Genomic DNA, 111,929 nt, shown 5'->3' with positions numbered 1-111,929 from the left:
CTTCAGCCGGCCCTTGGACGGCAATGCCAGTGTAACGCTCATTTCGTTGCTCCCGCCAATGCCTGAAGCCGGTCCAGCCAGATCGAGAAGCCGACGCCGGGAATGTTTTCGGCAGCGCCAAGCATGGTCAAAAGCCTGTCGTAGCGGCCACCACCAGCCAGAACCGCATCCTTTTCCACGCCAGCGGCACGGATTTCGTAGACAAGGCCGGTATAATAATCGAGCGGACGCCCGAACGACGCATCATAGACGATATCGCCGGTCTTGATGCCAGCAGCGGCAATCGCCTCGGCTCGGGCTTCGAATTTCTGAAGCACAGCACCAAGATCCAGCGCATTTTCGGAGGCAAAGGCACGCAATGTCACCGATGCGGAATCGAGCGTGACATGTGTTTCCAGAAACTGCTTGAGCAGATCGAGCGCCGAAGCGGGGAACCGCGTGGCGGCCAGATCTTCCTTTTCGATCAGGCGGCGGGCGATTTCCGCAGGGGAACGACCGGCGCCCGGCGAAATGCCAGCTTCCAGCATTTCCGTTTCAAGCTTGCGCGCGAGACCTGCTTCGTCACCTTCGGCGACCAGAACGGCAAGTGTTTCTGGCAGTGCGTCGCGCAGCTTAGCGCCCGTCAGTTCAGCCAGAGCCAGTTGCATGGAATGCGCGTCACCGAAGGAACGCAACAGCTTCTTGCGCCAGCCTTGTGGCAGACCGAGCGCCTTGAGCATTCCGGCAAAGACCGACTGATCGCCCAGAACGATATCAAGCCCGGCTTGTGGCGCGACGGAGCGAACACAGGAAAGCGCATCGGCAATCGAGCGCGCATCCGACGCCGCCTCATCGGCAGCACCCAGATCCTCGATGCCAGCCTGAAGGAATTCAGCCGCGCCGTCACGACGCTGCCGAAACACTTCACCCAGATAAGCATAACGCTTCGGTGTCGCAGCGTTGAGCGCAATATGGTTGCGACACACCGGTATGGTGAATTCCGGCCGTAGGCACAGGCTGTCGCCATTTTCGTTTTCAGTGAGGAAAATACGACGGCGCAAATCCTCGCCGGCCATATCCAGAAACGGATCAGCAGGCTGGATCAGCGGTATTTCCACCAGATCGGCATCGCGCGCGTCAAGCTCTGTGCGAAGCGCGTTGAAAACCGGCGATGTGCGCGTTGCGGCCATGGTTCCGATCACTTTGCGGCTTGAGCGCGGTCCTGCGCCTGACTGCTGAGAATTTCTCGAACCACTTCGACCAGGCCGTCTTCCTTGACGGTGATCTGCGCCGGACGGCTCTCGCGCCAGGTCACATTGTCCTCGATCTCGGCGGAAAGACGCTTGCCTTCGACCAGATCCTTGATCTGCACTTCACCGGCTTCGCGCTCCTGCGAGCCCTGAATGATCACGCATGGCGCATCTCGACGGTCGGCATATTTCATCTGCGCCTTCATGCCGGACCCGCCGACATACATTTCAGCGCGGATGCCCTGCTGGCGCAGATCGGAGACCATCTTCTGATAGCGACCGAGGCTTTCCGTGTCCTTGTCCATCACAAGCACGACCACCGGGCCGACGGCATCGGACACATCCAGCTTGCCGAGGTTTTTCAGCGCCGTCATCAGGCGCGAAACTCCGATGGAGAAGCCTGTGGCCGGAACCGGCTCGCCGCGGAAACGCGACACCAGACCGTCATAGCGACCGCCGCCACCGACCGAACCGAACACAACCTTCTGGCCGTCTTCATTGGTCACGTCGAACAGAAGCTCCGCTTCGAAAACCGGGCCGGTGTAATATTCAAGGCCGCGCACCACAGACGGGTCGATCTTCACACGGCCATCATAACCGCCTGCCGAGAACAGCGCCTGCATGTCGGCAAGTTCGGTGACACCTTCTTCACCCTTGGCATTGCCTGCAACGACAGCACGAAGATTGGCTATCGTATCGGCTCCAGACGTACCGCCTGCAGCGGTGAACGCCAGCACCTTATCAATTGCAGCATCAGCCAGCTCTGCGCCCTTGGTGAAATCGCCGCTTTCGTCAAGGCGACCCTTGCCAAGCAGAAGACGCACGCCTTCGGGGCCGAACTTGTCGAGCTTGTCGATGGCGCGCAGTACGTTCAGGCGCTTCGCGGCATTGCCCTCGCCTTCAAGGCCGATGGCATCCAGCACGCCGTCCAGAACCTTTCGGTTGTTAACGCGGATAACATAATCACCGCGTTTAATGCCAAGGCGTTCCAGCGTGTCGGCCATCATCATGCACATTTCGGCATCAGCGGAGACGTTCGGTGCACCGACCGTATCGGCGTCGAACTGCATGAACTGACGGAAGCGGCCCGGACCGGGCTTCTCGTTGCGGAACACCCAACCATTGCGATAGCTGCGATAAGGCTTCGGTAGCTGTTCGAAATTCTCGGCGAAATAGCGCGCCAGCGGTGCTGTCAAATCGTAGCGCAGCGACAGCCACTGCTCATCGTCGTCCTGAAACGAAAACACGCCTTCGTTCGGACGGTCCTGATCCGGAAGAAACTTACCAAGCGCGTCCGTATATTCGACAAGCGGCGTTTCCACCGGCTCAAAGCCATAGAGGTCATAGACTTCGCGGATGGTCGCCATCATCTTTTCGGCGGCGCGCAAGTCGTCCGGAACCCGATCGACAAACCCGCGCGGCAACCGCGCCTTCATCTTGTCCGCTTTATCGGCCATTTTTCCTGCCTGATCGCTAAATATGTACAATACATGCCGGAAAAAACCGGCAGCAAACCCATTGCCGGTTTCCTAACCGATCAAGCCCGTTGCGGCAAGTGCAGGAAGCCTGCTCAGCGTGTCGCAATGGCGACGGCAGCACCTGCCATCATTCCTGCGCTGGTTCTGTTGGCAATCCGCATCATACGCGGACTGCGAAGAAACCGTCGAGCCTGCGCTGCAAGCACTACCCATGCGGTATCGACTGCGGCAAGAACGGCAAACATGACCAACAGCAATTCGGCCCAGCCAACAAGGGAAACGTGGGTGATGTCGACCACCGTCGGCAGGATGGCGAGGTAGAAAACCATGATCTTCGGATTACCAAGTGTAATCGCCAGCGCGCTCAGGAAAAGCCTTCCAGCTTCTCCTTGACCAGGAATGGCGTTTTCATCCGCAACTTCGTCTACCGGTGCGATCCACATCTTCCAGGAAAGATAAACTAGATAAGCAACACCTACATACTTGAGTACGAGGAACGCGGTGTGAAAAGTATTGGCCAGCGCGGCCAGTCCCCAGACTGCGAGTGAAAGCCAGATAGCATCACCGAGCCACAGACCGAACATGAATGGAAAGACGCCCTTGTGGCCACGGCTGATGACACGCGCCACCAATGCGCCGACATTCGGGCCCGGCGTGCCTGCCGCAACAACCAGAATACCGGCAAATGCCATCAACGACACCAAATCCATGATCGTCTCCCATACTCAAAGATGGATGTTTCTGGCAGAAATGATGCGGCTTAGCAATCGCTGCTCTAGCTGGGTCGTTTGAAACTCTGTCGCAATTTTTCAATGGTTCCCCGACAGTGACAACCTTCAATATGGTCATTCACCAGCCCCATGGCTTGCATGAATGCATAAACCGTCGTCGGTCCAACGAATGACCAGCCACGTTTCTTCAGATCCTTGGAGATGCGGATGGACGTCTCAGTCTTCGGATTGGCAATCAGAGTTGGGTAGTCTACGACTGGAGGGCGATCTTTTGCATCAGGCTCGAAAGACCAGAAATAAGTCGCCAGCGACCCCTTCTCTTCAACCAGCGCAATGGCGCGCTTGGCATTGTTGATTGTAGATTCGATCTTGCCGCGATGGCGCACAATGCCTTTATCGGCCAAAAGACGCTCCACGTCCTTGTCGTCATATTGCGCGACACGGCGGAAATCGAAGCCGTCGAAAGCCGCCCGAAAATTCTCGCGCTTGCGCAAGATCGTGAGCCACGACAAGCCTGACTGAAACCCTTCCAGACAGATCTTTTCGAACAGCCGGTGATCATTGGAGACCGGCACGCCCCACTCATTGTCATGATAGGCAAGATAATCGGGTAATTCGCCCGGCCAGAAGCAGCGCGTCGCTCCATCGGCGCCAATGATCAGACCGGTTCTTGCCTCAGCAACATCGCTCATTGTGCCACCTCCCTAGCTTCATCCATTCTTAATTATGTCGCGCAACCTGACACTAACCACAACTTTAATTGGAGGGGTCATCAGACGAAACACGCGACCGAAATTTACCTTTACGATTCCATTGGGGCGCACAATCCCATCATGAAATTGAGGGCTGTTCTCCTGACAAGACGTGTCAGGAGCCGCAGTCGGCAACCGCGCCAATGGACCCAGACCGATAAAGCAATCGGGATGATGGCGCAAAAGAGACGGATCTGGATTATGAAACCACGTCATCTTCTTTTAATCGGATCGCTTGCAGCGATTGCCGTTTCCATCGTCAGCACGGGTATGGCGTTTGCCAATGATCGCTATGCCACTCTGCCGCCAGTACGTGTAAGCCCTGATCTTTCCGCTCCATGGGTAGCGCAATTGCATGGACAGCCTGCCCGCATGAGGGCTGCACCGCAATCTCTACAGCCAGCGCCACGTGTTGCCGGTAAGCAGAAACAAAAAGCTAAATCGAGCTACCGCCAGGTTTCTTATCAGCGCCCCGCAGCGAACCCAGCCAATACAGTGCGAAAGAACCAGATTGATCCTGCATACCTGCCGCAGACGGTTTCCTATTCCGGTAGTGAAAAGCCGGGGACTATCGTCATCGATACAGGCAAGCGCTTCCTTTATCTCGTTCAATCCGGCGGCAAAGCAATGCGATATGGTGTCGGCGTCGGCAAGCAGGGTTTCAGTTGGAAGGGTTCGCAGCGCATCAGCCGCAAGGCTGAATGGCCGACCTGGACACCTCCGAAGGAAATGATCGCGCGCGAGCGCCGAAAAGGCCGCATTCTGCCCGCTCGAATGGATGGCGGCATCAACAATCCGCTTGGCGCACGCGCGCTTTATCTCGGATCGACGCTCTACCGCATCCATGGCACCAACCAGCCATGGACTATCGGCAAGGCGATGTCTTCCGGCTGCATCCGCATGCGCAACGAGGACGTCACCGATCTCTATGAGCGTGTTCCGGTTGGTGCAAAAGTAGTTGTCCGCTAATCGAGCCATCTTTCCGCGATATTAGCGACCGTCTTCTTCGACAGGCGGTCGTATTGTTTTTACAAATCTGAAAAGATCAAAATTTCTGCACAGAAAGAATGATTGCAGACTTACAAACATAGCTGAAAGGGCTTTTCCTTTTACCCCGAACACCCATATGCTGACCATGGCAAAGTCCAAAGAAAGATGAGAAGGGCTGCCGGATGGCAGTTCGCGCCGGAGAAGGAACCGGCACGCAGGTCAATAGCATTTTTGTGCGTCACGGGTCGCCCCTGTACAGAATGCTTCGGAGGGAAAGGATAAATCATGACCGTACCGACGGTTAAACTGAACGACGGCAATCACATTCCGCAGCTCGGTTACGGTGTCTGGCAGGTGGGCAATGATGAAGCGGTCACAGCCGTCAGCGAAGCGCTGAAAGCAGGTTATCGGCACATCGACACTGCCGCCATCTATGGCAATGAAGAAGGCACAGGCAAAGCCATCAATAATTCGGGCATTGCGCGCGGCGACATCTTCCTGACGACAAAACTCTGGAACAGCGAACAAGGCTATGAAACGACGCTGAAGGCGTTCGACACCAGTCTGAAAAAGCTCGGCACGGACTATGTGGACCTTTATCTGATCCATTGGCCCATGCCGTCAAAAGACCTGTTCATGGAAACCTGGCGCGCCTTTATCAAGCTGAAGGAAGATGGCCTCGTGAAATCCATCGGCGTGTCGAACTTCCGTACCGCCGATCTTGAACGCGTTATCAGCGAAAGCGGCGTCACGCCGGTTCTCAATCAGATCGAGCTACATCCGCAATTCCAGCAGGACGAGCTGCGCCTGTTCCATGGCAAGCACGACATCGCCACCGAAGCCTGGAGCCCGCTGGGACAAGGCAGGATTCTGGAAGATGAAAAACTGAAGGCGATTGCAGCGAAGCACGGCAAGTCCGTCGCGCAGGTAATCCTGCGCTGGCACATCGAGACCGGCAATATCGTCATTCCGAAATCGGTCACGCCTGCCCGTATCAAGGAAAATTTTGAGGTCTTCGATTTCAGCCTCAATGGTACCGATCACGATGCCATCACCAAGCTGGACAAAACCGACGGGCGTATTGGCCCGAACCCTGCGACCTTCTCGGCAGGTTGAACCGACACGCATGAACAAAAAAGCCGGGCAATTGCCCGGCTTTTCTATTTTCAGGCCGCGATTTGCGACAGTCTTTGTGGCATCGGCCCGCCATAAGCCCAATCGATCAATTCCACCGTATGCACAATCGGCAATTTGCTGCCGGTGGCGATCTGGGTCATGCAACCGATATTGCCCGTTGCGATGAGGGCGGCACCCGTTGCCTCGATATTCTTCACCTTGCGGTCGCGCAGTTTGGTGGCGATTTCCGGCTGCATGATGTTGTAGGTGCCTGCTGATCCGCAACACAGATGCCCTTCCAACGGCTCCTTTACCGTAAACCCCGCCTTTGAGAGCAGGTCCTTCGGCTGTCGCACGATTTTCTGCCCATGCTGCATCGAGCAGGCCGAGTGATAGGCGACCGTCAGCGCCTGCGGCGCATCGGGTTCCGGCAAATCGATGCCGACCAGATACTCGGTAATATCCTTTGCCAGCGACGACACGCGCGCGGCCTTGTCCTTATAGGTCGGATCGAGCCGCAGCATATGGCCGTAATCCTTGATCGTCGTACCGCAGCCAGACGCCGTGACGATGATCGCATCGAGACCGCCCGCTTCGATCTCGCGCGTCCAGACGTCGACATTGTGCCGCGCCTGTTCAAGCGCCTGTTCTTCGCGGCCCATATGGTGAACCAGCGAACCGCAGCAACCTTCGCCCTTCGGCGTCACCACTTCGATGCCGAAGCGGTTCAAAAGGCGCAAGGTCGCGGCATTGATACCCGGATTGAGCACCGGCTGCGCGCAGCCGTTGAGGATCGCCACGCGACCACGCTTTTGGCCCTTGGCGGCGCTGACGGTTTCAATAGGAACTGCGGCTGGCAGGTTTTGCGGCGCCAAATCAAGCATGGCCGCCATGGGTTTCAAAGCCGCGCTCTTGCGAAAAAGCGGAGCGAACGGTTTGCCCAGCTTTGCCAATTTCAGCGCCGCACGGAAACGGCCCGGATAGGGCAGCACTCGCGCCAGCACTCCGCGCAGAAAGCGGTTCATAAACGGACGCTTGTAAGTTTTCTCGATATGCGCGCGGGCATGATCGACCAGATGCATGTAATTGACGCCCGAAGGACAGGTCGTCATGCAGGAGAGACACGACAGGCAGCGGTCGACATGGCGCACAATTTCCTCATCCGCCGGACGACCGTTTTCCAGCATGTCCTTGATCAGGTAAATGCGTCCACGAGGGCTATCGAGTTCATTGCCCAGCGTCACATAGGTCGGGCATGTGGCGGTGCAAAAGCCGCAATGCACGCATTTGCGCAGGATTTTTTCGGCTTCGTTGACGCCAGGATCGCGCAGTTGGTCGGTGCTGAAATGGGTCTGCATGGCGTCACGCTCCAACCTGATGGGGATGCATACGTCCCGGATTGAGAATGTTTTCCGGGTCAAATTGTTGCTTCAATCGCTGCGACAATGCCGCTAGCGCCGCAGGCTGCGGCTCAAACACTTCGATGCTGGCGCGGATCGTCTCCGGCGCACGTACCAGCGTGGCATGGCCGCCGCCATATTTGGCAATCAGCTTGCGCAGAATCTGTGCTTCCTCGGCTGCTTCCATTCGCATCCAGATCAGTCCGCCCTGCCAGTCATAATAGGCGTCGACACCCGCATGACGGCGGAACTCATCCACCATGCGCCAGCTCTGCATCGGCGTCATCGAAACACGCCAGACGGCGCGATTATCGCCCGCACTGGCGTAAGGCAGGACATCACGCACCTCGCGCCAGAGCTGTTGCGATTGTGCCCCGTCCAGTACTTCGACCACGCCGGACTGGCTCAACAGCGCCTGCAATTGGCGACTGCGATGTTCGACCGAAGGCGCAAAGCCCTCAAGCCGCAACACGGTCGCCGCCTCCCAACCGAGCTTTCCATCAAGAAAGCGATTGGCAACCGTCGGCGGCAGATGTGCTGCGGAAGCGACCTCCTCGCGCGATCCCATCGCCATGGCCATGACGCGCGCCGCCTGCTCGTCCGTCAGCCCGCGCACGGCAAGCGTCGCGGCCGTTTCCGGCTTCGGCAGAACCTTGAAGGTGACTTCAGTGGCAACGCCCAGTGTGCCCCAGGAATTGGCCATGCTCTTGGACAAGTCATAACCCGTCACGTTCTTGACCACGCGGCCGCCGGATTTGAACAATTCGCCACGTCCGGACACAACGCGCACGCCAAGTACATGGTCACGCGCAGCACCTGCCTTCAGGCGGCGCGGACCGGACAGATTGGCCGCAAGCGCACCGCCGATCGTACCGCGACCGCCCTCGCCCGTCAGCAGCGGACCGTAATCCATCGGCTCGAAATGAAAGCACTGATTGTTATCGGCCAAGAGCTTCTCGATCTCGACCATCGGCGTTCCGGCCTTTGCCGAGAGCACCAATTCATCCGGCTCATACAATGTCACGCCCGCAAGTCGCGACACGTCCAGTATGCGGCCCGCATCGACCCGATGGCCGATACCGCGCTTAGAGCCGTGGCCGATGATTTCAAGCGGCGTAGAACTGGCCAGTGCGTCCTGCACGACATCCAGAACACCTGCTTCGTCCTGCGGCTTAAAGATATTTGTATCACTCATCATCGTAACCACAGATTAGAAACGGGGAAGATCCGGGAACGCCAGCTCGCCGCGATGCACATGCATACGGCCAAGCTCAGCGCAGCGGCGCAATTGCGGAAAGACTTTGCCAGGATTAAGCAGATGTTTGGCATCGAAAGCACATTTGACGCGCATCTGCTGGTCGAGATCAATGTCGTTGAACATTTCCGGCATCAGATCCCGCTTTTCAATGCCGACGCCGTGCTCGCCCGTTAGAACCCCGCCAACCTTTACGCAAAGACGCAAAATATCGGCGCCGAAATCTTCTGCCGCTTCCAATTCGCCCGGAATATTCGCATCGTAAAGAATGAGCGGATGCAGATTACCATCGCCCGCGTGGAACACATTGGCGACGCGCAACCCGTACTTTTCCGAAAGTTCGCGCATGCCCGACAGAACACGTGGCAGCTCTTTGCGCGGAATAGTGCCGTCCATACACAAATAGTCGGGCGAAATGCGCCCCACCGCCGGGAATGCCGCCTTGCGCCCGGCCCAGAAAGCAAGACGCTGTTCTTCCGACTGCGACAGGATACAGGTGGTGGAGCCATTTTGCAGTGCCAGTGCTTCGACCCGGCTGATCAGGTGATCGACTTCCACCGGAGGGCCGTCGAGTTCGACGATCAGCAGCGCTTCGACATCGAGCGGATAGCCGACGCGGACAAAATCCTCTGCCGCTTTGATAGCGGGTCGGTCCATCATCTCCATCCCGCCAGGAATAATGCCTGCGCCGATAATATCGGCCACGCATTGGCCGGCCTGTTCGCTGGATGGAAAACCGACCATGACGGCGCGCGCCGTTTCCGGCTTTTGCAAAATGCGCACCGTGATTTCCGTCACGACGCCGAGCAGGCCTTCCGATCCGGTCATCAGTCCCAAAAGATCGTAGCCTTCACTGTCAAGATGCTTGCCGCCAAGGCGCAGCACCTCGCCGGTGATCAGCACCATTTCAATGCCGAGCACATTATTCGCAGTCAAACCGTATTTGAGACAATGCACGCCACCGGCATTTTCGGCGACATTACCGCCAATAGAACAGGCAATCTGCGACGACGGATCGGGCGCATAATAAAAGCCCTCATGTTCCACGGCTTTGGTAATACCGAGATTGGTCACGCCGGGTTGCACCACGGCAACGCGGTTCGGATAATCGATTTCGAGAATACGATTGAAACGCGACAGGCCAAGCAAGACCGCATCCTGCAACGGCATGGAGCCGCCGGACAGCGATGTGCCAGCGCCACGCGGCACAACACGAATGCCGTTCTCGTAACAATAACGCAAAACCTGCGAGACTTGATCAACCGTTTCCGGCAGCACGACTACCAGAGGCAGTGAGCGGTGCGCCGTCAGGCCATCGCTCTCGAATACCCGCATTGCGTTGACTGTATCGACCACGCCCTCGCCTGGCACGATGCCGCGCAGATCATCCACGATCTGCTCGCGTCGCTGCATGACGGACGCGTCCGGCTCAGGCATGATGAGTCCGCTCATTTTTTCCTCCACCACTATGTGATCAAAGTGCACTCAGGATCATTTTCGTCAAGTGGTAAATCATTTTTACCACTTTAGTCGGCGGTTAAACAGTTTCCACACTGCGGCATAATTGCTTGCCTAGTTTCCCAGCGCTCGGCTAGATGCTTTAAAACCCAACGCTTTAGCAAAAGCACGGCAGGGAGTGAGATAACAGAACATGATGAGCAGCCTGGCAGATATGGAAATCTTTGCCCGCGTCGTGGCAACGGGCAGCATGTCGGCAGCCGCTCGCGATCTGGGTCTTTCGCCTGCAGTCGTTTCGAAACGCCTCGGGCGACTGGAAGAGCGACTCGGAACCCGACTGTTGCAACGCACAACCCGCCAGATCGCGCTTACCGAGGCCGGTCAAGGTTATCATGAGCGGGTTCTGGCCATTCTCTCCAACATCGAAGAAGCGGAAGCCTTTGTCGCCCGCCGTTCCGCCGATGCGCGCGGTACCCTGAAAATTTCAGCTCCGACCACCTTCGGCCGGATGCACATTGCGCCCTATCTCGTGCCATTCATGCGCGCTAATGCCGATCTTACCGTCAATATGCAACTCACCGACGAGATGGTCGACATTATCGGCGACGGTTACGATCTTGCTATCCGTATTGCAGAACTTTCCGATTCAACTCTCGTCGCACGCCGTCTCGCCCCCGTGCGTCGTATCCTCGTTGCTTCCCCTGGCTATATCGCGGAACGCGGCACACCACAGACGATTGAGGATTTACAGGATCACATCTGTCTAGCCCCCCACAACAACGACCCCTGGCGACTGGAAGGGCCGAAGGGTCCAATTGTCATACGCCCGGTGGGTCCACTGCAAACCAATTCCAGTGAAATGGTGCGCGAAGCAGTATTGGCAGGCCTCGGTATCGCGCAACGCTCGACATGGGATATCGGCCCGGAACTGGCAGCAGGCAAGCTGGTACAAGTGCTCCCCGACTACGCCGCTTCTCGCAACGTTGCAATTCATGCCGTCTATCCATCAAAACAGTTCCTCCCGGCAAAAGTCAGACTGTTCATAGACTATCTGGCCGATCTTTACGGTCCTGTTCCCTATTGGGAGAGCGGCGCATCTCCACACGAAGCGACAAGAAAATAGACTGGCTTTCGTTCGTCGGTTAATAAGCCACGCACGCTACATTAGCGCGCCAGCATATAAAGCTGACTAAGCTTTTGATTCTAAAAGACTTAGCTTTCCCGCAATCCGTTATTCAAGCGAATCGGACGACACCTCCCTATTGTTCCGATTTCCTAGGAAAAATGATGAACACACCTGTACGCCTTATTCTAGCAATCATCGTTGCCGTTATCGTCGGCTGCGGCTTCATGTTTTATGACAAATCGCGCGGCGCCGAATGGGTTGTATCCCCGCAGCAGATCGAACAGGCCAAAGCCGAAGGCAAGTCGGGCGTCGAAAGCCGTCCCGGCACGGTGACTGTGCTCCCGATCCGCAGCGAGACCGCGGACGCACTCCCGTTCAAATGGGCGATGTACGGCGTTGTTGCTGGGCTTTTCGTGCTCGTTGCAACACGCAGGCGCAAAAAAGCCTGATCATTCTTCAGAAATATGTTCAGGAAGCCTGGTTGCATCGTCGACCGGGCTTTCATTTCCAATATATTCCGTTGCCGGGCATCGGGCTAAAGGCTACTTTGCCGCCGTTATGGAGAGGGCTTCAGACGGCATGGCCGAAACGATTTTTTCCCGCATACAGGCAAGCCGCACGGCAGACGACGTCGTGCACCAGATCGAAACGCTTATCCTGGAAGGCGTTCTGCGCGGAGGCGACCGGCTTCCAGGCGAGCGCGAACTGGCGCGCCAGTTCGACATTTCCCGCCCGATATTGCGCGACGCTCTCAAGAGACTTGAGACAGCGGAACTGCTGATCTCCCGTCACGGTGGCGGCACATTCGTTGCAGATGTCATCGGACAGGTATTCAGCGCGCCCGTGGTGAAGCTTTTTGCCGATCACCGCAAGGCGACCGCAGATTATCTCGAATACCGCCGCGAAATCGAAAGTATTGCAGCGGAATATGCCGCCCTTCGGGCCACACCGGCTGACAAGGCGCTACTGACCGAAATCATGGATGCTATGGAAAAAGCTCACGGCGTCAGTGACTTCGACACCGAGGCGCGCCTTGATGTGGAATTGCACAATGCAGTCGGCGAAGCAGCTCACAACATTGTGCTGCTGCATACATTGCGCTCCTGTTACCAGCTTCTCAAGGATGGCGTATTCTATAATCGTAGCCTCATATATAGCTATCCCGGCGTCGCCGACATGTTTCTGTCGCAGCATCGCGCCATTTACGATGCCGTCATGGCCGGCAATCCGCAGGCTGCCCGCGAAGCTGTCCAAAAGCACATTCGTTTCGTGGAACAGGCAACCCATGATCGCGAGCTTCACGAAGAACGCGAACGTGTCTCGCGCCTGCGTTATCGTCAGCGGGTTGGTGTGAAGACAGGTAAAGACACAAAGGAAGATGACAGCCAATGAGCGTAGTTTTCAAGGATGCAAAAGGGCCGGACGATATCCGCCTTTATGCCATTGGGGACGTGCATGGCCGCCTCGACTTGCTGCAGGACATGCATGGGCTCATCCGGGCCGACCTTGACCATCGCCCTGTTCACGATTGGCGCATCATTCACCTTGGTGACTATATTGATCGCGGCCCGGACTCAAAGGACGTGCTGGATTTCCTGATTGATGCGTCGCATCGGGATCAGCGCATAATTTCTCTGCTTGGCAATCACGATGACGGCTTTCTTACCTATCTCGCAACTGCTGACGTAGCAGGCGTATTCGCACTACATGGCGGCGTCGACACAGCTCTTTCTTACGGCGCAGACATTGATTTTGCTGATCCGGATTCGGCCCGCCGAGGCCATACCGCGCTTGTCAGCGCCGTCCCGCAAGACCACATCGACTTCATTCGCGCCATGCCGCGCTCGGTCACTTTCGGTGACTTCTTTTTCTGTCACGCAGGCATCAACCCTGCAATGCCACTTGATGCACAAGACCCTGAAGAACTGATCTGGATCCGCACAGCTTTCCTCAAATGGATCGAACCTTTCGAAAAGGTCATCGTCCACGGGCATACGCCACAAAGCGCTATCGACATTCAGCCCAACAGGGTTAATCTCGATACATATGCATGGAAAAGCGGTCAGCTTTCGGCCATCGTAATCGACGGCACGGAAAAACGTTTTATTGAAACGAAATAATTTTTAATGAGCGCTGGAAATGCCGTAACCGTCGGTAGACATCGCGTTGTTGCCTGCATCTACGGTGAATATGCCGACCGCCATAAATACAATAGCGGAAACCATCAGAACGGTGAGAAGAGCGGCATGCTTGGCGGTCATATTCGGAAACTCTTTCGACGGTGGCCGGATAAAGTTCGGTAGGCGAGCTGCCACACGGGAGCATGGCGAGCTGCCTTGCTCATTCGGTCGCTGCCCGGGGAGACGGCGTTCAGTTACACCCGAAAAAAGTTACCCGCAACTGAACGGTTCCAACCCGATCACCGGTTTTTTCTGGAAAAGTTGAATTGGCTATACGCTGTGGCAAAGCAGCAACGCGACACTTCGACTTAAGGTTAAGAAGGAATTACAAAACCTCTAGACTTGGCTTATCCATGCCTTGGCAATTGCTGCGCCTGCAGCATCCGCCTGCGTTCCGAATTTCTTTGCAAGTTCAGGAAACTGCACTGCCCAATCCGGTGCAAATTCCGAGATCACTTCGCTTAGCTGGCCGTTCCACTCGGCGACGAGCTGCGTGTCGGCCTCGAAATGGAACTGCGTGCCATAGACTGCACGACCGATGCGATAAGCCTGATGAGGTGTCATATCGCTCAACGCCATATGCAAAGCGTTCTTCGGAAGCGAAAATGTATCTCGGTGCCAGTGAAAGATTGGAAAGGAGTCGCCTGCTGCAGACAAAACCGGATCGCTTCTACCTTCCTCGGTAAGTCGAACCTCATGCCAGCCGAATTCCATCGGGCGATTCAGAATATTTTCGCCGCCGTAAGCGCGCGCTATGAGCTGGCTACCCAGACAAATGCCGAGAACAGCTTTATCTCTGCCGCCAAACCTGCGTATGAGTTCGAGTAAATGCGGGAAATAGGGAAAATCGGCATCGGCAAGCGCATTCTGCTCTCCGCCAAGAACGATCAAGGCTTGGTATCCATCATCGTCAACGGGCAGTATATCACCGTGGTAGGGATGACGCAGATCAATTGCGAAGCCCGCATTAACCACAATGGGCTCAATCTGCCCCAGTCCAGACCCCTCATAATTTTGAACGACCAGCACGCTCATAAAACAATCCCCGACCGCTTTTGACCTTTGCTAACATGGAAAAGGCCCGGGCGACAGCCGGGCCTTTACATCAATTCACCACTGATACGCTGACTGTTCGGCCTGCAACCAGATGAACACCGTCAGGCACCTCTTCCAGCTTCACCCGAACGGGCACGCGTTGCGCAAGACGGACCCAGTTAAAGGTCGGCGAAACATTTGCAAGCAAGCTGGAAGAATCGCTGCGCTCGCGGTCCTCGATCCCACCGGCGATACCTTCGACCTTTCCCTTGAGCTGTACTTTGCTGCCCATAAGATCAACCACCACCCGATCACCGATCTGGATACGTTCCAGCTTATTTTCTTCGAAGTAGCCGGAGACATAGAACGAGTCCGTATCAACGAGAGCAGTCACAGCCGAACCGGCGGAAACATAATCACCCGGTTGAAGTGAGAAGTTGGTAATAACACCATTGACGGGCGCCTTTACCGATGATCGGTCCAGATTAAGTGTAGCAAGATCACGATCCAGTTGCGCCTGACGATAGGAAGCTTCCGCCTGCTGGGCTGTCGTTTCGATCTGCTCCAGTTTCTGGCGCGTCACCGTGGTGTCGTTGAGCTGGCGATAGCGGACCAGATCCCTGTTGGCCATATCGAGCGCCGCCTTGCTGCTATCAACCTTTGCGTCCGCTGTTTGCAGTGCGAGTTTGTAGCGGGCCTGATCAATACGGAAGATTACTTCGCCCTCATGAACAGTCTCATTATCATGGACAAGCACTTCGCCAACAAGGCCGGAGACGTCAGGCGCAACACGCACGACATCCGCGCGAATCTTGCCATCGCGCGTCCAGGGCGCATTCATATAGTAGTCCCATAAATGCCAACCAAGAAGCCCAGCCATTGTGACCATGACGACGGTTACAAAGACACGGCCTGAATGTGCAAAGAGCTTTTTCATAGCGGTATTCCATTGAGAATGACGGCAGCAACGCCGAGAATGCAAAAATACATCGCAGCATCGAACAAAGGTCGATGCCATACGAAACGATAGAAGCGTATGCGTGCCAGAAGGCGCTGCATTATCGTGTTTGCGAAATAAGCGCCAAGCGCCAGCACGCCGAGGGTCGGAATGTAGATTCCGTAGATGTCGAGTTCAGGTTGCATCACAAATCACATTGTTCTTTTAGGCTGCTTGCGGAAGTTCCATCGGCGGACGCGGCGGCAAGGCAAAAGGCGCGGCCTTCGGAAAAAGATTGAAGCGAAGGGCGACCAGCGCCATTCTCGTGCGTTTGGCTATTGCTGGTGATCCGCTTTCGATGATGGTGGTGATCGCTGTATCGATAGAGGCGAGCAAGTTTTTGTCGATCTCGCCCGTTTCGTGCGGCTTGTTCGCCAAGGCACGGTAATGTGCACCAACGCCATCCAGCACTTGGTCAACAGCAGACCGACAGTCTTCGGGCAACTTGGAGCGATATTGCTGAAGATCGATCGTGTTCATCCCGTTCCGCAAATCGCGCAACAGATCGACTTTCGCAATATCAGCCGCTGGAACCAGTGCCAGGCGTGGCGCCATCATGCCGATACGATCTATCATGCGGAGCAAGAGGCGGTTCATGCGCTGGCGGCGATGACGTCCCGGGCGGCGTTCGGCAGCAAGTGCGATATCGTTCCAACCCGCCTTGATTAGGCGGCGTACGCTCCATTCCGCACCTACCGATCGAACAATCGAGGTTACCACGGCGGCGATCACGATGCCCAGAATCGTGGCCAGATTGGCATTGGCAAAACTGACAAAATCATGCGTCAGATGTCCCTGCAACATAAGCATGTTCGGCAGATTCACGCAGAGCACCATACCCAGCAGAAATTGCGAAGGAATAGCGAGCAGCAGACCCGCTGGAATGAGAAAAAGCCCCAGCACCAGAACCAGCGGAAAGAAGCCATCGACAAGCGGCAGCAACGCGAACTCGAAAATGAAAGCGGCGACAATCACGATCAAAAGCAGCCAGTTGAACTTGCGCATGACAGGCACAGGGTCATCCATAGTTGCGAAGATGCAGCAGAAAATGCCGGCCATCATGGCGGCAGCGCTTCCTTGCGCCCAACCGGTTGCAATCCAGAATGCGGTTGCCACACAGGTCGCCAGAAAGGCAGAGAACCCCGACAAAAACGCCATGCCATAGTCGCGGTGCATTGGACGACTTTTCAGATGCGCATCATAACGACGCCAGCGTAGCGAATGCCGGGAGCCGGACACGATATCCTGACGCAGCGTAATGCAATCACTCCAAATCTGAACCAGGTCGCGAACGCGTGCGGCCACATTGAAAGGCAGCAATTCGCCCCAGCTTGTCGCATCCCTTCCATGCCGATCGATCTCTTCGATCAACTGCAACAGAACGGTACGGCGTTCCTCCGTCAGGTTTTCGCCACTCTCGATCCAGTCACAGGCCTCCTCCAACAGCTTTTGCACGGCCGGATGCCAGGACCTTTCGGTTTCATCGGGCTTCAGTGCCAGCACGTCGTGCAAGCTTGATATGATCGGGAGAACGGCCACCATACGCTGTTGCAATACCTGAAGCAGCGTTCCTACATTCCTGATAGACGAAGTGTCATAAGCAACGTGCGTGGTCAGATTGCGCAACTCAAGAGCATCGGCGGCAAGACGCTGGCGATCCCGCAAAAACTCCGGTGGGGCGCCCTCGCCTCGCATGCTCGCCAGCGCGAGTTTTGAACCGTCGCGCAACCAGTTATCAATACGACTAACGAGTACCGGACCGCTGTGGCGCGGAAAAACAAGACGATTGACAATGGCAGCGCAGATGATGCCGATCGCGATTTCTTCAACACGACCAACGGCATAGTCGAATGTCGTTTCAGGCACAGAAACAACCGCAAAACTCGCGATTGCCACCGTATAACCAGCAAGCATGAAGAGATAACTGCGCGGCGTACCATCAAGCAGGCTGATGGCAAGGCAGAGGCCCATCCAAAAACCGATCGCCAGCGTCAGAATTTCGGGTGAATTGACCAGATGCGGTACGAACAGAATGGTCACTGCCCCGCCAATGATCGTACCGATCAGACGATAGAACCCTTTTGACGTCGTCGCACCTGACAATGGATGCGCAACGATATAGACAGCCGCGATTGACCAGTAAGGATTGGGCAGGGTGGCCATCAGGCCAATCCACAGGGCGAGCATGGCCGCAGCGAAAGTCTTTAATGAAAAGACTACGTCCCAGAACTTCGGGGTTGTTTCGGCTGGTTTCGTCATGGCTTGTAGAGACACCGGTTGAATGCATTGCATCTTTCCGGTCAGAAGGCCGATCGGAAAGACTATATTTGAAATTTCTCATTCAGCTTACGCAACACTTCCATGGCGACATCGACCGCATCGGAATCGAAATCACCGAGGAAAAGAGCGCGAAGACGGGCAGCAGACTTTTCCACCTTGGCGGCAAGGACGCGGCCGTCTTCTGTCAGTTGAATGAGCTTGACGCGACGATCAGCATCGTCGGCAACACGCTGGATCAGGCCATCCTTTTCCAGCTCATCGACAACCCGGACAATCGTTGCTCCCTCGATACCGACCCGTTCGGCCAGCACACCTTGAGGAATACGATCTCCATGCCGCAGCAGGGTCATCAGCGGTATGGCTTTCGCGTCGGAAAGGCCATGTTCCGCCATCGCAGCATCGAAAGCTTTCCGCCATCCTCTGGCAGTGCTCGCAAGAAGCGGTGCGAATTCGACCCAAGCTTGTTTCATCACATCAATTCCATTCAAATAGATAGCTTCATACCTATATGGATACAATCTAATTAAATGCAACTGACATGATATTCCCCATCAATTGTTTGTGTAGGAATGCTAATTAATTGTCTTACGATACGTTGCCAAAGCGCTTGACCGCCGCCCCTCGGCTCTGCCATCGATGCTGACATGCGCGCAAACTATAAAATGCAGAGACTATACATCGAAGACGACCTCCAAACCGGGGGACGGATAGAGGTTGCCTCGCAGGCAGCACATTATCTCACCCATGTGCTGCGATTGAAGGACAGTGACGAAATTCTCGCCTTCAACGGACGTGACGGCGAATGGAAATCACGACTGAAGCCGGAAGGCAAAAAGCGGCTTCTTCTCGAGCCTTTAGAACAGACGCGTCTGCAACCGTTGCCGAGCGATCTCGTCTACTGCTTCGCCCCACTAAAACAGGGACGACTGGACTATATGGTTCAGAAAGCGGTCGAGATGGGCGCTGGCATTCTGCAGCCAGTCATCACGCAGCACACTCAGGTACCAAAGCTCGGAGCTGACCGCATCAAAGCTAATGCGATAGAGGCTGCGGAACAGTGCGGCGTTCTTTCGATACCTGAATGTCGCGAGGCCATCCGCTTCGATCGCTTTATCGAGCAATGGGACCAATCACGGCGCCTGATCTTCTGCGACGAGGGACACGAATCGGATGATCCGCTAACCATCTTGCAGGCATTGAAGCCCGGCCCTGCCGCGTTGCTGATAGGCCCGGAAGGCGGTTTTTCAGAGGACGAACGCCAGACGCTTCGCAAGCTGCCCTTCGTGACGGCCATTCCGCTCGGACCACGAATCCTGCGTGCCGATACGGCTGCAGTCGCTGCGATGGCTCTGGTACAATCTGTCCTGGGAGACTGGCAGAACGCGGGATGACATTCTCGAAATTTGATGTTCAATGGAATTGACTTGCGTGATTTGACAAATTTGTCCAATCACGCTGAAAAGCGAAAAATGACTAGGGATAGGCTGCATGGCGCGCGATACGACTGATGAAACGGCACTGACGGGCGTTGAACAACTGGCAGATTATCTGGCTGAGGGGTGCAAGCCCAAGGATGCCTGGCGCATCGGCACAGAGCATGAGAAATTTCCATTCTACACAGCGGACAACAGTCCAGTTCCCTACGATGGACCGCGCGGTATCAAAGCCATTCTGGAAGGTATGCAGGCGACACTTGGCTGGGAGCCTATTATCGACGAAGGCAATATCATCGGCCTGGTGGAACCGACCGGACAGGGAGCGATTTCGCTGGAGCCCGGCGGCCAGTTCGAGCTTTCCGGAGCCCCACTTTCCACGATCCATCAGACATGTCGTGAAGTGAATGCGCATCTGTCTCAGGTCCGAGAAATAGCCGAACCTCTGGGCATTCGTTTTCTGGGTGTTGGCGGCAGTCCGAAATGGACCCTGGCTGAGACACCTGTCATGCCGAAATCGCGCTACAAGATCATGACCAACTACATGCCGAAAGTCGGGCACGAAGGTCTGGACATGATGTATCGCACGTCGACCATTCAGGTTAATCTCGACTTCAGCTCGGAACGAGACATGCGTCGCAAGATGCAAGTTTCGATGAAACTGCAATCGGTAGCCACTGCACTTTTCGCCAGTTCCCCGTTCACTGAAGGTAAGCCAAATCATCTTCTGTCGTGGCGTTCGAGTATCTGGCGCGATACCGACAACCAGCGTTCAGGCGTTCTGCCTTTCGTTTTCTCGGAAAACTTCGGTTTTGCCGACTATGTCGAATGGGCGCTCGATGTGCCGATGTATTTCATCCTGCGCGACGGCCATTACCACGATTGCACACATGTCACTTTCCGCCAGTTCATGAATGGCGCATTGAAAGGCGAAGTGAGCGACCCGGTTCCCAATATGGGCGACTGGACCAATCATCTTTCTACCCTTTTCCCCGAAGTACGTTTGAAGCGCTTCCTCGAGATGCGTGGTGCCGATGGCGGCCCATGGCGTCGCATTTGTGCCCTCCCCGCCTATTGGGTTGGGTTACTTTATGACGAAGAGGCCCTGACCGCCGCCGAGCTTCTGACAAAGGACTGGACCTATGAAGAGGTTCTCGCGCTTCGCAATGAAGTTCCGGCCAAGGCTTTGAACACGACCTTCCGTGGCAAGCCGCTGGAACAGGTCGCTCGCGAGACTTTGAAAATCTCCCGCCTCGGCCTTTTGAACCGTAATAAGCTTAACAGCGAAGGCCACGACGAAACGCACTTCCTTGCACCGCTTGAGGAAATTGTTGCGGCTGGCGTCACAGACGCTGAGCGTATGCTGAAGGCATATAACAGCGTCTGGGCAGGATCGATCGATCCAATCTTTCTGGAATATGCTTATTGAGCATTGAGCTACAAAACACATCCCAAAAAGGGCGCGTTATTCGCGCCCTTTTTGTTTTAGTCAGCTCGTAACCTGCTGGCCTTTACTCGGATCGGGGATCACGACAATCGTGCTGCCATCCCGCACATTGTTGTAAAGATCGATCACATCCTGATTGAGCATGCGGATGCATCCTGATGACACGGACTTTCCAATGCTCCAGGCTTCCGGCGATCCATGAATGCGGTAAAGCGTATCGCGCCCATCCTTGTGAATGTACATCGCGCGCGCACCGAGTGGATTCTTGATCCCGGGAGGCATTCCGCCATTGGCGATGCTGTAAGGCTCCAGCGAGGGTTGACGGGCGACCATCTCGTCCGGCGGCGTCCAGCGCGGCCATTGGCGCTTGTAAGCTATCTTCGCGCGTCCGGCCCATGCAAAACCATCACGCCCGACGCCAATACCGTAGCGCATGGCCCGGCCATTGCCGAGAACATGATAGAGATATTTGTTCGGCGTATCGACGATAACAGTGCCTTTGACTTCGCTCGTCGGATAGTCAACTTCCTGGCGCCAGAACTTTGGGGCAACCTTGCTCGTATCGACAGCGGGGATAGGAAACTGCTCTTCCGGCATGGCCTGGTACATAAGCGGCACAGGCCGCGAAGGCGTAGGCTCGGGCAGTTTCTTGGCTGGTTGGGGCGGCTGTGCCGTCGAAACGCAGCCCGACAACGCAACAGCGCTGACACCTATAAGAAAGCCCCGGCGGCTGAAAGAAGCCTTCGCAAAGCCGTGTGTAAGGTCGTCTTGGGATTTTTCTCGCGACATCCTGAATCTCTAACAATGACAGATGCGCGAGAAAAAGAAGGTCAAGCTTAAGCCAGCCTTAAGGCCAACCCATCCCAATAGGACAAGACGAAAACGGCAGCTAAGTGTTGCTAAAATAACGATCCCTGATTTCCGAAGCCCGGCGACGTAGATGTTTTCGTTTGTACGCGCTTTGCAGGATCGCTCGCGTCTTCGTCACCCACAACGACGGCAATATCACCATCACGAAACCGGATGGACAATGCGTCGCCGACCAATGCGGATGCAGCCTGTTTCACTGGTTTTCCATCTGCGTCGAAAACAACCGCAAAACCGCGATCAAGCACACTTTCATAAGAAAGCGTGCGCATCAGACGTTCAAGCTCCTGCCCGCGACGTTTGGCTCGCTCTATTAGAATCTGCACGGCTTGGTCGCGACGGCGATCGAGCTGTTCTATAGCGATAGTCGTAAGTTTCGTTCGCCGCAAAATAGGCTCAGCCGAAAGGCGGCTTGCTCGATGCGCGAAAACTGTACGGCGTTCGCGCAGGAATGCTTCCAGCGCCCGAGGCAACCTTTGTCCAAGAACGGACACCCCGCGCCCCAGCTCCAGAAACCGGCGCTGCAGGAGACGTGGCGACAATTGTCGCGCATGGCCTTCGAAGTGAACCCGCTTCTTTTGCGTGTTGACGAAGAGAGCCCGCGTAAGGCGCGAAGCCGCTTCATCGAACCGGCGACGAGGTAAAGCCAGCAACTGGTCGGCGGACGGAAGTGCACGCGATGCCGAACGGTGCGCTTGTCGTTTCAGGTCGATAAATCGGGACATGGCCGACGATAGCCGCGCGGATTGTCCGGCCAGTACAGCCTGCAGATCCGCCTTTACCGGCACCGCCATTTCAGCGGCACCTGTCGGTGTCGGTGCGCGAACATCCGCAGCAAGATCAATTAATGTCCAGTCGGTTTCGTGGCCAACCGCCGAGATAACCGGTATATGCGACGCAGCAACTGCACGCACGACGATTTCATCATTGAAGCCCCAGAGGTCTTCCAGACTGCCGCCGCCACGCGCCACAATCAAAACATCCGGCCTCGGAATAGGACCGCCATCCGTTAAGGCGTTGAAGCCATCTACGGCGGCAGCCACTTCTGGCCCGCTCGTCTCGCCCTGCACACGCACAGGCCAGACAATGACATGCAGCGGATAGCGGTCTGCAATCCGGTGAATGATATCACGAATGACTGCTCCCGTCGGAGAGGTCACCACTCCGATAACATGAGGCATAAAGGGCAGGAGCTGCTTGACGGCAGGGTCGAACAAGCCTTCCGAAGCCAGTCGTCGCTTACGGTCCTCCAGAAGCGCCATAAGAGCACCGGCTCCCGCTGGCTCCATTTGTTCGATGACAATCTGGTATTTCGAAGAACCGGGATAGGTGGTGAGTTTACCGGTAGCAATGACCTCCATCCCCTCCTCGGGGCGGAAGCGCAGGCGGCTCATTGAACCACGCCAGATCACCGCTTCCAGCCGCGAGCGGTCGTCTTTCAAAGCAAAATAAGCATGTCCTGACGAATGTGGGCCCCGATAGCCGGAAATTTCGCCACGCACACGCACGTGTCCGAACGTATCCTCGACCGTGCGCTTCAACGCACCGGAAATCTCGGAAACGCTATACTCAGCGACATTGGACGATGCGCCGGTAAAACTCGAATCGGAACCCATGCTCATCCCATCATAGGCAACCAGGTAGCATGGCTGGTCAAGAAGCCATGCGGCGATTTAGAGCGCATCCAGAAAAGTGTGAAACGGTTTTCGGACCAGATGCGCGTAAGAACGTCGATCTGGTTCCACCAGATCGAAACACATTCCACTGTCTCATCACCAGCCTGGCAGCAATTCGTTGGCTCGCACCCTCCTCGTGCGAACCGCCGGAAACGGCGAAATTTCCGCCGAAGCCATCGCGCCGGGCTGCGGTGACGATATATTGTCTAGACTTTCGATAATGTGCTGCGCAAGTGCGTCTACAACAGCGTTCTGTTTTGTATGGCCCCGCATGATACCGATGCCGAACTCCGGCAGCATTCCAAACCCATCAGCTTCACCAAGGACCCGCATACCGGGACGAAGGGCACATTCCGGAAGAACAGAGATCGCAAGCCCTGAAAGCACTGCTGCCGCCAGAACTGTCGCTGACCAGCTTGTGATGATGATACGATAATCGCGTCTGGCCGCTTCCAACACATCGATAGCTGCATGCCGCCAGATACAAGTTGGGCGTCCGACAGCAAGTGGCAGCACGGCCTCTTCGTGCACTGCATGGTTGGCAGATGTCACCCAAAGCAAGGGTTCTGTACGAACCACCTCAGAACGGCGTTTGTCATCGCACTGGGTGACGAGGGCAATGTCCAGCGTTCCGCGGCGGATCATTTCATCCAGATTTACGGTCGGTTCGCAGACAACCGATAATTCGACCCGCGGATTTGAACGCGCAAACCGCGCCATGATTTCCGGTAGAAACCGATCGGCATAATCGTCCGGTGTGCCGATACGCACGTGACCTTCCAGTTGTGTGTCATCGAAGGCCGCGACGGTCTCACCATTGAGCTGCATCATGCGGCGCGCATACAGCAGAAGGCGTTCTCCGTCTTCGGTAAGACGATTGGTTCGTCCGTCGCGTTCGAACAATGGTTTACCGATGCGCTCTTCCAGACGGCGCATCTGCATTGAAACAGCCGACTGCGTCTTGAAAACTGCGTCCGCTGCCCGCGTAAAACTGCCCATATCCGCTATGGCTATGAAAGTCTGCAATTGATCGAGATCCAGAGGCGCACTCATTGGTGTCATCCATCATTATAATTGAAGAATTACATTAAAAACATTCGTTGGAACAATCAATCCGATTGTTGGATAAAACGGCCATCGTAAAGGAAAAGGAGCCGCGAAAGCGCATGACCCTGACGATAAGGATCCCATAGCCCCGCTAGATCAAAGGAGAGCGGACATGACAGCGACAAGCAAGATAACGACAACGCATTTACCGGCAACGAACGGGCTGACCTCCACGTTCGCGCAGATGGTGAAGGCCACATTTACGTCGATCATGCGTCGCTGGACGTTTTCCAATGGTCGGCGGCAACTACTGAACCTGAGCGATTTTGACGATCACATGCTGCGCGATATTGGGCTCCGCCGAGAGGATATTTACACAGCGGTTCATTATCGCGGCATGGAGGATCCGACCCAGGTTCTCAGTCAACTCGCAGATGCCCGCCTTCGGATCAAAGCGACGCGCCAGATCTGCTGAAGGGGAGCTTTTTGCAGTTCAGCAAGCCGATAGCTCTTTTTGAACGCACAGACTGATCATCTGGCAGGCGCCACCTTCACATGCCGGGTCCCCTCCCGGCCAGCCTGCCCCTTGCCCGGCCGCTCCTCCGCTGGCCGGGCTTTTTTTATACGCCGGCTTCCCGGCAGCACGCCTCTGCGCATCAAATTGCAACGATTCAACCGCAGGATATCTGCAATCACTGGATAACTGAAATCGCTTAATTTTTTTTCTAAGAAAAGTGTTGCGTTCGCTGTTTGAGTTCGCTAGATGGAGGCCGTCGACAAACGAAGCTTCGTGCTTCTGTCGCAATCGCGCTTCAGCCGGATATGACTGATACGCGAATCCTGCTGGGGAATAGTTTAATGGTAGAACGACGGACTCTGACTCCGTTAGTCTTGGTTCGAATCCAGGTTCCCCAGCCAAATTTTCTTTTCTCAGTAAAAATTAGAAGAAAACGATAAGTTAGGTCTCACCTCAACTTTTCCGTGTTGTATCCAACCAAACACAGCTTCCAGGTATTCGGCTCTTTTAGAGACTTGTGCTTCCTGCGCACTAAAGACGACTGTGTGCCGTTGGCATTGCATCAAATCATTTCGAAACCGAGACACGTACCGGATTGAAACATTACAAAAAATTCAGGTTCCACTCTTGAACTCGGAAACTGCATACACATTTGAAGAAGTGCAGCGCCGGGCCCCTCTGGTCATGGTTTCCGCTATGGCGATGTCGGGGCTGCTCCACTTGTTCAAATGGAGATGGTCCGGCGATGGATTCGCTTATTGTAGCCCTTTCGGGCGATTTTCTCGGCACACCTGTATATTTCTGGGCAGCATTTATCATTGTTGTCGTTGGCCTGCTTGTTTTCGACCTCGGCATTCTGCATCGTGACGAACACGAGATCGAAGCCAAGGAAAGCCTTCTGCTTTACGGTTTCTATGTCCTGATCGCGCTGGCGTTCGGTGGCTGGGTTTGGTGGCAGCGCGGCCCCCAAGCCGGCCTCGAATTTTACACTGGCTATTTGATTGAGCAGAGCCTCGCGATGGACAACATGTTTGTTATCGCGACGATTTTCGGCTTCCTTGCCATCCCCCGTCTTTACCAGCATCGCGTTCTGTTTTGGGGTATTCTGGGCGTTATCGCCTTTCGAGCGGTCCTGATCGGACTTGGTGCTGCGCTCGTGCACGAGTTTAACTGGATTCTCTTTCTCTTTGGCGCTTTCCTTGTCTTCACCGGCTTCAAAATGTTCGGGCATCAGGACGAGACGCCCGACATCGAACAGAACGCCGTATTCAAGTTTCTGCGTCGGCGATTTAATATCACCCGCGAACTGCATGGTCGGCATTTCACGGTTAAGCAACCGCATCCGAAGACCGGCAAGATGGTCACCTGGCTCACGCCGCTGGCAGTCGCTCTCATTATGGTGGAAACTGTCGATCTGATCTTTGCCGTCGACTCTGTTCCCGCCGTCTTCGCCGTCACTCAGGACACGTTCATCGTCTACACCTCGAATATCTTTGCGGTGTTGGGTTTGCGCGCGCTTTATTTCGCACTTGCTGCGGCAATGAACCGGTTCCGCTATCTGCAGGTGTCTCTCGCAATCATTCTTGTGCTGATCGGCATCAAGATTTTCCTTGTGCCACTGGGTGTTCACATCAACACGCTGCTGTCGCTTGTCGTGACACTTAGCATCCTCGCAAGCGGTGTATTTTATTCGCTCTATAAAACCCGCAATGAACCGGACATGAGTGTCGAGGAAATCGCCAAGCAGCAACATATTGAGAACTGATAGAACATTTTTCCAACACGGAGAGGCCGGCCCTATGTGCCGGCCTTTTTCGTCTGTTGCATCACTCGAGCGTACGCCGATACCCCAAGGTGCACTTTATTCATCTGTGCACCGGCTCCGGATCGATCACATGAGCCATTGAGAAGGAAAGCATATCCTTTTGGTGAAGCTGCGTCCCACCTTGCTGATGTTATACTAGTGGTCTGATTCCAACATTTGCATCCCTCGGCTCAAGCGCTGAGCAAATGTTGGAATCAAAAAGACCACTAGCAAGTATATGTATCGAGTGGATTTTTCGAATTTGACGTTTGAAATGGCATAAGTGTCAGTCGGGATTCAAACGTCAAATTCAATCCACTAGGCTTCAAAAATCAACTTATCCGAGAGCACGTCGCGGAAGGCGAAGTTGAACTCCTTATTGCTTGGCGCACTGGTATTCATCATCTTGATAGCGGCAACCATGCTGGGCATGTTTTGCCGAACACGACTGCCTGAGCATCATCTCAGCTCCGAATCCAAGGATGTCATTCGCCTGGCCACTGCGGTTGTCGGAACGCTTTCCGCTCTCGCGCTCGGACTTCTTATCGCCTCAGCAAAAACCGATTATGACGATGCACAGGCCGAGATGAAAACATCGGCGGCACGCATCGTTCTTCTGGATCGAGTTATGGCGCGCTATGGGCCCGAAACCGAGCAGCCGCGTGCAGTGCTCAAAAAAATCATCCAAAAACGCCTTGATCGGTCATGGAATGCTGAAAGAGCAGACCAACTCTCTGATGGAGCTCTACCGGAGTTTAAAGATATCGAGGATATTCAGGCCAGTCTACGCGCCTTGAAACCGGCGGATGCAGCGCAAAGCTCTCTGCAAGCGCGAGCACTTGAAGTCAGCAACATGATTGCCGAAGGCCATTGGCAACTGGTAGAAACCACCGATGAGGGCCTGCCCCTCCCATTTCTCATCGTGCTGATTTCATGGCTGGCACTTTTATTCGCTACTTTCGGGCTGCAAGCTCCAGTAAACGGCACCGCTATATTGATAATAATGGTGTGTTCATTGTCTGTTGCGGGTGCAATTTTCGTGATTTCGGACATGGCGAGCCCATATGCCGGGCTGATACATATTTCGGAAGCCCCACTGCGGACTGCATTGAACCGCCTCGGCGCACCGTAACGCTGCTTTATAGCGCCACAAAGTGCTGAGGTGACACCTCGCGATATTCACGTAAAGGCACGATGAAGTCCGCTGGGCGGATTGGGCTCTTGAGTTCCCCCGCTTCACTTGAAAGTTTGGCCCGTCGCCGATCAGGGTCCGGAACGGGAACAGCCGCCATAAGCTTGCGGGTATAATCGTGTTGCGGATTCTCAAACACAGCCGACCTCGGCCCGATTTCCACGATCTCACCCAGATACATGACCGCGACACGATGGCTTACGCGCTCAACCACGGCCATATCGTGCGAGATAAACAGGAATGCGAGATCGAGGCTCTGCTGAAGATCAAGCATGAGATTGATGACCTGTGCCTTGATGGAAACATCAAGCGCCGATACGCTTTCATCCGCAACGATGACTTTCGGCTTCAGGGCAAGCGCCCGCGCTATACAAACGCGTTGCCTCTGCCCGCCAGAGAATTCATGCGGATAGCGCTTGGCCATATCCGGTGTCAGGCCGACCTTTTCCAACATGTCGGCAACAACATCCTTCGCATCCCGCACGCTCCCCAGCCGGTGTTCAATGTAAGGCTCAGCAATGGCGGCTCCCACCGTCATACGCGGATTCAGCGAGGCATAAGGATCTTGGAAAATCATCTGAACCGACCGTCGCATCTCGCGCATAGCTTGGTTGTCGAGGGCGAGTATATTTCGGCCTTCGACAAGAACTTCACCTGAATCCGGTTCGGTCAGTCGCATGATGGCGCGCCCGGTTGTCGACTTCCCGCAACCGCTCTCGCCGACCAGCGACAGGGTTTCACCCTTGCGGAGATCAAAGGATACATTCTCCACGGCATGAACACTCCCGCTCAAGCGCGCCATGAAGCCCGAGTAAATCTCGAAGCGCTTGGTAAGGCCTTTGACTTCCAGCACCGGTCCATCGGCCTTGTCAACCGTATCCGCCACCTCGACGGGCTTCTCCGAAAGCCCCGTCACATTGTCTACAACCGGAAATCGCAACGGACGTTGATAGCCCTGCATGGAACCGAGCACCGGAACTGCCGAAAGCAGCGCACGGGTGTAGGGATGCTTGCTCTGCCGAAAAATATCGGGCGTCTGTCCTGTCTCAACCTGCTTGCCACGAAACATCACAACCGTACGGTCCGATATTTCAGCCACCACGCCCATGTCGTGCGTGATGAAAAGGACTGATGTGCCCTCTTCTTCCTGCAATGTCTTGATCAGATCGAGGATTTGTCCTTGAATGGTCACATCCAGGGCTGTCGTCGGTTCGTCGGCGATCAACAGTTTGGGTTTGGACGCCAATGCCATTGCGATCATCACACGCTGACGCATGCCACCCGAAAAGCGATGCGGATATTCGTCGAAACGTGACGATGCCGACGGGATACGAACTTTTTCCAGCAAGCGTATCGTTTCAGCGCGCGCATCAGCTTTCGACATTTGCGAATGGCAGAGCAACGCTTCCGAAATCTGGTCTCCGATTGTGAAGAGCGGGTTGAGACTGGTCATCGGTTCCTGAAAGATCATGGCGATTTCATTGCCACGTATCCGGCGCATTTCCTCTTCCCGGAGCGTCAGAAGTTCCCGATCACCCAGCCTGATACTGCCCTTGATGCGGCTCGTATCGTTCTGCAACAGCCGCATGATCGAAAGCGAAGTAACGCTTTTACCGGACCCGGATTCTCCGACGATTGCTACAGTTTCACCGGGACGGACATCGAAGGAAACATCATCGACAACCGCCTTCCAGGCGCCGTCAACCAGAAAGGACGTGGTTAGTCCTTGAACGGATAGTACAGGGTCACCGCTTCCAACCGTCGCAATCTTTTCTGACGTCATAATGTTCCTCCGCTTTACTCAGGCTCTGCCAATCAATCCGGCCAGCGCAGCAAACCATCGAAACGATGTCTGCTTCTATCCTCGAAAGGGGTAGCGATGAGCTCGTTCGATGCCCGGGCCTTGTCAAGTTCCTCGCCTAGACGCTGTGCAACGATAGTTTCCTGGCCGGGATGAAGATTGCAGGGATCGAGATAGAAATAATTGTGCTCCACCTCATGGTCCCTGGTGATGATAGGCGGATTTCCGCGTGCTAGAGCCGTTACCAGATCCCAGGCCGTGATATGGGCATCAGCAGCCGTCACGATAACTCGCAGGCGGTCGAGGGGATTGCTTGTCGGGTCCGGCTCGATCAGAGCCGTAATGCCCGGGCGACCGTCCAGCGTCTTCTTCCACAGTTCAAGATAGCCGGTCTCTCTCTCGCGAATTCCAGCATGGTCGCGCTTTTCCCATGCTTCCAGCGCCGCCATAACGCCGTAAATGCTCTCCTTGCCTACTTTCATGCCTCGCCCGACGCCGAGATTTTGCAGGAAAGCATTGCGGACAAATTCCTTCTTGCCCGCGACGATGCCGGATGTCGGGCCACCCAGAAACTTGTGACCCGAATAGATCACGATGTCGGCACCCTTTTCCAGAAACAGCTTCAGATCATATTCAGATGCCGCATCCACGATCACCGGAACGCCCTTCGCATGCGCGATCTCGACAAATTCGCTGAGATGCAGAAGGCCGTAGTCAACGACGTGATGCGATATGACGTAAACTGCCGCAGCCGTCTTTTCGGTAATCGCATTTTCCATATGATACCGATGGGTTGATGTTGCCTGCCCGATCAGGACGACCTTGCCTCCAGCAAGCCGAATTGCCTGATCGACCGGGGCACCGTAGCTGACCACATGCCCCGTCTGCACAAGAATTTCGTTCTTTTCCGGCGTGACATCCGGCAATCTTTCAATCGCAAGAAGGTTGTTACCTGTCATCGCACCGGCAACTGCAAGCGTAATGCCCGAGGAGCAGGAGGCCGTGACGAAACCAGCCTCGCCACCCGTCAGACGTGCGATCACATCACTCGCCTTGCGCTGCAGATCATTGATTTCGACGAATTGCGGCAAAATCGCTGCCATCGCCTCTACCGCCTCTGGCACGACAATGGATGCACCGAGCGATGTCATCGTGCCGGAAACATTAATGACCGGTCGAAGCCCGATCTTGCGGCGGATATCATCGGTCATTTCATTTCTCCCATTTCTTTCATTGTCTCAGCCATCGACACGTATGCCATAATAATGTAATAACTTCTTGAATTCACATGGAGCACTTGAGTGAGTGTATCGTCATCCACCAACACCGCCGAAACGTCCCCTGCGGACGACACAGAAACGAAGTCGACGCGTCGATCGCGCGTGAGCGGCATCGACCGTGCGCTGCAGGTGATTGACTATCTTTATGAAACCGGCGCTCCGGCCGGTCCTTATGCGATTGCGAAAGCCATCAAGGCGCCTTTGTCGACCGTTTATGTGACCATCGATGATCTGGTTGAAAAGAACATGCTCGCCCGGAACGCGGACGGCGCAATCTGGCTTGGCGCCCGGCTCTATCATTACGGTCTTGCCTATGCACGCTCGCTCGATTTCATGAGCGTCGCCACGCACGAGATGCACGATCTCTGCCGTGAAGCGAACGAAGCTGTGCAATTGTGCGGTCGGGATGGCGATCACATGCTTGTTCTGGCCATGGCGGACGGGCCGAGCCCGTTTCAGGTTGCCTCGCGCGTTGGCACCAGAGTGCCGCTGAACTGGACGGCATCCGGCCGCCTTCTGGTCGGTCATTTGGCAGCTAGTGAACGTGTCGAGCTTTTCAGGCGCTGCGCCCGGACGTCTCCAACCGGCCGAGCCGAAATCGACGCTACAAGCCTTTCGGACGCTGCCGCGAAAGCGTTCGACGAGCGACTCTCGATCCAGATTGCGGAATCCGACTATGCTGTTGCCTGTATTGCTTCGCCAATCTGCGACCGTGATGGGCAATGCGTTGCGACGATCTCCATCGTGCTCCCCGAACAGAAAGTGCTTTCCGACGAGGGTCGCTACACCAATCAGGTGCGTACCTCGGCAGCAAAGATCGAAAAGCTGATGGGTTGGCGCAATCATTGACATTATCCTAGTCGTTCAAAGCGACGATCGCTTCGATTTCGACCGTGATATTGCCCGGCAACGAACCAAAGCCGACGGCTGAACGTGCGTGCTGTCCGGCGTCGCCAAAGACTTCGATGAACAGATCGGAGCAGCCATTGATAACGTTGGGATGCAGTTCGAAATCCGGCACTGCGTTGACCATGCCCAGAAGCTTCACAACACGCTTCACGCGGGAAAGGTCGCCCAGTGCCTCGTGCATGACAGCCAGCAGATTGATGCCAGTCAGACGGGCATCCTGATAGGCTTGATCGATGCCAATATCGCTGCCGACCTTACCCGAGCGCAAATGGCCGCTCTCTTCCCGGGGCCCCTGTCCTGAAAGATAGAGAATATTGCCCTCGCGAACATGCGTGACAAAATTTGCGATCGGCGGCGGAGGCGGTGGCAAGGTTATGCCGAGCGATGCCAGCCGGTCGTAGGGAGAATGCTGTATTTCGGTCGTTTGGGGAGAATGAGTCACGAATTTTCCTCATTATTTCGTCACGGGACGTTCCCGCAAATTCAATGTTGTGCCGATAGTCTCAGCGCCACGAATAGCCATGGCTATGGCGAACGAGTTTGCGCGCACGTGGAATATACCGGCTGGCCGTAATGGCCTCGGCACCGATGACTGCGTAGCGGGGTTCGAAAAGCCGGTTCAGGCGAGATACATCGCCGTTGGAATCCGTCGCTTCCAAGTCGGCGTCAACCAGATCAAAGATCGTGAAATCGGCACGTTGGCCAACGGAGAGCCGGTTTTCCATCGAAAGCTTGATCACCGACGCCGGATTATGCGTGACGGCTTCGATGACATTTTCAAACGGCATGTTGACCGACAGCAGTTTGGACATGGTCGTCGCCAGATCCCAGACAGGGAAGTTCATCGAATGGCCATGAAGGTCCGTCGAGATCGAAAATGGAAGGAGGCCCCGTTCAATTGCTGCTTCAGCGACCTTGAATGAGAAGGACGCCCCACCATGGCCAATATCTAGTCGGATGCCCTCACCCGCACAGCGTTCCGCGAGGTTGAAGAGATCCTCGTCTTCCATGATGCTGGAACCGGACTTGCCGTTGAAGCAATGTGTGACGACATCGCCTGGGCCGAGGATTTCAAGAACTTCGTCATAAAGCGCAGGCGGTTCGCCCACATGCACCATCATCGGCACTTTGAGTATCTTGGCAATCTTCTTGCCAAGCTTGACCGGTGTGACACCCCAAGACCCGGTGATAACATGGCTGGCGCGGACTTTGATCCCGACAATATGCTCACTGTTGGCGGCGTAGCATTCGAGAATGCGATCAAGATCAATGTCCTTGATGTCGCGCAGTTCCGGAACCCGGTTGCAGGCGACGAGACCTATCGAACCAAGATTGAGGAAAGCCTTGATCCGCTCCTTTGCCGGCTCAATGATATATTCCCGGAAGCCGTGGAAATTGGCCTCTCCCGCTGAACCGGCATCGACGAGCGTCGTCACCCCACGTTCAGCGCCGCACTCCGACGGGCGTATCGAGATGTCCGTACCGCCATGCCAGATATGAACGTGCAGATCGACCCAACCTGGCGAAATCCACGCGCCTTTGCCATCGATGCGCTCGGCATCAGCCGGTGCGTTCAACGACTTGCCGATAGCGCTGATATTGCCGTCTTTGCCTACCAGAATATCGGTTGTCGCATCGGAGTGTTCCGCACCGAAAGCTACCGGTTTGACATTGGTGATGAGGAGCGTTTTCGCCTGTTCACCGGAAATCATATTACAAATCCCTTCGCAGTCTTGGGTCGAGCATGTCGCGTAGTCCGTCCCCCACCATCTGGAGCGAGAGGACAGAAAGAATGATGGCAAAGCCGGGGAAATAGGTCATCCAGTCGGCCTGACCGATATATTGGCGTCCCGCGGCAATCATCGTTCCCCAGGTCGGAATTTCAGGGCTGACGCCAAGACCGAGGAACGAGAGGCCCGCTTCGGCGAGCATTGCGCTCGCAAACAGGAAAGTGCACTGCACGATAATGGGCGAGATCAGGTTCCTCAGCACGTGCCGCGTCATGATGTGGAATGTCGAAATTCCAAGCGATTGAGCGGCTTCAACATAGGGCAATTCACGGATCACCAATGTCGAGGCACGCACGATACGCGCCAGCCTTGGTGAATAAACCACCGACAGCGCGACGATGACCGTCGCCAGCGAGGGGCCGAGCGCAGCAACCAATGCAATGGCCAAAAGAATATCAGGGAAAGCCATCATCGCATCGATCAGGCGGGCAATCGGTGTGTCCAGACGCTGAAAGAAACCGGCGAGCAGTCCGAGCGTAACCCCTATGATCGTTGACAAGACAACAACAGCCGCTCCAACCATAAGTGACAACCGTCCGGCGTAAATCGTGCGCGAAAAGACATCGCGTCCGAACTCATCCGTACCGAACCAGAACATCTCGCTCGGTGGCTTGAGACGGTTGACGATGGAAAGCTTCGACGGTGAATAAGGTGCAATCCATGGCGCGAACAGCGCAAGGATAACGAAGACCGTCAGAACAATAATGCCTGCCGCCACGGTCTTACGCTTGAACAATCGACGAATGAACAACGCGCGTTCCGAAGGTGCTTTTTGTGTGGTCGTAACAAGATCGGCCATCAGTAACGAACCCTCGGATCCACGAACAGATAAAGCATGTCGATGATGAAATTGATCAGGACATAGAGCCCTGCAATGACGAGCAGCGCCCCCTGAATTACCGGATAGTCCCGTCGCAGGACGGCAGACACGACAAGATTTCCAACCCCCGGCACACCAAACACAGTTTCCGTCACCACTGCGCCAGAGATCAGGACGGCTGCGGTCAGGCCGATGACTGTCAGGATCGGGATCAAAGCGTTTTTCAAGGCATGTTTCATAATCACGCGCCGCTCGATCAACCCTTTTGCGCGCGCCGTGCGAATATAATCATCGCCAAGGACGTCAAGCATCGAGGCACGCGTGAAACGCAGGATCAGGGCAGAGGAAACCAGTCCCAGCGCGAAAGCTGGCAGGATCAGATGGTACATCCGGTCCATAAAGCTTGAACCAGGCCCGCCATAGCCGGATACCGGAAACAGGTTCAACCGGACCGCAAAAAACTGCATGAGGATGAGCCCGAGCCAGAAGCTCGGTATGCTTGCTGCGAGCATGGCAACCGTTGTCGCCGCCTGATCGACAAAGGAACCGCGCCGGTAAGCGGCGTAGATCCCAACCGGCAAAGCAATGATGCAGGCGATCAGAAGAGAAAGAACCGTCAGAAAGAATGTCGGTTCGGCTCGATCAAGCAACGCTGCTCCAACCGGCATGTTGAGAAAAATCGACTGACCGAGATCACCCTTCAAAAGCTGACCGATATAATAGAAGTATTGAATGACCAGCGATTGATCAAGTCCGAGCCGGGCGCGCAGATCAGCAATGTCCTGCGCCGACGCATCCGGTCCGAGCATGACGGCCGCAGGATCGCCGGGTGTCACTCGAACGATCACGAATACAATCGTGACGACCAGAAACATGACGACGGCCATGCCGACAAACCGCTGAAGGATGTAGCGCACCATGCGATCATATTCTCCAGATTGATCCGTTTAGAGCACCGTGCGTCCATTTGGACGCACAAAGGTCGCTCCAGCTTATTGAAGCTACGCATCGTGCCTTCCAAAAATCGATTCCGATTTTTGAGCCGATGCTGTAGCGAATGCCGACCAGCCGATCGGCATTCGCAATGGCAGGAAGTTACTTTTTCAGCGAAGCGTTCCAGAAATAGGGCCACGGAGCCGGATCGACACCCTCGAGTTTGGTCGACATGGCCGCAACAGCGTTGAAGTCACCGATCTTGATCAAGGGCAGTTCGTCATAGATGGTCTTCTGGACATCTGCCCACAGCGCAACACGCTTTTCTGGATTGGATTCGGATGTGAACGCATCGACCACGGTTTTACGCGCAGGCGTATCCCACCAACCCGGCGAACTGGTCGACAAAGAGCCGATCAAAGCAGGTTCGGGCAGGAAAGGGCTGTGCGTTATGTAAATATCCCAAAGCTTGGGATCAGCACGGCGCTGCGTCAGTGTCGCCCAGTCGACAACCTGCAGGTCCACCTTGAAGCCAGCAAGTTTCAGATATTCGGCAGCCACCTGCGCCATCTTATAATGGAACTCATATTGGCGGCTGGTCAGGATACGCAGCGGTTCGCCATTGTAGCCCGCAGCCTTCAATGCTTCTGCCGCCGCCTCGGGCTGGGCGACATTATAGTTTCCCTCGACACCAGCTTCCGTATTCCAGACAAAGTTGGACGGATAGAATGCACCGTCCAGGGCGTAGAATTCCGTACTGCCAAATGCAGCCGCAAGCATGTCTTCCATGCTCAATGCCTGTGTCACGGCCTTTCGCACCGGCAGCTTCGACGCCACGCCTTCCTTGGTGTTGAACACAAAGACAGGATAGCCGAAGGGTTTCAGAAGCAGCGGCTGTGAAGCAGTTGAAGACTTGATCTTGTCAAATGATTCCACCGGAATGGAATCGACATAGTCGTATTGTCCGGAAACCGCCGCTTCAACACGGGTATTTGCGTCAGGAACCGAAACAAACCGGATCTCATCGAGATATTGATGACGCGCTCCACCGTAGCCGTCACTCTCGCCGTCGCGCGACTTGTAACCATCGAAACGCACGAGCTGAATGTATTGATCCGCCTTGCGCTCCTTGAGCATGTAGGGACCGGTACCGATAAACTCGTTCATCGGCTCTGCCTGCTTTTCCGACGGGATGATGATCGCCGCAGAATTGTTGAAAGCGAGCAGAGAAGTCAGCGGCGCATAAGGCTGCTTGAGCGTGATGGTCACTGTAGCCGGATCAGTCGCAGCAATATTTTCGATGAAGGCTGACGCCTGCTTTCCGCGTGATGCCAGCTTCGTCCAACGCTGCAACGACGCAACGACGTCTTCCGATGTCATGTCACTGCCGTCATGGAATTTGATGCCAGAGCGCAGCTTTATCGTATAGGTTTTCCCGTCTTCGCTGATTGCTGGCAGGCTTTCGGCCAGTAGCGGCGTCGGTTTCCATTCCTTGTCGAATGTATAGAGCGTTTCAAAAATATGCTGTGTGACAATGCCCACAAGATCGGCAGTGGATACCATCGGGTCGAGCGTCGGCGGCTCGCCAATGGTCGCGACATTGATGACGCCACCCTTGTCTTGCGCCAGCGAAAGGCCAGGACTGAAAATCATGGCTGAAGCCAGAAGGAGTGCTAATTTGATCCGCAAGGCATAATCCCCATTTTTAGTTTGTTCCACAATTATGTTATATAGCCTTTTATAAAAGAATATCTGAGAACTTCAGGGTGTCAATCCATCAAAAAGATTCGACTGGAAATCTTCAGGCGATAAAATTGGAACTCTTTCCAAATTAAGGAGATACGGCGCGGCAAAAGTAAGAAGCGCCGCGAGGGACACTCGCCTTTCGTTAGCTTTCGGCTTTAGTGGCGGTGTCGACAAAAGGGTCGGATGCGGCCAGGAACACCAGCGTCGCGTCAAGCCCGAGGTTCACCATACGAATGCGGCAACGCCGATACTATCCGCGTTTTTCAGATTTTATGGGTGGCACCTCCGAAGCTGTATCGATAAGAGTGCGCCATGACACGCAAAGGCCAAGGCTACCTCTTCACACTTCTCGCAGTTACCATTTTTGCAACGCAGGACGGTATTTCGAAATACCTTGGCACTCATTATTCGCCGATCCTGATAACGATGATCCGCTATTGGGTCTTTGCAGCCTTTGTTCTTATGCTTGCAATGCGCTCCGGCGGCATCGCCAAAGCCGCAGCAACGAAACGTCCCTTTCTACAACTTTTTCGCGGAATTTTGCTTGCTGCGGAAATCGTTACGTTCATATTCGCTCTCAGTCGCGCAGGTATGGCAACAGCGCAGTCAATCTTTCAGGGCGCACCTTTATTGGTGACGATGCTCTCCGTGCCATTCCTGGGTGAAAAAGTTGGCTGGCGACGTTGGACGGCGATCGTCGTCGGACTGATCGGCGTTTTGCTGATTATCAATCCTGTGAATGCGAAATTCGACGCAAGTTTGCTTCTGCCGGTGGCCGCGATGGTCATGTTCGCCGTTTATGCCGTTGCGACGCGCGCCGTCAGCAAGAGTGACGATGCCATGACCAGTTTCTTTTACACCGGCATAGCAGGGGCCGTGGCCCTCACCTTTGTTGGCTGTTTCTATCTGATGCCAATTGCGCGAAGCGACTGGTTCTGGATGGCAGCTCTTTGTGCCTGCGGTATCGCAAGCCACTACTTTCTCATCCGCGCCTACAACATTCTGGAAGCGGGAGAAGTGCAGCCCCTCACCTATCTGCAGCTTGTTATCGGAGCATGTATCGCGGTCACGGTTTTCCACGAACAGTTGACATGGAACATCGTCGCTGGCGCGATTGTCGTCGTTGGCGCCGGACTGTTCTCGGTCTTCCGCGAACGGCAACTTGGCAAAAGCAAACCGCCAGCACTTGGATAGGTAACAAACTCGATATGGAAAGAGCGGATAAGTCAAAAAATGTTAAAGGGCTTTCCGCCAGTTTATTTCACGTCTTGGTTTATGATCTTTATGCCTTTCTATTCGGGGGCCTAACCGAATATCGAAAGGTTTTTATCATGAAAAATGCAGGCATAGGCACCTTTATGCTGACCATTCTTGCCAGCGGAGGCGCGATGGCCCAAAGTGCGCCGCAAATTTCGCCTGAAGATCTTTACAAGGCTGCAACAAATCAGCTTGGTATTGTCGAATACTGTAAGGATAAGGGTTTTGCCACGCAGGAAGACATTGACGGCCAGCAGTCGATCATGAAATTGATGCAGGCACCGGCTGATAAGGCGGGGCTCGACGCCACCCTCGAAGCAGGAAAGAAAGGCGTCGTCCAGTCGATGGGTCAGGAAACCGATGTCGAAGAATTTGCCAAGACATCAGGCAAGAGTGTGGAGCCGTTCTGCCAGCAGATCACGACTGCGATCAAGCAATCGGCGGCACAGATACAGAAATAGACTGCCTGGGAATGATCTTCGACGTCTTTATTATCCAGAAACCCCGGCCCATCCAGATCGGGGTTTCCATGACATATACCGCAGAACATGTCTCAGCCGCCTGCTCACCAAAAAGAGTGGTCGCCTTTGTCAGACAACAGCGCGCACTGACTTGACAGATTAATCTTGATAATTTAATTCATGTTTTGACCTCTAGTGGTCGCGTAGACTTCCAGCCGGCGCTTGACCTACCGAGAGCGCCGGTCTTTTTATGTCCTGTGCACAACACAAGCGCGGTCGAACAGGTATGTCATGACGCAGCCAGTCACATCGAATAGCCTCCATATCGAAACCGCTTGCGTGATAGCGGGTGGAGGTCCAGCAGGATTGATGCTGGGACTTCTGCTGGCACGCGCAGGTGTGAACGTCACCGTTCTGGAAAAACATTCCGATTTTTTGCGTGATTTTCGCGGCGACACGATTCATCCATCCACCCTGCAGATCATGTATGAACTAGGCTTGTTAGGCGGGCTCCTCGCCTTACCTCATACCAAGGCGTATCGGCTGAATGCGGAGATCGGCGGCAAGAACATCACGATAGCTGATTTTTCCAGAATTCCCGCTCAGTGCCGCTTCATCGCTTTCATGCCGCAATGGGAATTTCTCGACTATATCGCGCGCGAAGCCGCGAAGTATCCAAACTTCAGGCTCATTATGTCAGCCAGCGTGACCGAGCTGACCGAACGGGACGGGAATGTCACCGGCCTCCTCGCAACGACACCTGATAAGGCGATCACAATTGATGCCAAACTCGTCGTCGGTGCGGACGGAAGAAATTCTGTGGTGCGCACGAAGGCTGGCCTGGAGGTCGAAAGCTATGGTTCGCCAAGCGAGATTCTTTGGATGAAATTGTCTCACGCTCCCGATGATCCGCCCTATACGATGGGCCATGGTGGACCCCGACAAGGTTTCGTCATGATAGATCGCGGCAAGTATTGGCAATGCGGTTATGTGCTTCGCCGACAAACTTTCGCCGATGTGAAGGAAGGAGGGCTCGATGCATTCCGGGAAGCAGTCGCAAAAGTATCGCCATTGCCTGCGAACCGGATGGACGAAATACGCACATGGGATGACGTTCACCTGCTGAGCGTACGCATCGACCGACTGAAAACATGGTGGAAGCCGGGGCTACTGTGCATCGGTGATGCCGCCCACGCCATGTCGCCCATCGGCGGCTTCGGAGTCAATCTGGCAATTCAGGATGCCGTTGCGACAGCAAATATTCTGGCCGCACCGCTCAGGGGAAACGAAAATTTAGCCCCGTATCTTGCAGCCGTCGAAGCAAGACGCCGCTTTCCAGCAAAGGCAACGCAGAAGTTGCAACTGATGATGCGAAGTGATCGTCGCAAACGCGAAACACACTCTAAACGCGATGGGCCACCAGCATTCATGCGCCATCTCGCACGATGGCCAGTCCTCGCACATCTGGCCGGCAGACTGATCGGGATGGGCTTTCGCCCGGAACACATCCGCGACCACTGAACGACGGATTCAGTCCATATCATCAAGTTCGTCGTGAATACCAGCGACGATCTCCAATCGCTGCTGCGCCGATTTTCCTGCATGCGAGGCATAGGTCAATGCCAGAAGCCGGATTGCACTGCTGACAGCGGTATAAGATACACCTAACGCGAAACTGTCCACATGACACGGCAGGACGACGCGCGCATAGCGCTGTGCTTCCGGAACGGATCCTCGATCTGTAATGGTCACGATGTTCAGCCGGCTCGTCGCCGCGTAACCCAGAATTTGCCTCAGCAAAGCGCGGTGTGGCGGAAGCGTTATCAGCAACAAAACATCCTTCGGGCCAGTCATGGCCAGATCTTCAGCCCACGAGCCCTGGTTGATGCCAAGGATCATCACGCTGTGACGCAGCCTCGAAAACAAAAGCCGTGCATAGCGTGCGAACCCTTCCTCGTCGCCTATCCCCACCACCCAGACACGCGGCGCTTCTGCGATAAGTTCGGCAGCTTCTCGCATCTTATCGGAGCGAAGCGCCTCGAACGTCCGGGTTATATTGGCGATCTCCAGATCAAGATGTGCACTGATGGTACGCACCAGCGGCACTTCTTCGTCCATAGTCCTCGAGTAATCGTAAGGTTCGGTGCGGTTGCGCTCTTCTCGCGCCTGAAGTTTCGCTTCGTTGAAATCGGCATAGCCCAAATGCTGAAAGAAGCGGGCCGTCGTCGCCTTGGATACGCCTGCCATCTCCGCGATTTCGGTAGCGGAATGAATCAAGATGTCGTCTTCCCGCTCAAGAATTAGCTGCGCGATTTTCTGCTCACCTGCTGTGAGCTTTGCGTAGCGTTCCTGTATGCGCAGTACCAGACGTGAAGCCATGTGCGTTTATTCCGAATCTCTCTTAGCACTAAAAAAGCTTATCATCGGCTCTTGCAATACTGAAACATTTGTTTCATTGATAATGAAACATTGAAATTCATGGAATCTCCATGGCGTATTCCCGCAGTACACGGCAGCGCATCTGGGAGCGGCTGAAAGATGTCGCGCGCCCTGATGCACGCTTCCACTTCAAATTCTCGGAATTCATACCGGACTTTGAAGGTGTCGAGGCAGCTACGGATCGTCTGCTGGCGCTGGCAGGGATAACGAAAGCCAAATTGGTTTTTGTGACACCAGATAATTCCATGATCGAGTTGCGCCGTCGCCTGATCATGTCGGGTACACCATTCATCATGCCGACCTACGGCATGCAGCGCGGCTTTCTCCTGCTGGAACCGGGATCCGTTCCCCCGGGGCTGGAGAAAGCCGCAGCCTGGCTTGACGGAATGGAACATTTCGGCCGATCGGTCAGTCTCGAAGACTTGACTCATATCGGTCGTTTTGATGTCATCGCGACTGGCGCATCCGCTGTTTCCATCGACGGAGTCCGCTTTGGCAAAGGCCATGCGTTCTTCGATCTGGAATGGGGCATGTTCACCGACCTGGGACTTGCTGACGAGCAATCCCTGATTGCTGCTGCTGTGCATGACGTGCAGATTGTGGAAGAACGCCTCAACGTTTCAGAGAGCGACATTGCTCTCGACTTCATTGCCACGCCGAGCAGCCTGATCGAGATAACGCGTAACCGCCGCCGACCGCGCGGTGTTCGCTGGAGCGACGTTTCAGCCGAAGAAATCCAGTCCATCCCGCCGCTGCGTGAGCTTGCGCGCATGCGCGGCATTGCCTGACCAATTCAGCACCAAAAAGGAAGCTTCAATGAATATTGTCCTGGATCGCCGCCGTTTTCTCGGACTTATAAGTGCCGCAGCCGCCCTGCCCGCCATGAGTCGTTTTGCATCCGCGGATACGCCTTTCAACTTTCAGGCTTCATGGATCAATGACGCGGAGTTCAGTGGTTATTTCATTGCCGCCGATAAAGGTTTCTACCGTGAGGAAGGCGTCGATCTGAACTATATATCTGGCGGACCCGATGTCATTCCCGAAAGCACAATCATTGCGGGCAAGGCCGACCTGACCCTAACCACCCCCGATACGACGATCAAGGCGATCGTCGAACAGGGCGCGCCTTTCAAGATCATCGGCGCCCAATACCAGAAGAACCCTATCGGCATTATCTCGCTCGCCAAAAATCCGATCAAGGAGCCAAAGGACCTGATCGGCAAGACGCTCGCTGTGCCGCCGGTCAATGTCATCTCGGTCGAAGCCATGCTGAAGATTTCGGGCATTGAGCCTTCCCAGGTCAATATCGTTCCCTACGCCTATGATCCGACACCACTCATCAAGGGCGAGATCGACGCTTCGCTCGATTTTACAACAAATGTTCCTTTCACCATCAAGCAGGCTGGCGAAGACGCTGTTTCCTTCCTGCTCTATGATTTCGGCTTTACGATCTTCAACGATACGGTTGTCGTGACGGAAGAAACACTCAAGGCAAAACGCAAGGAAATCGTCGCTTTCCTTCGGGCAAGCCGCAAAGGCTGGGACGAGAACCTCAAGGACCCGGCAGCCTATCCGCCAAAGTTTGCCGACACCTGGTTCAAGGGCACAGGTCGGTCGATCGAAAACGAAATCTACTTCAATACAGCCCAGAAGCCGCTCATCGAGTCGCCGAATGGTGTATTTTCCATGAGCGAAGAAGCGATCGAGAACACAATCAAGGCGCTTGGCACTATCGGCATCGCCGCCAAACGCGATCATTTCGATACAACCCTTCTTGAAGAGATTTGATGCCTGATATGTCCGGGATCAAACTGGAAAATGTGACGCGCTCCTTTTCGGGGCGCGGCACAAATGTGATTGCACTTTCCGACGTCTCGCTTGAATGTCCGACAGGCTCCTTCACGGCACTTATCGGGCCGTCCGGCTGTGGCAAGTCCACTATGTTGCGTCTGGCGCTCGGTCTCGACCAGCCCGATGGCGGATCAATTTCGGTCATGGGCAAAAGCCCGGTCGAGGCTGCGAAAGCCGGACTGACCGGCGTGGCTTTTCAAGATGCAGCACTCATGCCGTGGCGCAGCGTCGAAGACAATATTGCGTTGCCGCTGGATGTTCTTGGCCTTTCGCGCTCCACGAAAGCTGGCCGGATTGCCGAGCTAATCGCCCTTGTCGGGCTCACTGGCTTCGAGAAAGCGCTCCCCGGCGAGCTTTCCGGCGGCATGCGCCAGCGTGTCGCTATCGCCCGCTCTCTTGTCACAGATCCGCGCGTTCTGTTTCTCGATGAACCTTTCGGCGCACTCGACCAGATATTGCGTCGTCAGATGAATATCGAACTTCAACGCATATGGCTTGAGAGCAAGGCGACAACCCTGCTTGTTACCCATGGAATTGACGAGGCCGTATTTCTCGCCGATCGGATAGTGGTGATGCACAGCCGCCCCGGACGCATCGCGCAGATCATCGATATTCCGCTGGATCGTCCACGCAGCCCCGAAATCTTCAGTACGTCGCAATTCCATGCGCTGGAGGACGCCGTCGAGGAGGCCCTGCATGGCTGACACCACGTCAACGAATCACCTCTCCACCTTGCGCAACTGGGTCATCCTTCTGGCAGTCTTGGAGATATGCGGCCGTTTTTCTCTGATCGCAGAGGGTGCTTTGCCAGCACCTTCGGCGATTCTCGCTCGCCTTTGGACAGATCGCGCCGACTATCCGCCCCATATACTGGCGACACTTCAAGGCGCGGGTGCTGGCTTTATCATCGGCAATCTCATTGCCGTTGCAGCCGGTATCCTGTTCGCGTTGTTTCCGACCGCAGCGAAACTGGGACGTGGCGTCAATATTGCAATCTTTGCACTGCCTCCGATTGCCATCTCTCCCATTCTGGTTCTGACTTTTTCAGGAATGACGCCGCGTATCACGCTGGCGGCGCTTGGCTGCTATTTCATCACCATGGCCGCTACCGTGACCGGCATCAGCCAGACGGACCGCCGCATGGTGGATATTGTTCGCGCCTATGGCGGCAGCCGACGGAAAGTGCTGTGTCTGGCACAGTTTCGATCCGCTCTGCCGTCGATCCTTGCCGGTCTGCGCATTGCCGCTCCGAATGCGGTTCTGGGCTCAATCCTGGCCGAGTTTGGTGGCGGTGGCCGCTTCGGTCTTGGTGCCTACCTGATCGGATCCCTCGGCAGAGCCGAACCAGCCCGGCTCTGGGGTATTGGGCTATGCGCCACCTTGCTCGCAGGGCTGGCCTATGCACTCTTTTCCATTCTTGCAAAGGTTTTGACAGGCAGCACAAAGGCCATCACCGTCCCGGCCAGCGCTCCGAACGCTGCATCCCGCGCGTCTCGCGGCCTAAACATTGCTCTCGTCATTTGTTCGATAGCTCTTCCTTTCGTCTTGTGGTGGCTGCTGCTTGTCGCCATGGGAACACCAGCCATGATTGCCAAAACCCCCGTCGGATTGTTCGAGTATCTATTCCTCGCTCCATCCTCCGCCCCGGCGCAGGCAAAATTGCTGACGGCTCTTTCGCAGACTTTACCGCTCACTTTTCTCGGCATGGCCGCAGGTATTCTCTTTGCCTTTGCCCTCGCCATTACCTCCGTTGCCAAACCCGCCATCGTACGCGGCTTCATGCCTGTCGCCCTTGTCACTCAGACAATGCCGCTCGTTGCCCTGACGCCGCTGCTCGTCCTGTTGCTGGGACGCGGACCATCGGTCATCCTCTGGATAACGATTTCAGTCACATTCTTCCCTGCTTTCGTGACTATGGCGCAGGGCATGGCATTGGTTCCGCGCGCGGCGCTGGACGTGCCCCGCGCATATGGTGCGAGCGTCTGGACCCAGATCCGGCTGGTGTCAGTGCCAGCCTCCCTGCCCTACGTCTTCGCGGCCATTCGTCTTGCCGTTCCGCGCGCTCTGCTCGGCGTCATGATTGCCGAATGGCTGGCGACGGGGACAGGGCTCGGAAATCTGCTCAATCAATCACGCGGATATCTCGACTATGGCATGATCTGGGCCGTCGCAGTGGTGTCCGTTATGCTGTCTGTTTTCTTCTATCAAATCGTAGCCCTCTGCGAGCGTCAGGTGCTCGCCCGCCGCGGCATGAGCCCGGCAGACTAAAATGCAAGGAGTCCCCATGGAAATCACCGATCACAAAGCTTCCGTTCGCGAACGTGTATGGAGCGAATTGCGCAAGGTCGCTGTACCGGACAGTCGTTTCCATTTCGACTTCGGCGAGTTCATCGCAGATTTCGACGGTGGTGAGGATGCCGTGGCCCGCCTGACGGACCACCATTACTATCAGAATGCAGATTTCATCTTCATTACGCCTGACAACTGTCTTGACCGCCTGCGCCTGCAGGCATTGAAAGATGGAAAGACCGTTCTGATAACCACCTATTCGATCAAGCGCGGCTTCTGGGTCCTCGATCCGAAATTGATTTCGCCGGACTATTATCTTTACGCCTCGACGCTGGACGGCATGGAGCGCGTGGGACAACCGGTAACCCTGAAAGACATTTCAGCCATGCCGGTAGTGGACTACATGGTCACCGGCACCGGCGCGATCAATCTCGAGGGCGTCCGCTTCGGCAAGGGGCATGGCTTCTTCGATGCCGAATGGGGCATGCTCTATCGTCTGGGCCGGATCACGGCCGCAACCCCAGCCGCGGCCGTCGTGCACGATTGTCAGGTGTTGAGCGAAAAACTCACGCCGGATGTCTATGATACGGTTGCAGACGTCATCTTCACGCCCACCCGCACTATCGAGGTAAAGAATCCCCACAAGCCAACCTGCGGTATCATTTGGGACCGTCTCGATCCCGTCATGTACGAAACGATCCCCCCGCTTCAGGAACTGAAAGCCATGGGGCTTTAGGTATCATACTTTCAAAAACTAAAACGCCGGTTGCAGCAAACGCATCCGGCGTTTTAGAGCATGTCTCCCGAAAGTGGGAACCGGTTTCGGGATAAAGACATGCGTAAAAACAAATGGATAGAGCATTTCCAATGATTCAATCAAAACAGGAAATGCTCTAGTTTGGCTATCCTGAAATTGTTACATGCCGACCACGAGCTTCAGTGCAATCGACCACATCGTAACGGCAATGACGCCTTCGAGAATGCGCCACGACGACGGGCGGACAAAGATTGGGCGCAGCCAACGGGCGCCAAAGCCAAGCGAAAAGAAAAACACAAAGGACGCGGTGACTGCACCTGCGGCGAAGGATGTTTCAAAGCCTGGAAACTGCGTAGAGATTGTTCCAAGCAGCATGACAGTATCCAGATAAACATGCGGATTGAGCCACGTGAGCGCCAGACAGGTCGCGAGCGTCCTGGTCAGACTCACAGACGCACCGTTCGCCGTCGCCAGAACGGCAGACGAAGTGAACGCAGAATAGAGGCTCCGCGCGCCATACCAGATGAGAAATGCCGCACCGCCATATCGCATGATGGGATCAAGTGCTGGCATGATAGTCGCGATTTTCTGGAAACTCGTTACACCGACAAGAATTAGGATAGCATCCGATATGGCACAAACGAGGCTCACGGCGAACACATGCTCATCGCGCAACCCCTGCCGCAAAACAAAAGCGTTTTGCGCACCAATGGCGACAATAAGGCTGAGGCCCATTGTAAGGCCGGTTACGTAGACTGAAGGATTCATGAGGGGTCGCTATCTGTCTGGGAGTAAGTTAGCACTTGGATACCGAAATCCTGCGAGTTAGAATAGTTAAACTTCATAATTCCAATTTAGGATAACTAATGATCGACTATTCCGCCCTGAAAGCAGTGGCGATGGTGGTTCAGACAGGCACTTTTGAGAAAGCCGCCCGGGCGCTGAACGTGACCCCGTCTGCGATCTCGCAACGCGTGAAGCATCTGGAGGAGAGGCTGGGAGTTGTCCTGATTGAGCGAGGCTCTCCCTGCACAGCGACCGAAAAGGGTGACTGGTTATGCCGGCATATCGAGCAGGTCGGCATGCTCGAGCGCGAACTTTTGGCGGAACTACCCGCGCTATCCGGTGGTGAAAACTCTGTACAGCGAGTAACGCTCCATATTGCGACCAACGCCGACAGTCTGGGCACATGGTTTCTCAAGGCGATCTCACATTTCAGTGCAACATCGGATTATCTCTTCAATATAGCGGTCGACGATCAGGATCATACTGCCGAGTGGCTACGGCGCGGGCGTGTCATTGCCGCTGTAACTTCCCTGTCCAACCCCGTTCAGGGCTGCCGTCTGACCCCGCTCGGCATTCTTCAATATCGGGCGACGGCTTCTCCGGATTTTATCGCGCGGCATTTTCCGGACGGAATAACGTGTGATGCCCTTGCCAAGGCTCCAGCGTTGACATTCAACCAGAAAGACAGATTACAAGATCAATGGGTGCGCGCCGCGCTGAGGAATGACATAGTTTGCCCAACACATTGGCTTCCTTCGACACAGGCTTTCGTCGATGCGAGCTTGTCGGGCATGGGATGGGGCATGAATCCGGTGCAGTTGGTCGGTGACCATTTGCAATCGGGCCAGTTGGTCGAACTGATCCCCGACACGCCGCTGGATATTCCCTTGTTCTGGCAGGTTAACCGCCTCGCAGCCGACACGCTAGCAGGCCTGACACAGACGGTCTTGACAACAGCGCGCCAGGAGCTTGCACCCCTTCTGGAAAAATGAAACCGCGATAAACGCGCAAAAGTTCGTAAAAAACAAGAGGCTAGGGCAAAGTTTTCTTTACCCTAGTGGTCAATCACCATCTGTTTTCTTGAACGTGAACGGTGATTGAGCGATCCATGAACAATGAAGCTCTTGTTACTGATCACCGCGCTGGTCGCCCTTGTTGTCCTCGGCTGCTATTTGCAGATGTTTTTTGCCGTACCGTAAACACACCATGATTTTGACCAGCACGCCGCCAGCCCGTAGATGAACAGGCGTGGCAAGTACAGGAAAACGCAGCCTTACAGGAAGAAAGGCAGGATCAATGATCCTGCCCTGTTTGTGCAACACCTGCCGCCTCTTCACAGACCCTGACATGCTCTGCCAGAGCCTCAAGCTGCAAGAAGGAGCTTATGGAACAGATATCCCGCTTCTGAAACTTTGGAAGCTCCTGAAGTTCCTTCAATCTGGTGAGAAGTGCACCGCGGTTCATGGTTTTTCCCTCCATCTTTCTGGCTATCCGCAAGATTGGTGTTAGAGCGTGTTTCGATCTGATTGAATCAGATCAGCGCTCTAACTTTTTGTTTCAACGCGCATCTTGTCCGAAAACCGTTCCACACTTTTCGGGATGCGCTCTAATCAGGCTGCCCGCACCTTCGCTTTGGTTTTCAGCGGAAGTTCGATATCGACTTCGAGTGTCGACATCTGGTCACGCCGGTCCATTTTCACGCTGACCTTGTCGCGATCGATCTGGATATGCTTGGCGATGACGGCGAGAATTTCCTCCCGCAGCACCGCAACAAGATCGGAATGTTCGTGTGACGCCCTTTCATGGGCAAGCAGAACCTGCAACCGTTCACGCGCTTGCGGCGCGGAGGCAGGTTTGCTGAAGAAACGAAACAGGCTCATGCCGCTCTCCTTCCGAAAAGTTTACCCAGAAGGCCGCGCTTTTCGGATGGAACAGTCATCGGCACTTCTTCGCCGGCAAGACGGCGGGCTGCGTCGAGATAAGCCAATGCAGGCGCACTGCGCTGATCGGCAAGTGTCACGGGCGAACCAATATTGGATGCCCGCAGAACGTCCTGGCTTTCCGGAATGATGCCGAGAAGCGGGATGGACAGAATTTCGAGAACGTCATCAACCTTCAGCATGTCGCCGCGCTCTGCGCGCACCGGGTCATAACGGGTCAGCAGGAGATGCTTTTCCACGCGCTCGCCCCGCTCAGCCTTGAGCGTTTTTGCGTCCAAAAGGCCGATGATACGGTCGGAGTCACGCACGGACGACACTTCGGGGTTCGTCACAACCACAGCCATATCCGCATGGCGCATGGCGAGCGTAGCGCCGCGCTCGATTCCCGCCGGGCTATCGCAAATGATCCAGTCGAACTCTTTCTTGAGGTCTTCCATGACCCGGTCGACACCGTCGGTAGTCAGATTATCCTTATCGCGCGTTTGGGAGGCAGGCAGCAGGTACAGCGTCTCGAGGCGCTTGTCGCGGATCAGAGCCTGCGGAAGCTTTGCGTCGCCCTGAATGACATTCACCAGATCAAACACAACGCGACGTTCTGCCCCCATGACGAGGTCCAGGTTACGCAAACCGACATCGAAGTCGATAACGACGGTCTTCTCGCCGCGTTGCGCCAGCGCAGCGCCGATTGCAGCAGTTGATGTCGTTTTGCCAACGCCACCCTTGCCGGAAGTTACAACAATTACTTTTGCCATATTTGTCTCCTGTATCTCCCGCGCGCCTCCAGAGCATCCGTTACCCGGGAATTGAAATGCTCTGCTTTTCTTTCGCAGCACTCAAAAGTGCCTGACATCTCGGTCAATCTTGGTTTCTCTCAAGGCAGAAACCTTTGAGAAGGACGTACTGGAGCATTTCCCGTTTCGATTGAATCATTTGGAAATGCTCTATCTTTTTGCTTTTACGCGCATCTTGTTCCGAAAACCGTTTCACACTTTTCGGGATGCGCTCTAATTCAGCGTTTCGGCCATCATGTAGTCGCCATCAAGCCAAAGCTGCACGGCCTGCCCGCGCAATCTGCTCTCCATGTCTTCGGCCGTCTTGTAGAGACCGTCGATAGCGACAAGCTCTGCCTCCATCTTGCGACAAAAAATGCGTGCGTCGGCATTTCCCGCGGTCCCAGCCATCGCGCGACCGCGCAATGCGCCGTAGACGTGGATCGAGCCGCCAGCCACCACTTCTGCGCCAGATGCAACAGAACCGACGATCGTTACATCGCCATCAGGAAAATAGATGGACTGGCCGGACCGAACGGGCTCGGTAACGATCATGGAAGGAACGGCCTTGACGAGTTGCACCGCTGTGGGCGCGGACGGGGTTCTCTCTTGCGGTTTCGACTCGGCAATTTCCGGATCGAAATCTGCGGCCGGCTGTCCGCCACGCATCGCCGGCGGCATGCCGGGGCCTAGCAGAGAAGGTCGCGCATTTTCGAAACCCGTAATCCAGACACCGCGACTAACCAGATCTTCAAGCAACTGAACCAGTTGCGGGCGCTCAATCGAAATGTTCTCCAGATCGAGAACGATCGGACGATTTAGAAAAAACCCTACTGAACGTGCTGCGAGATCATCCAGCTTGTCGAGCCAGCCATCGAGCGGCAGTTCAGGCGAGAGCACCAGCGCAAGAAAGGATCTCCCTTTCAAGCGGATTGGACGGGACTGTGTTAGCACTTGATTCATCTTGGTTAAAAAACGGTTTATCCGGTCTATATGCGCAATGGTTAACAGATGGTTAATTTCTGAGCCTGAGCGGTCCCGATTGCTGGAACAACCAGTCTTCTTGACGATCAGGACACAGCTATCAGGCCTGGAATCAGCCTTCGGGTACAGAACGCAACATTGTGCCCGCATGAATAACCGAAGCCCCTCCAGTTCGGAAACGACTCAGCCTGCCCTTGATTATAAACGAATATTTCCATCGAAAATTGTCGTTTCTTCATCCTTCCACAGAAGACACTGCAGAGAATATAAACTTAAATTTCAATCAAATATGACCCAGCGTAATGTATTATAATTTTATAATATATTTTTATTTAGTTACAGCCACAAAATATCTTGAGGTACCAGGAAAATAGAGAGATTAATCATAATTCATTTTAAAGTATGCTTTTTGTAATGATCGCCCATTTGTAGATTAATTGGAAAACTGCCGAGGCTTTATCTGCACCAATCCAAGATTTGGATAAACAATGTGCATTAAAAAATTCACCAGATCACATTGAGCAACTTCACCAGCGCAAACGATGAATATACCCCCGACAAAGCGACAGCTATATTTCAATCGCTTTCTTGCTTCTTCGAATATGGCCAGTTTCGTGTTGAAATAATTCCGGCTGGAATCACTCGAATACAGAATCTGGGGAGGTTCCGCTCAAAGGAACCGCCTCGCGTTTGGGCGGGGGGCTTAGGGGCGCGAGGCGGGCGAGCTCTCAGGAGTGCACGCACAGGGAAAATGGAACGTTAGCTCCGATTCTGGAACTAACAATACGTTCCAGTCTGAAAAATTACGTGACCAGCATATAGAAAAGCCCGCAATGCTCGGGAGGAGGAGAGCATTGCGGGCTTAATCTGTAAGCGCGATTGGGAGGAGGAGTATCGCGCTTGGGGCCCGGTTCCTGGGAGGAGGAGTGAACCGGACGCGTTTTTATTACTTCGTCCGACCTGCCCTCTCAATCAACAAGCTTGCATTGCTGATATGCAGTTTCAACAAGCCAAACAGAAACCGCCTCGCAGCGAATGAACGCGCTGAGGCGGCGTATCTCCTCCGAAAGCCCCAATCGAAGAAGATGGTGGAACTTACCCACAGCCCCAGCGAAAATAAATAGACAATCTTCGTAAACATTCGAAAATCCGGTGAACAATATCACCCAATGGTTGAGAATTCGCTGATCAATCAAACCTTTACGCGTTCACAGCCCTCTCTGTGAGAATTGATAAAGATTTGGTGCATTTCGGCCTTGCAATATGCTCTTCACCGCCTTGTCAGAAAGTGGAAATCGAAAGACCATTGCCTCATTAACTACATATATTTCAGTAATTTCTGAAATTTATGTAGTTCTATTAGGGGGTTGCTTTCTACATGAGCACGGTTATTGTTCGTCCCACTTGGAGGAGGGAGTACCGCCCCAGCGCGCTAGACCGCTGCGGGGCGGTTTCTTTTTCAGCTACCCAAAAATGCATATCTGCATTGCAGCATTGCCCCTTGTAAGCGGCCGCTCGTGTTCCTATTTTCACGTTGTTCGGTTTTACTCCTCCTCCCAAAAACCGAGCGCAAAGCGCGATACTCCTCCTCCCAATCGCGCTTTACAGATCCGCCCACTGCACACTCCTCCTCCCAGTGCAGTGGGCGTTCTCTTTTCTGGAACGCCTCATCCTCATTTGTTGCTTTGCAAGTTTATACCGAGCCCGGCACCCTGTCGGCTATTTCAGTAGTTTTTAGGTTTTGCAGGGTATTTTTGCGCACAGCGCAGCAGGGAGCGGGGTTCCATGTTCTTCAGATCGGTCAGACCTTCACTCTTATGTTCTCCCTGGTTCTGGCTGATTTGCGTTTTCGTTCTGCTGATCGCCCTTTTGTCATTCAGGTTCAGTGCCCCAATCGGGGCTATGTATTGGGATAGCTACATCTATTTCGATGCTGCACAGCGCATCAAAACAGGCCAGATTCCCAATGTCGATTTTTCAACGCCGGTCGGGCCTCTTGGTTATTATCTGCTCGCATGGGGACAGTCATTATTCCCGAACGCACAACCGTTATTGCTCGTCCAATGGTCCATACTCGCCATAGCAGCACCTCTAATGGCATGCGTATTGGTCGAACTTCGGTCTCATAACAGGACTATCGGCTTTCTTCTCCTCGTTCCATTTCTGGTTTTTGCGATCTCTCCAGCCAACACACAAAGCTTTTATCCCTATCCCGGACTGGACGGGTTCGGCATATATAACCGCCATACATCGCTCCTGCTGTACGTGTTGACATGTGGACTGATGTTCATGCGGAACAGCACGAAGCTCGCATTATTTTGCGCCGCAACGATGCTTGCCCTGCTCTTGATGAAGGTGACCGGATTTCTTACAGGCGGCTTATTCGGCCTGGCGGCGTTCCTGGCGGGACGCATCTCAATCCGCAATGTCGCGCTGGCAACCGTCGTGACCCTCGCGGCTCTGCTTCTCCTCGAACTGCACAACGGGATTATCAGCGCATATGTTCGCGATATCACGACATTGATCGCGCTAAACGAAGAGGCTCTGCTCTCGCGTTTTCTTACCGTCATATCGCTGAAACTCGATGTCATTTTACCGGCAGCGATCCTCACTCTTGTACTTTTCTGGAATGAACAGCACCAACCCGGCGAACAAAGCCGTCTCTTCGATCGAAGCTCGATCTGGCTTGCCATTGGGCTTCTCGGCGGCATCATCCTCGAAACACAGAACACCGGCAGCCAGGAATTCATATTCCTTTGGCCCATCCTGCTCATGATCTTTCAGCGCGTGAAAGCAGGTGACGAGAGGATCAAGATCGCCTTCGTTGTGCTGGCCGCCTTTTGTGTCATTCCGACATTCACCAAGGTTGCGCATCGTACCTTACGTGCAGTTGCTGTCGCCCCGACTTATGTTCAACCCTCTCTCCCAGAATTGAAGAATTTGGGGCAAGTGTTGACCCGGCGTGATTTCCTGCAACGAGCGGAGCTCTTCGAATCCCATTACCCTGATAATAATGCAGCCTATGACGCGTTGGCGGCGAAGGGTCAGCTCCCAAGCTGGCAGCTTTATTCAGAAATCGATTTCCAGGTGTACTGGCTCGTTTCTGCAGAACAGATGGTGGAGGATTTGCAAGCCTTCGAGACAAGAAACAACATCCACCTGCAAAGCATCATGTCGCTCGACTTCGTCAATCCGTTTGCGTGGATACTGGATCGCGACGCGACACGGCATATCCAGATCGGCGCAGATCCCTTCCGCACAGTCCCGGTGCTGTCCAAGGAAACGAAAGCCGCTGTGGAAGCAACCGACGGCATATTGCGCCCGAAATGTCCGGCGACGACCAACCGCCTCGCTTTGCAGAAAATATATGCCGAGGCGCTGCAAGATCGCACCGTCGTCGCCTTGAACCCCTGTTGGGATTTGCTGCTTCGTCCAGGCTTGGTTCCGTAATCAGAAACGGCTCATTTGATCTGAGCCTTGACGAAATCCCGCACAATCCGGACGATGCCACGTGAAAGTACCTCATCCAGCGCCTTGATGAACGCATCCACGTGTTCACGCCCGCAGATCAGCGGCGGCTCCAGACGGATGACGTTTCGATTATATTCGGTAAAGGCGACCAGAACTCCATGATCGCGCAGCAGATGGCTGCCGATGAAACCCGGAAGCGAACCTTTCAGCTTTTCATCAAGCATCGCCAAAACAGGTCGCAGCACGACCGGCATGGTCTGGGAGAAGTCGTGAAACTCCAGCCCTACCATCATTCCCTTGCCACGCACATCTTTCAAAAGTGCAGGATAACGGCTCTGCAACTCATGCAGCCTGTCCAGAAGATAATCCCCAACATCGGCTGCGTTATCGATCAGGTGCTCATCATAAAGGACATTCAAGGCTTCAATCGACGTGATACAGGCCTCGCCTATACCGCCGAAGGTCGCCATGGCATGTATCATTGCCGTCTTGGGCGTGCCGTAGGCCTTCATATAAATATCGCGGCGGGCAATCATCGCAGCCATGGCCGTCTTTCCACCACCCAGCGACTTCGCCAATGCGGTGACGTCCGGTATCACGCCATAATGCTCGAAAGCATAGAATTTCCCGGTTCGTCCCAGCCCGCATTGCACTTCATCGGCAACCCAGATCACACCATACTGGTCGCAAAGACCGCGCAACTTCTGCCAGAACTGTGCATCAGCCTGAATGATGCCGCCACCGCCTTGCATAGTTTCAAGCACGATCACCCCGATTTCAGGGTCGGAGCGGAATGCGTTCTCAATAGCCGCGATATCACCGAAGGGCACACGCAGGGTATTATCGACAAGCTTGAATTCACCACGATATAGCCCACCATCCGTGATGGACAGGACGCCCTTGGTCTTGCCGTGGAACGAATTTTCCGCATAGACGATCTTGGGCTTTTTCGGACCGGCAGCACGCTCTGCCACCTTGATCGCGGCCTCCATTGCCTCTGAACCGGAAGACCCCAGAAACACCATGTCGAGATCGCCCGGCGAGCAGGCCGCAATATCATAAGCGAGCGCGGTCGCATATTGCGACATGAAGGCGATTGCGATCTCGTGACGCATTTCTTCTTGGAATTGGCGGCGTGCTTCCAGAATACGCGGATGATTGTGACCGAAAGCCAGCGATCCAAAACCGCCGAAGAAGTCGAGAATTGAGCGCCCGTTCTGGTCGTAATAATACATGCCTTCGGCACGTTCGATCTTCACCTTGTGAAAACCGAGCAACTTCATGAAGTGAAGCTGACCCGGATTGAGGTGAGCGGTGAACAGTTCTGTCATCCGTGGCAGGTCGAGCGCTTTCGCCTCGCTGACGGTGAGCAGTTTCGGCTTTGGCGTTGTGTTGATCTTGTTCATTACTGCCTCTACGCCGCTTCGGAAGCCCGCGCATCCAACGATGCGGCTCCAATCTTCCTGCGATACTCGCTATAGGCCGCGATCAGCATGTCCTCGTCCCTGTATTGGGGAACCCAACCAAGCTCGCGCTCGCCTTTCGAAACATCGAGTACACACATTTCATCAGCTATAAGATATTGCTCCGGGTCCATGATCGGCATGTTCATCCAGTCGAGCAGGTCCAGCGTGCGCTTCACTGCCCAGGCGGGTGTCGGCAAAAGGACGGATTTTGATCCGGCATGCTTGATCAGATCACCGAGCAGTTTTCGAACCGGGGGCGGGTTGAGCGAACCGAGGTTGTAGACCTCGTTGGGGACACCGGCGCTGAAAGCGGCACGCGCCGCCGACGCACAGTCGAACACCGAAATGAACTGGTAGGGATTTCTGCCCGAACCGATCATGGGCACTGGTAGATTGTGATCAACCAGCTTGAACAGCTTTTCCAGAATACCGAGACGTCCTGGACCGATGATAAGACGCGGGCGAAACAGCGAAATATTCATGCCCCGCTCGCGCCATTCAATGGCGAGTTCTTCGGTTTTCAGTTTGGATAGCCCGTATTCCCCGAGCGGTTTGCACGGATGATCCTCTTTCTGCGGCCAGACATGAGTGTGCCCGTACACCATATCGGTGGTGAAATGGACGAGCTTGTTGGCACCAGCCGCATCCATAGCCTTGATGATGTTCTCCGTTCCGTGGAAATTGACGGGAAAGAAGAAATCGTGCCGCTTCGCGCGGACCTGAATTGGGGAAAGCATCTTGGCGGACAAATTGTAGATCATGTCGTCTGCGCGGATGCCAAGTCTGCGAATTGCGTCAGGATTGGTTACATCGGCCACAACGAAGGCAGCGTCGGCATAGTGCGGCAGATCGCTTTTTACGATATCTGCAACAATGACCTCATGACCATCGGCCAGGAGTTTTGGAGCGAGATAGCGCCCGACAAATCCATCGCCACCGAAGATTATATGTCTCATTGCGTCCCCCGTTTAACGATGCGTCTGCTGGTTCATGTTCGTATCCGCCTGCGGCTCGGAGGGCTTGCCGCTTTGCGCGATCAGCACAGTTCCAATGCAGATGAACGCGATGCCTGCAATTTTGTATGCACCCAGCTCCTCCTTGAACAAAAGCCAGGCGAACAGAGCGACCGCCACATAGGCAAGGCTGAGAAACGGATAGGCAAAGGAAAGATCCACTTTCGACAACACGTAAAGATGTGACGCCATGGAGATCACGAAGGTCAGCAAGCCGGCAAAAATCCAGGGATTGAAGACAATCTGGAACATGCGCTGGATCAATGTTTCGGCTGAAAAGCTGATCGGTCCGAGCGTCAGCATGCCATATTTCAGCATCAACTGCGCGGCAGCGTTGGTCATGACCGTAAACAGGATGAAGGGAATATATTTCATCGCATTTTCCTAACCTGGCGAACCGAGCGTCAACGCCGTTCGGCGCCAGAAATTCGAATTGAAAGCCTTATCGCGAAAAGGTTCGAAATCACGCCAGTGCGGGTAGCTAGCGGCAAATATCTCCGCGCTCATCCGCTGATCCTTATATGGATTGACCCGGCCACCGGCCTCCACAGTCATCCGATCCAGATGGTCCAGTAATCTCAACGTCTCAAGGCCACGATTGGGAAAATCCATGGTCAGCGTATACCCAGGCATCGGGAATGACATGAGGCCAGGAGATGTCATTGTTCCGAAACGTTTGAGCACCGTCAGGAACGAAACCTGCCCGGCATTTCGGCTCGCCTCAAGCATCGCCGGAATGACCGCTCTGGCTGCATCGAACGGCATGACACTTTGATGCTGGTAAAGCCCTGACGGGCCGTAAAGCCTGTTCCAGTTTCTAACGCCATCAAGTGGATAAAAGAACTTTTGATACGGCACTCTATGTGCTGCCGTCAGCAGTTTTTTGCGCTGAAAATAAGCTGCGTTAAACAGTGACAGGCTTGCCTTGTTCAATACGGGGAACGACAATTCAAAGGGCACGCCAAACCGCGCAACCGCCGACATATGAGAATTATGGGCCGCCGCAATATGATTGCCGACAATCAGCAGACCTCGGCCATCGGAGAGCTGGTCGACCCAGGCAACGGCATATTCATTCTCAAGATCTTCGGCCTGGGCCATATCGAAATATTCATCGAGATTGGCGAATGGCAGAACCTTCTCCTCCACATCGAGACCATCCACCCGCATAAGCCGGATGGTTGCGCGAAGGATCAAGCCTGTCAGACCCAATCCGCCGATTGTGGCGCGAAACAGATCAATGTTCTCCTTATCGGAGCATTTGTAATGAACACCATCCGAACGAAGCAAATCCAGCCCTTCGACGTGACAGCCGAAAGTCCCCTGCCGGTGGTGGTTTTTACCATGCACATCGTTGGCAATGGCACCACCGAGAGTCACGAACTGCGTGCCTGGTGTGACAGGAAGGAAATAACCATGCGGCGCGACATGGGCGATGATTTCATTCAAAAGCACGCCGCTTTCAGCCGTCAGCAACCCTGTATCGGGATTGAAGTGCACTATCCTCTTTCGCGCCTGCATGGGCACAAGAAAGCCCGCATCGTTATGGCAGCTATCCCCATAGGAACGACCATTTCCAAACGGCAACAAGCTCGCATCTTTGGGCAGGGACTGCGCGAAATCGGCCTCCAGCCCGTCCAGCGGAAGGAACTGACGCTTTCGCCGATCAATACGTCCGAAACTGTTGAAGGCATATTCCATCAGCGCATTCCAGCCACAAGAAGCAGCACCGCACCAAGCGCAATAACCACCTGACTGCGCCAATCCTTGGCAATGAAGAGGACCGGATCGTCATCCATATCGCCCCGATGAGCCAATATCCACACGCGCACATTGATATAAAGGACGATCGGTCCGAGCGGCCATATCAGCCATGGATAGGTATAGAGCGTCTTGACGGCATCGCTATTGATATAGAGCGCCAGAACCAACGCCGCTGTGAATGCCGCCGCCACCCCGCACTGCCCGACAACATCGCGATCTTCAGGACGATAGCCGCGTCCGGCGATCCGGTCCTTTTCGGTCACTGTCGCCCCCTGCAGCTCGACATAACGCTTCACCAATGCGAGCGAGAGGAAAAAGAACATGGCAAAGGCCATCAACCAGAACGATAGTGGAATGTAAGATGCCGCCGTGCCCCCCAACAGCCGCAAGCTGTAAAGCCCCGCCAGGCAGATCACGTCACCCAGCAACATGCGCTTTATGGCAAAGGTATAAGCGGTCGTGAAAACCAGATAGGTGACAATTGCCAGCGTGAAAGCCGGCGGAAGAAAAAAACAGACCAGGCCCGCCAGCAGCAGCAGCAGAGCTGTAACGCTGAGCCCAAAGGGGATGGATAACTGTCCGCTCGCAAAGGGGCGCTGATTTTTTTGCACATGTTTTCGATCAACCGGAAGGTCGACAATATCATTGACGATATAGATCGCAGACGCCGTTGCACAAAAGGCGACGAATGCCAGGCAAGCCGCAATAAACACATCGGGCTTCATTATGTCGTGCGCCAGAATGGCGGGAACAAAAACGAGCAGGTTCTTCAGCCACTGATGAACACGCAGCATCCGGGCATAGGTTCGGATGGTGGGTTTGTCTGCGCTGAACAACTTGCAGCCAGTTCGCTTCTGGAAATGTGCCGCCGAACGATCCGGTGCGACGACGATTGCCTGTCGTGCCGCGCCGAAAACCGGCAGGTCGTTGCGATCATTTCCCGCATAGTCGAACCCTTGTCGCCCGTATCGTTCGAAAAGCAGATCAGCCTTGCGTTTTGCCGAAAGGTTGTCTGCGCCAGATGTTGAATAGACCGCACTGAAAATACCAAGCTCCGACGCAACGGCCTTGGCCATCGGTTCAGCGGCAGCCGTTGCCAGCACCAATACTCGCCCTGATGCATGTTCGCCGCGCAGAAATTTCAGAAATTCTGTTCGATAGGGAAGCCTCGACGCATCCAGCGCTACACGTTCTGCGACCTGTCGCTTGAGATATGCTTTGCCTGAGAATAACCATACCGGCAGCATGAAGACGAACAGGATGTTCTTCTTCAGAAGAAGAAAAATACCTTCCCACAGCAGATCGGTCGAAACCAGAGTTCCGTCCAGATCGACTGCCAGCGGCACATCCTTGTTGTTCTGCCCCCGCGTGTCCATTTTCAGCCCTTTTCCGCTCAGGCAGGAATGCGGTTCGATCAACCTGTTCCGCCCAAGCCCCCTCTCGTAAAGGGATAGAGGCAGAAACCAAATGAAAAATGAATATTCCTGTTACAATCGATGATTGATTTGTTGAATACGATTTCTGCTTAAAATTTCCTCAACAAATAAAATACAGCATATTGATCGCAGCTTGCATAGTTTCATGTTCGCCGAAAAGAATATCCGGCGAACATTTCGTAATTTAGATTTAGCTAACTTATACTATCTTGAACCTGGGAACAGCAAATCGACAAATCTGGCGGCAGTCGGTTGCGGCTCATGATTGGCGAGACCCGGACGCTCGTTGGCTTCAACGAAGATATAGTCCGGCTTCTCGGGCTGTTTGACCATAAAGTCAATGCCCACGACCGGTATACCAATTGCTTGGGCAGCCTTGCAGGCAGCATTGACCAGATCTGCATGAACCGTGGCGGTCACGTCATGGATCGTGCCGCCCGCATGAAGATTGGCCGCCTTGCGCACGGTTATTTCGCGACCGTCCTCCAGAACAGAGTCGAGTGACAGAGCTTGTTCCTCAAGGCATCTTTTCGTTTCCGCATCGACCGGAATACGGCTTTCTCCGCCGGTCGCCGCAGCGCGTCTGCGCGATTGTGTCTCGATAAGTTTGCGGATCGTTGACTTCCCATCTCCGATCACGCGCGGCGGACGGCGAACTGCAGCCGCGACAAGCTGGTAATCGATGATAACCAGCCGGAGGTCTTCGCCTTCAAAACATGCCTCCAGCAGCACACGGTCGCACACAGATCGCGCCTGTTTGATCGCAGCACGCAGATCCTTGATGCTCGAAATACCGACGGAGATTCCTCGTCCCTGTTCGCCCCGAGCCGGTTTCACAACCAGCTTGCCGTGGCGTTTCAGAAAAGCTTCCAGCGCGTCGTCACTCGCTTCGGCAGCGATCTGCTCCGGCACCGTCAGCCCAGCGGTCTCAACGACACGGCGCGTCACGGCCTTGTCGTCACAGATCGACATCGCCACGCCCGATGTCATTTCAGACAGGCTTTCGCGACAATGAACTGAACGCCCGCCATAGGAGAGGCGGAAAAATCCGCCTTCGGCATCGGTCACATCAACCTGAATACCACGGCGCACAGCTTCATCGATGATAATGCGGGCATATGGATTCAGCGCATCGAAGGATTCCAGATGTGAGGCGAAAAACTTCTCGTTGATTGCATTTTTGCGTTTAATCGCGAAAAGCGGAACACGGCGAAACTTCAATTTTTCGTAGAGCCGTATGGCGTTCTCATTGTCATGCAGAACCGAAAGATCGATATGGCTTAGCCCGCGAGCCTGAAAATGTTCGGCAAGTTTTCGCACCAGTTTTTCGCCGATTCCCGGCTGCCGTGCTTGCGGATGAACGGCGAGGCACCAGAGCGAAGCACCGCAATCAGGATCATCGAAAAGACGCTGATGATCTATACCCGTCACCGTGCCGACGATTTCACCTGTGGCATCGTCCTGTGCCACGAAATAGGTAACGGCCCGGTTGTCCCGCTCAGACGAGAAAAAGTCCGGTCGCAGTTGAACCATACCGCAGGCCGCATAGACGGCATTGATGCCTTCTGCGTCTACTTCCGATACCGCGCGACGAATGGTGACACCACGCGTCCGTCGGCCGCCCGGACGATAGGTTGCAAGCTCGATGCGGTAGGTATGCGACGGGTCGAGAAATATCTCATGTGGCGCAAGCGACAGCAGTACATGAGGATCACTTACATAGAAGACGATATCGCGGCTTGCTGGCGCTTCCGCCCGCAATGCCTCGACAATGGCTTCATTGGTTTCGAAGGTCTGCGCAAAGAGCAATCGTCCCCAGCCGCAGTCGACGACCACATCCTGCTTGCGGCCTTCCGTTCCCGCCCGGTCATGGCCATACATATGTTCCTGATAAAAGCCTGCACTTTCAGGTGTGCGCAAGCGCGTCAGACGATGCGAAAAGGCTTTGCGACCTCTCGCTTTCTGCCGGGTCATATCCACCTCACCGGGTTTTCGCATGTCATGCCTCCTGCGCCTGCAGCCACATTTCGAGAAGGCCAGCCTGCCATAGCTCCGAACCACGTAACGGCGTTATGTGATCGGACGGCTTTGCGAACAGGCTTTCCAGGTAGTCGCGTTGAAAAAGCCCGCGCTCCCTCGCCTTTTGCGACGAAAGAGCATCACGCAACATGTCGAGATAGGGACCTGCAATATATTTAAGCTGTGGCACCGGAAAGTATCCCTTCTTGCGATCGATGACTTCGCTTGGAACGACCTTCCTCGCCACATCCTTGAGGATACCTTTGCCGCCATCGCGCAGCTTCTCTTCCGGCGGAATGCGAGCCGCGAGCTCTACCAGTTCATGGTCCAGAAACGGCACCCGCGCTTCAAGTCCCCAGGCCATCGTCATGTTGTCCACGCGTTTGACCGGATCGTCCACCAGCATTACATTCGTGTCGAGCCGCAATGCACGATCGACCGGTGTATCCGCACCGTCCTGCAGCAGGTACTCTTCCAGAAACTCCTGACTGTAATCGCGTTCCGGCATCCATTCCGGCGATAATTGCGTGGCAAGCACGTTGTGCGAGCGGTCACGAAATCCCTTGGCATAATCGCTGACAACATCGTTGGAATCGACCAGTGGCGGATACCAATGATAGCCGCCAAAGACTTCATCAGCCCCCTGCCCCGACTGGACAACCTTGATATGTTTCGAAACTTCCTTGGAAAGAAGATAGAAACCGACATTATCGTAGGACACCATCGGTTCCGACATTGCGGCGATTGTTCCCGGCAGGGCATCCATGAGGTCTGCCGAGGGCACAAAAATCTTATGATGCTCGGTACCGAAATGTTTAGCGATCAGGTCGGAATAGACAAACTCGTCGCCTTTTTCCCCGTTAGCTTCCTCGAAACCGACTGAAAAGCTCATCAGGCCCGATTGACCAGCCTCGGCAAGCAATCCAACGATCAGGCTCGAATCCACACCGCCGGACAAAAGCACACCGACCGGCACGTCAGAAATCATCCTGCGCTTGACGGCTACGCGAAGCATATCGAGCAATTGCTCCTGCCATTCCTCCCGGCTCAAGGCGCCATCACCGGGCAGACGGCGATAAGGTGCCCGCCAGTAGATACGGTCGCTGAAACTGCCATTCGGTTCGTAAACCCGCATCGTCGCGGGAGGAAGCTTTCGAACACCGTTGTAAATCGTGCGCGGCGGCGGCACGACAGCATGAAAGCTCATATAATTGTGCAAGGCTGCACGGTCGATCGACGTGTCGATACCTCCCGCCTTGACCAGAGCAGGCAAAGACGAGGCAAAACGCAACGCACCGTCCACCTCGGCCAGATAGAGCGGCTTGATACCGAACCGGTCACGCGCGAGGATAATCCTGCCCGTATCGCGTTCGTGAATAGCGAAGGCGAACATACCCAGGAAGCGCGATACGCAGCTTTCGCCCCAAGCGTGCCATGCCTTGAGGATGACTTCTGTGTCACCATCGGAGAAGAACTTGTAGCCCTTCTGTTCCAACTCAGTGCGCAATTCTCGGAAATTGTAGATGCAGCCGTTGAACACCAGCGTCAAACCGAGGTCCGCATCAATCATCGGCTGCTGCGATTTTTCGGAGAGATCGAGAATTCTTAGTCTTCGATGCCCGAAGCCGACATTGCCCCGGATCACAATCCCGGACGCATCCGGTCCGCGAGGACTGAGTACATCCGCCATTTTCGAGACTGCCGAAACTGACGGCGAACCGCCGTCGAACCTGACTTCTCCGCAAATACCACACATAAAAAGGGTTGAAACCTCCATTGTCCTTCATAAACAAATGAGGCCGTCGCGTCTGTTATGGCGGCGGCCTGCATAGTTGCAAATGCGGGAGCGCCGGGATGGTTCCCAACTTTTTAGCTTTCGTTATACGGTTTTCCCGACTGTATTCGCCTTGGAAAGCATATAGTTTTCGGCTGAAACCATATGCTCATGCGTAATGCGGCGGGCATCTTCACGACGATTTTCAACAAGCGCCGCAAGCAATCGGTGCTGGAAAATAAGTCCTTCTTCGCGCGAAGCCGGTGTCGGATCGGCATAGATCGCCCGCGCTATCGGCAGGCTTCGCAACAGATTATGGGTCAACCCGCAGATGAAGCCCAGCAACCGATCGGGACAGAGTTGCGCCAGCGAGGAATGGAAATCCAATTCCGCGACGCGCTGGTGGTATTGATCATCAAGATCGACCGGCGGACGGTCATAGACCCGCATTGTGTTTTCCAGCCGCGCAATATCGTCGCCGGTCAGTCTTCCGCACAGCAAGGTAGCGACTTCCGGTTCGAGAAGCTTGCGAATGGCATAGACTTCGGCAAGGCTCGGCTGGTCGAAAAAGAAATAGCTTCCAAGCATTTCCATTGCATGCTGAGCGGAAGGCTCGGCCACAAAGGCGCCGCCGCCAGGGCCGCTGCGCGTAAAAATCAGCCCCTGCGTTTCCAGCGCTTTCATCGCTTCGCGCACGGTGCCCTTGGCCGCCTTGAACTGATCGATCAATTCCTTTTCCTGTGGCAGGCGGTCTCCCGGTTTCAATGCATCGGAACGGATGACATCCTTGATACGATCGGCAATCTCCTCCGGCCGCCGACGGGCTTTTACCGCCCTCGCGCGCGGTTGCGGTTCGTGATCGGAATTCCGGCCCGGTCTGACCATAGTCTGTTACTCTTTCCTGATGCGCGGAGCGCTTTCCACGAGTTGTCGTGTATAGGCATGTTCCGGCCTGGCAAAAAGATCGCTTGCGGTCGCTTCCTCGACTATTTCCCCGAAATACATCACGGCGACCCTGTCAGAGATGGCCTCCACCACAGCAAGATCGTGGCTGATGAAGAGGTAGGAGAGACCAAACTCCTTCTTCAGTTGATCGAGAAGCAATAGAACCTGCGCCTGAACGGACACATCGAGTGCGCTGACCGGCTCATCGAGCACGACAATTTCCGCTTCCGCAGCCAGCGTGCGGGCAATGGCGATGCGTTGCGCCTGTCCGCCGGAAAATTCGTGCGGATATCGTTCCAACGTATCATTGGGCATCTGAACGGCGTCGAGCAATTGGATCATGCGCTGTCGGCATTGTGCAGAATCCAGCCCGCCCAGAAGCTTGAGCGGTGTTTCCAGTATCTGGCGGATCGTCTTTCTGGGATTGAGTGAAGCAACAGGGTCCTGAAACACATATTGTATGACCTTGCCGAATGCCTGTGCGCCCGAATTCCGCAGTTCGCTTGAATCCCGACCCGCAATCGTCATGGTGCCGTCCGTCGGCTCGGTCAACCCGACAAGCATTCTGGCGAGCGTGCTTTTGCCCGACCCGCTTTCGCCGACAATGGCCAGTGTCTCGCCGCTTCTGAGATCAAGCGAAACACGTTTAACAGCCTCGACTTTGTGGCGCTCCTTCCCCAGAAAACTTCGCCCGCCACCAAAGGTTTTGCTGAGATCGCGCACGCTGATCGCATTGTCGCTCATCCTGTCGCCTTCCCGTTCTCGTATCTGAAGAGACCAGCCACACGGTCCAGAAAGTCGGCTCCCTGCCCAAGTTCGGGAACACAGGCGATCAAGCGCTTCGTATAGCTATGCTGCGGATTGGAAAGAACTTCCGCAGTCGTACCTGTCTCGACTATTTCACCGTCTTTCATGACCGCCACACGGTCGCAAATCTCCGAAACCACTCCAAAATCATGCGTGATAAACAGGAGCGCCATGCCACGCTCGCGCTGGAGATCGCGCAGCAGTTCGAGAATGTGCGCCTGCACGGTGACATCAAGCGCCGTCGTCGGTTCATCAGCAATGATGATATCGGGATCGTTGGCTAGAGCCATTGCGATGCCGACGCGCTGTCGCTGTCCACCTGAAAGCTGGTGTGGATAGTGATTGGCCCGCTCCGCTGCATCCGGAATACCAACCTTGTCGAGAAGGGCAATTGCCTGTTGCCGCCGTTCGGTTGCTCCGACCCGACGATGTGCAGCAATCGCTTCCTCCACTTGCCGTCCGACCGGATACATCGGATGCAGGGTCGTCAACGGATCCTGAAACACATAGGCAACGCGCGCGCCCCGCGCTGCCGTCAACTCGGGTTCAGACATTGAAAAGACATCCCGGTCGCCCAGATAGATCGCGCCGTTACGTATAAGGCCCGGCGGGGATGCCACAAGCCCCATCACCGACAAGGCGGTTACGCTCTTGCCTGATCCGCTTTCCCCAATCAGGCCGAGGCATTCGCCACGCTCCAGTTCCAGTGAAACATTGCGCACGGCGGGTGTGAAGCGTCCACCATTGACAAAGCCTGTTTCCAGCCCGGCAATGGAAAGCGCTTTTCCGCTGCCCTTGATCACAGGCGACGACCGCTGTTTGGCAATATCGGTCACTGCCCCCGGTCGACCCAATGCACCGGATCGCAATCGCGGATCGAGGACATCGCGCACCCCGTCTCCCAATACGTTGAGACTGATTACCAGCAGGAAGATCATTAACCCAGGTACGATGGAGACATGCGGGGCATTGAACAACTGGGCCCGGCCTTCACCGAGCATGGAGCCAAGATCGGCCTGTGGCGGTTGTGCGCCGAGGCCAAGGAAGCTCAAGCCCGCCGTTTCGAGAATCATCCAGCCCGCCGTCGTCGACATGGTAATGACGATAACCGGCAGCACATTGGGCAGCACTTCGCTCAACAGGATCGAAACGGGGCTTTTTCCCGAAAGCCGGGCAGCGTCGATGAACTCGCGATGCGCGAGACCAAGCGTAACGCCGCGGACATTGCGTGCGAAGAACGGAATATTGACCACCGCGATCGCATAGAGCGCGTTCATCAGGCCCGGCCCAAGTACCGCCACGATCGCCAGCGCCAGCAGAATATAGGGAAATGCCATCAGCATATCGATGCCGCGCATCATCAGATTGTCGGTTCGTCCCCCCGCATAGCCAGCCACAAGACCTATAGCCGAACCGACAATTGCCGCGATCAGTGTCGCCGCAAAGCCAACAGCCACTGAAACCCGCGTGCCCCATATGACACGGCTCAATATATCGCGCCCCAGTTGATCTGTGCCAAAAAGATGCCCCTCGCTGAACACAGGCTTCAATCGCATTGCAGGCGACGTGGCGTCGGGATCGGGAAGCGGAAGAACGGGAGCCAGCAGAATGATGAGACATATCAGGATGAGCAAAAATAAGCCGAACGCAGCCAGGCGATTGCTCATCAGGAGACGCCATGAGGACATGCGGACAGCCGTTGGCGCGGCAGAAAGTTCCGGAAGCGCGCTCATGAACGTATCCTTGGATCGAGCATGGTCTGGATGACATCAGCCAGCAGATTGAAGAGGACGTAACTCGCGGCAACCACAAGCACACCGCCTTGCACCAGCAGAATATCGCGGGTGGAAATGGCCTTCACCAGCATGGCGCCAATACCAGGCCACTGAAATACCGTCTCAATGTAGACAGCACCGCCCAGTACGAAACCCGCCTGAATACCAATAACTGGAATAACGCTGACAAGTGCGGCCCGAAACGCGTGGCCGTAAATCACGCGGCGTTCGTTCAGTCCTTTGGCTCGTGCAGTCCGGATATAATCCTGACGAAGGACCTCCAGCATTGCACTGCGGGTCAGGCGCGCTATCACGCCTGCCGCCACCACGGCCAGCGTCGTGGCGGGAAGGATCAGATGCCAGAGCAGATCCTTCAGGTCACCGCCACCATAGACAGCATACATGCCGGACGCTGGCAGAACGCGCCAATGGACCGCGAAGAGATAGATCAGCAGCAGCCCCAACCAGAATGAGGGGATGGAAATTCCCGCGAGCACGATGAAAGTGATCGTCCTGTCCGCCCAGCCGAACTGACGCACTGCAGAAACGATCCCTGCGAGCAGCCCGAAGACAGAACAGAGCACCAGTGCGACACCAGCAAGCACGAGCGTAGCCTGAAAACGTTCCAGAACCTCATCCAGCACCGGACGATTGAGCACGAAGGAGCGCCCGAAATCGCCGTGCAGGAGGTTGCCCATCCAGACAAAGTATTGTTGCACCAGCGGCTTGTCGAGGCCGAGATCGCGATTGATCCGTTCGACATTTTCCGGTGTTGCATACGATCCGAGCAACGCAGTTGCCGTATCGCCAGGTATCATTGCCATCACTAGAAAAACGATGATCGAAATCCCGAGCAGCACTGGAACAACGGCGACAAGTCGCTTGAGGATATAGGCTGGCATGAAAGCCCTCCTCGCTTATTCCTTGGTTACGTCTTTCAAATGCAGCAGAAAGGACGGCTGCAACTTGAACCCTTTGACGCCGGCCGTCGTGACCGCGTTCTGTTTCCAGTTCGCCACGAAAAGCCATGGCGCATCGTCATGGACGATACCCTGCACTTCACCGTAAAGCTTTCCGCGTTCGGTCTGATCGGTCGACGAACGTGCCCTTTCCAGAAGCTCATCCACTTTGGGATTGGAATAGTAGCCGGAATTGAAGCCGCCCTTGTCCGGCAGCGCGTCACTGCGCAGTGTCAGATAAGGCACCGTGTCCGGATCATTGGTCATCCATGCCATCTCGGCCATATCGGCCTTGCCCTCAAGTCCCGGATTGACCTTGCCCAGGAACGTGTTCCACTCGTAGGTTTCGATCTTGACCTTGAACCCCACAGCCTGAAGATCGGCCTGGATCGCCGCTCCCATCGTGATCGGATCGAGCATACCCGAACCACCTTCTGTCACGTAAAACGTGATTTCCGGATTGCTGGCTCCGGCCTCAGTGAGAAGTGCCTTGGCCTTTTCCGGATCGTATGGATAGGGTTCGGTCTTGTTCTCGACCCAGTTGAAGGCGGGCGGGATAGGCCCGGCAGCAACGGTTGCGGAACCCTGCAGTACATTATCGACAAGCCCTTGCTTGTTGACCGCATAATTGGCTGCCTGACGCACTTTCTTGTCCGCAAAAGGACCGCTCTTCGCGTTCAGGATAGTGAACCACACATGGGGCCCAGCCTGTTCGGCGACCACGAAATTCGCGTCCTGCTTGAATGTGGCAAGATTGTCCGGCGGTACTTCCACCATGACATCCAGCCCGCCCGCCATCATCTCCGCAACGCGGGTATTGGCATCTGTGATCGGGCGGAACACGATTGCTTCCAGTGCCGGTGCCATATCCCAATAATCGGGATTGCGCTCCACGACCACACGCTGACCGGATTGCCATTCTGCGAATTTGAAAGGACCGGTTCCGGATGGATGACGGCCAAATTCCTTACCGTATTTTTTGACCGCTTCGGGAGAAACGATCAGGCCGGTTGGGTAGGCCAGATTGGAGAGGAACGGGGCGAAAGGTTCCTTCAACTTGAATTCAACCGTATGATCGTCGCGTGCATTGACCGCGTCGATGGACGAGAAATTGAACGAAAGCGGAAATGGGCCAGTGTTATAGAACGGATGGTCTTCCTTCAGCATTCTGCCGAAGTTGAATTTGACCGCCTCAGCATTGAAATCCGATCCGTCATGAAATTTCACGCCCTGACGCAGCTTGAACGTATAGGTCTTGCCGTCATCCGAGATCGTCCAGCTTTCGGCCAACGCTGGCTCCACTTCCAGCGTCCCGTCTTTGTAACGCACCAAGCCATCGTAAATGTTGACCAGAATGCGGAAATCGTTGGTGGCCGTGACTGTATGCGGATCCAGTGATTGCGGCTCCGCAATCTGTCCGACAATCAGCACATTGGGCGGCGTTTGCGCCAGCGCGACTGTGCCCGCCCCGGCGACCGAAAGCGCCATAGCAGTCAGGACGGCACGGAATAACCTTCTCATGGGGTTCCCCTTCATTTGTCAAATCCGTCTGACTCTAATTTATAGGCATAAATTTACGATCATCAACAAATTATCATAATTAATTTTCTCGAGTCAAAAAAAGCGGGCCTCAGCCCGCTTGTGATATCAGAAAGTTTCAAGCTTATTCTGCAGGTGTATCTTCAGGCTTGAGATCCTGCTCGGCCTTGGTCGATTTCTGATGCGTGAAACCCTTGAGTCCCTTGGCAGTTTCCTCGGCATCACGCTTGATCTCGACCTCGCTCATTGCGTAGTAAACAGCAAGTTTTGCAATGGAGGTCAGCGCGCTCAGATGAATGCGTTCATAACCATGCGAGGCATCAACGCCGAACGTCAGCAAGGCCGTACGCACATCATGCCCAGCTTCGACCGCAGACGCGGCATCAGAACGGTAATAACGGAAAACATCCTTCTGCACCTGAATGTCATGCTCTGCGCAAAGCTCGAACAGTTTCTTCGTCAGATGATAATCGAATGGCCCGGTCTGATCCGCCATGGCAAGTGTGACACCGAACTCCGATGAATTCTGGCCCGGCGCAGTCGTGCCATTGTCGATGGCGACCAGCGAGGCAATATCGGGCACCACGACCGCAGAAGCCCCGACACCCACTTCCTCACCGATGGTAAACAGCCAATAGCTATCGACCGGCGTTTCCACATTTGCTCTCTGCATCGCTTCCAGAGCTGCAAGCATGATGGCGACGCCTGCCTTGTCATCTAGATGGCGCGATACGATAAAGCCATTATCGATGAATTCTGGCTCTGGATCGACGGCAACGATGTCGCCCACATCGATACCGAGTTGCAGCAGATCATCTCGATTTCGCGCGAGCGCATCGACGCGAAGTTCAACATAGGGCCAACCAACCGGCTGCGTATCGACTTCCTCATTGAACGTATGGCCGGAAGCCTTCAGCGGGAGAACCGAACCACGATAAATGCCCTTGGATGAGAAAATGGAAACACGGGCGCCTTCGGCGAAGCGTGCGGACCAGTTACCGATTGAAACCAGTTCCAGTCGCCCGTTTTCCTTCAGATATTTTACCTGCGCGCCCAGCGTGTCGACATGCGATACGATCCCGCGCGCTGGTCGCTCCGTTACGCCTGCCCGGCGCGCACGAATAGCACCCCGGCGCGTCAGTATTACCTCAAGCCCCAGATGCTCCAGCTCTCGCGCAACATAACGGACGGCTTCGTCGGTAAAGCCGGTCGGGCTGGGTATGGCAAGAAGCGCCTTGAGCCGTGTTACAAGATAGTCCTGATCGATTGTGATAGCGGTCTGCATCGTTCATGTGTCGCAAAACGAAACCGTAACGTCAACGCCATGTCCGCAATGGAAGACCCCGGCGCCGGTGTTAAGCAGCGCCGAAGCGAGATCAGAAGTCCCAGTCTTCATCCTCGGTTGCGACCGCCTTGCCGATGACATAGGACGAACCGGAACCGGAGAAAAAGTCGTGATTTTCGTCCGCATTCGGCGAAAGCGCAGACAGGATGGCCGGATTGACTTTGCACGCCTCAGCCGGAAAGAGCGCTTCATAGCCGAGGTTCATGAGGGCCTTGTTGGCGTTGTAGTGCAGGAATTTCTTGACGTCCTCAGTCAAGCCTACACCGTCATAAAGAGCCTCCGTGTAGCGGACTTCATTATCGTACAGCTCAAGGAGAAGTTCGAAGGCAAAATCCTTGATTGCCTGCTTCTGCCCTTCGCTCAGGCTTTCAAGCCCGCGCTGGAACTTGTAGCCTATATAATAGCCGTGCACTGCCTCATCGCGGATGATAAGCCGGATAAGATCGGCAGTATTGGTCAGCTTTGCCCGGCTCGACCAATACATCGGCAGATAAAAGCCCGAGTAGAACAGAAAGCTTTCCAGAAAGACGCTGGCGATCTTCTTCTTCAGAGGATCATCTGCATGATATTGATCAAGGATCAGGACGGACTTGCGCTGCAAAAACTCGCTTTCCTCAGACCAGCGATAGGCATCGTCGACATCCGGCGTGAGGCACAGCGTCGAGAAAATCGATGAATAAGACCGCGCATGCACAGCTTCCATGAAGGAGATGTTGGACAGCACCGCTTCTTCATGCGGCGTCACCGCGTCGCCCATCAGCTTCACTGCACCGACTGCGTTCTGGATCGTATCAAGAAGCGTCAGCCCGGTGAAAACGCGGATCGTCAGTTGCTTTTCCTGCGGCTTCAACGTTTCCCATGACTGGATATCGTTGGACAGCGGCACTTTTTCCGGCAGCCAGAAATTGCCCGTCAGGCGGTTCCAGACCTCAAGGTCCTTTTCATCTTCGATCCGGTTCCAGTTGATCGCGCGCACTGCGGCAGGCTTCGGGGTCTTGGTTTTCACTTGAATGTTCATTCGTCATCACCAGTGGTCAGAGGGCGCAGGATACGCAGCCCTGCACTTCCGTGCCGGAAAGCGCCATCTGGCGCAGGCGGATGTAGTAGATAGTCTTGATGCCCTTCTTCCACGCGTAGATCTGTGCGCGGTTGATGTCGCGTGTCGTTGCGGTATCGCGGAAGAACAATGTCAGAGACAGGCCCTGATCGACGTGCTGCGTTGCCGCCGCGTAAGTGTCGATGATCTTCTCCGGGCCGATCTCATAGGCATCCTGATAGTAATCGAGATTGTCATTGGTCATGAAAGCTGCCGGATAGTAGACACGACCGATCTTGCCCTCCTTGCGGATTTCAATTTTCGACACGATCGGATGGATCGATGACGTCGAATGGTTGATGTAGGAGATCGAGCCTGTCGGCGGCACGGCCTGAAGGTTCTGGTTATAAAGGCCACCCTCCATCACCGCATTCTTCAGATTGCGCCAGTCGTTCTGTGTCGGGATCGCAATGCCCGCCTTTTCAAAGATTTCGCGAACCTTTTCTGTCGCCGGTTCCCAAAGCTGATCGGTATATTTGTCGAAATATTCCCCCGATGCATATTTGGATTTCTCGAAACCCTTGAAGGATTTCCCCATCTCCACCGCGATCTGGTTCGATGCGCGGATCGCATGATAGGTCACCGTGTAAAAATAGATGTTCGTGAAATCGACACCTTCGTCCGAACCATAGTAAATCCGCTCGCGGGCAAGATAACCATGTAGGTTCATCTGCCCGAGACCGATGGCATGGCTTTCATCATTGCCTCGGGCGACCGATGGCACGGAACCGATGTGGCTCATGTCGGAAACGGCGGTAAGAGCACGGATCGAGGTCTCGATGGTCTTGCCGAAATCAGAGGAATCCATTGCTGCCGCAATGTTGAGCGAACCCAGATTGCACGAAATATCCTTGCCGAGGTGATCATAGGACAGATCTTCACTGAAGATGCTCGCCTCGCTCACCTGGAGGATTTCCGAACAGAGGTTGCTCATTGTGATGCGCCCGTCGATCGGATTGGCGCGGTTCACCGTGTCCTCGAACATGATGTAGGGGTAGCCGGATTCGAACTGGATTTCGGCCAGAACCTGAAAGAACTCGCGCGCGCTCATCTTCTTCTTGGTAATCCGCGCATCGTTGACCATTTCGCGGTATTTTTCCGTGACCGAAACCTCTGTGAGAGGCACACCGTAAACCCGCTCCACATCATAGGGGGAGAAGAGGTACATATCCTCGTTGTTCTTCGCGAGCTCGAAGGTAATGTCCGGTATGACTACGCCGAGAGACAAGGTTTTGATGCGAATTTTCTCGTCTGCATTTTCGCGTTTCGTATCGAGAAATCGCATGATATCCGGGTGATGTGCGTGCAGATAGACTGCGCCAGCGCCCTGCCGCGCGCCAAGCTGATTGGCGTAGGAAAAGGAATCCTCCAGAAGTTTCATCACCGGAATGATGCCGGATGACTGGTTCTGGATTTGCTTGATAGGGGCGCCCGCCTCGCGAATATTGGTGAGACTGAGCGCCACGCCACCGCCACGCTTCGACAATTGCAAGGCCGAATTGATGGAGCGGCCAATGGACTCCATATTGTCCTCGACCCGCAGCAGAAAGCAGGAGACAAGCTCGCCGCGCTGCTTCTTTCCTGCATTGAGGAATGTGGGTGTCGCAGGCTGGTAGCGGCCCGAAATGATCTCATCAACCAGATCGCGCGCAAGCTGTTCACTGCCGCGCGCCAGCGCCAGCGCCACCATGCAGACGCGGTCTTCATAGCGTTCCAGATAGCGCTTTCCGTCAAAGGTTTTCAGCGTGTAGCTGGTATAATATTTGAACGCGCCTAGAAATGTCGGAAAACGAAATTTTTTCGCATAGGCTTCGTCGAAAAGGTCACGAACGAAATTGAAGGAATACTGATCCAGCACCTCCTGTTCGTAGTATCCCTCCGTCACCAGATAATCGAGCTTTTCCCGCAGATTATGAAAAAAGACAGTGTTCTGGTTCACGTGCTGGAGGAAATACTGCCGCGCGGCCTGCCGGTCGCGATCAAGCTGGATTTTCCCCTCGTCATCGTAAAGGTTCAACATCGCGTTGAGCGCGTGATAATCCAGCCCGTCCGAGAATTTTGACGGTTTGTTACTGTTGGAATTCACCGCTTGAGGCGCATCCTGCACCACTGGCCGTGCTTCGCGCTCCCGGATCAGGGTCGTGTCTGCCGTATCCAAAATCGTTCCATCCCGTTTTTGACATTGCCAATGTCCTCATCGGTTCCCAGAAGCTCGAAGCGGTAGAGATAGGGAACCTGACATTTGGCGGAGATAATATTGCCGGCGATACAGAAGGCTTCGCCGAAATTGCTGTTCCCCGCGGCGATGACGCCGCGGATGAAAGAGCGATTGTTCTCGTCGTTGAGGAAGCGGATTACCGGCTTGGGAACAGCGCCCTTGGAACCGCCGCCGCCATATGTGGGCGTCACCAGTACAAATGGCTCGCACACCTGCCATCCGCCCGAACCGTCCATAGGGATACGGTTCGACCGCATTCCAAGCCGCTCAACAAACCGGTGCGTATTTTCCGACCGGCTGGAGAAATAGACGATCAGGCTCATGAGATCGCAACTCTCAGGCGAAAGCGCTGATCATATCGGGTCGGAATCCCGCCCAATGGGATTCCCCGGCGACGACCACCGGCACCTGACGATAGCCCATCCCCTGAACGAGATCGAAAGCGCCGGCATTGGCGGAAATATCAATAACTTCATATTCGATACCCTGGCGATCGAGGGCACGCGTGGTCGCGGTGCACTGGACGCAGGCGGGCTTGCTGTAAACGGTGACGTTCATTTCTTCCTCACTGGTTGGGAGACGCAAAGAGCCGTTCGCGCATCGCAAGATGCGCGTCAAAAAGCACAAGATAGGAAACCGGTCAGCCGCCACGACGAGCAGTCTGACCACAACAAACTATGCCTCGAAAGGAGGACCGGAACCGAAACTGAATAGACTGGACATGGACTTCACCCCGAAGCTATGAGCGGGAAGTTCGGGGCAGCAATCGGCAAGGCAATAGCTTGCCACACAAGATTGCGCGCCAACCGGACACCCCGCCCGTGGACGTACTCGTTCAAGGCAGGTCTCCTGGCTCACGGATCAACGTTTCTGCCCGCCTTCCCGGCCTATGCCAGTGACATGATGAACAGAACTCTCCGCTTACAGTTGCGGGGGCAGCTCCGGCATTGCCGCATCCGTCATGGATGAAACGCACCGGATTCCCGTCTTAGCTTTCGACTCAACGAATCGAAAGAACCTAGAACACTATATATAGTAGTCTACGTTAAAAACTCGTCAACGGATAGTTGGTGGCAAAGCGTAAAATTAGCGAGCCATTCAGGCAGCCTGTGAATAGCAAGGATTATCGCTGTTTATTTTGCGGGTTTGATCGGTTTCGGTCTGAATTCCGGCTTGATGGCCTTCAGGGCCATGCGGTCGACCATCGCCGGAGCGATGAGTTTGAGCCAGCGTCCGAATCGCATCTGGCGGGTCATCAGCACTTCGCGCTTGCGCGCGTGGACACCTTCCAGCATCAGCCGCACCGCTTCCTCGACTGGCATCATGCGATCTTCGTGTACACCGCTTGTTCCCAGCGCGTCGCCGCTGGCGCTGTAGCCTACCTTGCGAATATCGGTCTTAACGACACCCGGATAGACGATAGTGACGGATATGCCGCTCGGTTCCAGTTCCGATCGAAGTGCTTCACAGAAGCCGGATAGAGCGAACTTCGTTCCGCTATAGGCGGTGCGCCCCGGAACGCCGATCAAGCCGGCGACGGATGACACCGCCACGATCCGCCCCTTGCTTGCGGCAAGATGGGGAAGCGCTGCATGAATGGGCCAGACGCTGCCCCAGTAGTTTAACTCCATCAACTCATGCATCCAGTTGAGGTCATCCGGCTCGATCTCGGCGAAATTAGCATGTGCTGACATACCCGCATTCACGATCAGCGTATCGATGCGACCGAAAGCGGCAGCGGCCTTCCCGATCAGGGAGATACAGGCAGCACGATCTTTCACATCGGTCGGCACCACAAGAACGGAACTCCCCAGTTGTCGTAACTCGGTGGCCAGATTTTCCAGCTTTTCGACATTGCGTGCAGCGAGCACAAGAGCAGCGTTTGTACGGTCGCGCCGGGCAATTTGCCGTGCGGTTTCAGCACCTATACCATCTGATGCACCCGTTATGATCGTCACGTCCATGCCAGGCCTCCCTGCCCATCGATAAGACAAGCAGGGTACAAGCTGTACAATCCGCGCGTCCAGCGGTTTAGACGCTGCGCGATAGAATGGCGGCGATGACCAGACCGTCGATCCGCTATACGTGTTATTGCTGGCGCGAGCGACGAGCTTCCCCCATAAGGTCTGCAATCAGGCGAAACCCGGCAAATTGCTTTGAGTGAAGCAATCACAAAACCGTGTGACCGACGAATAACTGGTCAACATTTTCAACCACTTATGTTCCAGTCGGTCTCACCTGTCAGCTTCTAAGTGATGTTTTCAGCGTCTTAGCCGAAGGGAGAAATTGACAGTTCAGCTTCTTATCCTGTATCGATCGTTCAGTTTTGAACATTGTTCAGTATATTGAACGATCAAAAGCTTCTCCCAAGGCTTTCCATTCAGAACTGCCGATGTATCGGCTGCATCGGAGAGTTACGGGGGCGCTTCCTTCCCAAGACAGAAGCGTTTCTGGAATAAGCCCCAGCGTTGTGTGCCGGTGAGGAAATGAGAGACCTCGGCGCTGGTAAAAGTGATAAGGGTGGAATGATGACAACAGAGATCAAGCCATTTTCGTTCGACACGGTCGGCTCGATGCTCGTCGAATGGAGCGCCGCAAAGCGCCTCGGCGAAATCCTCGGCGAACGGTTTTCCGAACGCAAGATTCTGATCGTGACGGACAAGGGGCTGCACAAGGCCGGTGTCCTCGACCATGCACTGGCTTCGCTGGAAAAAGCCGGTTTCGGCATCAGCGTTTTCGATGATGTGGTGGCCGATCCACCGGAATCCGTGCTGTTAGCCTGCGTCGAACAGGCCAAGGCTGCTGGTTGTAACCTTGTGCTTGGCCTGGGCGGCGGTTCATCCATGGATATCGCCAAGCTTGCAGCCGTACTGCTTGTCTCCGAACAGGAACTCTCCGAGCTGTATGGCATCGGCAAGGTCCAGGGCAGCCGCCTGCCGCTGATCCAGATCCCGACTACGGCGGGAACAGGATCGGAAGTCACCAACATCACCATTCTGACCACCGGTGAGACGACGAAGATGGGTGTAGTTGCCCGTCAGCTTTACGCCGACTTCGTGATCCTCGATGCGGAACTGACTTGCGGCCTGCCTGCGCTTCATACGGCCGCGACCGGAATCGACGCCATGGTCCATGCCATCGAAGCCTATACGAGCCGGATCAAGAAGAACCCGCTCTCCGACGCGTTCGCCCGCGAAGCTCTGAAGCTTCTTTCGGCCAATCTGATCGCGGCTTGCGAAAACGGCCATGATCGCCATGCCCGCGAGGCCATGCTGCTTGGTGCCAACTATGCCGGTCAGGCTTTTTCCAACTCGCCAGTCGGCGCTGTTCATGCACTGGCTTACCCGCTTGGCGGCCACTACCATGTGCCGCATGGTCTTTCCAATGCGCTGATGCTTGGTCCGGTGCTGCGCTACAATATGGCGGGTGCAGCCAAGCTATATGCAGAGCTTGCCGATCTGCTGCTGGAGAAATCCGAAGGCACGACGGAAGAGCGTTCAGCGGCCTTTGTCACCTATATGGAAGCACTGATGAACAAGTCCGGCGCGCCGCGCCGCCTGCGTGATGTCGGCGTGACCGAAGACAGTCTTGAAATGCTGGCGCGCGACGCGATGCTGCAAACGCGGCTTCTGGGCAACAATCCGGTCGATGTGACTGAGGCCGACGCTCTGGCGCTTTATCGCGAAGCTTTCTGATCAAACATAACGAACTGACGGACCAAGCGCCGGAGAAGTGAGCTGACTGCCACTTCTCCGCAGCTTGGCTCTATGTCTGCGGAGAATAAATTGAGCACTGAACGTATCGACGGTCAGGAGCAGCCTTTTTGGCCTGCCGGACCGTTCAAAATTCGCCTGCCTTTCGTCCATTACAAATTCGAGTGGCCTGACTACTGCCAGGGGCTTCTCATGTGCGCTGTCGATCTGTCGGCTATTCCGCTCATGGCGGAACTTCTTGGCATGCCATTCGAAGTCGCACTCGCGGTCGTCGTGTTGAACGGGCTTTTCTATCTGACGCACCATCTGCTCGGCGATCCGGTCGTTCCCGGCTGGATCACACCTGCTGTCCCGCTCATTATGGCCTATTGTGCGACCTTCCCTGAAGGGCCAGAACGCATACATGCGCTCGTTTCCTTCCAGATGATGCTGGGGCTTTTGTCCATATTCATCGGCGCAACCGGCATCGCCAACCGGGTGATTGCAGCAATCCCGCAAGCGATCAAATCGGGCATCATTATTGGCGCCGGGTTTTCGGCCGTCATTTCGGTATTCAAGGTCGGTGGAAATTTCGATACGTTCCCGTTCACGATCTCCATCGCCATCGGCCTCTGCTTTTACCTGATGTTCTCGCCGCAGTTTAACCGGCTGTCGCGTAACGGCGGCTTTTTCGGCCTTATCGGAAAGCTCGGCGTACTGCCCTGCATCCTGCTTGCCGTGGTAATTGCCCCGCTCTTCGGGGAAGCCAAATGGCCAGAATTCCAATGGACAATCTCGTCCCCGGATTTCGCCACGCTCTGGCGTGAATATACAGTCTTTGGCCTCGGTATGCCGCCGCTATCCATGTTCCTGACGGCTCTGCCGACAGTGCTCGCGACCTATATCGTTCTTTTTGGCGACGTTCTGAAAACCAAGTCGATTATCGGCGAGGCCCAGCAGCACCGGCCCGACGAAAAGATCGACTACAACCCCAACCGCGCTCACCTGGTTTTCGGCATGCGCAATACCGGAATGTCGATCCTCGGACCCGATGTGACCATGTGCGGTCCGGTTTGGGCTGCAATGCAGGTTGTTATCTGCGAACGCTTTTCCAAGGGCAAGAAGTCGATGCATTCGATTTTCGGTGGTGCGGGATCGTTCCGCTGGGGTACAAATACCGGCCTGTTCCTCATGCCCATCGTCACACTCGTCCAGCCGATCCTCGGCGTGGCGCTGACGCTGACACTTCTAATCCAGGGCTATGTATCTGTGCGCATCGGTGTCATGGAAGCCCGTTCACAGCGTGATCTCGGCATTGCAGGCATCACAGGCGCAGTTCTGGCAACGCGCGGTGCAGGCTGGGCCTTCGCCACCGGCGTCATCCTCTGCCTTCTGATCTATGGTCGGGAATTCTTCCGAGGCGAAGTTGACCATACTTTCGTAAAAGACCAGAAGTCCTGACAAAATGCCCCTTCCGCATATATCTGCGGAAGGGGCGCACGGTTCTGAATGCGTTAACTGGCAACCACTTCCGGCAATGGCCTGTCCACGGTCATAGCATGATCAAGCACCCGCTGCAGATTGGCGGCATGACGGAAACTCGGCTCCAATTCCGCACCATCGGCGACAGCGCGTGCAAAACGCTGGTAATTCGTCTCCACCGTACCGGCATCGATATCGTGCCAGACCGGCGTTTCAATATCTTCGCCAATAGAGCCGCGCAGACTTGAACCGTTAGGCGTATGAAGAATTTCCAGCGCGCCCTTGTCGCCATGGATACGCAGCCGCAGCTCATTCAGGTGCCCCGTCGCCCAGCGGCTGGCATGAATGACACCCAGCGCGCCATTGGCATATTCCGCCATCATAACGAAGCTGTCATTCGCATCGAGCACATACTCACCGATATGGTTGTTGTCTGCCTTGTCGAAAGTTTTCAGGCGCGCAGACGCCCGTTCCACATCGCTGCCGATGGCATAGCTGGCAAAATCGAGAATATGAATGCCGACATCGCCCAGAACGCCGTTCGAACCATGGCGGGTTGAAAGACGCCAGAGCCATTTGCTCTCGGTCTTCCAGTCACCCCACGTCTTCGACACCAGCCAGCTTTGCAGATAGGATGCCTCGAAATGGCGCACCTGGCCGATCTCGCCCGCCATCACCATTTCGCGCGCCTTTTGCAGGGGCGCGACATTGCGATAGGTCAGATTGACCATGTTGATGATGCCCGCCTGCTCGGCAGCGTCCGCCATTTCAGCGGCTTTTTCATAGCTTTCAGCAAGCGGCTTTTCGCAAAAAACATGCTTGCCTGCCCCGACCAGCGCTAGCGTGGTCGGGTGGTGGATGGCATCCGGCGTGACATTGGCGACCGCATCGAAACGGCCCCATTCCAGCGCGTCCTCAAGCCGCGTAAAGCGGTTGTGAATGTCGTGATTTTCGGAAAACGCATCGACACGCTCCGCTGAGACGTCACATGCTGCAACCACCTCAACGCCGTCGATCGCCTTGAAAGCTTCGGCATGGTTTTTCGCCATGCCGCCAGTACCCAGAATAAGAAGACGCATCTTGCACCTCAGCGATAACCGGCTTCACCGGCCTTGTGCAGCCTGGGCCCGCGTTCGACAATCGGCTCCAGCGCCTTTTCGACTGGAACGTTCGGCGCGATGTGAATGCCCGTCCATGCCGGTTGTGGATTGTAGGCCCATTTGACCGAATTGCGCAGAACCGTCTGCACATTGGCATCGTGATAGGTCGGATAGGTTTCATGTCCAGGACGGAAATAAAACACATTGCCCGCACCGCGTCGCCAGGTCATGCCGGAGCGGAACACTTCGCCGCCCGCGAACCACGAAATGAACACGGTTTCCAGCGGCTCCGGCACGGAGAACTGTTCGCCATACATTTCCTCATGCTCGAGCACGAAATTCTCGTCCAGCCCCTGGGTAATCGGGTGGCCGCGATTGACGACCCACACACGCTCCCGCTCGCCTGCCTCGCGCCACTTGAGCGCGCAAGGTGTCCCCATCACACGCTTGAAGATTTTGGAGAAATGACCTGAATGGAGCACGATCAGCCCCATGCCTTCGAAGACGCGCTTGGCCACCCGCTCCACGACTTCGTCGCTGACGCCACCATGATCCTTGTGCCCCCACCAGACCAGCACATCGGTCTCGGCAAGGCGCGCTTCCGTCAGGCCGTGCTCGGGTTCCTGCAAGGTGGCGGTCGTCGCCTGAATGGCACTGTCGGCATTCAGCGCGTCGGCAATCGTGTTGTGCATGCCGTTCGGATAGACCGAACGCACCGTTTCGTTGATCTGTTCGTGGATGTTCTCACCCCAGACGATAGTACGAATAGGCACGGTATTCTCCTTGCTGCGGGCGTCAAAGCCCGATTGTCTCGTGTATCATTGAGCTTGGGAGGTCGGCGTCAAACGGCGCGGCCCTTTTCATCAAAACGATGAACATTTTCCCCCATCGGGGAAACCGAGAGCGTCTCGCCTGATTTGCGCACCGCGACGCCGCTTTCGCGGACCACCAGCGGTTCCTCCAGGCCGAGATCGATATAGACATAGGTATCAGAACCGAGAATTTCGGTGTGGATCACGTGACCGGTCCAGTGGCCTCCTTCGGGAACGATAGCGAGATGTTCGGGACGCAGACCCACTGTATGAGCACCGTATGGCTCGGCATGTGTGCCGGTCAGGAAATTCATCTTCGGCGATCCGATGAACCCGGCGACGAAAAGCGAATTCGGCTTTTCGTAAAGCTCAAGCGGCGTCCCGATCTGCTCCACACGTCCGTCGCGTAGCACACAGATGCGGTCGGCCAGTGTCATCGCCTCCACCTGATCATGCGTCACATAGATCATGGTGGTGTCTTCCATGCTCTGGTGGAGCCTGGCGATCTCAAGCCTTGTAGCCACACGTAGCGCCGCATCGAGGTTGGACAAGGGTTCGTCGAACAGGAAAACCTTGGGGTCGCGCACGATGGCGCGCCCTATCGCAACGCGCTGGCGCTGACCGCCGGAGAGCTGGCGCGGCAGCCGCTCCAGATAGGGCGCCAGTTGCAGCATCTCCGCAGCCTTGTGAATACGGGCCTTGCATTCATCCTTGTTCTTGCCTGCAAGCTGCATACCGAAGGCCATGTTCTCATAGACCGTCATATGCGGGTAAAGTGCATAGGACTGGAAGACCATTGCGATGCCGCGCTTCGACGGTGCGAAACTGTTGACCACAGTTCCATCGATGGCGAGGCTACCCGACGAAATTTCCTCCAGCCCCGCGATCAGACGCAGCAGCGTGGACTTGCCACAGCCCGAAGGGCCGACAAAGACCATGAACTCGCCGGGACGGATATCCATGTCGACGCCCTTGATGACATCGAAATTGCCGAAAGACTTGCGCACATCGCGCAACTGAAGTTCTGCCATGTGTTAAGACTCCTAGCCCTTTACGCCACCCGCCGTCAGACCGGACACGATCCGCCTCTGGAAGATGAGCACGAGGATGACGAGGGGAACCGTCACGATGACGGAAGCCGCCATGATGTTACCCCAGGGGATTTCAAACTGACTGCTACCGGACAGAAGCGCGATGGCCACAGGCACGGTGCGCTGGCTGCCGGACGAAGTGAAGGTGAGCGCGAACAGGAACTCGTTCCATGCGGAGATGAAGGCAAGCAGACCTGTTGTCACCAGTGCGGGCCACATGAGCGGCATGAAAACGCGCGTGATGATAACCCACGGTGATGCACCGTCCACGATGGCCGCTTCTTCGATCTCGACCGGCAGATCGCGCATGAAGGTGGTGAGCACCCACACCGTAAACGGCAGCGTGAAGATCATATAGGAGAAGATCAGCGCCAGTGGAGTATTGAAAATGCCTAGAAAGCGGATCAGCTCGAACAGACCCGCCAGAACGGCAATCTGCGGAAACATGGACACTGAAAGAATGGTGAGAAGCAACAGCCCCCTGCCCCGGAAGCGCACCCGCGCCAGCGCATAGGCTGCCGTGACTGCCAGCAGAAGCGAAATCGCCACCACTACGGTCGCCACCAGCAGCGAATTGCCGAGGCTGCGCAGGAAGCTGCCCTGTGTGAGAACACCGGCATAATTTTCAAGCGAGAAACTGCTTGGCCAGTAATCGACCTGAAACAGCGCAGTTCCTGATTTGAGACTGGTGATGATCGCGTAATAAAATGGGAACACTGCAATCAGAATGATCAGCGCCACCAGCAGGTAAAAGCACAGGGTTTTCACATAATGCATCATGCTATTCTCCCCTGCTGCCGACATTGACGCGCCCGAAGAACATGTAGAGCACGGTGATGGCCGCAATGATGAGAAACAGCATCGTCGATGCCGCCGCACCATAGGCAAACTTGTCAAAATCGAAGAGATTTTCACGCGCAAAGACCGACATTGTCTTGGTCTGCGCGTTATTCGGCGTCAGCACATAGATCAGATCGAAAATGCGCAAGGCGTCGAGCATACGGAAAATGATCGCCACCATCAGCGCCGGGCGGATCAGCGGCAGCGTCACCCGCCAGAACACTCTGACCGGATGCACCCCATCGATCTTCGCCGCTTCGTAAATGTCGGATGGCACCATTTGCAGGCCCGCCAGAATGAGCAGCGCCATGAAAGGCGTCGTCTTCCAGACATCAACGATCAGGATTGCAACCATCGCGGTGTCGGGATTGGCCGTCCAGGCGATCTTCTGGCTGATGAGACCCAGATTGAGCAGGATATGGTTAAGGATGCCGAACTGGTCGTTGAGCATCCAACCCCACATCTTGGCCGAAACAATCGTCGGGATCGCCCATGGGATCAAGATTGCAGCGCGCACAAGTCCGCGCCCCCGGAAATTCGCGTTCAGCACCAGAGCGACGACCAATCCGAAAATGGTTTCCAGACTGACCGACAGAAGAGTGAACCTGATCGTGTTCCAGACCGCGCCCCACCAGGCCGGATCAACCAGAAGACCACGATAAACGGTGCGTCCGCTCTTGAGCGTCACCCACGACAGATAATTGTTGAAGCCAACGAATTCCGCAGCGCCAAGGCTCGTCAGGGACGCATTGGTGAAACTGAAATAGATAGTCCGAAGCAGCGGCCAGCCAGCCACCAGCGCCAGTACGATCAGTGTCGGTGCGAGAAATACCCATGCCGACCGCATTCGCTGCGCGCGCAGATCGGATTGAACCCGGCGTTTGCCGGCCGAGCTCCCCGAAATATCGAGAGACGTCTCCGTCATGATCCCACTCTTGGTCCTGCTCAGAGGGATTTGAGCGTTCGGATTGCCCGACAGCGGGGGCTTGGGAGAACAACCCGAACGCGGCTTGATCGGTTCTTACCAGCCAGAGCCTTCCAGCTCAGTCAGTTCGACCTCAAGCATTTCGAGATTCTCTGCAGCCGTTCCATTGCCCGAAAGCGTCTTGTGAACCGCAGTCCAGAATTTCGATGACACTTCGTTATATTTGACCTTCGTTGCAGCCGATGGCCGCGGCACGGCGTTCTGGAAGATCGGTTTCCAGTTGGCCATGAAAGGCTGCGCGGCAGTGATCTCCTTGTCATCGTAAAGCGCTTCAATGGTCGGCAGGCGCGAAATCTCCACAGCCTGTACCTTCTGCACTTCCGGCGATGCCAGATATTTGACGAGTGCGATGGCCGCATCCTGTTTGGTCGAATATTTGGACACGGCCAGGTTCCAGCCACCGAGCGTCGAGGATGGCGCATCTCCATCGGCACCGGCAGGCAATGGCGCCACGTCGAACTTGCCCTTCACGCCGCTATCCGCGCTGTTACCCAGCGCATAGGCATAGGGCCAGTTGCGCATGAAGACGGCATTGCCAGTCTGCCAGACGCCGCGTGACTCCTCTTCCTGATAGGCAAGCACGCCCTGTGGCGAAATCGAGCCGATCCAACCTTTGGCACGGTCGATGGCAGCGGCTGCCTTCTCATTATTGATCGAGATCGCGCCGTCCGCCTCGACGATCTGACCACCACCGGACGACTTGACCCATTCAAGTGCGTTACAGGTCAAACCTTCATAGGCGTTACCCTGAAAGACAAAGCCCCAGAGATCGGACTTACCGTCAGCCCGCTCCTTATCCATGATTTCCTTGGCGGTCGCCGTCATTTCATCCCAGGTTTTAGGAACCTGCTTGTTGTATTTTTCCAGAAGATCCTTGCGGTAGAAAAGGGCCGGAGCGTCGGTATAGAACGGTAGCGCAACCAGCTTTCCATTCACGGTCTGCGACGCGATGATGGATGGGAAATGGGTACCCGTGACATCCTTGGTGGCTTCCGTCAGATCGACAAACTGATCGGACAGTTGCGGCGCCCATACCACGTCCGTCTGGTAGACGTCGATATCGGCGTTACCGGCTGCAAGCCATAGACGATACTGGCTGAACTGCTCGCTGCTTGATGGCGGCATCGAGACGATATTGACCTTGTTGCCGGTATCTTTCTCGAACTTGACGATCTGTTCCTGCAGAAACTTGATGTTATTGCCTGTTGAATTGGCCGCGATGGAAATCTCCACCGCATGAGCACTCACCGTTGCCAGGCCAAACGCCACGCAAGCCGCGAGCACACCCTGAAAAGCCTTCATAGTTCCCTCCTCCCATCCATTCTGTATGCGGTTTATTAAAATCGAAAACGGTTTGGATAACAAAAAGGTTGCAGAGGACCGCATTTCTGTCAAGCATCAGATTGAGCGCGTTGCTTTATTTTACTTAATTGCGATCCTCACGCAAATATAATTCAATGACTTAGAGTTCGTGGTAATTGTTGATTGCCATTGCGGAGGCATATGCTTTCAACCATGCCTGCACAAGAATTCAAACAAACTTGAAAACGGTTTGGATTTGTTGCACACTATGTGTTGCAGCAAGCCAGAGAACGCAACCAACCAATTGTTAACCGCAAGGAAGCAGCTATAATCCGCCAACTTGCCTGCCTGTACAACTTGAAAGCCAAATGAAACTCCGTGAATTCGCCAAACATCTCGGCCTCTCTGCCACGACCGTCAGTCGGGCGTTGAGCGGCTATCCCGAAGTGGCGGAAAGCACGCGCAAACGCGTCATGGATGAGGCTGTGCGCCTCGGCTACAGACCCAACGTTAATGCAGTCAGGCTGGTTACCGGGCGCGCGGGTGCCATCGGTGTCGTGATGGGTCGCAACAGCGAATTTCATTTCGCCGAATTCATGCGCGGCATGGCGGAGCGGCTCAGTCAGGACGAGGTCGATATTCTGGTTAGTCCGATTGCCAACAACGGCACTGATGACGAAGTACAGCTCTGCCGGCGCCTCGCCACCAGCCATCGCGTCGATGCGATCATCGTGACATCTCCAAAGCCCAATGACGAGCGCATACGCATGCTGCACGAATTGGGGATGCCCTTTCTCGTGCACGGGCGGTCTGAAACCGACATTCCGCATGCCTGGCTCGATATCGATAATGAGGGAGCGGTTTGCCGCTCGACTGCCCATCTGCTCGACCTCGGCCATCGACGTATTGCGATGATCAGCGGGCGATATGGTTTCACTTTCTCGCTCCATCGTGACGAAGGCTATCGCAAGGCGCTCGAAAGCAGAGGTATTCCTTTCGACCCTGACCTGGTGGAACATGGCGATTTCACCGACGAGATCGGTTATCGCCTCGCGCGCAAGCTTTTGGAGCGCGCCCCGCGCCCGACAGCATTCGTTGCCGGTTCGATGATGACGGCGCTGGGTATCTATCGGGCCGCGCGTTCTGTTGGCCTGACAATCGGCAAGGATATTTCCGTCATCGCCCATGATGATGTCATCTCGTTCCTGAGCGCCGACAATATGGTTCCATCGCTGACTGCCACCCGCTCTTCAATGCGCGCCGCAGGTCAACGCTGCGCCGATCTTTTGATGGATATACTCGACGGACGTGCCGCGACCGACATTCACGAACTCTGGCCCGTGGAATTGATCCTTCGGGAATCTGCAACTCGCGTACCCGAATGGGCCTGAGCCGCAGACTTCGCGCCGCAAACTTCACAAAGAAAAATCGGTCCTGTTTGCCACTTTCACGCCGTCAGTGTAGATTTGCCGTGCAACGTGGAATTGGTTCGATGCTTGACGACGCGCGCCCGAAACCAAACCGCGTTGCACGTGGTTTATATCGGAGTAAAAATTGCGCAGTGAACAATCTATTCTTCAAATTTCAATAGCCGTTACTATTCTGGTTGCTGGCTTCGGCGTTGTTTTCGGCCTCTTATCCGGCTCATTCTCTATTGTATTCGATGGCGTTTACATGCTGGCTGACGCCGCCATGAGCGGGCTTGCCCTCCTTGTTTCACGCCTCATCGCACTCTCTGCTTTGCCAGAACAGCCGCGCGGAAAATTGCGCGAACGCTTCACAATGGGCTTCTGGCATCTGGAACCGATGGTGCTGGGCCTTAACGGCATGATGCTCACCGGCGTTGCAATCTACGCGCTCATCAACGCCATCGGTAGTCTGATGGATGGCGGACGCGATCTCGAATTCAGCTACGCAATTTTTTATGCCGTCGTCGCCCTGATCGCCTGTCTCGGTATGGCACTGTTGGAAATGCGCGCAAATAGGACATTGAAATCAGACTTCGTAGCACTCGATGCCAAAGCGTGGATCATGTCCGGCGGTATCACTGCCGCCCTTTTGATCGCCTTTTCCGTCGGCTATGCCATTGAAAGAACGGAGCTCGGCTGGCTGACGCCCTATATCGATCCTGCAGTTCTTGCAGTCGTTTGTCTTGTCATCATTCCCATGCCTATCGGCACCATCAAACAGGCTCTGGCCGACATATTCCTGGTTACACCCGTTGATCTCAAACAGCATGTCGATACGGTTGCGGAAGAGGTCGTCAAGCGCCACGGCTTTCTGTCATACCGCGCTTATGTCGCCAAAGTCGGGCGCGGTAAGCAGATCGAGCTTTATTTCATCGTTCCGCATGATCTTCCGCCACGCAAGCTTGAAGAATGGGATGCGTTGCGCGACGAGGTTGGTGATGCACTCGGCGGTGAAGGGCCGGACCGGTGGCTGACTATCGCCTTCACCACGGATGTGGAATGGGCTGTCTAGCTTGGAACTTTACTCGCTCGTCAGCGACAACTGTCGGCGCAGCCGTATCGTTCGACTGTCGCCCGGTTGGCGAGGCAACCGGTTGAAAGCATTCAGATAATTGGTCTTGGTGCGCATGATATGCGCCTCCAGAATATCCCGCAATTCTTCTGGTTTTTCGGCGTCGGCAAGCTCGATAATGGCAGCATGGTCGGCAAAGGAGCGTGCAGGCTCACCCTCCGCACCGATGGCAAGATGTGTTCGTAAGGCTGCGACACGTCCTAGAATACTATCATAGGCGCGCGCCAGATAACGATTGCCGCAGACACGGAAGAAGGCCAGATGAAACTCTGTATCGCAACGCCCGTAAGCGCGCAGGTCATCCTCATCTATTGCCGCACGCATGAGGTCGAACTGCTTTTTCAGTTGCGAGACAAGTTTCTTGCGGTTGTTGCCAAGCGCAAGCCGCATGGCCTGATCTTCCAGACCGACCCGAAAATCGCAAAGCTCTGCAATGTCTTCCTGCGTCGGCGTAAAAACATAGGTGCCGGACTTCGGAACGATGTGAACCAGTTCCTGCATCTGGAGAATATTGAGTGCCTCGCGCACCGGCGTCCGGCTGACATCAAAGGCCGCAGCGAGCATGTCTTCGGAGAGATTCTCCCCGAACTGAAACTCTGCATCGACAATCGCACCGCGAATACGTTCGGCGATGCTGCTTGCCAGCGACTTCTTGCTCTTGCCTCGAATCTCTCTCATGACCGAATCTTACAGACGCCTTACTGCGACGTATAGAGCGGTTGAAACCGCATTCAAATTGCACCGGTGAATGGTGGCGGACCCGGATGAAGTCCGGGCCCGTCATTTTGATCAGTCCCGCTTGGCTTTCAGACTCATGCATAGGAAGAAGCCAAGAATCGGAAACACGGACAGGGCTAGCAACGACAGCGAGAAACTGTCTGTCGTGGATTTAACCCAGCCCACGAGATAGGGCCCGGTGAAACCGCCAAGCTGCGCAAAACCGTTGATGGCGGCCAGTCCGCCGGCCGCTGCCGCGCCCGACAGGAACTGCGTCGGCAGGGTCCAGAAGACGCCGAGATAGGACCACAGGAAGAACGCACAGACCGACAGGAGCACGAGGCTCAGGATCGGCGACGGAGACAATGCGCTGGCGGCAAGGAAGATGCCGCCGAACAGGCCGGCAATTGCCGTGTGGATCTTGCGCTCGCCAGTCCGATCCGAACTGCGCGAAATCACGACAAGGCCGATAGCGGCAAACACAAACGGAATGGCCGAAATGAGCCCGGTCTGCGCCGCAGTATAGTCGCCAAGGCTCTTCACGATCTGCGGCAGCCACATGATGACGCCGTAAACAGCGATACCGTTGAACATATAGACCAGCGTCAGAAGCCAGACGCGGTAGTCGCTGAACACTTCTTTCAACGAATGACGGGTATCAGCCTGTTTGCCCTGATTTTCCTTGGCAAGTTCGGCCATCAGCCATGCGCGTTCGTCGGCGGTCAGCCAGCGCTTGTCCTTCTCCGGACTATCGACCAGATAGAAGAAGGTCACGACGCCGAGGAGCACGGCGGGAATCCCTTCAAGAATGAACATTGCCTGCCAGCCATGCAAACCGAAAAGCCCCTCGCCCGCATCCATCAGCCAGCCGGAGAACGGTGCACCTACGACGATGGACAGCACGGTTGCCGTCATGAAGAGGGCCGTTGCGCGACCCCGCTCCTTGGCGGGGAACCAATAAGTGAGATAAAGCAGAACGCCCGGTGCAAAACCGGCTTCCGCCACGCCCAGCAGAAAGCGCAGGATGTAGAACGAAACCGGGCCTTGCACGAAAGCCATGGCGCATGACACGAGCCCCCACGTGACCATGATGCGCGCAATCCAGACACGTGAGCCCAGTTTGTGCAGCATCATGTTGCTCGGCACTTCAAACAGCATGTAACCGATGAAGAAGATGCCTGCACCGATGCCGAACATATAAGGCGTCAAGCCGATATCATTGTTCATGTGAAGGGCGGCATAGCCGATATTCACACGGTCAAGATAGTTTACGATGAAGCAGATGAAGCAGAACAGAACGATCCGCAGATTGAGTTTGCGAATGGTGCTGTCGCGCAGGTCGGGCGTTGCGCCGACCGCACTTAGAGTGGAATTGACCACGTTGTCCTCCCAGGTCTCCGCCCACGTTCCTGCATGAGCGGCATGCAATAATCTTCGCGGGAGCTTTACACGGTCACATGAGTACTCCCCGCTCAGAGCTTTATCTGCGGAAACGGCCGGGGCCATTCCGGCGCGCTTTCAACAGATAGGCAATCCCGATCACGGACAGGCCATCAGCACAGATCCGACCGTTATCGTCTCTCTCCCATTCCAATGATTAGCGTGCAAACAACAACTTTACAAGTAGCATACAGAATCTTGTACCTTAGATTGACAGATGTGTCCGTACGTGGCTTTTAAAGCCATTGTTGCCGAATGGTTGAGTTTGCGGATTCTCATCGGCAGCCCGTGGGCGCGCCACAGCGCTCATTTTCGAGGAGGAATATTTCATGACCACAAGCAACGCTCCGACCGCGTTCCCAACGGATTTTTTTACAGACCGGATAGTGCTCGTCACCGGCGGTGCATCGGGCATTGGCAAGGCCGTTGCCGAGAAACTGATCGCGCTCAAAGCCAAGGTGGTGCTTTGGGATGTGAATGGCGCCCGCCTGCAGGAAATGGCGGACAAGCACGGTGACCGGGTTCTGACAGCCATCGTGGATGTTTCAGACAAGGCCGCAGTTGATCGCGCAGCACACGATATCGCCGAAAAATGGGGCGGTATCGACCATCTCGTCAATAATGCAGGCATCATCGGCCAACGCATGACCGTGAAGGAATTTGATGCCGAAGAACTGGACCGGGTTCTGGCGGTCAATCTGAAAAGCGTGTTCTACGTTTCCAGCGCCTATCTGAACAATCTGGGTGCAAAGCCCAACAAATCTGTCGTCGGCCTGTCCTCCATCGCCGGTCGTACCGGCGGCATGGTCGGCAATATTGCCTATGCGACGACCAAGGGAGCAATCGCTTCCTATACCTATGCGCTTGCCAAGGAGCTGGCGCCGGAAATTCGCGTCAATGCATTGGCTCCTGGCGTGATCGACACGGAAATCCAGAAAGACGTTTTTGCCGACCCTGCCAATATTACGAAAATGGCCGACCTCATTCCGCTGAAGCGGCTGGGAACTGCCGATGAGGTTGCTGACGCAGCGATCTGGCTGCTGTCGCCGGGAGCCGCCTATATTACCGGCGTGGTGCTTGACGTTTCAGGCGGACGATAAGGAGATGATGATGACCCAGGCAAAGGCCCTGAGAAGCCTCATCGAAACCGGTCGCATCATTCAGGCACCGGGCGCACCCGATCCGTTGACCGCCCGCCTCGTACAACAGGCGGGATTTCCGGCCATCTATATGACGGGTTTTGGCGCAACGGCAAGTCGTCTCGGCACGCCCGATCTCGGTCTCCTCACCCAGACCGAAATGACGACCCATGCACGGGATATGACCCGCGTGGTCGATATTCCGGTCATTGCCGATGCAGATACAGGTTATGGCGGTCCGGCCAATATTGAGCGCACTGTGGAAGAGTATATCCAGTCAGGCGTTGCCGCCATTCATCTGGAAGATCAGCTAGCCCCGAAACGCTGCGGCCAGCTTGCCGGTATCCGGCTGATCCCGGCTGAAGAAAATGTGCGTCGCCTCAAATGCGCGATTGCAGCACGCCGCGACAAGGATCTTCTCATCATCGCCCGCACCGATGGCATGCCCGCAGCCGGTGCTGAAGAAGCCATTCGCCGCGCAAAAATGTATCAGGATACGGGTGTCGATCTTGTTTTTGTCGATGGCATCAAGACTATCGCGGAAGTCGAAGCGGTGGCGCGGCACGTGGAAGGGCCGAAGGTCGTCAGCATTGTCGATGGCAACGAAACTGTGGCTTTGACGGCCGCGGACCTCGAACAGATGGGTTTCAATGTCGTGTTCTATGCCCTTTCAACGCTGTTCTCGGCGGTCAAGGCCGTAAGCGACACGCTGTCCGTTCTCAAGCGTGACGGCACGCCGAAAGCCCGTGCCAGCGATATGATCACCTATCAGCAATATTGTGAAATCGTTGACCTGAAGAAGTTTCAGGATCTCGATGAAGAATATGGCTGGTCATGATCGGACGAACCGGGGCAGGCGGCAACGCCTGCCTTTTCAGGCACTGAGCTTTTTCGCCTGAATGCGCGAAGACGCTCTTTCAACCGTGATCTCGTAATGATCGCTCTGTGTCACCTCGACTATGCGGCTCGGGCGAAAAGCAACGGCATTGATGCCGCCTTCGTGCCGCAGGCTGTCGAACAGAATTCCGAATTCGCCGCTCTCGCGCATCTCCTCGCCGAACTTCTGTGAAGCGACGTAATCTGTCGGATCGTACACGGCAGGTAACGTTGCCTGTTCCCCGCATATGTCGACCAAATCCTCTTCCAGTTTCGCCGTATAGACCCGAAAGGTGCGGGCCAGGCCGTTCTGCTGCGTCGCGACGGTTTCGCGACGCATGTGATGGGCAACCTCGATAACGGATGTGGTCAGCCGCGCTGCTGCATACCACGCGCCAAGCTCCGGCCCGTTGAAGCGCATGCCGCCCGGCGCCACATGAAGAAACGTCGCCATGACGATGCTGGAATTGGGCCTACCGAACACCCATTCCTCGTGTGGAAGGCGCTGCAATCGCTCAGTCAGAAGACGATCATTCGTCCAGCCTGCCAGTTCCATCACCGCTTCCAGATCGGCTGCGGTAGCAACGGTATCAAAAAGACCAATCGGCGGAAAACGCGACGGGATCAGACGATAGCTTGGTTGTGGAGCGGGATTGCGCTTCACGAGAACACCACGTCTTCATCCCGATAAGGCCGGAACGCGCGATCCAGTTCGTTCGGCTCCATATAGAGACCGCCGCGCGCCGCATCCAGAAACCGGCGGACCGTCAACAATCCGTCCTGCAGACCGCTTGTCACCAGCTTCAATGGTGGGTGACCGCCGAAGACCGCTGCCCGATTGGGCGTATGCAGCCAGCGGATGCCTGCTCTTTCATCGGGATAAAGCACGCCCAGCGCCTGATGAATGCCAAGAACAGCGGATAAGCGCATCAGCACGTCCACGTCCAGCGTGATATCGCGGCGTTCGCGCACCGCCTTCACCCAGTTGTAATAGGTTGATCTTGAAGGCAGCCCCAGCACCATGAGACGCTGCTGTTCGTCCAGCCCCCACAGATCGGCGATGGTCAGAAAGGTGCGCAGGCCCGGCCCGCTCAACCGCTTGCGCGAATGAGGAGAGAAACGGGCCGCATCGAGAATATCCGGTCCCTTGCCTGCTATTGTCTTCAACACCGCATTGCTTCTGGCCATAATTGCCTCCGATCGTCCAGATCAGAATATAGTCCAAATTTGGACTTTTGCAACCCTACGATGTTTCGACCAATAGAATACGCTTCACTCGGCGGCGATAAGAGGCGTTTCAGCAGCCACATCCGGCATTGTATCGAAGTGAACCGGACGCAGCGAGACATAGCCGTTGCGAATATCCAGCACATGCGAATAGATATTCTGGCCGTTTTCAAGCAATGGCAGTTTGTCCTCATGCATGATGCTGATGACGATGGCTTGCGGGCAGCGCGCCTTCAACGCTTCGTGGAAACGCATCTTCGAGGCCGGATCGAGGGCACCGGTTGCCTCATCGAGGAAGATGATCGACGGCTTGTGCAGAAGGATACGCGCCAGCACGATCTTCTGCTTCTGACCGCCGGAGAGAACCATGTCCCATGGTGCGCCATCGGCATCGGCGTCATTCATGCGCTCGATAAATTCGCCCAGTCCCGCCTCGTGCAGGACGGCAGCAACGGCGAGATCACTGAACAGGCTTTCATCGGCGGGCAGGCTGACGAGCTGCTTCAGCGAGACGGATGGGAATTTGGCCTCCTGCGTCGCGTAAAGCGAGGTGGCATTCTGAGGATAGATGATATCGCCGGTCCCATAAGGCCACAGGCCGTTCAGCGCCTTCACGAAAGATGTTTTGCCCGAACCGGATTCGCCGCGCATGTAAACCCAGTCGCCGGAGCGAATATTGATCACGCCCGAGCGCAGGAACGGGGCTTCGCTATCCGGTCCCTGCATGAGGGTTAAATTGCGCACCGACAGGCCAAAGCGCGGATGCTGTTCAGCGAAAGCAAAGCGGTTGATACCCGACCGGCTGTAGAAATCCGTGGGGTCCTGTACATTCTCGATAGCCTGCGCAAGGCCGGTCACACGGCCCGCATTGGCGCGCAGATTGGCGATCGCTGGCATAACCTGAATGAACCACGAGCAATCGTTGATCATCGCCGCGACGAGTTCCGCGCCCGTCACATAGTTACGGAAACCGACAGAACCGCTCATATAGGGCAGAAGACCAGGAATATAGGCAACGATCCGGTTAGAGAGAAAGCCATAGGCCTGGGAAAAGGCAAGATAGGCGGCATCGAAACGGTTGAGCCGGTTCCAGGTGCCGTCGACATCCTTGTACAGTCGATCATTGACCGACCGCTGGACGGCCTCGCCGCCGGACGCCGAAATCTGAAAACTGCGACGCAGCAGCGTCGTCCACTCGCCACGATAGGAACCTTCGGCCTTCTGGATTCCGAGATTGAGACGCTCCAGACGCTTGCCGATCTTGATCGCGACCAGCGTTCCGAGCGGAACGTAGACCACGATTGCCACGAAGGCGAGGACGGCGCTGCCATAGCTGCCGAGGAAATCCAGACCCTCCACATGCGTGGACATTTCGATCAGCTTCTGGCCGATGAAGAAAGCAGACAGGAACACACCGACAATGCCCATGACGAGGCCGATGGCGCCGCCGGTCATACCCTTGATCGATTCCTGCAAACGCTGATCTATATTGTCGGGCTGATCCTTGCCCCTGCCCTGTTGCAGATGGAAATGCGTATGCTTGCCATTCAGCAGCGCAGCGGAGAACTGGTCATTCAGCCACCTACGCCATTTGCGATGCAGCGTAGTGGATAGGAAATGACGGGAGCCGACCAGCATCACGTCCTTTGCCAGCATCAGCAGAACAAGAATGCCCGCATTGGAGGCAATCGTCATGAGAGGATGCTGAACAGGAGCAGTATTGACGTTGACGATGGAATTCATCAGCAGGCCCGAAGCCTCGGCCACCCATACAGTGGTCTTGCTCACGAAAGCCGTCATCAGGAAGATCGCGATGGTGAGAACCCAGGCTTCCTTCCAACGGTCGGAAACCCAATAGGCTCGCATCAGCCCCCAGAACGACGTCATGTCAGCCACGGCAGACCTCCCCCTTGCCTGCAAGGATTGCTGTCTGGTCTGCCGGTTTTTGCTCAATACACACCTCGTTCTGGCATCAGAATGATAACGCTTTGTAACACATTGCAACAAACTGTGGTTAACGGAGTGTTAATAGTCAACACAAAAGCGGAGCACCAAGTCGTGATCGAACGGTTACGCGTCAGCAACAATCTGAAATCGTTAGCCTATCGGAAACCTAATTATTTTGGATGAAGTGCCCGTTTCGCGCCGGAAATTCGGTGTTCTCGGGAGAACTTTGCCGCTGATTCGACCGCGCCCCTTATTGGGTCGAGAGATAATTCTGCAAGCGGGGCACCACATAATCGAGGAAAACCCGTACCCGTTGCGGCAGTCGCGCACCACCAAGAAACACGGCGTGAACCTCTTCTATATCGTTCTCGACCGCCGCGGCCAGAACCTCCACCAATGCGCCGGATGCAAGATCGTTCCGCGCGTGATAATCGCCGATCCGGGCAAGGCCCAGCCCCGCGACCGCCATGCGCCGAACGGTTTCCCCATTATTGGCCAGCAACGAACCGTAGACCGCGCGATCCACAATGCGACCGCTTTCCTTGAGCGGCCAGACAGGTGCCGCGCGGCGGAAATTGAAACCGATGCAATTGTGATCGGCCAGATCATCGACCGTCAGCGGCGTGCCGTGGCGTTCAAGATAAGCGGGAGCCGCCACGATCTTGCGTCGCGCAATGCCAAGCTTGCGCGCCATCATACTTGAATTGGGCAAGGTACCGATACGAAAGGCCACGTCGGTGCGGTCAAGATAAAGATCAACCAGCTCATCCGACAGGGATAAATCGATCACGATATTCGGATAGGCCGACAGAAATTCGGGTAATAGCGGCTCCAGCGCCAGCGTGCCCAATGCCACAGAAGCGTTGACGCGCACAGTGCCGCCAGTGCTTGCCGAACCTTGTGAAAGCTCGCGTTCGACTTCCTCGAAATCGCGCAGCAGTCCCTGACTGCGCTCATAATAAATCTGCCCCTCGGTTGTCAGCGACAGGCGCCGCGACGAGCGCTCCAGAAGCCGCACGCCGAGCCTCGCTTCGATACGGGATATGAGCTTGCTGATGGTCGAAGGGTTCATGCGCAAGAGGCGGGCCGCTTCGGAAAAGCTGCCCGCTTCCACAACCCGCAGAAAGACCTGCATTTCGCCGACGCGATTGTCCATCGCCCGCTCCATCTGTGAAACAGTTTCACAGATAATGTGGATTCCCAGCGGATTTTCAAGCCCGCGCGACTGTCCTATTTCTGCATCACGAGATCGGACCTGACCGAAGATTATCCGGAACAGGATCAGAATCCATAAATTGACGGCCCGAAGCATGAGCCTCCCAAGCTCGCGCAACTGACGCAAAAACGCCGAGGGCCAATCGACAGGAGATGATATGAAAATCGTAAACGCACACGGTGCGTCTATACCCGCGCTCGGCTTCGGTGTTTTCCGCATGACGGATGCGGAAGTGGAAAGCGTCATCCCGGCTGCGCTGGAAGCGGGTTTCCGCCATTTCGATACGGCACAGATCTATCAAAATGAGGCTGCCCTCGGTCGTGCTCTTGAGAAGGCAGGCGCACAACGCAAAGACCTGTTTCTCACCACAAAAGTCTGGGTCGATAATTACAGCCCGGAAAAGTTCAGTGCATCCGTGGATGAAAGCCTCGACAAGCTGAAAGTCGATGAGGTTGACCTCCTGCTCCTGCATTGGCCTGCCGACAAGGTGGCGATTGCTGATCAGGTCGACATGCTCAACGCGGTACAGGCAGCGGGCAAGACGCGTTTCATCGGCGTGAGCAATCAGAATGTCACGCAAATGAAAGAGTCTATTCTTCGCAGTGCTGCGCCCATCATCACCAACCAGATCGAGGTCCATCCTTATCTCGACCAGAATGCCGTAGCTGAGGCTGCGAAAGCGGCAGGTGTTGCCATCACCGCCTATTACGGCATGGCTGATGGCGCAGTGCCGCGCGATCCCGTCTTGCAGGCCATTGGTGCGAAATACGGCAAGACTGCTGCCCAGGTCGGCCTGCGCTGGCTGATCGAACGCGGCTTTATCGCTCTTTCCAAGACGGCCAAGTCGGAGCGCGTGTCGGAAAACTTCAACCTGTTCGACTTTGAACTGAATGCGGAAGACATGGCCGCTATCGCAAAGCTTGCCCGTCCCGACGGTCGCATCGTCAGCCCCGAAGGTCTGGCTCCCGTCTGGGATAAATAACGGAGACTATGATGAGCACTATGACGTCTCACGACAGCGCAGCGAAGGCGGCCGGGTTCAACTGGCCGCTTCTGGCGCTCGCAATCGGTGCCTTCGGTATTGGCACCACGGAATTTGCACCTATGGGCCTGCTGCCGGTCATTGCCGACGGTGTCGATGTGTCTATCCCGACAGCAGGTCTTCTGGTCAGCGCCTATGCCATCGGCGTGATGATCGGCGCACCGATCATGACGCTTGCCTTCGGGCGGTTCGGTAAACGCACGGCCCTGATGCTGCTGATGGGCATATTCACGCTCGGCAACATCCTGTCGGCTCTCGCACCGGATTATTGGACACTGCTTGCAGCGCGCCTGGTAACGAGCCTCAATCACGGGGCGTTCTTCGGCCTCGGTTCCATTGTTGCAGCCAGCGTCGTGCCTCCTGAAAAGCGGGCAAGCGCCGTTGCCACCATGTTCATGGGTCTGACGATTGCGAATATCGGCGGTGTTCCGGCTGCGACCTGGATTGGCCAGCAGATCGGCTGGCGCATGTCGTTCGCAGGCACTGCCGTTCTGGGCCTGCTCGCCATCAGTGCGCTCTGGCTTTCGCTGCCGCGCGGCGAGGCCGGCAAGATGCCCGACATCCGCCGGGAACTCGGTGTTCTGATGCGCCCGACCGTACTGATGTCGCTGGCGACAACCGTTATGGGTGCAGGCGCCATGTTCACGCTCTACACCTATGTGGCGCCCGTGCTGGCTGACCTTACCAGCGCCTCGGAAGGGTTCGTAACGCTGGCGCTTATTCTTATCGGCGTGGGCTTCACCATTGGCAACGCACTCGGCGGACGCCTCGCAGACTGGTCGCTCAATGGTGCAACGCGGATATTTCTCGCAGCGCTTGCCATTATCAGTCTGGCATTGCCGTTCCTGCTGGGAAGCCATACCGGTGCGGCAATCGGCCTGCTCGTCTGGGGGGCTGCGGCTTTCGCCATCGTTCCGCCGGTACAGACCCGCGTGATGCTGGCAGCATCGGAAGCGCCGGGACTTGCGTCCTCGATCAATATCGGCGCGTTCAACCTCGGCACTGCCGTGGGCGCGGCCCTTGGCGGCGGCGTCATCAGCGCAGGCTATGGCTATGCGGCCATTCCGGTCGCGGGCGGTCTTCTTGCAGCAGCCGGGCTGTTGTTCACACTGTCCCGCCGCCCAAAGACAGCGATGGCTCCATCAGCCTGCTAGAGCATTTCCAGCAAAAGTGCGAAGCGGTTTTGCGTCGGATAATGCGTGAAAACAAATAGATAGAGCGGTTCCGACGATTCCATTTAAACCGGAACCGCTCTAATGCCGGCGAGCTAATCCAACGTTCTCCTGAAGCGCAGAAGCGCCAGCGATGCGAACAGGATTACGAAAAATATGAGGGCGTTCACCTCTCCGGCAATGTCGGAAAGGTGGGCGCCTTTCAACATGACCGCGCGGACAATCCGCAGAAAATGCGTCAGCGGAAAAATCTCCCCCAGTGCTTGCGCCCAATCGGGCATACCCCGAAACGGGAACATGAAACCGGACAGCATCAGCGACGGCAGGAAGAAGAAGAAGGTAAGCTGCATGGCCTGCATCTGCGTGCGCGACGCCGTCGAGATCGTATAGCCGAGCAGGACCAGCGACAGGACGAAGATCAGCACGCAGGTCAAAAGCAGCGCCAGCGAACCGACAAAGGGCACCCCGAACAAAAGCTTGGCCGCGACCAGCACGACCACGACCTGCACGCCACCGACGACAAGAAATGGCAGAACCTTCCCCAACATGATTTCGGCGGGCGTTGCGGGCATGGCGAGCAGATTTTCCATCGTGCCCCGTTCTGTCTCGCGGGTCAGCGCCATAGCCGTCATCATCACCATGGTCATTTGCAGAATTACACCCAGAAGACCAGGGACGATGTTGTATTGCGATACGCCTTCCGGGTTGTAACGGCGATGCACGACGACCTGGAGCTGGCTTCGCGCAGCATCTGCAGCTTCAGCCTGCTTGCCCTGTTCACGCAGGAGCGCCTGACTTGCGACAGTTCCAAGTGTCGAAATGGCGCCGCTTGCCACCGACGGGTCCGTCGCATCGGCCTCGATCAAGATCTGCGGCTGCTCGCCTGCATCGACACGTCTTGCAAAATCCGACGGTATCGTCACCACGAAGGAAACGGTGCCGTTGGCAATCAAGGCTTCGGCTTCCGCGGCACTTTGCACGACGTGGTCGAAACGATAGTAGCCTGTGGTTTCCAGCGCGGAAATCATGGCACGCGTATAGTGATCCTGACTGGTCACGACCAGTGCGCTCGGCAGGCTTTTCGGATCATTATTAATGGCAAAGCCGAAGAGCAGCAGTTGCATCAATGGAACGACCAGCATCATGGCGAAGGTGATGCGGTCGCGCCGCATCTGGATAAATTCCTTCACCAGCATCGCACCAAGACGTTCGAACGAGAACCAGCCGCTCATGGTTTACCGCTCCCGGAGTTCCTGTCCTTGGACATGTTATCCTGCGCATTGGCCATGAACTGGATGAACACGTCCTCAAGACTGGTTTCGCCCGCCTCGACTGTGGTTCCCTCACGATGCCTGATCTTCTCCAGAGCCGCCTCAAGCTTCGCCCTGTCGGACCCCACCACATGCAGCGTCGCGCCGAAAGGTGCAACCTGCTCGACGCCCGGTTCACCCTCCAGTTCGCGCGCCACTTCGCCGAGTCTTGGACCGTTGACGATGAAGGTCGTCAATCCCGCCTTCTCAATGACATCCCGGACGGTCCCGGTGGCCAGAAGCTTGCCATAGGAGATATAGCTGATGCGATGGCAGCGTTCGGCTTCGTCCATGTAATGGGTCGAGACGAGTACGGTTAGTCCACCATCGGCCAGACGATGTATCTCGTCCCAGAAATCGCGTCGTGCCTTTGGATCGACCCCGGCGGTCGGTTCATCCAGCAGCAGGAGCCTGGGTTTGTGCATGATACAGGCTGCCAATGCCAGCCGTTGTTTCCAGCCACCGGAAAGCGTGCCCGCCAACTGATCCCCACGCGAGGTCAGTCCTAGCTCCCCAAGTGTGCGCACCACATGATCCTTAACCGGTTTCAACCGATAAAGACGGGCTACGAATTCAAGGTTCTCGGCTATGGTCAGGTCTTCATAGAAAGAAAACCGCTGCGTCATGTAGCCGACTTCACGCTTGATCTTCAGGCCTTCGGTGCGAAGATCAAACCCCAACACCTGTCCTTCCCCCTCGTCGGGGGTCAGCAGCCCACACATCATGCGGATGGTGGTTGTCTTGCCCGAACCGTTCGGCCCCAGAAAGCCGACAATCTCGCCCTCGGCCACCGCCATGCTCACATGGTCGACAACCGTAGCATCGCCGAACCGTTTGACGAGACCTTTGACATCGATGGCATTCGACATTTTGGTCTCCGCCTATTGGGAAGCCAGATCGACATCCACGATCTGGCCGGGCTGCAGAGGCGATGCGGGATCAACCGGATGCGCCTCGACGAGATAGACAAGCTTCTGGCGCGTTTCGAGCGAATAGATGACTGGCGGCGTGAACTCCGGATCGGGTGAAACATAGCTGACACGGGCTTGCAGGCCGGGTGCACAGCCATCGCAACGCACGGACAGCATATCGCCCACCCGCACCGCCGAAAACTTGTCTTCCGGTATGTAAACCTTCAGCTTGACGGCGCCGTCGGGCAGCATAGTCAGCACGGGCGCAGACGGACCGGCAATATCGCCCGGATTGCGGATGACATCGGTGATCCGGCCCGACGCAGGTGCTTCAATCGTTCGCTTGGTCAGATGCCAGCGCGCGGAATCAAGCTGCGCCTCGGCGCTCTTGACGGCATTTTCCGCCGCCTTGATCTCTTCAGGACGCGCGGGCAAGCGACCGACCGCCAGATTGGCTGTCGCCTGATTGATCGAGGCTTCCGCCACTTCAACCTTGGTGGCGGCATCATCGAGCTGCGCCTGCGTCATCACCCCGCGCTTGGTCAGATCCTGCGTGCGCAAAAGCGTTCGCCGGGCATCGTCTGTCTGCGCTTTGGCCGTCATGACGGCGGCTTCCAGAACTGCAATTTCATCGGGACGTTTGCCGACCTGCAAATCCGCCAATTGCGCGCGTGCCTGCGCCAGCGCTGCGTCGGCCTGCGCAACTGCGATCTTTGCGTCCGCGTCCTCCGTCTTCGCAATGGGTTTGCCCGGCTCAACACGATCGCCACGTCTGACGGCAACGGATTGAACCTGCGCCACTTCCAGCGGGGCAAGCTGCACAAACTCTCCCTCCACATAGCCAACAGCAAGAGGCTGTGCGCTACATGCGGCGAAAAGATAGGTCGCAAAAGGAAGAATACAGAGAACACTCATAACGCCACCTCGCCGCTTCTCTCTGCGTCTTTCGCCGCAAGAATGGCCATCAGATTCTGGCGCGCGATTGCCGCGACCGCCGCCGCCTCTTCCGCGCCCATCGTGGACCAGCCCATGCGCCGTTTCACCGCCTCACGGCCGATACGGAAATAAACAACCTGTCCGAGCAGCGTGAAGATGAGAAGCCGCGTGGCTTCACTCTCGGCAGGTTCGCCGGTCGCGACTTCCCAGATGGCACAAAGCCTTTTATGCGTCGGCTCGAAAACACCGGAATAGATGCGGTCGAGCGCCGCTGTCGGATGCGCCAGTTCACGCAAGAGGAACTGTACGATCTCGCCGGATTGGGGCTGTGCAACGATGAAATACGTCATCCGCTCCAGCGCCAGACCAAGCTGCTGGCGAGCGGTTTCCTTCGTCTCGGCGGGCGCATTGATCGCCGCATAATGCCCGAGCGCCTGCCCGGCAATACCCTGTATCGTTTCGACGATATAATCTGCCGCCGCCAGCCGCAGCCCTTCCTTGTTGCCGAAATGATAGGCTATGGAACCGATATTTGCCCTGGCCCGACCCGCAATCTCACGTGTCGACGTGGCGTCGAAACCCTTCGAACCAAACAGTTGCAAGGCCGCATGGATCAGCGCCATTCGCGTCTGATCCACAGAAGGCGGCTCCAACCGATGATGTTTTGTCGTGTTCATTATTTGATTTAATCAATCGATTGATTAAATGTCAAGCAACGGCGGAGAACGCGTCGATCTAAGATCGACGCTTTATTCTTCAAGGAAAGAACTGGAGGTCGTTCAGCCTCTTCTTCCGACATGCCGTCCGACGGCAATCGGTGTCGGCATCTCACGGTGTGCACGTGAAAGCCCCTCCAGTGCGGCAAGAATTTGAGCCTTCGCCGCCACCGCCTTGCCTGCCTTGCTGTCGACATGCAGCAGCATCTGCTCGGCACTCGCGATCTCCGCATCGCCGCGCCTCAGACTGTGAAAGACATGCGCACGTTTCTCGTCGGACGAGAGCAATTGCGTTTCCACACGCAGCGCGTCGCCTGCCTTGGCCTCACCACGATGGATGATATGGGTTTCGACCGTATAATAGCTGTGTCCGGATTTCAGATAAGCTTCATTCACGCCGATATGCGCCAGAAACCTGTCTGTCGCCTGCCCAAATACATCGAGATAACGATGCTCGGTCATATGCCCATTATAGTCGATCCACTCCGGGATCACGCGTACATCCAGAAGTCGGAGCGGACCGCTGCCTGCCTCGGGGCGATCCGCATCGGTTTCAAGCCGCGCGGTATAGGCATTGAGAAGCGCGCCCGCACCCCAACCCCGACCCTGCTGCTGTTGCGCAAGAGCACGGATGATCGCGACCAGATTTTCATCGCGAATTCTCTCCAGGTCGCGAATTGAAAGCCCTTCATTCTGCTCGTCTGACTGGCCTGCAATGCGGTCGATCAGGCTGTTATCGAGGTCGGGGACATCCGTCAGTTTCGTCCAAGGCCATTGCAGCGCAGGCCCGAACTGGGCGAGGAAATGCCGCATACCTGCGGGACCACCCGCAATGCGATAGGTCTGGAACAACCCCATCTGAGCCCAGCGAAGACCAAAAGAATAGCGAATGATATCGTCAATCTGCTCGACTGTAGCGATACCGTCACGCACAAGCCACAATGCCTCGCGCCACAGCGCTTCCAGAAGGCGGTCCCCCACGAAAGCATCAATTTCCTTTTCAAGCACGACCGGCTCCATCCCGGTCTGGCGATAATACGCGGAAGCACTCTCGATCGCCGATCCGGTAGTCTTTTCGCCCGGCACCAGCTCGACCAGCGGCAACAGGTAAACGGGATTGTAAGGATGCGCGATCAAAAGCCGTTCGGGATGCCGCAATCCCGCCTGCAACGTGCTCGGGAGAAAGCCGGAGGTGGAAGAGGCGATCAGCGCTTCATTCCCGCAAGCCGCTTCAATCTCCGCCAGCACGGCAAGCTTCAGGTCAAGGCGCTCGGGCACGCTTTCCTGAATGAGCGCCGCGCCTGCCACCGCGTCCGCCAGTGAAGCGGAAAAGGACAATTGCCCCTCCTGCGGAAGACGCACGGTGGTCAGTGCCGCCAGCGCCCGGCGCGCATTGTCGAGAATATGTTCTGTCGTCGCCTTTGCATCGGGCGACGGATCGTAAACGGCAACATCGAAACCGTTCAGGAGAAAGCGTGCGGCCCAGCCGCTGCCGATGACACCGCTGCCGATGCAGGCAATCTTGGGAGGATGGCTGTTCATGGCTATCACCAGCGCTTTGTGAGCTTGAGTTTCTCGCGGACTTCGGCGGGTGTCAGAACCTTCGTCCCCATATTGACGGCAATCGCTTTGGCTCGTTCAACCAGATCGCCGTTCGAAGCCAGAACGCCCTTGTCGAGCCAGATATTGTCTTCCAGTCCCACACGGATATTGCCGCCTGCCAGCACGGCGAGAGCCGCATAGGGCAACTGATTGCGACCGATGGAAAACGCCGAGAAAATCCAGTTATCCGGGAGGTTGTGGAGGATGGAAACCAGCGTTGCCAGATCATCGGGCGCGCCCCATGGAATACCCATGCACAGTTGCACCAGAACCGGATCGTCGAGCAGGCCCTGCTGTTGCAACCACTGGGCAAGCGGCAGATGACCGGTATCGAAGATTTCGATCTCCGGGCGCACGCCGAGCCGCTGTATCTGCGCGGCCATTTCCCTGAGCATGGCGGGCGTGTTGGTCATCACGTAATCGCCCTCGCCGAAATTCATCGTTCCGCAATCGAGCGTGCAGATTTCCGGCAGCAGTTCCGCAATATGGGCAAGCCGTTCCGTCGCTCCCGCCATATCGGTCTTGGCGGCATTGGGCGGCAGCGGGGCTTCTGCCGACCCAAAGACCAGATCGCCGCCGACACCTGCCGTCAGATTCAACACGATATCGACACCCGACGACCGGATATGATCGACAACCTCGCGGAAAAGCTCCACCTTACGCGATGGCTCGCCGGTTTCCGGATCGCGAACATGAATATGCGCGACAGCAGCACCTGCTTCAGCACTTTCGATGGCCGCATCCGCGATTTGGCGCGGCGTAATCGGCACCTTGTTCGAGCGATGCGTGGTGGCTCCAGCGCCGGTAACGGCTGCTGTGATGAATATTTCGCGAGCGGGCTTTAAAGGCATGATCGTTTCCCTCGATTTTCGCCGAGCTTGACAGGTCGCGAAATGCCGGGATTATCATTTTACGAAATCTATTTGGCGAAGAGCGAAGCATATGATCTTTGAACCATCCGACGAAGAACTAAGCGTTACCCTGCTTGTCCTGCCGGATTGTTCACTCATGTCGCTGGCCGCGACGCTCGATCCGATGCGGGGCGCCAACCGCGTCACCGGACGTTCTCTTTATCGCTGGCGCGTGGTGTCGCCGGATGGCAGCGACCCCGTTACATCCAGCGGGCTCAAGGTTGCGACGGATGGCCGTTTTGAGGCCGGGGCGCAGGACATTCTCATTATCGTCAGCGCCTTTCACGCACTGGAACACGCGACGCCGAAACTCCTCGCCATGCTGCGACAGGCGGCCAAGCAATCGAAACTCGTCGTGGGTGTGGAAGCCGGATCATGGGTGCTTGCAAAAGCCGGACTGCTCAACGGACGCAAGGCAACGACACACTGGGAGGATATGGAAGCGTTTTCACAGCGCTTCCCGGAAGTCGAAATGCAATCCGACCGCTGGGTACGGGACGGACCTTTTCTGACGACCGGCGGTGCTGCCCCCGCGCTCGACATGATGCTGGCACTTATTCGCGCCCGCCACGGCTATTCCATCGCGCTCGATGTGGCGAGCCTCTATATCTACGATGAAGTGAAACAGGCTTCCGACGCGCAGCCGCTGGTATCCCTTGGCCGATTGCTCAACCGCGAGCCGCGACTGGCCGATGCCATAAAGATCATGGAAACCCATATCGACCGCCCGATCCCGGTGTCGAGCATCGCCCGCAGGCTTGGCCTGTCGACACGCAGTCTCGAATTGCTGTTTGCCAATGTGATCGGGCAGTCACCGGGCAATTATTATCTGTCGCTCCGGCTGAAAGCGGCCCGGCGACTGATCCTCGATACGCATCTTTCCATGGCGGACACAGCGGAACAGACCGGCTTTTCGTCGATCAGTTCGCTATCGCGCGCCTTCAAGCGGCATTTCGGTCAGCCGCCAAGCAAATTGCGGCAGTAACAGGCCAGTTTTTTACAAACCAAGACCCGATTTCACTTCCGCAAGTGCTGGCTTGCCGTCGAAAGTCGTCACACCGTCAAGCCAGGCATCCAGTTGCGCCGGGTTCTCTTTGATCCATTTCGTCACGGCGTCTTTCGCTTCCATGCCATCGTTCAGGATCATGTTCATCATCGTGCTTTCCATCTCCGTGTTGAACTTCAGGTTCGACAGAAAGCGCGACACATTAGGGCAATCCGCTGCGTAGCCCTTGCGGGTCAATGTTTCGACCGTCGCAGCACCGTCGTCCGGACCAAACAGATTTTCGCCATTTTCGAGATAGGTGAGCTTGTAACGAATATTCATCGGATGCGGCGTCCAGGCGAAGAAAACAACAGGCTCATCCTTGCGCACTGCATTCTGGACTTGCGAAAGCATAGCCTGCTCGCTCGATTCCGCGAGCTGGAAATCTTTCAGGCCAAATTTGTCCTGCTCGACCATCGACTGGATTGTGGCGTTGGCGCTGCTGCCAGCCTCGATGCCGTAGATCTTGCCGCCAAGCTGGTCCTTGAACTTTGCGATATCAGCGTAGTTCTTGATGCCAAGATCCTTGCCCGTCGCAGCAAGACCAATCTTGGCGCCTTCCAGATTCACCCCGGCCTGCTCAATCTTCTTTCCCTCAAGATAAGGTTTGCGGGCTTCTTCCTGAAGCGGCATCCAGTTACCAAGGAAAATATCGATCTGCCCGTTTTCCAGCGACTGGAAGGTAACGGGTACGGAAAGAATGGTTGTCTGCGGTTCATATCCGGCTTTTTCAAGCAGCAAAGAAGCAAGCGCTGTCGTTGCAGTAATGTCGGTCCAGCCGACATCGGAGAATTTGGGTGCCTTGCAGTTTGCGTCTTCAGCGGCATGTGCCTGCACGCTGGCAAGGCTGGCGACACTTGCTGCAAGCAAAAGAACTATGCGTTTCATTACCTTCTCCCCTTTGTTTTTATTGAGAACAACATGATAGGGGAAACAGGAAAAGCCTGTTCGCAATATACGCAATCATCTTTGCGTTTTGCGCAACCTTTGACCATTGATCGGTCGGATCGTTTTCTGAAAGCTGCGCAAAACCAGGGCGAAATTTATTTGCCACCGCCATATTGCACGTCGCTGACATGCTCCATCCAGTCGACGACTTTGCCGTCGAGCTGTTCCTGAATGGCTATATGGGTCATGGCATTGCTCGCGGATGCGCCGTGCCAGTGCTTCTCGCCCGGTTCAAACCAGACCACATCGCCGGGCCGGATTTCCTCAATCGGTCCACCTTCGCGTTGCACAAGGCCGAGACCGGCGGTCACGATCAGGGTCTGGCCAAGCGGATGCGTGTGCCAGGCGGTGCGCGCGCCGGGCTCAAACGTCACGGTCGCAGCCGCAGCACGCCGGGCATTATTGGGAGAAAACAGCGGATCGATACGGACATTGCCCGTAAACCAGTCGGCTGGCCCTTTCCCCGAAGGATCAGTTCCATTGCGCTTGATATCCATGAGGCATCTCCTTCGAATTCAGTTCCAATGCAACATAGCGCATCCCGAAAGGTGTGAAACAGTTTTCGGAACAAGATGCGCGTCAAGCAAATGGATAGAACAACTTCACGGACTGTTCAGCGCCTTTTGGCGGGGTCCCGCTGCAAAATCACGTTATGCCGTTTCTCAAGCTCTGTGTTGACCGCTTCGATTTCCTGCGCCTTGCGCGCATCGTCCCAGCCAAGCTCCCGCGCCAGAATATCGGCGATTGCAGCGAGATTGCCGGTCGTCAGCGCCCCGTCGATAGCAAGCGTGGTGCGCCGCAAAACGACGTCCGCCAGATGCACGACAAGCTCGTTGCGTGCGATCCATGCGATTTCCGTCGCGCTGACCGTGTCGGTTTCAGGCAGCATCGCGACCGTTGCTTCTGCTTCCTCCCGGAGGATCGGCAGGGCCGTGCTGCCATAGCGCTTCAACAATGTCTCAACCCGTGCGGCGGACAACTTTGTTTCGGTGGCATATGTCGTCACCCAAGCCTTGCGGGCGCGATCATCGGACGGATAGTCCCTGCCGCCGCCTATAGGGAGGTTGCGCGTTGAAACCTGCCGGGCCTGACCGAAACGCCCAAGAACCTTGTCGGCCACTTCCTCGGCAAAGCCGCGGAATGTGGTCCACTTGCCGCCAACAAGCGAAATGATCGCAAATGGCCGATCACTGTCCGGCTCGATCACAGGCGCGGAATGATCGCGGCTGATAAGGCCCGGTTCGGAAGCATTGGAAGCCGGAAGCGGACGAATGCCGCTATAGGTATAGACGATCTGGCTGCGGTCGAATTTGAGTTTCGGCAACAGCGAACGCAGGCTGTCGATGAAATAGTCGGTTTCAGGGTCGTCGCAGCGTACATTGTCCGGATCATCCGACGGAATGTCGGTGGAACCGACCAGTGCCAAGCCGTGATAGTCGTAGACAAGGCAGATACGTCCGTCATCCGCCTCGAAATAGATCATTCGTCCATTGAGGCTCTTCACCAGTTCGGGATGATCGACAAGAATATGCGACCCCTTGGTGCCGCCGATCATCTTGGTCGGCTTGCCGAGCGCAGCATTGACCCGGTCGATCCATGGTCCAGCTGCGTTGATGACCAGCTTCGGCCTGACGGTGAATGTCTTGCCATCCGGCCCTTCAAAACCGATCACACCGTTTTCGGCGGAAACCAGTGCCGTAAAATTGGCTGCGGCACTTTTCGGATTGGCGCGCAAGCCGTCACTGACGAGCTCATAGACCAGACGTTCCGGCTGGCTGACCTTCGCATCATGGTAGATGCCGCCTGCCACGATTGCGGGCGTGATATAGGGCATTTCCTTTGTCGCCGTCTCCTTCAGCAGAAAACGGTGGCGTGGCATGACACGCTCGCGTGCGCCAAAGTAATCGTAAAGCGCCAGACCGATCTTGATGAGCACAGCGCCACGGCTGCGTGGTGCGGTCGTCGATCCGAACAAGGTGCGGAGCGCCGCAGGAATACCCTTTGTCCACGAAAAGACCGGAATGAAAGTCGGCAGCGGTTCGACATTGTGAGGTGCGTTCTTCAGAAGCAGATTGCGTTCCAGCGTCGACTGGGCCACGAGCCCGAATTCGCCGGTTTCAAGATATTTCAGACCACCGTGAATAAGCCGCGATGGCGCGGCACTTGTGCCGGACCCAAAATCCGCCTTGTCCACGATGAGACAGCTCACGCCCTGCTCGCTCAGATCGCGATAAAGCCCTGCACCATTGATGCCCGCGCCAAGGATGAGAACGTCCACACCCTCGGCCTCCAGTTGTCCGATGCGGCTTTTCATTCCGGCATTGCCTACGAAATCATTCATCTTACTGTCTTTACGTCGCTAAGGCGCGGGACACGCCGTTTATTTCAATCCGTGAGGGCTTCGATCTTCGGCCAGATCGGCCCGAGTGCCGATGCGATTTCCTTGAAAAGCGCATAACGCTTTTCATAAAGCGTGCTTCGTCCGGCATCCGGTTCATAGGTGCGGCCTATGGCATCGAGATCGCGCGGATCGCTGTAGACATCGGCGAAAACACCGGCTCCCCTGCCCGCGCAGAGCGCCGCACCCCACGCCGCAGCTTCGTCCGTATCCGTGACGGTAACGGGCATGCCAAGAACATTGGCAAACATCTGCGCGAAAGCCGGGCTGCGCGATACGCCACCGGTGAGACGCGCTGCAGAGATTGCGAAACCATCCTTCAGATGATCGACATGGATACGATGATTGAAGGCAATGCCTTCCCATATCGCGCGCAGCATGTCGCCCCGGTCCTGCCAGCCGCGCAAACCGAAAAAAGCGCCGCTCGCCATTGCCCCATAGGGCGAACCGAAGAGATAGGGATGGAATAGTGCTGTCGAAGGCTTTGCCAATGCCGCATCGATTTCCGGGCGCAGCATATCGTGGATCGAGCGCCCCGTTTCTTCCGCCTCGCGTCGTTCCGACGGGCAGAGCTTGTCGAGGAACCAGTCGTAATTGGCCGTCGATGCGGGCGAGATCGACATGTTGTTCCATTCGCCCGGCGCAATGCCGTTACGGCAAAACCAGCTTTTGTCGACGCGCGGTTCGGACGACAGCGTTTCGTTGATCGAATAGGTTCCGGCAACCACAGCAACGGTCCCGATGCCAAGTCCGCCGACGCCAAGCGCCGAGGCGGTCACGTCATGAAGGCCACCGACGACCGGTGTACCGGCAACGAGGCCGGTGCGCTCCGCGCATTCGGTAGAGACACTGCCGACGATTTCATCGGAACGCGACATGGGCGGCAGCGCATCCCAAAGTGCGTCGAGCCCGAACAAGGCCAACGCCGCTTTCGAATAATCCTGCGTGTTCACATCGGTAAAGGAGGTCGACGCTTCGGTGCGATCCGTGCCAACGTCGCCGGTGAGACAAAAGCGCAGCCAGTCCTTGCAGGCAATCACATGCGCGATGCGGCGATAGCGGTCCGGTTCGTTTTCCTTTACCCATGCCAGAATAGCGGATGGGGCCGACGCATGGGGCAACTGACCGGTGATAGCAATGGCCTGCTCTGCAACGGGGCTATCGACCCAGCGCTCCGCAATATCACCGGCGCGACTGTCGAGCGACAATATGCCTGCGCCAAGCGGACGGTGGTCCTTGTCCAGCATATAGATGCCATCACCATGGGCGGTGGTGGCGATGGCCAGAATGTCGGAAGCAGGCCGCCCGCTTCTGGCAATCGCTTCGGCAATCGCATCGGCGGTTGCATTCCAGAATTCATCCATGTCGCGTTCGACATGGCGCGCTCGCGGAAAGGATTGCGCCACGCGGCGACGCGCGACGGCAAGGGTGGTTCCGTCAATATCGAACAATACGGCTTTGGTAACGGTCAGTCCGCTGTCGATTCCGAGCAGAGAGGGCATGGATCGTATTCCTGATAAATATGCGCGGGCTATTCTTGCTTCCCGCTTGTCCGGGCATTGGCGCGGGCAACCACCACATTGATGCCTTGCGCCTCCATGCGCTCGATATGCGCGAAAGGCGTATTCTCATCGACGATGACGACGTCGAAGTCGCTGAGCGCACCGAAATTGTGCAGGGCCCTGCGCTCGAACTTGGTGTGATCGGCCAGAAGGATGCACTTGGCGGCGCAGTCCAGCATGGCACGCTTGGTTTCCACCATTTCCGGGGATTGGTGAAACAAAAGATCGTCGGTGATCGCCGCAATCGAAATGAAGGCCACATCGGCGCGAAGACGGCGAATTTCGTGGATCGTCATGCCGCCCACAAAAGCGTTGCACCAGTTATAGAGCTGACCGCCAAGACCGAGCAGCGTCACATCCTTGATGTCACGCACCTCGTTCATCAGGATCAGCGAGTTGGTGATGACGGTGAGCGGCCCCTTGCCCGGAAGATGCGGCACCATCTGCAGAACGGTGGTGGAATCGTCGAAGAAAATGGCCTGTCCCGGCTCAACGAACTGCATTGCAGCTTCGGCGATC

General features: G+C 55.7%; 101 protein-coding genes, 1 tRNA gene and 1 riboswitch (1 of these 103 cut by a window edge). Of the genes, 32 read left to right on the top strand and 70 right to left on the bottom strand.

The features are described 5' to 3' along the window. Positions 1-38: 38 nt before the first annotated feature. The 4 genes from FIB18_RS12450 to FIB18_RS12435 all read right to left on the bottom strand — a co-directional run bounded on the left by FIB18_RS12450 (position 39) and on the right by FIB18_RS12435 (position 4,130). Positions 39-1,169, bottom strand: a complete 1,131-nt coding sequence (locus tag FIB18_RS12450; protein ID WP_140021011.1) for an ATP phosphoribosyltransferase regulatory subunit — start codon at positions 1,167-1,169, stop codon at positions 39-41. Positions 1,170-1,177: 8 nt separating this feature from the next. Beyond that, on the bottom strand, positions 1,178-2,686 hold the full coding sequence (gene hisS, locus FIB18_RS12445; protein ID WP_140021010.1) for a histidine--tRNA ligase: 1,509 nt from the start codon (positions 2,684-2,686) through the stop codon (positions 1,178-1,180). Between the two features lie 113 nt (positions 2,687-2,799). Continuing rightward, positions 2,800-3,417 (bottom strand): LysE family translocator, encoded by a 618-nt coding sequence (locus tag FIB18_RS12440; protein WP_140021009.1) that lies wholly within the window; start codon positions 3,415-3,417, stop codon positions 2,800-2,802. A gap of 65 nt (positions 3,418-3,482) precedes the next feature. Then, positions 3,483-4,130: a DNA-3-methyladenine glycosylase I gene (locus FIB18_RS12435; protein ID WP_140021008.1), complete on the bottom strand. Its 648-nt coding sequence runs from the start codon at positions 4,128-4,130 to the stop codon at positions 3,483-3,485. Between the two features lie 261 nt (positions 4,131-4,391). Here FIB18_RS12435 and FIB18_RS12430 point away from each other — a divergent pair, with 261 nt between their 5' ends. After that, positions 4,392-5,159 (top strand): L,D-transpeptidase, encoded by a 768-nt coding sequence (locus FIB18_RS12430; RefSeq protein WP_140021007.1) that lies wholly within the window; start codon positions 4,392-4,394, stop codon positions 5,157-5,159. A gap of 306 nt (positions 5,160-5,465) precedes the next feature. Then, a complete protein-coding gene (locus FIB18_RS12420) occupies positions 5,466-6,296 on the top strand; it encodes an aldo/keto reductase (RefSeq protein ID WP_140021006.1) in 831 nt (276 codons plus the stop codon). A 50-nt stretch (positions 6,297-6,346) separates the two neighbouring features. Here FIB18_RS12420 and glcF read toward each other — a convergent pair whose 3' ends face one another. The 3 genes from glcF to FIB18_RS12405 are packed head-to-tail and all read right to left on the bottom strand — an operon-like array spanning position 6,347 to position 10,403. Then, the gene (gene glcF, locus FIB18_RS12415) at positions 6,347-7,654 is read right to left on the bottom strand and encodes a glycolate oxidase subunit GlcF (RefSeq protein ID WP_140021005.1); all 1,308 of its coding nucleotides are present in this window, start codon (positions 7,652-7,654) and stop codon (positions 6,347-6,349) included. Between the two features lie 4 nt (positions 7,655-7,658). Next, the gene (glcE, locus tag FIB18_RS12410; protein WP_140021004.1) at positions 7,659-8,891 is read right to left on the bottom strand and encodes a glycolate oxidase subunit GlcE; all 1,233 of its coding nucleotides are present in this window, start codon (positions 8,889-8,891) and stop codon (positions 7,659-7,661) included. Positions 8,892-8,906: 15 nt separating this feature from the next. Further along, entirely contained in the window at positions 8,907-10,403 is a 1,497-nt protein-coding gene (locus FIB18_RS12405) for an FAD-linked oxidase C-terminal domain-containing protein (RefSeq protein WP_140021003.1), read from the bottom strand. Positions 10,404-10,602: 199 nt separating this feature from the next. Here FIB18_RS12405 and FIB18_RS12400 point away from each other — a divergent pair, with 199 nt between their 5' ends. The 4 genes from FIB18_RS12400 to FIB18_RS12385 all read left to right on the top strand — a co-directional run bounded on the left by FIB18_RS12400 (position 10,603) and on the right by FIB18_RS12385 (position 13,655). Then, positions 10,603-11,532 carry a LysR family transcriptional regulator gene (locus FIB18_RS12400; protein WP_140021002.1) on the top strand — a complete coding sequence of 310 codons (930 nt, stop codon included), beginning with the start codon at positions 10,603-10,605 and terminating at the stop codon, positions 11,530-11,532. Positions 11,533-11,696: 164 nt separating this feature from the next. Further along, the gene (locus FIB18_RS12395) at positions 11,697-11,984 is read left to right on the top strand and encodes a hypothetical protein (RefSeq protein ID WP_140021001.1); all 288 of its coding nucleotides are present in this window, start codon (positions 11,697-11,699) and stop codon (positions 11,982-11,984) included. A 130-nt stretch (positions 11,985-12,114) separates the two neighbouring features. After that, on the top strand, positions 12,115-12,927 hold the full coding sequence (locus tag FIB18_RS12390) for an FCD domain-containing protein (RefSeq protein ID WP_140021000.1): 813 nt from the start codon (positions 12,115-12,117) through the stop codon (positions 12,925-12,927). Beyond that, on the top strand, positions 12,924-13,655 hold the full coding sequence (locus tag FIB18_RS12385; RefSeq protein WP_140020999.1) for a metallophosphoesterase: 732 nt from the start codon (positions 12,924-12,926) through the stop codon (positions 13,653-13,655). The genes FIB18_RS12390 and FIB18_RS12385 overlap by 4 nt, the downstream gene beginning before the upstream one ends. A 3-nt stretch (positions 13,656-13,658) precedes the next feature. On the opposite strand, the gene FIB18_RS24990 is transcribed toward FIB18_RS12385, so the two are convergent. From FIB18_RS24990 to FIB18_RS12360, 6 genes are all read right to left on the bottom strand, one after another. Then, positions 13,659-13,796: a hypothetical protein gene (locus FIB18_RS24990; protein WP_010660970.1), complete on the bottom strand. Its 138-nt coding sequence runs from the start codon at positions 13,794-13,796 to the stop codon at positions 13,659-13,661. Between the two features lie 255 nt (positions 13,797-14,051). Next, the gene (locus FIB18_RS12380; RefSeq protein ID WP_140020998.1) at positions 14,052-14,750 is read right to left on the bottom strand and encodes a type 1 glutamine amidotransferase; all 699 of its coding nucleotides are present in this window, start codon (positions 14,748-14,750) and stop codon (positions 14,052-14,054) included. 70 nt (positions 14,751-14,820) lie between these two features. Beyond that, entirely contained in the window at positions 14,821-15,687 is an 867-nt protein-coding gene (locus FIB18_RS12375) for an efflux RND transporter periplasmic adaptor subunit (protein WP_140020997.1), read from the bottom strand. Beyond that, the gene (locus tag FIB18_RS12370; protein ID WP_105544794.1) at positions 15,684-15,893 is read right to left on the bottom strand and encodes a DUF1656 domain-containing protein; all 210 of its coding nucleotides are present in this window, start codon (positions 15,891-15,893) and stop codon (positions 15,684-15,686) included. Before FIB18_RS12370 ends, FIB18_RS12375 begins: the two co-directional genes overlap by 4 nt. 19 nt (positions 15,894-15,912) lie before the next feature. Then, on the bottom strand, positions 15,913-18,006 hold the full coding sequence (locus FIB18_RS12365) for an FUSC family protein (protein WP_140020996.1): 2,094 nt from the start codon (positions 18,004-18,006) through the stop codon (positions 15,913-15,915). Positions 18,007-18,068: 62 nt separating this feature from the next. Continuing rightward, complete coding sequence (locus FIB18_RS12360; protein WP_140020995.1) at positions 18,069-18,497, bottom strand: MarR family winged helix-turn-helix transcriptional regulator; 429 nt, start codon at positions 18,495-18,497, stop codon at positions 18,069-18,071. Between the two features lie 174 nt (positions 18,498-18,671). Here FIB18_RS12360 and FIB18_RS12355 point away from each other — a divergent pair, with 174 nt between their 5' ends. Both FIB18_RS12355 and FIB18_RS12350 read left to right on the top strand, forming a co-directional pair. After that, on the top strand, positions 18,672-19,418 hold the full coding sequence (locus FIB18_RS12355) for a 16S rRNA (uracil(1498)-N(3))-methyltransferase (RefSeq protein WP_140020994.1): 747 nt from the start codon (positions 18,672-18,674) through the stop codon (positions 19,416-19,418). A 97-nt stretch (positions 19,419-19,515) separates the two neighbouring features. Further along, on the top strand, positions 19,516-20,889 hold the full coding sequence (locus tag FIB18_RS12350) for a glutamate--cysteine ligase (RefSeq protein ID WP_140020993.1): 1,374 nt from the start codon (positions 19,516-19,518) through the stop codon (positions 20,887-20,889). 60 nt (positions 20,890-20,949) lie between these two features. Here the strand turns inward: FIB18_RS12350 and FIB18_RS12345 are convergent, their stop codons facing one another. The 3 genes from FIB18_RS12345 to FIB18_RS12335 form a co-directional block, all read right to left on the bottom strand. Next, entirely contained in the window at positions 20,950-21,696 is a 747-nt protein-coding gene (locus FIB18_RS12345) for a L,D-transpeptidase (protein WP_140020992.1), read from the bottom strand. A 110-nt stretch (positions 21,697-21,806) separates the two neighbouring features. Further along, entirely contained in the window at positions 21,807-23,390 is a 1,584-nt protein-coding gene (xseA, locus tag FIB18_RS12340; RefSeq protein WP_140020991.1) for an exodeoxyribonuclease VII large subunit, read from the bottom strand. Positions 23,391-23,546: 156 nt separating this feature from the next. Further along, entirely contained in the window at positions 23,547-24,503 is a 957-nt protein-coding gene (locus tag FIB18_RS12335; RefSeq protein ID WP_105544801.1) for a LysR substrate-binding domain-containing protein, read from the bottom strand. A 166-nt stretch (positions 24,504-24,669) separates the two neighbouring features. Here FIB18_RS12335 and FIB18_RS12325 point away from each other — a divergent pair, with 166 nt between their 5' ends. The 4 genes from FIB18_RS12325 to FIB18_RS12305 all read left to right on the top strand — a co-directional run bounded on the left by FIB18_RS12325 (position 24,670) and on the right by FIB18_RS12305 (position 27,950). Beyond that, a complete protein-coding gene (locus tag FIB18_RS12325) occupies positions 24,670-24,972 on the top strand; it encodes a DUF1127 domain-containing protein (protein ID WP_140020990.1) in 303 nt (100 codons plus the stop codon). 369 nt (positions 24,973-25,341) lie between these two features. Then, positions 25,342-25,415: transfer RNA gene (locus FIB18_RS12315), tRNA-Gln, on the top strand. Positions 25,416-25,759: 344 nt separating this feature from the next. Beyond that, positions 25,760-26,779 (top strand): TerC family protein, encoded by a 1,020-nt coding sequence (locus FIB18_RS12310; RefSeq protein WP_140020988.1) that lies wholly within the window; start codon positions 25,760-25,762, stop codon positions 26,777-26,779. A gap of 406 nt (positions 26,780-27,185) precedes the next feature. Further along, positions 27,186-27,950, top strand: coding sequence for a bestrophin-like domain (locus FIB18_RS12305; protein WP_158295706.1), 765 nt, complete (start codon positions 27,186-27,188; stop codon positions 27,948-27,950). A gap of 7 nt (positions 27,951-27,957) precedes the next feature. Here FIB18_RS12305 and FIB18_RS12300 read toward each other — a convergent pair whose 3' ends face one another. Together FIB18_RS12300 and FIB18_RS12295 are read right to left on the bottom strand one after the other, a co-directional pair. Next, positions 27,958-29,793 carry an ABC transporter ATP-binding protein gene (locus FIB18_RS12300; protein WP_140020987.1) on the bottom strand — a complete coding sequence of 612 codons (1,836 nt, stop codon included), beginning with the start codon at positions 29,791-29,793 and terminating at the stop codon, positions 27,958-27,960. Positions 29,794-29,825: 32 nt separating this feature from the next. Beyond that, positions 29,826-31,022 carry an aminotransferase class V-fold PLP-dependent enzyme gene (locus tag FIB18_RS12295; RefSeq protein WP_140020986.1) on the bottom strand — a complete coding sequence of 399 codons (1,197 nt, stop codon included), beginning with the start codon at positions 31,020-31,022 and terminating at the stop codon, positions 29,826-29,828. 90 nt (positions 31,023-31,112) lie between these two features. On the opposite strand from FIB18_RS12295, the gene FIB18_RS12290 reads away from it, so the two are divergent. Then, positions 31,113-31,940: an IclR family transcriptional regulator gene (locus FIB18_RS12290; RefSeq protein WP_140020985.1), complete on the top strand. Its 828-nt coding sequence runs from the start codon at positions 31,113-31,115 to the stop codon at positions 31,938-31,940. Between the two features lie 7 nt (positions 31,941-31,947). On the opposite strand, the gene FIB18_RS12285 is transcribed toward FIB18_RS12290, so the two are convergent. The 5 genes from FIB18_RS12285 to FIB18_RS12265 form a co-directional block, all read right to left on the bottom strand. Further along, complete coding sequence (locus FIB18_RS12285) at positions 31,948-32,442, bottom strand: RidA family protein (protein WP_168436646.1); 495 nt, start codon at positions 32,440-32,442, stop codon at positions 31,948-31,950. Between the two features lie 61 nt (positions 32,443-32,503). Next, complete coding sequence (locus FIB18_RS12280) at positions 32,504-33,712, bottom strand: amidohydrolase/deacetylase family metallohydrolase (RefSeq protein ID WP_140020984.1); 1,209 nt, start codon at positions 33,710-33,712, stop codon at positions 32,504-32,506. A gap of 1 nt (position 33,713) precedes the next feature. Further along, positions 33,714-34,589 carry an ABC transporter permease gene (locus tag FIB18_RS12275; RefSeq protein ID WP_140020983.1) on the bottom strand — a complete coding sequence of 292 codons (876 nt, stop codon included), beginning with the start codon at positions 34,587-34,589 and terminating at the stop codon, positions 33,714-33,716. After that, positions 34,589-35,530, bottom strand: a complete 942-nt coding sequence (locus tag FIB18_RS12270; RefSeq protein ID WP_174977420.1) for an ABC transporter permease — start codon at positions 35,528-35,530, stop codon at positions 34,589-34,591. The genes FIB18_RS12275 and FIB18_RS12270 overlap by 1 nt, the downstream gene beginning before the upstream one ends. A gap of 175 nt (positions 35,531-35,705) precedes the next feature. After that, positions 35,706-37,196: an ABC transporter substrate-binding protein gene (locus FIB18_RS12265; RefSeq protein ID WP_407921857.1), complete on the bottom strand. Its 1,491-nt coding sequence runs from the start codon at positions 37,194-37,196 to the stop codon at positions 35,706-35,708. Between the two features lie 405 nt (positions 37,197-37,601). Here FIB18_RS12265 and FIB18_RS12260 point away from each other — a divergent pair, with 405 nt between their 5' ends. The 3 genes from FIB18_RS12260 (at position 37,602) to FIB18_RS12250 (ending at position 40,528) form a co-directional block, all read left to right on the top strand. After that, entirely contained in the window at positions 37,602-38,483 is an 882-nt protein-coding gene (locus FIB18_RS12260; RefSeq protein WP_140020981.1) for a DMT family transporter, read from the top strand. Between the two features lie 14 nt (positions 38,484-38,497). Beyond that, on the top strand, positions 38,498-39,007 hold the full coding sequence (locus FIB18_RS12255) for a hypothetical protein (protein ID WP_140020980.1): 510 nt from the start codon (positions 38,498-38,500) through the stop codon (positions 39,005-39,007). Between the two features lie 291 nt (positions 39,008-39,298). Further along, on the top strand, positions 39,299-40,528 hold the full coding sequence (locus tag FIB18_RS12250) for an FAD-dependent oxidoreductase (protein WP_140020979.1): 1,230 nt from the start codon (positions 39,299-39,301) through the stop codon (positions 40,526-40,528). A gap of 9 nt (positions 40,529-40,537) precedes the next feature. Here FIB18_RS12250 and FIB18_RS12245 read toward each other — a convergent pair whose 3' ends face one another. Then, positions 40,538-41,386, bottom strand: coding sequence for a MurR/RpiR family transcriptional regulator (locus FIB18_RS12245; protein WP_140020978.1), 849 nt, complete (start codon positions 41,384-41,386; stop codon positions 40,538-40,540). A 110-nt stretch (positions 41,387-41,496) separates the two neighbouring features. Here FIB18_RS12245 and FIB18_RS12240 point away from each other — a divergent pair, with 110 nt between their 5' ends. The 5 genes from FIB18_RS12240 to FIB18_RS12220 are packed head-to-tail and all read left to right on the top strand — an operon-like array spanning position 41,497 to position 46,322. After that, positions 41,497-42,234, top strand: a complete 738-nt coding sequence (locus tag FIB18_RS12240) for a 5-formyltetrahydrofolate cyclo-ligase (protein ID WP_140020977.1) — start codon at positions 41,497-41,499, stop codon at positions 42,232-42,234. Between the two features lie 28 nt (positions 42,235-42,262). Beyond that, complete coding sequence (locus tag FIB18_RS12235) at positions 42,263-43,234, top strand: ABC transporter substrate-binding protein (protein ID WP_140020975.1); 972 nt, start codon at positions 42,263-42,265, stop codon at positions 43,232-43,234. Continuing rightward, entirely contained in the window at positions 43,234-44,001 is a 768-nt protein-coding gene (locus FIB18_RS12230) for an ABC transporter ATP-binding protein (protein WP_140020973.1), read from the top strand. Before FIB18_RS12235 ends, FIB18_RS12230 begins: the two co-directional genes overlap by 1 nt. Continuing rightward, positions 43,994-45,565 (top strand): ABC transporter permease, encoded by a 1,572-nt coding sequence (locus tag FIB18_RS12225; protein ID WP_140020972.1) that lies wholly within the window; start codon positions 43,994-43,996, stop codon positions 45,563-45,565. The genes FIB18_RS12230 and FIB18_RS12225 overlap by 8 nt, the downstream gene beginning before the upstream one ends. 16 nt (positions 45,566-45,581) lie before the next feature. Further along, complete coding sequence (locus FIB18_RS12220) at positions 45,582-46,322, top strand: 5-formyltetrahydrofolate cyclo-ligase (RefSeq protein WP_140020971.1); 741 nt, start codon at positions 45,582-45,584, stop codon at positions 46,320-46,322. Between the two features lie 180 nt (positions 46,323-46,502). Here the strand turns inward: FIB18_RS12220 and FIB18_RS12215 are convergent, their stop codons facing one another. Then, positions 46,503-47,111: a LysE/ArgO family amino acid transporter gene (locus FIB18_RS12215; protein ID WP_140020969.1), complete on the bottom strand. Its 609-nt coding sequence runs from the start codon at positions 47,109-47,111 to the stop codon at positions 46,503-46,505. Positions 47,112-47,209: 98 nt separating this feature from the next. On the opposite strand from FIB18_RS12215, the gene FIB18_RS12210 reads away from it, so the two are divergent. Then, positions 47,210-48,121, top strand: a complete 912-nt coding sequence (locus FIB18_RS12210) for a LysR family transcriptional regulator ArgP (RefSeq protein WP_140020968.1) — start codon at positions 47,210-47,212, stop codon at positions 48,119-48,121. A gap of 135 nt (positions 48,122-48,256) precedes the next feature. Here FIB18_RS12210 and FIB18_RS12205 read toward each other — a convergent pair whose 3' ends face one another. From FIB18_RS12205 to minC, 4 genes are all read right to left on the bottom strand, one after another. Further along, on the bottom strand, positions 48,257-48,451 hold the full coding sequence (locus FIB18_RS12205) for a hypothetical protein (RefSeq protein ID WP_140020967.1): 195 nt from the start codon (positions 48,449-48,451) through the stop codon (positions 48,257-48,259). 288 nt (positions 48,452-48,739) lie between these two features. Continuing rightward, positions 48,740-49,009, bottom strand: a complete 270-nt coding sequence (minE, locus tag FIB18_RS12200; RefSeq protein WP_140020966.1) for a cell division topological specificity factor MinE — start codon at positions 49,007-49,009, stop codon at positions 48,740-48,742. Next, entirely contained in the window at positions 49,006-49,821 is an 816-nt protein-coding gene (gene minD / locus FIB18_RS12195) for a septum site-determining protein MinD (RefSeq protein WP_010660936.1), read from the bottom strand. The genes minE and minD overlap by 4 nt, the downstream gene beginning before the upstream one ends. Positions 49,822-50,073: 252 nt before the next feature. Continuing rightward, the gene (gene minC / locus FIB18_RS12190; RefSeq protein WP_140020965.1) at positions 50,074-50,802 is read right to left on the bottom strand and encodes a septum site-determining protein MinC; all 729 of its coding nucleotides are present in this window, start codon (positions 50,800-50,802) and stop codon (positions 50,074-50,076) included. A 1,806-nt stretch (positions 50,803-52,608) separates the two neighbouring features. Here minC and FIB18_RS12180 point away from each other — a divergent pair. Further along, positions 52,609-54,273, top strand: coding sequence for a hypothetical protein (locus tag FIB18_RS12180; RefSeq protein ID WP_140020964.1), 1,665 nt, complete (start codon positions 52,609-52,611; stop codon positions 54,271-54,273). 11 nt (positions 54,274-54,284) lie between these two features. Here the strand turns inward: FIB18_RS12180 and FIB18_RS12175 are convergent, their stop codons facing one another. The 18 genes from FIB18_RS12175 to FIB18_RS12090 all read right to left on the bottom strand — a co-directional run bounded on the left by FIB18_RS12175 (position 54,285) and on the right by FIB18_RS12090 (position 76,414). Then, complete coding sequence (locus FIB18_RS12175; RefSeq protein WP_140020962.1) at positions 54,285-55,700, bottom strand: aspartate aminotransferase family protein; 1,416 nt, start codon at positions 55,698-55,700, stop codon at positions 54,285-54,287. Between the two features lie 8 nt (positions 55,701-55,708). Further along, entirely contained in the window at positions 55,709-56,716 is a 1,008-nt protein-coding gene (locus FIB18_RS12170; RefSeq protein WP_140020961.1) for an NAD-dependent epimerase/dehydratase family protein, read from the bottom strand. A 12-nt stretch (positions 56,717-56,728) separates the two neighbouring features. Continuing rightward, positions 56,729-57,148, bottom strand: coding sequence for an EamA family transporter (locus FIB18_RS12165; RefSeq protein ID WP_109986781.1), 420 nt, complete (start codon positions 57,146-57,148; stop codon positions 56,729-56,731). Between the two features lie 9 nt (positions 57,149-57,157). Further along, the gene (locus tag FIB18_RS12160; protein ID WP_140020960.1) at positions 57,158-58,474 is read right to left on the bottom strand and encodes an FAD-binding oxidoreductase; all 1,317 of its coding nucleotides are present in this window, start codon (positions 58,472-58,474) and stop codon (positions 57,158-57,160) included. After that, positions 58,474-59,913 carry a UbiA family prenyltransferase gene (locus FIB18_RS12155; RefSeq protein ID WP_140020959.1) on the bottom strand — a complete coding sequence of 480 codons (1,440 nt, stop codon included), beginning with the start codon at positions 59,911-59,913 and terminating at the stop codon, positions 58,474-58,476. The genes FIB18_RS12160 and FIB18_RS12155 overlap by 1 nt, the downstream gene beginning before the upstream one ends. Positions 59,914-60,177: 264 nt before the next feature. After that, a complete protein-coding gene (ngg, locus tag FIB18_RS12150; protein WP_140020958.1) occupies positions 60,178-61,971 on the bottom strand; it encodes an N-acetylglutaminylglutamine synthetase in 1,794 nt (597 codons plus the stop codon). A gap of 1 nt (position 61,972) precedes the next feature. After that, entirely contained in the window at positions 61,973-63,748 is a 1,776-nt protein-coding gene (locus FIB18_RS12145) for an N-acetylglutaminylglutamine amidotransferase (protein WP_140020957.1), read from the bottom strand. 123 nt (positions 63,749-63,871) lie between these two features. Then, on the bottom strand, positions 63,872-64,651 hold the full coding sequence (locus FIB18_RS12140; protein ID WP_140020956.1) for a FadR/GntR family transcriptional regulator: 780 nt from the start codon (positions 64,649-64,651) through the stop codon (positions 63,872-63,874). A 6-nt stretch (positions 64,652-64,657) separates the two neighbouring features. Continuing rightward, positions 64,658-65,455: an ATP-binding cassette domain-containing protein gene (locus tag FIB18_RS12135; RefSeq protein WP_140020955.1), complete on the bottom strand. Its 798-nt coding sequence runs from the start codon at positions 65,453-65,455 to the stop codon at positions 64,658-64,660. Beyond that, positions 65,452-67,251 (bottom strand): dipeptide/oligopeptide/nickel ABC transporter permease/ATP-binding protein, encoded by a 1,800-nt coding sequence (locus FIB18_RS12130; RefSeq protein WP_140020952.1) that lies wholly within the window; start codon positions 67,249-67,251, stop codon positions 65,452-65,454. Before FIB18_RS12130 ends, FIB18_RS12135 begins: the two co-directional genes overlap by 4 nt. After that, entirely contained in the window at positions 67,248-68,195 is a 948-nt protein-coding gene (locus tag FIB18_RS12125; RefSeq protein WP_140020951.1) for an ABC transporter permease, read from the bottom strand. The genes FIB18_RS12130 and FIB18_RS12125 overlap by 4 nt, the downstream gene beginning before the upstream one ends. A 15-nt stretch (positions 68,196-68,210) precedes the next feature. Further along, positions 68,211-69,773 carry an ABC transporter substrate-binding protein gene (locus FIB18_RS12120; protein WP_140020950.1) on the bottom strand — a complete coding sequence of 521 codons (1,563 nt, stop codon included), beginning with the start codon at positions 69,771-69,773 and terminating at the stop codon, positions 68,211-68,213. Positions 69,774-69,915: 142 nt separating this feature from the next. After that, entirely contained in the window at positions 69,916-71,076 is a 1,161-nt protein-coding gene (locus tag FIB18_RS12115) for an osmoprotectant NAGGN system M42 family peptidase (RefSeq protein ID WP_140020949.1), read from the bottom strand. A gap of 91 nt (positions 71,077-71,167) precedes the next feature. After that, positions 71,168-72,154, bottom strand: coding sequence for a class 1b ribonucleoside-diphosphate reductase subunit beta (gene nrdF / locus FIB18_RS12110; RefSeq protein WP_140020948.1), 987 nt, complete (start codon positions 72,152-72,154; stop codon positions 71,168-71,170). Positions 72,155-72,170: 16 nt separating this feature from the next. Then, positions 72,171-74,390 (bottom strand): class 1b ribonucleoside-diphosphate reductase subunit alpha, encoded by a 2,220-nt coding sequence (nrdE, locus tag FIB18_RS12105; RefSeq protein WP_140020947.1) that lies wholly within the window; start codon positions 74,388-74,390, stop codon positions 72,171-72,173. Further along, positions 74,366-74,773: a class Ib ribonucleoside-diphosphate reductase assembly flavoprotein NrdI gene (gene nrdI, locus FIB18_RS12100; protein ID WP_140020946.1), complete on the bottom strand. Its 408-nt coding sequence runs from the start codon at positions 74,771-74,773 to the stop codon at positions 74,366-74,368. Before nrdI ends, nrdE begins: the two co-directional genes overlap by 25 nt. A gap of 13 nt (positions 74,774-74,786) precedes the next feature. Beyond that, the gene (nrdH, locus tag FIB18_RS12095; protein ID WP_140020945.1) at positions 74,787-75,008 is read right to left on the bottom strand and encodes a glutaredoxin-like protein NrdH; all 222 of its coding nucleotides are present in this window, start codon (positions 75,006-75,008) and stop codon (positions 74,787-74,789) included. 264 nt (positions 75,009-75,272) lie between these two features. Beyond that, positions 75,273-75,487, bottom strand: a riboswitch (cobalamin riboswitch). Positions 75,488-75,583: 96 nt separating this feature from the next. Beyond that, positions 75,584-76,414 carry an SDR family oxidoreductase gene (locus FIB18_RS12090; protein ID WP_140020944.1) on the bottom strand — a complete coding sequence of 277 codons (831 nt, stop codon included), beginning with the start codon at positions 76,412-76,414 and terminating at the stop codon, positions 75,584-75,586. 561 nt (positions 76,415-76,975) lie between these two features. On the opposite strand from FIB18_RS12090, the gene FIB18_RS12085 reads away from it, so the two are divergent. Both FIB18_RS12085 and FIB18_RS12080 read left to right on the top strand, forming a co-directional pair. Beyond that, positions 76,976-78,145 carry an iron-containing alcohol dehydrogenase gene (locus FIB18_RS12085; RefSeq protein WP_140020943.1) on the top strand — a complete coding sequence of 390 codons (1,170 nt, stop codon included), beginning with the start codon at positions 76,976-76,978 and terminating at the stop codon, positions 78,143-78,145. A gap of 90 nt (positions 78,146-78,235) precedes the next feature. Next, positions 78,236-79,603 carry a hypothetical protein gene (locus FIB18_RS12080; RefSeq protein ID WP_140020942.1) on the top strand — a complete coding sequence of 456 codons (1,368 nt, stop codon included), beginning with the start codon at positions 78,236-78,238 and terminating at the stop codon, positions 79,601-79,603. 53 nt (positions 79,604-79,656) lie between these two features. Here the strand turns inward: FIB18_RS12080 and FIB18_RS12075 are convergent, their stop codons facing one another. The 6 genes from FIB18_RS12075 to FIB18_RS12050 all read right to left on the bottom strand — a co-directional run bounded on the left by FIB18_RS12075 (position 79,657) and on the right by FIB18_RS12050 (position 85,754). After that, the gene (locus tag FIB18_RS12075) at positions 79,657-80,703 is read right to left on the bottom strand and encodes a Gfo/Idh/MocA family protein (RefSeq protein ID WP_140020941.1); all 1,047 of its coding nucleotides are present in this window, start codon (positions 80,701-80,703) and stop codon (positions 79,657-79,659) included. A gap of 8 nt (positions 80,704-80,711) precedes the next feature. Beyond that, complete coding sequence (locus FIB18_RS12070) at positions 80,712-81,497, bottom strand: ThuA domain-containing protein (RefSeq protein WP_140020940.1); 786 nt, start codon at positions 81,495-81,497, stop codon at positions 80,712-80,714. Positions 81,498-81,565: 68 nt separating this feature from the next. Then, positions 81,566-82,567 (bottom strand): ABC transporter ATP-binding protein, encoded by a 1,002-nt coding sequence (locus tag FIB18_RS12065; protein ID WP_140020939.1) that lies wholly within the window; start codon positions 82,565-82,567, stop codon positions 81,566-81,568. 12 nt (positions 82,568-82,579) lie between these two features. Beyond that, positions 82,580-83,407: a carbohydrate ABC transporter permease gene (locus FIB18_RS12060; protein ID WP_140020938.1), complete on the bottom strand. Its 828-nt coding sequence runs from the start codon at positions 83,405-83,407 to the stop codon at positions 82,580-82,582. Between the two features lies 1 nt (position 83,408). Next, positions 83,409-84,392, bottom strand: coding sequence for a carbohydrate ABC transporter permease (locus tag FIB18_RS12055; protein WP_140020937.1), 984 nt, complete (start codon positions 84,390-84,392; stop codon positions 83,409-83,411). Positions 84,393-84,488: 96 nt separating this feature from the next. Continuing rightward, positions 84,489-85,754 carry an ABC transporter substrate-binding protein gene (locus tag FIB18_RS12050; protein ID WP_140020936.1) on the bottom strand — a complete coding sequence of 422 codons (1,266 nt, stop codon included), beginning with the start codon at positions 85,752-85,754 and terminating at the stop codon, positions 84,489-84,491. A gap of 368 nt (positions 85,755-86,122) precedes the next feature. Between FIB18_RS12050 and FIB18_RS12045 the strand changes: the two genes are divergently transcribed. Together FIB18_RS12045 and FIB18_RS12040 are read left to right on the top strand one after the other, a co-directional pair. Beyond that, complete coding sequence (locus FIB18_RS12045) at positions 86,123-87,145, top strand: substrate-binding domain-containing protein (RefSeq protein WP_140020935.1); 1,023 nt, start codon at positions 86,123-86,125, stop codon at positions 87,143-87,145. A gap of 163 nt (positions 87,146-87,308) precedes the next feature. Beyond that, positions 87,309-88,235, top strand: a complete 927-nt coding sequence (locus FIB18_RS12040; RefSeq protein ID WP_140020934.1) for a cation diffusion facilitator family transporter — start codon at positions 87,309-87,311, stop codon at positions 88,233-88,235. 9 nt (positions 88,236-88,244) lie between these two features. Here FIB18_RS12040 and FIB18_RS12035 read toward each other — a convergent pair whose 3' ends face one another. Continuing rightward, positions 88,245-88,973, bottom strand: a complete 729-nt coding sequence (locus FIB18_RS12035) for a GntR family transcriptional regulator (RefSeq protein WP_140020933.1) — start codon at positions 88,971-88,973, stop codon at positions 88,245-88,247. 111 nt (positions 88,974-89,084) lie between these two features. After that, a complete protein-coding gene (locus tag FIB18_RS12030; RefSeq protein ID WP_140020932.1) occupies positions 89,085-90,392 on the bottom strand; it encodes an MFS transporter in 1,308 nt (435 codons plus the stop codon). A 389-nt stretch (positions 90,393-90,781) separates the two neighbouring features. Here FIB18_RS12030 and FIB18_RS12025 point away from each other — a divergent pair, with 389 nt between their 5' ends. Together FIB18_RS12025 and FIB18_RS12020 are read left to right on the top strand one after the other, a co-directional pair. Beyond that, on the top strand, positions 90,782-91,552 hold the full coding sequence (locus tag FIB18_RS12025) for an SDR family NAD(P)-dependent oxidoreductase (protein WP_140020931.1): 771 nt from the start codon (positions 90,782-90,784) through the stop codon (positions 91,550-91,552). A gap of 10 nt (positions 91,553-91,562) precedes the next feature. After that, the gene (locus FIB18_RS12020; protein ID WP_140020930.1) at positions 91,563-92,429 is read left to right on the top strand and encodes an isocitrate lyase/PEP mutase family protein; all 867 of its coding nucleotides are present in this window, start codon (positions 91,563-91,565) and stop codon (positions 92,427-92,429) included. Between the two features lie 36 nt (positions 92,430-92,465). Here FIB18_RS12020 and FIB18_RS12015 read toward each other — a convergent pair whose 3' ends face one another. From FIB18_RS12015 to FIB18_RS12000, 4 genes are all read right to left on the bottom strand, one after another. Then, positions 92,466-93,131, bottom strand: coding sequence for an RES family NAD+ phosphorylase (locus FIB18_RS12015; protein WP_140020929.1), 666 nt, complete (start codon positions 93,129-93,131; stop codon positions 92,466-92,468). Next, positions 93,128-93,655: an MbcA/ParS/Xre antitoxin family protein gene (locus FIB18_RS12010; RefSeq protein ID WP_140020928.1), complete on the bottom strand. Its 528-nt coding sequence runs from the start codon at positions 93,653-93,655 to the stop codon at positions 93,128-93,130. Before FIB18_RS12010 ends, FIB18_RS12015 begins: the two co-directional genes overlap by 4 nt. A gap of 84 nt (positions 93,656-93,739) precedes the next feature. Then, entirely contained in the window at positions 93,740-95,590 is a 1,851-nt protein-coding gene (locus FIB18_RS12005) for an ABC transporter ATP-binding protein/permease (RefSeq protein WP_168436651.1), read from the bottom strand. A gap of 301 nt (positions 95,591-95,891) precedes the next feature. Then, complete coding sequence (locus FIB18_RS12000) at positions 95,892-96,797, bottom strand: LysR family transcriptional regulator (protein WP_140020926.1); 906 nt, start codon at positions 96,795-96,797, stop codon at positions 95,892-95,894. A 217-nt stretch (positions 96,798-97,014) separates the two neighbouring features. Between FIB18_RS12000 and FIB18_RS11995 the strand changes: the two genes are divergently transcribed. Together FIB18_RS11995 and FIB18_RS11990 are read left to right on the top strand one after the other, a co-directional pair. Then, positions 97,015-97,839 (top strand): aldo/keto reductase, encoded by an 825-nt coding sequence (locus tag FIB18_RS11995; protein ID WP_140020925.1) that lies wholly within the window; start codon positions 97,015-97,017, stop codon positions 97,837-97,839. Positions 97,840-97,850: 11 nt separating this feature from the next. Then, a complete protein-coding gene (locus FIB18_RS11990) occupies positions 97,851-99,053 on the top strand; it encodes an MFS transporter (RefSeq protein ID WP_140020924.1) in 1,203 nt (400 codons plus the stop codon). Positions 99,054-99,166: 113 nt separating this feature from the next. Here FIB18_RS11990 and FIB18_RS11985 read toward each other — a convergent pair whose 3' ends face one another. From FIB18_RS11985 to FIB18_RS11960, 6 genes are all read right to left on the bottom strand, one after another. Then, positions 99,167-100,303: an ABC transporter permease gene (locus FIB18_RS11985; RefSeq protein WP_140020923.1), complete on the bottom strand. Its 1,137-nt coding sequence runs from the start codon at positions 100,301-100,303 to the stop codon at positions 99,167-99,169. Next, positions 100,300-101,250, bottom strand: coding sequence for an ABC transporter ATP-binding protein (locus tag FIB18_RS11980; RefSeq protein WP_140020922.1), 951 nt, complete (start codon positions 101,248-101,250; stop codon positions 100,300-100,302). The genes FIB18_RS11985 and FIB18_RS11980 overlap by 4 nt, the downstream gene beginning before the upstream one ends. 12 nt (positions 101,251-101,262) lie before the next feature. Further along, a complete protein-coding gene (locus FIB18_RS11975) occupies positions 101,263-102,207 on the bottom strand; it encodes an HlyD family secretion protein (protein WP_140020921.1) in 945 nt (314 codons plus the stop codon). Then, the gene (locus tag FIB18_RS11970; protein WP_140020920.1) at positions 102,204-102,905 is read right to left on the bottom strand and encodes a DUF1956 domain-containing protein; all 702 of its coding nucleotides are present in this window, start codon (positions 102,903-102,905) and stop codon (positions 102,204-102,206) included. Before FIB18_RS11970 ends, FIB18_RS11975 begins: the two co-directional genes overlap by 4 nt. Before the next feature lie 102 nt (positions 102,906-103,007). Beyond that, entirely contained in the window at positions 103,008-104,486 is a 1,479-nt protein-coding gene (locus tag FIB18_RS11965; RefSeq protein ID WP_140020919.1) for a carnitine 3-dehydrogenase, read from the bottom strand. Between the two features lie 5 nt (positions 104,487-104,491). Further along, positions 104,492-105,397, bottom strand: a complete 906-nt coding sequence (locus FIB18_RS11960) for a BKACE family enzyme (protein ID WP_140020918.1) — start codon at positions 105,395-105,397, stop codon at positions 104,492-104,494. Positions 105,398-105,488: 91 nt separating this feature from the next. Between FIB18_RS11960 and FIB18_RS11955 the strand changes: the two genes are divergently transcribed. After that, positions 105,489-106,442 carry a GlxA family transcriptional regulator gene (locus FIB18_RS11955; RefSeq protein ID WP_140020917.1) on the top strand — a complete coding sequence of 318 codons (954 nt, stop codon included), beginning with the start codon at positions 105,489-105,491 and terminating at the stop codon, positions 106,440-106,442. A gap of 12 nt (positions 106,443-106,454) precedes the next feature. Here FIB18_RS11955 and choX read toward each other — a convergent pair whose 3' ends face one another. The 5 genes from choX to FIB18_RS11930 form a co-directional block, all read right to left on the bottom strand. Continuing rightward, on the bottom strand, positions 106,455-107,390 hold the full coding sequence (gene choX / locus FIB18_RS11950) for a choline ABC transporter substrate-binding protein (RefSeq protein ID WP_140020916.1): 936 nt from the start codon (positions 107,388-107,390) through the stop codon (positions 106,455-106,457). 155 nt (positions 107,391-107,545) lie between these two features. Next, positions 107,546-107,947, bottom strand: coding sequence for a (R)-mandelonitrile lyase (locus FIB18_RS11945; RefSeq protein WP_011982660.1), 402 nt, complete (start codon positions 107,945-107,947; stop codon positions 107,546-107,548). A gap of 116 nt (positions 107,948-108,063) precedes the next feature. Beyond that, positions 108,064-109,791: a glycerol-3-phosphate dehydrogenase/oxidase gene (locus FIB18_RS11940; RefSeq protein ID WP_140020915.1), complete on the bottom strand. Its 1,728-nt coding sequence runs from the start codon at positions 109,789-109,791 to the stop codon at positions 108,064-108,066. A 44-nt stretch (positions 109,792-109,835) separates the two neighbouring features. After that, positions 109,836-111,350, bottom strand: coding sequence for an FGGY-family carbohydrate kinase (locus FIB18_RS11935; RefSeq protein ID WP_140020914.1), 1,515 nt, complete (start codon positions 111,348-111,350; stop codon positions 109,836-109,838). Between the two features lie 29 nt (positions 111,351-111,379). Continuing rightward, positions 111,380-111,929, bottom strand: partial view of a DeoR/GlpR family DNA-binding transcription regulator gene (locus FIB18_RS11930; RefSeq protein ID WP_140020913.1) — the 3' portion only. It continues 311 nt past the right edge of the window; 550 of the gene's 861 nt are visible here — the last part of the coding sequence; the start codon falls outside the window, past its right edge — the gene reads right to left on this strand; it ends in the stop codon at positions 111,380-111,382.

Source organism: Brucella pecoris, from assembly GCF_006376675.1.
GTDB lineage: Bacteria > Pseudomonadota > Alphaproteobacteria > Rhizobiales > Rhizobiaceae > Brucella > Brucella pecoris.
The sequence above is the reverse complement of the archived record's forward strand: the minus strand, read 5'-3'. Positions and strand labels throughout refer to the sequence as shown.

Excerpts from the sequence above, each read along its gene's own strand:
- FIB18_RS12175 (WP_140020962.1), bottom strand. The coding sequence starts at position 55,700 with ATGAACAAGATCAACACAACGCCAAAGCCGAAACTGCTCACCGTCAGC.
- FIB18_RS11990 (WP_140020924.1), top strand. The coding sequence starts at position 97,851 with ATGAGCACTATGACGTCTCACGACAGCGCAGCGAAGGCGGCCGGGTTC.
- FIB18_RS12295 (WP_140020986.1), bottom strand. The coding sequence starts at position 31,022 with ATGACCGATGATATCCGCCGCAAGATCGGGCTTCGACCGGTCATTAAT.
- FIB18_RS12230 (WP_140020973.1), top strand. The coding sequence starts at position 43,234 with ATGCCTGATATGTCCGGGATCAAACTGGAAAATGTGACGCGCTCCTTT.
- FIB18_RS12380 (WP_140020998.1), bottom strand. The coding sequence starts at position 14,750 with ATGAGCGTGCTGGTCGTTCAAAATTATGAGGGGTCTGGACTGGGGCAG.
- FIB18_RS12265 (WP_407921857.1), bottom strand. The coding sequence starts at position 37,196 with ATGATTTTCAGTCCTGGCCTTTCGCTGGCGCAAGACAAGGGTGGCGTC.
- FIB18_RS12345 (WP_140020992.1), bottom strand. The coding sequence starts at position 21,696 with ATGTCGCGAGAAAAATCCCAAGACGACCTTACACACGGCTTTGCGAAG.
- ngg (WP_140020958.1), bottom strand. The coding sequence starts at position 61,971 with ATGCGAAAACCCGGTGAGGTGGATATGACCCGGCAGAAAGCGAGAGGT.
- FIB18_RS12115 (WP_140020949.1), bottom strand. The coding sequence starts at position 71,076 with ATGCAGACCGCTATCACAATCGATCAGGACTATCTTGTAACACGGCTC.
- FIB18_RS12240 (WP_140020977.1), top strand. The coding sequence starts at position 41,497 with ATGGCGTATTCCCGCAGTACACGGCAGCGCATCTGGGAGCGGCTGAAA.
- FIB18_RS12120 (WP_140020950.1), bottom strand. The coding sequence starts at position 69,773 with ATGAGAAGGTTATTCCGTGCCGTCCTGACTGCTATGGCGCTTTCGGTC.
- FIB18_RS12370 (WP_105544794.1), bottom strand. The coding sequence starts at position 15,893 with ATGCAACCTGAACTCGACATCTACGGAATCTACATTCCGACCCTCGGC.
- minE (WP_140020966.1), bottom strand. The coding sequence starts at position 49,009 with ATGAGCCTGTTTCGTTTCTTCAGCAAACCTGCCTCCGCGCCGCAAGCG.
- FIB18_RS12420 (WP_140021006.1), top strand. The coding sequence starts at position 5,466 with ATGACCGTACCGACGGTTAAACTGAACGACGGCAATCACATTCCGCAG.
- FIB18_RS11970 (WP_140020920.1), bottom strand. The coding sequence starts at position 102,905 with ATGAACACGACAAAACATCATCGGTTGGAGCCGCCTTCTGTGGATCAG.
- FIB18_RS12365 (WP_140020996.1), bottom strand. The coding sequence starts at position 18,006 with ATGACGAAACCAGCCGAAACAACCCCGAAGTTCTGGGACGTAGTCTTT.
- FIB18_RS12065 (WP_140020939.1), bottom strand. The coding sequence starts at position 82,567 with ATGGCAGAACTTCAGTTGCGCGATGTGCGCAAGTCTTTCGGCAATTTC.
- FIB18_RS12050 (WP_140020936.1), bottom strand. The coding sequence starts at position 85,754 with ATGAAGGCTTTTCAGGGTGTGCTCGCGGCTTGCGTGGCGTTTGGCCTG.
- FIB18_RS12180 (WP_140020964.1), top strand. The coding sequence starts at position 52,609 with ATGTTCTTCAGATCGGTCAGACCTTCACTCTTATGTTCTCCCTGGTTC.
- minC (WP_140020965.1), bottom strand. The coding sequence starts at position 50,802 with ATGAATCAAGTGCTAACACAGTCCCGTCCAATCCGCTTGAAAGGGAGA.
- FIB18_RS12310 (WP_140020988.1), top strand. The coding sequence starts at position 25,760 with ATGGATTCGCTTATTGTAGCCCTTTCGGGCGATTTTCTCGGCACACCT.
- FIB18_RS12215 (WP_140020969.1), bottom strand. The coding sequence starts at position 47,111 with ATGAATCCTTCAGTCTACGTAACCGGCCTTACAATGGGCCTCAGCCTT.
- FIB18_RS12360 (WP_140020995.1), bottom strand. The coding sequence starts at position 18,497 with ATGAAACAAGCTTGGGTCGAATTCGCACCGCTTCTTGCGAGCACTGCC.
- FIB18_RS12375 (WP_140020997.1), bottom strand. The coding sequence starts at position 15,687 with ATGAAAAAGCTCTTTGCACATTCAGGCCGTGTCTTTGTAACCGTCGTC.
- FIB18_RS12390 (WP_140021000.1), top strand. The coding sequence starts at position 12,115 with ATGGCCGAAACGATTTTTTCCCGCATACAGGCAAGCCGCACGGCAGAC.
- FIB18_RS12255 (WP_140020980.1), top strand. The coding sequence starts at position 38,498 with ATGGAAAGAGCGGATAAGTCAAAAAATGTTAAAGGGCTTTCCGCCAGT.
- minD (WP_010660936.1), bottom strand. The coding sequence starts at position 49,821 with ATGGCAAAAGTAATTGTTGTAACTTCCGGCAAGGGTGGCGTTGGCAAA.
- FIB18_RS12235 (WP_140020975.1), top strand. The coding sequence starts at position 42,263 with ATGAATATTGTCCTGGATCGCCGCCGTTTTCTCGGACTTATAAGTGCC.
- FIB18_RS12435 (WP_140021008.1), bottom strand. The coding sequence starts at position 4,130 with ATGAGCGATGTTGCTGAGGCAAGAACCGGTCTGATCATTGGCGCCGAT.
- FIB18_RS12405 (WP_140021003.1), bottom strand. The coding sequence starts at position 10,403 with ATGAGCGGACTCATCATGCCTGAGCCGGACGCGTCCGTCATGCAGCGA.
- FIB18_RS12125 (WP_140020951.1), bottom strand. The coding sequence starts at position 68,195 with ATGCCAGCCTATATCCTCAAGCGACTTGTCGCCGTTGTTCCAGTGCTG.
- xseA (WP_140020991.1), bottom strand. The coding sequence starts at position 23,390 with ATGGGTTCCGATTCGAGTTTTACCGGCGCATCGTCCAATGTCGCTGAG.
- FIB18_RS12325 (WP_140020990.1), top strand. The coding sequence starts at position 24,670 with ATGACAGCGACAAGCAAGATAACGACAACGCATTTACCGGCAACGAAC.
- FIB18_RS12350 (WP_140020993.1), top strand. The coding sequence starts at position 19,516 with ATGGCGCGCGATACGACTGATGAAACGGCACTGACGGGCGTTGAACAA.
- FIB18_RS12355 (WP_140020994.1), top strand. The coding sequence starts at position 18,672 with ATGCGCGCAAACTATAAAATGCAGAGACTATACATCGAAGACGACCTC.
- FIB18_RS11995 (WP_140020925.1), top strand. The coding sequence starts at position 97,015 with ATGAAAATCGTAAACGCACACGGTGCGTCTATACCCGCGCTCGGCTTC.
- FIB18_RS12270 (WP_174977420.1), bottom strand. The coding sequence starts at position 35,530 with ATGGTGCGCTACATCCTTCAGCGGTTTGTCGGCATGGCCGTCGTCATG.
- nrdH (WP_140020945.1), bottom strand. The coding sequence starts at position 75,008 with ATGAACGTCACCGTTTACAGCAAGCCCGCCTGCGTCCAGTGCACCGCG.
- FIB18_RS12250 (WP_140020979.1), top strand. The coding sequence starts at position 39,299 with ATGACGCAGCCAGTCACATCGAATAGCCTCCATATCGAAACCGCTTGC.
- FIB18_RS12225 (WP_140020972.1), top strand. The coding sequence starts at position 43,994 with ATGGCTGACACCACGTCAACGAATCACCTCTCCACCTTGCGCAACTGG.
- FIB18_RS12025 (WP_140020931.1), top strand. The coding sequence starts at position 90,782 with ATGACCACAAGCAACGCTCCGACCGCGTTCCCAACGGATTTTTTTACA.
- FIB18_RS24990 (WP_010660970.1), bottom strand. The coding sequence starts at position 13,796 with ATGACCGCCAAGCATGCCGCTCTTCTCACCGTTCTGATGGTTTCCGCT.
- FIB18_RS12045 (WP_140020935.1), top strand. The coding sequence starts at position 86,123 with ATGAAACTCCGTGAATTCGCCAAACATCTCGGCCTCTCTGCCACGACC.
- FIB18_RS12385 (WP_140020999.1), top strand. The coding sequence starts at position 12,924 with ATGAGCGTAGTTTTCAAGGATGCAAAAGGGCCGGACGATATCCGCCTT.
- FIB18_RS12135 (WP_140020955.1), bottom strand. The coding sequence starts at position 65,455 with ATGAGCGACAATGCGATCAGCGTGCGCGATCTCAGCAAAACCTTTGGT.
- FIB18_RS12145 (WP_140020957.1), bottom strand. The coding sequence starts at position 63,748 with ATGTGTGGTATTTGCGGAGAAGTCAGGTTCGACGGCGGTTCGCCGTCA.
- FIB18_RS12220 (WP_140020971.1), top strand. The coding sequence starts at position 45,582 with ATGGAAATCACCGATCACAAAGCTTCCGTTCGCGAACGTGTATGGAGC.
- FIB18_RS12160 (WP_140020960.1), bottom strand. The coding sequence starts at position 58,474 with ATGGAATATGCCTTCAACAGTTTCGGACGTATTGATCGGCGAAAGCGT.
- FIB18_RS12075 (WP_140020941.1), bottom strand. The coding sequence starts at position 80,703 with ATGCGTCTTCTTATTCTGGGTACTGGCGGCATGGCGAAAAACCATGCC.
- FIB18_RS11975 (WP_140020921.1), bottom strand. The coding sequence starts at position 102,207 with ATGAGTGTTCTCTGTATTCTTCCTTTTGCGACCTATCTTTTCGCCGCA.
- nrdF (WP_140020948.1), bottom strand. The coding sequence starts at position 72,154 with ATGAACATTCAAGTGAAAACCAAGACCCCGAAGCCTGCCGCAGTGCGC.
- FIB18_RS12010 (WP_140020928.1), bottom strand. The coding sequence starts at position 93,655 with ATGGCCAGAAGCAATGCGGTGTTGAAGACAATAGCAGGCAAGGGACCG.
- glcF (WP_140021005.1), bottom strand. The coding sequence starts at position 7,654 with ATGCAGACCCATTTCAGCACCGACCAACTGCGCGATCCTGGCGTCAAC.
- FIB18_RS12275 (WP_140020983.1), bottom strand. The coding sequence starts at position 34,589 with ATGGCCGATCTTGTTACGACCACACAAAAAGCACCTTCGGAACGCGCG.
- FIB18_RS12430 (WP_140021007.1), top strand. The coding sequence starts at position 4,392 with ATGAAACCACGTCATCTTCTTTTAATCGGATCGCTTGCAGCGATTGCC.
- FIB18_RS12335 (WP_105544801.1), bottom strand. The coding sequence starts at position 24,503 with ATGAGTGCGCCTCTGGATCTCGATCAATTGCAGACTTTCATAGCCATA.
- FIB18_RS12035 (WP_140020933.1), bottom strand. The coding sequence starts at position 88,973 with ATGAGAGAGATTCGAGGCAAGAGCAAGAAGTCGCTGGCAAGCAGCATC.
- FIB18_RS11980 (WP_140020922.1), bottom strand. The coding sequence starts at position 101,250 with ATGTCGAATGCCATCGATGTCAAAGGTCTCGTCAAACGGTTCGGCGAT.
- FIB18_RS12155 (WP_140020959.1), bottom strand. The coding sequence starts at position 59,913 with ATGGACACGCGGGGGCAGAACAACAAGGATGTGCCGCTGGCAGTCGAT.
- FIB18_RS12055 (WP_140020937.1), bottom strand. The coding sequence starts at position 84,392 with ATGACGGAGACGTCTCTCGATATTTCGGGGAGCTCGGCCGGCAAACGC.
- nrdI (WP_140020946.1), bottom strand. The coding sequence starts at position 74,773 with ATGAGCCTGATCGTCTATTTCTCCAGCCGGTCGGAAAATACGCACCGG.
- FIB18_RS12450 (WP_140021011.1), bottom strand. The coding sequence starts at position 1,169 with ATGGCCGCAACGCGCACATCGCCGGTTTTCAACGCGCTTCGCACAGAG.
- FIB18_RS11955 (WP_140020917.1), top strand. The coding sequence starts at position 105,489 with ATGATCTTTGAACCATCCGACGAAGAACTAAGCGTTACCCTGCTTGTC.
- FIB18_RS12400 (WP_140021002.1), top strand. The coding sequence starts at position 10,603 with ATGATGAGCAGCCTGGCAGATATGGAAATCTTTGCCCGCGTCGTGGCA.
- FIB18_RS11960 (WP_140020918.1), bottom strand. The coding sequence starts at position 105,397 with ATGCCTTTAAAGCCCGCTCGCGAAATATTCATCACAGCAGCCGTTACC.
- FIB18_RS12060 (WP_140020938.1), bottom strand. The coding sequence starts at position 83,407 with ATGATGCATTATGTGAAAACCCTGTGCTTTTACCTGCTGGTGGCGCTG.
- FIB18_RS12245 (WP_140020978.1), bottom strand. The coding sequence starts at position 41,386 with ATGGCTTCACGTCTGGTACTGCGCATACAGGAACGCTACGCAAAGCTC.
- FIB18_RS11945 (WP_011982660.1), bottom strand. The coding sequence starts at position 107,947 with ATGGATATCAAGCGCAATGGAACTGATCCTTCGGGGAAAGGGCCAGCC.
- FIB18_RS12170 (WP_140020961.1), bottom strand. The coding sequence starts at position 56,716 with ATGAGACATATAATCTTCGGTGGCGATGGATTTGTCGGGCGCTATCTC.
- FIB18_RS12440 (WP_140021009.1), bottom strand. The coding sequence starts at position 3,417 with ATGGATTTGGTGTCGTTGATGGCATTTGCCGGTATTCTGGTTGTTGCG.
- choX (WP_140020916.1), bottom strand. The coding sequence starts at position 107,390 with ATGAAACGCATAGTTCTTTTGCTTGCAGCAAGTGTCGCCAGCCTTGCC.
- FIB18_RS12000 (WP_140020926.1), bottom strand. The coding sequence starts at position 96,797 with ATGGACAATCGCGTCGGCGAAATGCAGGTCTTTCTGCGGGTTGTGGAA.
- FIB18_RS11935 (WP_140020914.1), bottom strand. The coding sequence starts at position 111,350 with ATGCCCTCTCTGCTCGGAATCGACAGCGGACTGACCGTTACCAAAGCC.
- FIB18_RS12165 (WP_109986781.1), bottom strand. The coding sequence starts at position 57,148 with ATGAAATATATTCCCTTCATCCTGTTTACGGTCATGACCAACGCTGCC.
- FIB18_RS12130 (WP_140020952.1), bottom strand. The coding sequence starts at position 67,251 with ATGAGCGCGCTTCCGGAACTTTCTGCCGCGCCAACGGCTGTCCGCATG.
- FIB18_RS11940 (WP_140020915.1), bottom strand. The coding sequence starts at position 109,791 with ATGAATGATTTCGTAGGCAATGCCGGAATGAAAAGCCGCATCGGACAA.
- FIB18_RS12395 (WP_140021001.1), top strand. The coding sequence starts at position 11,697 with ATGAACACACCTGTACGCCTTATTCTAGCAATCATCGTTGCCGTTATC.
- FIB18_RS12210 (WP_140020968.1), top strand. The coding sequence starts at position 47,210 with ATGATCGACTATTCCGCCCTGAAAGCAGTGGCGATGGTGGTTCAGACA.
- FIB18_RS12280 (WP_140020984.1), bottom strand. The coding sequence starts at position 33,712 with ATGATTTCCGGTGAACAGGCGAAAACGCTCCTCATCACCAATGTCAAA.
- FIB18_RS12300 (WP_140020987.1), bottom strand. The coding sequence starts at position 29,793 with ATGACGTCAGAAAAGATTGCGACGGTTGGAAGCGGTGACCCTGTACTA.
- FIB18_RS12090 (WP_140020944.1), bottom strand. The coding sequence starts at position 76,414 with ATGGACGTGACGATCATAACGGGTGCATCAGATGGTATAGGTGCTGAA.
- glcE (WP_140021004.1), bottom strand. The coding sequence starts at position 8,891 with ATGAGTGATACAAATATCTTTAAGCCGCAGGACGAAGCAGGTGTTCTG.
- FIB18_RS12020 (WP_140020930.1), top strand. The coding sequence starts at position 91,563 with ATGACCCAGGCAAAGGCCCTGAGAAGCCTCATCGAAACCGGTCGCATC.
- FIB18_RS12260 (WP_140020981.1), top strand. The coding sequence starts at position 37,602 with ATGACACGCAAAGGCCAAGGCTACCTCTTCACACTTCTCGCAGTTACC.
- FIB18_RS11965 (WP_140020919.1), bottom strand. The coding sequence starts at position 104,486 with ATGAACAGCCATCCTCCCAAGATTGCCTGCATCGGCAGCGGTGTCATC.
- FIB18_RS12140 (WP_140020956.1), bottom strand. The coding sequence starts at position 64,651 with ATGGTCAGACCGGGCCGGAATTCCGATCACGAACCGCAACCGCGCGCG.
- FIB18_RS11985 (WP_140020923.1), bottom strand. The coding sequence starts at position 100,303 with ATGAGCGGCTGGTTCTCGTTCGAACGTCTTGGTGCGATGCTGGTGAAG.
- hisS (WP_140021010.1), bottom strand. The coding sequence starts at position 2,686 with ATGGCCGATAAAGCGGACAAGATGAAGGCGCGGTTGCCGCGCGGGTTT.
- FIB18_RS12085 (WP_140020943.1), top strand. The coding sequence starts at position 76,976 with ATGATGACAACAGAGATCAAGCCATTTTCGTTCGACACGGTCGGCTCG.